100 protein-coding genes and 1 pseudogene (1 of these 101 running past the window's edge) are annotated in these 114,998 nt (G+C 64.4%); 47 read left to right on the top strand and 54 right to left on the bottom strand.

What is annotated here, in order from left to right; genetic code table 11:
• The 8 genes from HDG32_RS06890 to HDG32_RS06855 all read right to left on the bottom strand — a co-directional run.
• A protein-coding gene (locus HDG32_RS06890; protein WP_184064747.1) for a calcium incorporation protein MxaA crosses the window boundary here: on the bottom strand, positions 1–594 show its 5' portion. 330 nt of this gene lie to the left of the window's left edge; only the first 594 of its 924 coding nucleotides appear in the window; it begins with the start codon at positions 592–594; its stop codon lies beyond the left edge, outside the window.
• Positions 591–1,490 carry a DUF58 domain-containing protein gene (locus HDG32_RS06885; RefSeq protein ID WP_184064744.1) on the bottom strand — a complete coding sequence of 300 codons (900 nt, stop codon included), beginning with the start codon at positions 1,488–1,490 and terminating at the stop codon, positions 591–593. Before HDG32_RS06885 ends, HDG32_RS06890 begins: the two co-directional genes overlap by 4 nt.
• 20 nt (positions 1,491–1,510) lie before the next feature.
• Positions 1,511–2,533, bottom strand: a complete 1,023-nt coding sequence (locus HDG32_RS06880) for a MoxR family ATPase (protein WP_018424618.1) — start codon at positions 2,531–2,533, stop codon at positions 1,511–1,513.
• A 237-nt stretch (positions 2,534–2,770) separates the two neighbouring features.
• Positions 2,771–3,775, bottom strand: coding sequence for a LysR family transcriptional regulator (locus HDG32_RS06875; protein ID WP_184039165.1), 1,005 nt, complete (start codon positions 3,773–3,775; stop codon positions 2,771–2,773).
• Positions 3,776–3,780: 5 nt separating this feature from the next.
• Positions 3,781–4,551: a hypothetical protein gene (locus tag HDG32_RS06870; RefSeq protein WP_184064742.1), complete on the bottom strand. Its 771-nt coding sequence runs from the start codon at positions 4,549–4,551 to the stop codon at positions 3,781–3,783.
• Complete coding sequence (locus tag HDG32_RS06865; protein ID WP_184064739.1) at positions 4,548–5,459, bottom strand: substrate-binding domain-containing protein; 912 nt, start codon at positions 5,457–5,459, stop codon at positions 4,548–4,550. Before HDG32_RS06865 ends, HDG32_RS06870 begins: the two co-directional genes overlap by 4 nt.
• A 31-nt stretch (positions 5,460–5,490) precedes the next feature.
• Entirely contained in the window at positions 5,491–5,910 is a 420-nt protein-coding gene (locus HDG32_RS06860; RefSeq protein ID WP_184064737.1) for a c-type cytochrome, read from the bottom strand.
• A 168-nt stretch (positions 5,911–6,078) separates the two neighbouring features.
• Positions 6,079–7,896: a methanol/ethanol family PQQ-dependent dehydrogenase gene (locus tag HDG32_RS06855; protein WP_184064735.1), complete on the bottom strand. Its 1,818-nt coding sequence runs from the start codon at positions 7,894–7,896 to the stop codon at positions 6,079–6,081.
• Positions 7,897–8,314: 418 nt separating this feature from the next.
• Between HDG32_RS06855 and HDG32_RS06850 the strand changes: the two genes are divergently transcribed.
• The 9 genes from HDG32_RS06850 (at position 8,315) to HDG32_RS06810 (ending at position 16,373) form a co-directional block, all read left to right on the top strand.
• The gene (locus HDG32_RS06850) at positions 8,315–8,713 is read left to right on the top strand and encodes a 4a-hydroxytetrahydrobiopterin dehydratase (protein ID WP_090809095.1); all 399 of its coding nucleotides are present in this window, start codon (positions 8,315–8,317) and stop codon (positions 8,711–8,713) included.
• Between the two features lie 273 nt (positions 8,714–8,986).
• Positions 8,987–10,012, top strand: a complete 1,026-nt coding sequence (locus HDG32_RS06845; RefSeq protein ID WP_184064733.1) for a beta-ribofuranosylaminobenzene 5'-phosphate synthase family protein — start codon at positions 8,987–8,989, stop codon at positions 10,010–10,012.
• A gap of 112 nt (positions 10,013–10,124) precedes the next feature.
• Positions 10,125–11,051, top strand: a complete 927-nt coding sequence (locus tag HDG32_RS06840; protein WP_184064730.1) for an NAD(P)-dependent methylenetetrahydromethanopterin dehydrogenase — start codon at positions 10,125–10,127, stop codon at positions 11,049–11,051.
• An 11-nt stretch (positions 11,052–11,062) separates the two neighbouring features.
• Entirely contained in the window at positions 11,063–12,286 is a 1,224-nt protein-coding gene (locus HDG32_RS06835; protein ID WP_184064728.1) for an ATP-grasp domain-containing protein, read from the top strand.
• On the top strand, positions 12,249–13,289 hold the full coding sequence (gene mch, locus HDG32_RS06830; RefSeq protein WP_260330658.1) for a methenyltetrahydromethanopterin cyclohydrolase: 1,041 nt from the start codon (positions 12,249–12,251) through the stop codon (positions 13,287–13,289). The genes HDG32_RS06835 and mch overlap by 38 nt, the downstream gene beginning before the upstream one ends.
• Complete coding sequence (locus tag HDG32_RS06825; protein ID WP_184064725.1) at positions 13,286–14,257, top strand: RimK family alpha-L-glutamate ligase; 972 nt, start codon at positions 13,286–13,288, stop codon at positions 14,255–14,257. Before mch ends, HDG32_RS06825 begins: the two co-directional genes overlap by 4 nt.
• A gap of 5 nt (positions 14,258–14,262) precedes the next feature.
• Positions 14,263–15,165 carry a triphosphoribosyl-dephospho-CoA synthase gene (locus HDG32_RS06820; protein WP_184064722.1) on the top strand — a complete coding sequence of 301 codons (903 nt, stop codon included), beginning with the start codon at positions 14,263–14,265 and terminating at the stop codon, positions 15,163–15,165.
• 183 nt (positions 15,166–15,348) lie between these two features.
• Positions 15,349–15,858, top strand: a complete 510-nt coding sequence (fae, locus tag HDG32_RS06815; protein ID WP_090809086.1) for a formaldehyde-activating enzyme — start codon at positions 15,349–15,351, stop codon at positions 15,856–15,858.
• Positions 15,859–15,995: 137 nt separating this feature from the next.
• On the top strand, positions 15,996–16,373 hold the full coding sequence (locus HDG32_RS06810) for a hypothetical protein (RefSeq protein WP_184064719.1): 378 nt from the start codon (positions 15,996–15,998) through the stop codon (positions 16,371–16,373).
• Positions 16,374–16,494: 121 nt separating this feature from the next.
• Here HDG32_RS06810 and HDG32_RS06805 read toward each other — a convergent pair whose 3' ends face one another.
• Positions 16,495–17,001: a dihydroneopterin aldolase gene (locus HDG32_RS06805; RefSeq protein WP_184064716.1), complete on the bottom strand. Its 507-nt coding sequence runs from the start codon at positions 16,999–17,001 to the stop codon at positions 16,495–16,497.
• A gap of 388 nt (positions 17,002–17,389) precedes the next feature.
• Between HDG32_RS06805 and HDG32_RS06800 the strand changes: the two genes are divergently transcribed.
• From HDG32_RS06800 to HDG32_RS06790, 3 genes are read left to right on the top strand one after another with little or no spacing between them, the layout of a single operon-like run.
• A complete protein-coding gene (locus HDG32_RS06800) occupies positions 17,390–19,444 on the top strand; it encodes a sigma-54-dependent Fis family transcriptional regulator (protein ID WP_184064713.1) in 2,055 nt (684 codons plus the stop codon).
• On the top strand, positions 19,441–20,070 hold the full coding sequence (locus HDG32_RS06795) for a flavoprotein (protein ID WP_184064710.1): 630 nt from the start codon (positions 19,441–19,443) through the stop codon (positions 20,068–20,070). The genes HDG32_RS06800 and HDG32_RS06795 overlap by 4 nt, the downstream gene beginning before the upstream one ends.
• A complete protein-coding gene (locus HDG32_RS06790) occupies positions 20,049–21,431 on the top strand; it encodes a DUF6513 domain-containing protein (protein ID WP_184064707.1) in 1,383 nt (460 codons plus the stop codon). Before HDG32_RS06795 ends, HDG32_RS06790 begins: the two co-directional genes overlap by 22 nt.
• Before the next feature lie 13 nt (positions 21,432–21,444).
• Here the strand turns inward: HDG32_RS06790 and rpe are convergent, their stop codons facing one another.
• From rpe to HDG32_RS06755, 7 genes are all read right to left on the bottom strand, one after another.
• The gene (gene rpe / locus HDG32_RS06785) at positions 21,445–22,152 is read right to left on the bottom strand and encodes a ribulose-phosphate 3-epimerase (protein WP_184064704.1); all 708 of its coding nucleotides are present in this window, start codon (positions 22,150–22,152) and stop codon (positions 21,445–21,447) included.
• A gap of 21 nt (positions 22,153–22,173) precedes the next feature.
• Entirely contained in the window at positions 22,174–23,211 is a 1,038-nt protein-coding gene (gene fba / locus HDG32_RS06780) for a class II fructose-bisphosphate aldolase (protein ID WP_184064701.1), read from the bottom strand.
• A gap of 151 nt (positions 23,212–23,362) precedes the next feature.
• A complete protein-coding gene (locus HDG32_RS06775) occupies positions 23,363–24,235 on the bottom strand; it encodes a phosphoribulokinase (protein WP_184064699.1) in 873 nt (290 codons plus the stop codon).
• A gap of 55 nt (positions 24,236–24,290) precedes the next feature.
• A complete protein-coding gene (locus tag HDG32_RS06770) occupies positions 24,291–25,397 on the bottom strand; it encodes a class 1 fructose-bisphosphatase (RefSeq protein WP_184064696.1) in 1,107 nt (368 codons plus the stop codon).
• A gap of 27 nt (positions 25,398–25,424) precedes the next feature.
• On the bottom strand, positions 25,425–26,417 hold the full coding sequence (cbbX, locus tag HDG32_RS06765) for a CbbX protein (protein WP_184064693.1): 993 nt from the start codon (positions 26,415–26,417) through the stop codon (positions 25,425–25,427).
• A 51-nt stretch (positions 26,418–26,468) separates the two neighbouring features.
• Complete coding sequence (locus tag HDG32_RS06760; RefSeq protein WP_184064690.1) at positions 26,469–26,897, bottom strand: ribulose bisphosphate carboxylase small subunit; 429 nt, start codon at positions 26,895–26,897, stop codon at positions 26,469–26,471.
• 117 nt (positions 26,898–27,014) lie between these two features.
• Complete coding sequence (locus HDG32_RS06755; protein ID WP_184039098.1) at positions 27,015–28,514, bottom strand: form I ribulose bisphosphate carboxylase large subunit; 1,500 nt, start codon at positions 28,512–28,514, stop codon at positions 27,015–27,017.
• A 484-nt stretch (positions 28,515–28,998) separates the two neighbouring features.
• Between HDG32_RS06755 and pqqA the strand changes: the two genes are divergently transcribed.
• The 3 genes from pqqA (at position 28,999) to HDG32_RS06740 (ending at position 30,549) form a co-directional block, all read left to right on the top strand.
• The gene (pqqA, locus tag HDG32_RS37195) at positions 28,999–29,073 is read left to right on the top strand and encodes a pyrroloquinoline quinone precursor peptide PqqA (protein ID WP_113062024.1); all 75 of its coding nucleotides are present in this window, start codon (positions 28,999–29,001) and stop codon (positions 29,071–29,073) included.
• 105 nt (positions 29,074–29,178) lie between these two features.
• Positions 29,179–29,778 carry a DUF447 domain-containing protein gene (locus tag HDG32_RS06745; RefSeq protein ID WP_184064687.1) on the top strand — a complete coding sequence of 200 codons (600 nt, stop codon included), beginning with the start codon at positions 29,179–29,181 and terminating at the stop codon, positions 29,776–29,778.
• Positions 29,779–29,805: 27 nt separating this feature from the next.
• Positions 29,806–30,549: a (5-formylfuran-3-yl)methyl phosphate synthase gene (locus tag HDG32_RS06740; protein ID WP_184064684.1), complete on the top strand. Its 744-nt coding sequence runs from the start codon at positions 29,806–29,808 to the stop codon at positions 30,547–30,549.
• Between the two features lie 7 nt (positions 30,550–30,556).
• Here HDG32_RS06740 and HDG32_RS06735 read toward each other — a convergent pair whose 3' ends face one another.
• The 3 genes from HDG32_RS06735 to HDG32_RS06725 form a co-directional block, all read right to left on the bottom strand.
• Positions 30,557–31,147 carry an aspartate kinase gene (locus HDG32_RS06735; protein WP_184064681.1) on the bottom strand — a complete coding sequence of 197 codons (591 nt, stop codon included), beginning with the start codon at positions 31,145–31,147 and terminating at the stop codon, positions 30,557–30,559.
• A 166-nt stretch (positions 31,148–31,313) separates the two neighbouring features.
• Positions 31,314–32,423, bottom strand: coding sequence for a hydantoinase/oxoprolinase family protein (locus HDG32_RS06730; RefSeq protein ID WP_184064678.1), 1,110 nt, complete (start codon positions 32,421–32,423; stop codon positions 31,314–31,316).
• Complete coding sequence (locus HDG32_RS06725; protein WP_184064675.1) at positions 32,420–33,463, bottom strand: ATP-grasp domain-containing protein; 1,044 nt, start codon at positions 33,461–33,463, stop codon at positions 32,420–32,422. Before HDG32_RS06725 ends, HDG32_RS06730 begins: the two co-directional genes overlap by 4 nt.
• A gap of 14 nt (positions 33,464–33,477) precedes the next feature.
• Between HDG32_RS06725 and HDG32_RS06720 the strand changes: the two genes are divergently transcribed.
• From HDG32_RS06720 to HDG32_RS06665, 12 genes are all read left to right on the top strand, one after another.
• A complete protein-coding gene (locus HDG32_RS06720) occupies positions 33,478–34,227 on the top strand; it encodes a HisA/HisF-related TIM barrel protein (RefSeq protein WP_184064673.1) in 750 nt (249 codons plus the stop codon).
• A gap of 306 nt (positions 34,228–34,533) precedes the next feature.
• Complete coding sequence (locus tag HDG32_RS06715) at positions 34,534–35,925, top strand: formylmethanofuran dehydrogenase (protein WP_184064670.1); 1,392 nt, start codon at positions 34,534–34,536, stop codon at positions 35,923–35,925.
• A complete protein-coding gene (locus HDG32_RS06710) occupies positions 35,922–37,616 on the top strand; it encodes a formylmethanofuran dehydrogenase subunit A (protein ID WP_184064667.1) in 1,695 nt (564 codons plus the stop codon). Before HDG32_RS06715 ends, HDG32_RS06710 begins: the two co-directional genes overlap by 4 nt.
• Positions 37,617–37,626: 10 nt before the next feature.
• The gene (gene fhcD / locus HDG32_RS06705) at positions 37,627–38,598 is read left to right on the top strand and encodes a formylmethanofuran--tetrahydromethanopterin N-formyltransferase (protein ID WP_184064665.1); all 972 of its coding nucleotides are present in this window, start codon (positions 37,627–37,629) and stop codon (positions 38,596–38,598) included.
• A complete protein-coding gene (locus HDG32_RS06700; protein ID WP_184064662.1) occupies positions 38,595–39,431 on the top strand; it encodes a formylmethanofuran dehydrogenase subunit C in 837 nt (278 codons plus the stop codon). The genes fhcD and HDG32_RS06700 overlap by 4 nt, the downstream gene beginning before the upstream one ends.
• 79 nt (positions 39,432–39,510) lie before the next feature.
• A complete protein-coding gene (locus HDG32_RS06695) occupies positions 39,511–40,095 on the top strand; it encodes a cytochrome b (protein WP_409340006.1) in 585 nt (194 codons plus the stop codon).
• A complete protein-coding gene (locus tag HDG32_RS06690) occupies positions 40,092–41,126 on the top strand; it encodes an alpha/beta fold hydrolase (protein ID WP_184064659.1) in 1,035 nt (344 codons plus the stop codon). The genes HDG32_RS06695 and HDG32_RS06690 overlap by 4 nt, the downstream gene beginning before the upstream one ends.
• Entirely contained in the window at positions 41,123–42,037 is a 915-nt protein-coding gene (gene pqqB, locus HDG32_RS06685) for a pyrroloquinoline quinone biosynthesis protein PqqB (RefSeq protein WP_184064656.1), read from the top strand. The genes HDG32_RS06690 and pqqB overlap by 4 nt, the downstream gene beginning before the upstream one ends.
• A 72-nt stretch (positions 42,038–42,109) precedes the next feature.
• On the top strand, positions 42,110–42,877 hold the full coding sequence (gene pqqC, locus HDG32_RS06680; RefSeq protein WP_184064653.1) for a pyrroloquinoline-quinone synthase PqqC: 768 nt from the start codon (positions 42,110–42,112) through the stop codon (positions 42,875–42,877).
• Positions 42,874–43,152 carry a pyrroloquinoline quinone biosynthesis peptide chaperone PqqD gene (gene pqqD / locus HDG32_RS06675; RefSeq protein ID WP_090809033.1) on the top strand — a complete coding sequence of 93 codons (279 nt, stop codon included), beginning with the start codon at positions 42,874–42,876 and terminating at the stop codon, positions 43,150–43,152. Before pqqC ends, pqqD begins: the two co-directional genes overlap by 4 nt.
• A gap of 4 nt (positions 43,153–43,156) precedes the next feature.
• A complete protein-coding gene (gene pqqE, locus HDG32_RS06670) occupies positions 43,157–44,407 on the top strand; it encodes a pyrroloquinoline quinone biosynthesis protein PqqE (RefSeq protein WP_184064650.1) in 1,251 nt (416 codons plus the stop codon).
• Complete coding sequence (locus tag HDG32_RS06665) at positions 44,404–45,066, top strand: response regulator transcription factor (protein ID WP_184064647.1); 663 nt, start codon at positions 44,404–44,406, stop codon at positions 45,064–45,066. Before pqqE ends, HDG32_RS06665 begins: the two co-directional genes overlap by 4 nt.
• Here HDG32_RS06665 and HDG32_RS06660 read toward each other — a convergent pair.
• The gene (locus HDG32_RS06660; RefSeq protein ID WP_184064644.1) at positions 45,036–46,034 is read right to left on the bottom strand and encodes a histidine kinase; all 999 of its coding nucleotides are present in this window, start codon (positions 46,032–46,034) and stop codon (positions 45,036–45,038) included. The genes HDG32_RS06665 and HDG32_RS06660 overlap by 31 nt on opposite strands.
• A gap of 179 nt (positions 46,035–46,213) precedes the next feature.
• Between HDG32_RS06660 and HDG32_RS06655 the strand changes: the two genes are divergently transcribed.
• Positions 46,214–48,625: a TonB-dependent receptor gene (locus HDG32_RS06655; RefSeq protein ID WP_184064641.1), complete on the top strand. Its 2,412-nt coding sequence runs from the start codon at positions 46,214–46,216 to the stop codon at positions 48,623–48,625.
• Positions 48,626–48,881: 256 nt separating this feature from the next.
• Here HDG32_RS06655 and HDG32_RS06650 read toward each other — a convergent pair whose 3' ends face one another.
• From HDG32_RS06650 to HDG32_RS36985, 3 genes are all read right to left on the bottom strand, one after another.
• Entirely contained in the window at positions 48,882–49,331 is a 450-nt protein-coding gene (locus tag HDG32_RS06650; protein WP_184064638.1) for a hypothetical protein, read from the bottom strand.
• A gap of 67 nt (positions 49,332–49,398) precedes the next feature.
• Positions 49,399–49,884 carry a hypothetical protein gene (locus HDG32_RS06645; protein WP_090809023.1) on the bottom strand — a complete coding sequence of 162 codons (486 nt, stop codon included), beginning with the start codon at positions 49,882–49,884 and terminating at the stop codon, positions 49,399–49,401.
• Positions 49,881–50,420 (bottom strand): hypothetical protein, encoded by a 540-nt coding sequence (locus HDG32_RS36985; protein ID WP_311539613.1) that lies wholly within the window; start codon positions 50,418–50,420, stop codon positions 49,881–49,883. The genes HDG32_RS06645 and HDG32_RS36985 overlap by 4 nt, the downstream gene beginning before the upstream one ends.
• A gap of 403 nt (positions 50,421–50,823) precedes the next feature.
• Here HDG32_RS36985 and HDG32_RS06630 point away from each other — a divergent pair, with 403 nt between their 5' ends.
• The 8 genes and pseudogenes from HDG32_RS06630 (at position 50,824) to HDG32_RS06595 (ending at position 65,229) form a co-directional block, all read left to right on the top strand.
• Positions 50,824–59,325: a hemagglutinin repeat-containing protein gene (locus tag HDG32_RS06630; RefSeq protein ID WP_184064635.1), complete on the top strand. Its 8,502-nt coding sequence runs from the start codon at positions 50,824–50,826 to the stop codon at positions 59,323–59,325.
• 401 nt (positions 59,326–59,726) lie between these two features.
• A pseudogene (locus HDG32_RS37190) lies at positions 59,727–59,924 on the top strand (hypothetical protein); the annotation flags it as partial.
• A 158-nt stretch (positions 59,925–60,082) separates the two neighbouring features.
• On the top strand, positions 60,083–61,252 hold the full coding sequence (locus HDG32_RS06620; protein WP_184064630.1) for a hypothetical protein: 1,170 nt from the start codon (positions 60,083–60,085) through the stop codon (positions 61,250–61,252).
• Positions 61,253–61,254: 2 nt separating this feature from the next.
• Positions 61,255–61,593: a small multidrug resistance protein gene (locus HDG32_RS06615; protein WP_184032473.1), complete on the top strand. Its 339-nt coding sequence runs from the start codon at positions 61,255–61,257 to the stop codon at positions 61,591–61,593.
• Positions 61,590–63,377, top strand: coding sequence for a ShlB/FhaC/HecB family hemolysin secretion/activation protein (locus HDG32_RS06610; RefSeq protein WP_184064626.1), 1,788 nt, complete (start codon positions 61,590–61,592; stop codon positions 63,375–63,377). Before HDG32_RS06615 ends, HDG32_RS06610 begins: the two co-directional genes overlap by 4 nt.
• Before the next feature lie 57 nt (positions 63,378–63,434).
• Complete coding sequence (locus HDG32_RS06605; RefSeq protein ID WP_184064622.1) at positions 63,435–64,115, top strand: CsgG/HfaB family protein; 681 nt, start codon at positions 63,435–63,437, stop codon at positions 64,113–64,115.
• A gap of 54 nt (positions 64,116–64,169) precedes the next feature.
• Complete coding sequence (locus HDG32_RS06600) at positions 64,170–64,553, top strand: DUF4810 domain-containing protein (protein WP_409340009.1); 384 nt, start codon at positions 64,170–64,172, stop codon at positions 64,551–64,553.
• A 10-nt stretch (positions 64,554–64,563) separates the two neighbouring features.
• A complete protein-coding gene (locus HDG32_RS06595) occupies positions 64,564–65,229 on the top strand; it encodes a DUF799 domain-containing protein (protein WP_184064619.1) in 666 nt (221 codons plus the stop codon).
• A gap of 499 nt (positions 65,230–65,728) precedes the next feature.
• On the opposite strand, the gene HDG32_RS06590 is transcribed toward HDG32_RS06595, so the two are convergent.
• The 5 genes from HDG32_RS06590 to HDG32_RS06570 form a co-directional block, all read right to left on the bottom strand.
• Positions 65,729–67,090, bottom strand: coding sequence for a sigma-54 dependent transcriptional regulator (locus HDG32_RS06590; RefSeq protein WP_184064616.1), 1,362 nt, complete (start codon positions 67,088–67,090; stop codon positions 65,729–65,731).
• Positions 67,080–68,945, bottom strand: coding sequence for an ATP-binding protein (locus HDG32_RS06585; RefSeq protein ID WP_184064613.1), 1,866 nt, complete (start codon positions 68,943–68,945; stop codon positions 67,080–67,082). Before HDG32_RS06585 ends, HDG32_RS06590 begins: the two co-directional genes overlap by 11 nt.
• A 90-nt stretch (positions 68,946–69,035) precedes the next feature.
• Positions 69,036–70,361, bottom strand: coding sequence for a 2-hydroxycarboxylate transporter family protein (locus tag HDG32_RS06580; RefSeq protein WP_311539618.1), 1,326 nt, complete (start codon positions 70,359–70,361; stop codon positions 69,036–69,038).
• 142 nt (positions 70,362–70,503) lie between these two features.
• The gene (locus HDG32_RS06575) at positions 70,504–73,209 is read right to left on the bottom strand and encodes a CoA-binding protein (RefSeq protein ID WP_184064610.1); all 2,706 of its coding nucleotides are present in this window, start codon (positions 73,207–73,209) and stop codon (positions 70,504–70,506) included.
• Positions 73,210–73,250: 41 nt separating this feature from the next.
• Positions 73,251–74,543 (bottom strand): ATP citrate lyase citrate-binding domain-containing protein, encoded by a 1,293-nt coding sequence (locus HDG32_RS06570; protein ID WP_184064608.1) that lies wholly within the window; start codon positions 74,541–74,543, stop codon positions 73,251–73,253.
• 857 nt (positions 74,544–75,400) lie between these two features.
• On the opposite strand from HDG32_RS06570, the gene HDG32_RS06565 reads away from it, so the two are divergent.
• Together HDG32_RS06565 and HDG32_RS06560 are read left to right on the top strand one after the other, a co-directional pair.
• Positions 75,401–76,321 (top strand): hypothetical protein, encoded by a 921-nt coding sequence (locus HDG32_RS06565; RefSeq protein ID WP_184064605.1) that lies wholly within the window; start codon positions 75,401–75,403, stop codon positions 76,319–76,321.
• A 19-nt stretch (positions 76,322–76,340) separates the two neighbouring features.
• The gene (locus tag HDG32_RS06560) at positions 76,341–76,520 is read left to right on the top strand and encodes a hypothetical protein (protein ID WP_184064602.1); all 180 of its coding nucleotides are present in this window, start codon (positions 76,341–76,343) and stop codon (positions 76,518–76,520) included.
• Between the two features lie 70 nt (positions 76,521–76,590).
• Here the strand turns inward: HDG32_RS06560 and HDG32_RS06555 are convergent, their stop codons facing one another.
• On the bottom strand, positions 76,591–77,475 hold the full coding sequence (locus tag HDG32_RS06555) for a DUF2971 domain-containing protein (RefSeq protein WP_184064599.1): 885 nt from the start codon (positions 77,473–77,475) through the stop codon (positions 76,591–76,593).
• A gap of 375 nt (positions 77,476–77,850) precedes the next feature.
• Here HDG32_RS06555 and HDG32_RS06550 point away from each other — a divergent pair, with 375 nt between their 5' ends.
• Both HDG32_RS06550 and HDG32_RS06545 read left to right on the top strand, forming a co-directional pair.
• Positions 77,851–78,399, top strand: coding sequence for a hypothetical protein (locus tag HDG32_RS06550; protein WP_184064596.1), 549 nt, complete (start codon positions 77,851–77,853; stop codon positions 78,397–78,399).
• Positions 78,400–78,778: 379 nt separating this feature from the next.
• Positions 78,779–79,084, top strand: coding sequence for a hypothetical protein (locus tag HDG32_RS06545; protein WP_184064593.1), 306 nt, complete (start codon positions 78,779–78,781; stop codon positions 79,082–79,084).
• Positions 79,085–79,206: 122 nt separating this feature from the next.
• Here the strand turns inward: HDG32_RS06545 and HDG32_RS06540 are convergent, their stop codons facing one another.
• Positions 79,207–80,322, bottom strand: a complete 1,116-nt coding sequence (locus tag HDG32_RS06540; protein ID WP_221307642.1) for a beta-propeller fold lactonase family protein — start codon at positions 80,320–80,322, stop codon at positions 79,207–79,209.
• Positions 80,323–80,501: 179 nt separating this feature from the next.
• Between HDG32_RS06540 and HDG32_RS06535 the strand changes: the two genes are divergently transcribed.
• The 5 genes from HDG32_RS06535 to gph all read left to right on the top strand — a co-directional run bounded on the left by HDG32_RS06535 (position 80,502) and on the right by gph (position 84,174).
• Positions 80,502–81,284 carry a TonB family protein gene (locus HDG32_RS06535; protein ID WP_260336060.1) on the top strand — a complete coding sequence of 261 codons (783 nt, stop codon included), beginning with the start codon at positions 80,502–80,504 and terminating at the stop codon, positions 81,282–81,284.
• A gap of 58 nt (positions 81,285–81,342) precedes the next feature.
• Positions 81,343–82,110 carry a MotA/TolQ/ExbB proton channel family protein gene (locus HDG32_RS06530; protein ID WP_090809011.1) on the top strand — a complete coding sequence of 256 codons (768 nt, stop codon included), beginning with the start codon at positions 81,343–81,345 and terminating at the stop codon, positions 82,108–82,110.
• Complete coding sequence (locus HDG32_RS06525) at positions 82,101–82,523, top strand: biopolymer transporter ExbD (protein ID WP_184064587.1); 423 nt, start codon at positions 82,101–82,103, stop codon at positions 82,521–82,523. The genes HDG32_RS06530 and HDG32_RS06525 overlap by 10 nt, the downstream gene beginning before the upstream one ends.
• Before the next feature lie 146 nt (positions 82,524–82,669).
• Positions 82,670–83,491 carry an HAD family hydrolase gene (locus tag HDG32_RS06520; protein WP_184064584.1) on the top strand — a complete coding sequence of 274 codons (822 nt, stop codon included), beginning with the start codon at positions 82,670–82,672 and terminating at the stop codon, positions 83,489–83,491.
• Positions 83,482–84,174 carry a phosphoglycolate phosphatase gene (gene gph, locus HDG32_RS06515; RefSeq protein WP_184064581.1) on the top strand — a complete coding sequence of 231 codons (693 nt, stop codon included), beginning with the start codon at positions 83,482–83,484 and terminating at the stop codon, positions 84,172–84,174. The genes HDG32_RS06520 and gph overlap by 10 nt, the downstream gene beginning before the upstream one ends.
• Positions 84,175–84,183: 9 nt before the next feature.
• Here the strand turns inward: gph and HDG32_RS06510 are convergent, their stop codons facing one another.
• The 8 genes from HDG32_RS06510 to HDG32_RS06475 all read right to left on the bottom strand — a co-directional run bounded on the left by HDG32_RS06510 (position 84,184) and on the right by HDG32_RS06475 (position 93,232).
• Positions 84,184–84,846, bottom strand: a complete 663-nt coding sequence (locus HDG32_RS06510) for an ankyrin repeat domain-containing protein (RefSeq protein WP_184064578.1) — start codon at positions 84,844–84,846, stop codon at positions 84,184–84,186.
• A 15-nt stretch (positions 84,847–84,861) separates the two neighbouring features.
• Complete coding sequence (locus tag HDG32_RS06505) at positions 84,862–85,482, bottom strand: cytochrome c (protein WP_184064575.1); 621 nt, start codon at positions 85,480–85,482, stop codon at positions 84,862–84,864.
• The gene (locus HDG32_RS06500; protein ID WP_184064572.1) at positions 85,479–87,212 is read right to left on the bottom strand and encodes a PQQ-dependent dehydrogenase, methanol/ethanol family; all 1,734 of its coding nucleotides are present in this window, start codon (positions 87,210–87,212) and stop codon (positions 85,479–85,481) included. Before HDG32_RS06500 ends, HDG32_RS06505 begins: the two co-directional genes overlap by 4 nt.
• Before the next feature lie 360 nt (positions 87,213–87,572).
• Positions 87,573–88,445, bottom strand: coding sequence for a VOC family protein (locus HDG32_RS06495; RefSeq protein ID WP_184064568.1), 873 nt, complete (start codon positions 88,443–88,445; stop codon positions 87,573–87,575).
• Positions 88,446–88,580: 135 nt separating this feature from the next.
• Positions 88,581–89,009: an RT0821/Lpp0805 family surface protein gene (locus HDG32_RS06490; protein ID WP_184032431.1), complete on the bottom strand. Its 429-nt coding sequence runs from the start codon at positions 89,007–89,009 to the stop codon at positions 88,581–88,583.
• Between the two features lie 16 nt (positions 89,010–89,025).
• A complete protein-coding gene (locus HDG32_RS06485; protein ID WP_184064565.1) occupies positions 89,026–90,777 on the bottom strand; it encodes a SulP family inorganic anion transporter in 1,752 nt (583 codons plus the stop codon).
• A gap of 82 nt (positions 90,778–90,859) precedes the next feature.
• Positions 90,860–91,819 carry a DUF2950 domain-containing protein gene (locus HDG32_RS06480; RefSeq protein ID WP_184064562.1) on the bottom strand — a complete coding sequence of 320 codons (960 nt, stop codon included), beginning with the start codon at positions 91,817–91,819 and terminating at the stop codon, positions 90,860–90,862.
• 9 nt (positions 91,820–91,828) lie between these two features.
• On the bottom strand, positions 91,829–93,232 hold the full coding sequence (locus HDG32_RS06475) for a DUF3300 domain-containing protein (protein ID WP_260336054.1): 1,404 nt from the start codon (positions 93,230–93,232) through the stop codon (positions 91,829–91,831).
• Between the two features lie 399 nt (positions 93,233–93,631).
• Between HDG32_RS06475 and HDG32_RS06470 the strand changes: the two genes are divergently transcribed.
• Together HDG32_RS06470 and HDG32_RS06465 are read left to right on the top strand one after the other, a co-directional pair.
• On the top strand, positions 93,632–94,105 hold the full coding sequence (locus tag HDG32_RS06470; protein WP_090810400.1) for a glycine zipper family protein: 474 nt from the start codon (positions 93,632–93,634) through the stop codon (positions 94,103–94,105).
• 18 nt (positions 94,106–94,123) lie between these two features.
• Entirely contained in the window at positions 94,124–94,711 is a 588-nt protein-coding gene (locus tag HDG32_RS06465) for a hypothetical protein (protein ID WP_184064555.1), read from the top strand.
• Between the two features lie 15 nt (positions 94,712–94,726).
• Here HDG32_RS06465 and HDG32_RS06460 read toward each other — a convergent pair whose 3' ends face one another.
• The 16 genes from HDG32_RS06460 to HDG32_RS06385 all read right to left on the bottom strand — a co-directional run bounded on the left by HDG32_RS06460 (position 94,727) and on the right by HDG32_RS06385 (position 114,374).
• Positions 94,727–95,746: a hypothetical protein gene (locus tag HDG32_RS06460; protein WP_184064552.1), complete on the bottom strand. Its 1,020-nt coding sequence runs from the start codon at positions 95,744–95,746 to the stop codon at positions 94,727–94,729.
• Between the two features lie 19 nt (positions 95,747–95,765).
• Positions 95,766–96,023 (bottom strand): RNA-binding protein, encoded by a 258-nt coding sequence (locus tag HDG32_RS06455; RefSeq protein ID WP_184006824.1) that lies wholly within the window; start codon positions 96,021–96,023, stop codon positions 95,766–95,768.
• A gap of 20 nt (positions 96,024–96,043) precedes the next feature.
• Positions 96,044–96,826: an enoyl-ACP reductase FabI gene (fabI, locus tag HDG32_RS06450; protein ID WP_184064549.1), complete on the bottom strand. Its 783-nt coding sequence runs from the start codon at positions 96,824–96,826 to the stop codon at positions 96,044–96,046.
• A gap of 12 nt (positions 96,827–96,838) precedes the next feature.
• Positions 96,839–98,014, bottom strand: coding sequence for an acetate/propionate family kinase (locus HDG32_RS06445; RefSeq protein WP_184064546.1), 1,176 nt, complete (start codon positions 98,012–98,014; stop codon positions 96,839–96,841).
• Between the two features lie 4 nt (positions 98,015–98,018).
• Complete coding sequence (locus HDG32_RS06440) at positions 98,019–99,008, bottom strand: phosphate acetyltransferase (RefSeq protein ID WP_184064541.1); 990 nt, start codon at positions 99,006–99,008, stop codon at positions 98,019–98,021.
• Positions 99,009–99,102: 94 nt separating this feature from the next.
• On the bottom strand, positions 99,103–101,439 hold the full coding sequence (locus HDG32_RS06435; protein ID WP_184064538.1) for a DUF3141 domain-containing protein: 2,337 nt from the start codon (positions 101,437–101,439) through the stop codon (positions 99,103–99,105).
• Positions 101,440–101,617: 178 nt separating this feature from the next.
• Complete coding sequence (locus HDG32_RS06430; RefSeq protein ID WP_260336042.1) at positions 101,618–102,229, bottom strand: membrane integrity-associated transporter subunit PqiC; 612 nt, start codon at positions 102,227–102,229, stop codon at positions 101,618–101,620.
• On the bottom strand, positions 102,226–103,839 hold the full coding sequence (locus HDG32_RS06425) for an MlaD family protein (RefSeq protein ID WP_184064535.1): 1,614 nt from the start codon (positions 103,837–103,839) through the stop codon (positions 102,226–102,228). Before HDG32_RS06425 ends, HDG32_RS06430 begins: the two co-directional genes overlap by 4 nt.
• On the bottom strand, positions 103,823–105,103 hold the full coding sequence (locus HDG32_RS06420) for a paraquat-inducible protein A (protein WP_184064532.1): 1,281 nt from the start codon (positions 105,101–105,103) through the stop codon (positions 103,823–103,825). Before HDG32_RS06420 ends, HDG32_RS06425 begins: the two co-directional genes overlap by 17 nt.
• Positions 105,100–106,614 carry an efflux transporter outer membrane subunit gene (locus HDG32_RS06415; RefSeq protein WP_184064526.1) on the bottom strand — a complete coding sequence of 505 codons (1,515 nt, stop codon included), beginning with the start codon at positions 106,612–106,614 and terminating at the stop codon, positions 105,100–105,102. Before HDG32_RS06415 ends, HDG32_RS06420 begins: the two co-directional genes overlap by 4 nt.
• A gap of 1 nt (position 106,615) precedes the next feature.
• Complete coding sequence (locus HDG32_RS06410; RefSeq protein ID WP_184064523.1) at positions 106,616–109,849, bottom strand: efflux RND transporter permease subunit; 3,234 nt, start codon at positions 109,847–109,849, stop codon at positions 106,616–106,618.
• Between the two features lie 13 nt (positions 109,850–109,862).
• Complete coding sequence (locus HDG32_RS06405) at positions 109,863–111,110, bottom strand: efflux RND transporter periplasmic adaptor subunit (RefSeq protein ID WP_184064520.1); 1,248 nt, start codon at positions 111,108–111,110, stop codon at positions 109,863–109,865.
• A gap of 16 nt (positions 111,111–111,126) precedes the next feature.
• Positions 111,127–111,519 carry a hypothetical protein gene (locus HDG32_RS06400; RefSeq protein ID WP_184064517.1) on the bottom strand — a complete coding sequence of 131 codons (393 nt, stop codon included), beginning with the start codon at positions 111,517–111,519 and terminating at the stop codon, positions 111,127–111,129.
• 216 nt (positions 111,520–111,735) lie between these two features.
• Positions 111,736–112,122 carry a response regulator transcription factor gene (locus HDG32_RS06395; RefSeq protein ID WP_090808964.1) on the bottom strand — a complete coding sequence of 129 codons (387 nt, stop codon included), beginning with the start codon at positions 112,120–112,122 and terminating at the stop codon, positions 111,736–111,738.
• Between the two features lie 162 nt (positions 112,123–112,284).
• Positions 112,285–112,908, bottom strand: a complete 624-nt coding sequence (locus tag HDG32_RS06390) for a response regulator transcription factor (protein WP_018424532.1) — start codon at positions 112,906–112,908, stop codon at positions 112,285–112,287.
• On the bottom strand, positions 112,905–114,374 hold the full coding sequence (locus HDG32_RS06385; protein WP_184064514.1) for an ATP-binding protein: 1,470 nt from the start codon (positions 114,372–114,374) through the stop codon (positions 112,905–112,907). Before HDG32_RS06385 ends, HDG32_RS06390 begins: the two co-directional genes overlap by 4 nt.
• Between the last annotated feature and the right edge of the window lie 624 nt (positions 114,375–114,998).

Genomic DNA, 114,998 nt, shown 5'->3' with positions numbered 1-114,998 from the left:
GCGTCGGTTGCGCGCCCACCACCAGCTCGCCCACGCGAGCAGGGTCACGAGCAGCAAGCCGAGCGCCCACGCGATCTGCCGACGCCAGCCGGCTGTGCCCAGCATGGGTGCCTGACGATCGGGCCGCAGCGGCTGCAAATCCCCTGCGGCGAACGCGGTTTGCGGCGTCAACGGTCCGATGCTCGCCGGCCATTCGGCGACCTGCAATTGCGTGCCCGCCGCCGACGTCAACGTCAACGCGGGCAACGTGATCTGCGTGAGCGTCTGCGGCGCGTTGACGACCTGATACGCGATCACCATCCACTTGCGGCCGTTGGCATCGGTTTCGAGCGTCACGGGCCGGCGTTCGAGCCACACGCCCGTGCGTCCGACCGAAGGCGGCGTGACCGCGCCGATGTCCCGATCGTTGGCCTCCAGCAGCACGCGTTGCGTCAGCACATCGCCGAGCACATAGCCGAACGCGCGCGGCTCCTGAACGAGTGCGGTCACCACGGCGGCGCTGGCCGTCGCGCTCGCGGCGCCGCAAAGCGACGCGATCAGCATATGCAGCGCCGCCCGACGAGCGCCGCCACCGCGCACACCGCGCGCGCTCATACCGTCATCTCCAGAAAGTAGCGCGACATCGCTTCCGGATCGAACGCGCCTTCGACATAGAACGGCCGGATGCCGCGCGCGCCGAACCCCGCGGCGAGTTCGTCGCGACGGCGCGCGACGCCTTCGCGCCAGCGCTCGCGCACATCGCGCGAAAGCCACACGCGACGCTCCTCGCCGGACTCCGCATCGTTGACGGCCAGCAGCGACGCGTGCTGCGGCGGCGTGATCTCGGCCGCGTCCCACACGACCATCGGCACCACACACGCATGCACCAGCATGTCGAGTACCGACGACAGTCGCGCGAGCGGCCAGTGGAAATCGGACACGACGAACACGAGCGCCTGGCGTCCAGCGATACGGATCGCGCAACGCCGCAATCCTTCGACGGCCGCGCGTCCGGCCTGACGTTCTGCCTGACCATTCGCCTGACGATCAGCCGTTTCACCGGCGCGTTCGCGCAGCATGCTCGCGAGCAGCGAGCCCGTGCCCCGCCCCGTGCGCGCCGGCATGAACAGATCGTCGCGTTCGCCGCCATCGAAGGCCAGCATGCCGAGCCGGTCGCCGACCCGGAACGCGCTATGGCCGAGCGCTTCGACGAAATCGGCGGCGACCTCCAGCTTCGTTTTACGGCTGCCGAACCGCATCGACGCCGATACGTCGACGATCACGAACACCGGCACCGCGACGCGCTGCAAATGCACGCGCACGAGCCACTCGTCGCGCGCCGCGCGCAAGCTCGCGCGCAGATCGAGCCGGCGCGGGTCCGGGTAGTCGAACAAGCGGCCGTGCATCGCGAACTGCTGACCCGAGCCGAAGCTCGAGCCCGGATGCGAGCCGGGTCGCGCGCCGGCCGCGCGCATCGGCAGACGGTAGTGGAATTCCGCGGTGTCGTTCATCGTGGTGCGCGCGCCGCCGGTCAGCGAGGCACGGCGACGTTCGCGACGATCCGCGCGATCAGCGCCTCGGCCAGCTCCTGGCGGCGTAGCTCGTAGATCGGTGTGAAGAACACCCGATGCCCCAGCGCCGGCAGCAGCACTTCGTGAATGTCCTCCGGAAGCAGATGCGTGCGTCCCGCGAGCCACGCGACCACGCGCGCGGCCCGCAGCAGCGCGCTCATGCCGCGCGGACTTGCGCCCGCGAGAATCAGCTGCTCCATGTCGACGCCGTCGAGCGCGATGCCGAAGCGCGCCGGCGTTTCCGTCGCCTGCCAGATGTCGTGCACGTAGCGCTCGATCGTCTCGCTCGCCTGCACGCCCTGCTGGATCGCCGCGCCGATCCGGTTCAACTGTTCCCACGGCACGATCGACGGAGTCAGCTGCGCGAGCAGGCCGTCGACGTCGTGGAACCTCGTGTCGAAGACGAGGCTGCGCCGCGCGTCCTCGTCGGTCGGCGTCGGCATGTTCAGCTCGAACAGGAAGCGGTCGCGCGCCGCCGACGCGAGCTCGAAGGTCTCTTCCTTCTCGACCTTGTTGCGGTCGGCGTATACGGTCATGTGCGGAAAGCGATGCTCGCGGTCGAACGCCCACACGGAACGTTCGGCCATCGCGCGCAACAGCAGCGATTGCACCTGCGGACGCGCGCGATTGATCTCGTTGAAGAAGAAGGTGGTCAGCTGCTCGCCGTGGCGCAGCAGCGGGCCCGGTTCGATACGCGGCTTGCCGTCGGCATCGACATAGGTGTGATAGACGAGGTCGCCCGGCATCAGATCGATCGTGCCTTCGACGCGCTCGAAATCGCCGCCGACCACGCGCGCGAACGCCCGCAACACGGTCGTCTTGCCGACCCCGACGCCGCCTTCGAGCAGGACGTGGCCGCGTGCGAACAACGCGACGTTGATGAGCCTCAGCGTTTGCTGCTGACCGACGACGACTCTCGCGACTTCGTTTTCGATCCGCTGGGCGTGAGAACGCCAGTCCTGAAGCTGCTCGCCGGAAACCATCGCTGCGATCCCCTTCCGTGGTGCTGGCGTTTATTTGCACGACGCCCGAACGTCGACGCGCTTCAAGCGCTCGCCAGCCTTCCGTTCAAGCATGGTTTATGCCGATCGTGAGCACGGGATCCAAGAGTTAAATCGAATGCGAAAAGTTGGCAGCCTGTCACGACAGCCGGGTACAGACTGTGCCATCGACGCCGCCTGGGACGCGTCGTTCACCAGCAAGCCGACGCGCGCATGACGCTACCGCTTCGCGCCGACCGGCGGTTTCGCAAACACCCCGGCAAACTGCGCATATTCCTGCTCCAGATGCACCGCCGCATGCTCGAGCAGAAACTGCCGGAACATCATGCTGGTCGGCGAAAGCTGCTTCGTGCGCAGATGCACGACCTGCCACGCGCGTTCGATCGGCGTGCCGTTCACGTCGAGCAGCGCGATCTCGCCGGTGCGCAACTCCAGCTGCAACGTATGCAGCGAGATCAGACTCACGCCCATGCCCGCCATCACCGCCTGCTTGATCGTTTCGTTGCTGCCGAGCGTGATGGTTTTCGCGGGTGTGAACAGATGCTGCCGGAACATCGCCTCGGCGGCCATGCGCGTACCCGAGCCCGGCTCGCGCAGCAGGAAGGTGTCGCGGCGCAACTCCTGCAGATCGAAGCGGCGCGCGCCGCACAGCGGATGATCGAGCGGCGCGATCACCACCTGAGGATGACTCGCGAGCGGCTCGGCCGTCGTATCGAGTTCGGGCGGCGGGCGGCCCATGATCGCGAGATCGATCGCGTTGTCCTGCAACAGACGCAGCAACGCGTCGCGATTGCCGACCGAGAAGTGCACGTCGACTTTCGGGTATAGATGCGAGTACATCGCCAGCAGTTTCGGCGCGAAGTAGGTCGCCGAACTGACGATGCCCACGTTGATCGAGCCGCTGTCGGCCTGCTTCAGCGACATCATCGCGTCTTCGGTGTCCTTGATTTCGCCGAGAATGCGGCTCGCGTGATGGGTCAGCACCTCGCCCGCTTCGGTCAGCGTGAGCTTGCGCGCGATGCGCTCGAACAGCCGCAGGCCGACCGCCTCTTCGAGCTGATGAATCTGCATCGACACCGCCGGCTGCGTCAGATGCAGCTCCTCGGCCGCGCGCGCGAAACTCGTATAGCGGCTCGCGACGACGAAAATCTGCAACTGCCGCAGGGTCAGCGTGCGAACGAAATTCAGCTTGACCCGGTTCGTCGCGAAACTCGCGTTCTGCATTTGATTCAGCGACTCGCTCGCGGCGCATTCGATGACGGTTTCGCCGGCGCCTTGCCCGAGGGCAACTTGTTCAGTGCGGATTGAAAGCTCAACGACTCGGTATGCGCCGGATGCGCAAAGTTGTTGTTGGGACCCGGCACGTCGGTGCGGATCTGCACGACCTGGCCCGGCACGCCGTCTGCGAGCAGGAACGTGTAGCGCTTGCCCGTGTATTGTGCGAAGCGCTCCGCGTTCGGATCGTTCAGATAAGGCTGCACGACGATGCGCCGCGCGCTGACCGGCTTGCCGCCGACCTCGCTCGGCACGCTCTCGATCTGCGGCCCCGCGGCGAGCGCGAGACGCAGACGCTGCTGGAAATAGCGGCGCTGCCCGCCGGTGAGACCCTGCATCTCCGCGATGTCGTGTTCGAGAAAATAAATGATTGCCGGATTGCACTGCAGGCCGCCGATCGGCAGGTTCACGCTGCCGCTATGGTCGGACACCTGTGCGTCGCCTTTCGCGTTGTTCTCGCTCAGCACCAGCACCTTGACGACATCGGCGCTGCGAGACGGCTGCCCGGAATCGATCAGCGCGTAGTCGAGTTCGGTCTGCGCGGCGACGCCGTGCAGATGATCGGTCAGAAAAATCAGCCGCTCGGCCGGCGTGATCTCGTCGCCGCCCGGCGCCGACGCCGGACTCGCCGCACGCGCGGCGGCTGGCGCGAGGCACAGCACACACAGCGTCCCCATCAGCGCGGCGCGTGCCGCGCGCAACCAGGCGCCGCCCGCGCGCGTCATTGCGACGCGTCGCCAGGCTTGCCCGCCGGCGCGTCGACCGGTTTGAGCATCGGCACCTGGTAGGTCGCGAGGATGCTGTCGATCTTGTCGTGATTCGCGCCGATCCATTGATCCACCTTGTCCTTCCAGTCCTTCTCGCCGTAGCGCACGCCCATCGAAATCGTGTAGTCGAAGCGGATGCCCGGCCCCGGCGGGAACGGCACGAGTCTGACCGAATCACCGGCGCGCTTCGCGAAGTAGCCGGCAATCGGCCCCCATAGGAACACCACGTCGACGTTGCCTGCGCGCAGGTCGTGTTCGATCATCTGGCCCGGGTACACGGCCGGATCGCCGCTTTGCACCTGGTACGACACCGCCTGGTCGATCAGGTTGTGGCCGAGCAGCCAGTCCACCGCGGGGGTTTGCGAAAAGATGCCGAAGCGCAGCTTGTGCAGTTGATCGGGCGGCAGCTTCAGCAGGTCGTCGGGCGTCTTGATGCTCGCGAACTCGGGGCGGTTCGGCAGCACCATTGCGTAGGTCGAGCGCAGATACGGCTGCGTCGTCGACGTCATGTCATAGCCCTTCGGCACACCGATGATCAGGTCGCAGCGATAGCGCTCGCTGCCGTCCTCCTTCTCGCGCAGCGTGTGGCGCACGAAGCCCATGCGCTGCGGAAAGTACGTGTATTCGAGCTTGTAGCCGAAGTCGCTCGCCATCTGGGCCGCGATGCGGTTCTCGTAGCCCTCGCCCTTGTCGTTCGACAACGGCATGTTGTTCGGGTCCGCGCACACCCTGAGCACGCCGTCCGCGCCGTCGTTGTTCGGCAGCGCGGGGCCGTCCGCCCGGACCGCGGCGCTCGCGAGCGCCGCGCCACACAACGCGGCCGCGATCACGCTGACATGCACGGACATGCTTCTCTTATTACGCATCGTGAGCCTCCGGAAGAGTGACGGCACGGCGTTAGTTGGCGTCGATGGCCTTCAGATCGCCCGGCTTGATCTGTCCATCGGAGCGCCCTTTCAGGTACGCGTAGAGGTTTTCCCAGTTCTTCTGCATCATCTGGCTCGTGCTGAAATCGGGCATGCCCTTGTCCACCCGGCCGCCGAACACCGTGCGATGAAACTCGGTCTTGTCCAGCGTCTTGAACGCGTCGATCAGCGACGGCCCGACCATGCCCTGCTGCTGCGCGCCGTGGCAGCGTTCGCAAGCGAGCGCGCGCCACGTCTTCCAGCCCTGCAGCGTATTACTATCCACCTTGGTGCCGTCGACCACCTTGTACGCGACCTGCGCAATCGAAGGATTGTTCTGCGCGTAACCGACGGGCAGCACGACGAGCGCTGCGGGCAACACCGTGAGCAACAGGATAGATCGGCCTTTCATGCACATGTCTCCATCTGGGAATAAGCCGCGCCCCGATGCGTTTCATCGACACATCCATCCACCAACGGGCGCGATCTGGGGGTGATTCAATGCTTGCGCGAGGCTGACGGGGCGGCCGTGCCTGTTCAAGCCGCCCCGCTCGTTCAGCCTTTCATTTCAGCCGTTCGTTCAGCTCTTTTCGCCGGGAATCGCGAACACGAACAGCGTGCCGCCGAGCGCGGTGTACTTCGCGAGATCTTTGTAGCCGCCGACCGCACCCAGACCTTCGGTCGGCTTCTCCAGACCTGCCGCCATGCCGATGCCGGCCCAGCCGCCGATGCCCGAATACACGCCGACGTACTGCTTGCCCTGATACTCATACGTGAAGACGTTGCCGATGATTCCCGACGGCGTCTTGAAGCGCCACAGTTCCTTGCCGTCCTTGATGCGCACCGCCTTCAGGTAGCCTTCCAGCGTGCCGTAGAACGCGATGCCGCCCGCGGTCGCCAGCACACCCGACCACACCGAGAACCTCTCCGGCTTCGAGTAGACGATCTTGCCCTTGCTCGCATCCCACGCGATGAAGTTGCCCATCGCGTTGCCCTCGTTCGGGCCCGGATACATCGACAGCGTGGCGCCGACATACGGCTGTCCCGACACGTAGTCGACATCGAACGGCTCGTAGTCCATACAGACGTGGTTGGTCGGCACGAGGAACAGGTGCGAGTTCGGATCGTATGCCGCCGGTTGCTGGTCCTTCGAACCGAGTGCCGCCGGGCAGATGCCCTTCACGTTGTGATCGGAGCCGGCCGCCTGCGTCGAGTACGCCGCGTTGCGAATCGGCAGGCCGCTTTGCAGGTCGACACGGTCGGCCCAGTTCACCGCCGGGTCGTACTTCTGCGCGACCAGCAGCTGTCCGGTTACGCGATTGAGCGTATAGCCGAAGCCGTTCCGGTCGAAGTGCACGATCGCGGGCACCTGCTTGCCGTTGATCGTCAGATCGGACAGGATCATTTCGTTGACGCCGTCATAGTCCCATTCGTCGTGCGGCGTCATCTGGTAGACCCATTTGGCCATGCCGGTATTCAGGTCGCGCGCGAAGATCGACATCGACCATTTGTTGTCGCCCGGACGTTGCGTCGGGTTCCATGTGCCCGGATTGCCGGTACCGTAGTACACAAGGTTGAGTTTCGGATCCCACGCATACCAGCCCCACGTGGTGCCCCCGCCGAGCTTCCACTGATCGCCCTTCCATGACTTCAGCGACGAATCCGCGCCCACCGGCACCATCTGGCCGTTGGAGTACGTCATCGTCTTTTGCGGGTCGAGCAGCATATCGTTGTCGGGGCCCGTGCTGTACGCGGTCCAGGCCGGTTTGCCGGTCTTGATGTCGTACGCGATCAGACGCCCGCGCACGCCGAACTCGCCGCCCGAGATGCCGGTCAGCACCTTGTCGCCGAATACGTGCGGCGCGTTGGTGTTGGTTTCGCCGGCTTTCGGATTGCCGTTCTGCGCGGTCCACACCACGTCGCCCGTCTTCGCGTTCAGCGCGACGAGCTTGGTGTCGGCCTGCTGCAGGAAGATCTTGCCGTCGCCGTACGCGAGACCGCGATTGACGGTGTCGCAGCACATCACGGAGACGACCTGCTCGTCCTGTTTCGGCTGATACTGCCAGAGGAACGTCTGATCCTTCAGGTTGACCGCAATGACCTTGTTCGGAAACGGGGAGTGGACATACATCGTGTCGCCGATCACGAGCGGCGCGCCTTCATGGCCGCGTAGCACCCCGGTCGACATGGTCCATGCGACCTGCAGTTTGCCGACGTTGTTCTCGTTGATCTGCTTGAGCGGGCTGTAGCGGTGATTCGCATAATCGCCCGCCTGGGCCGCCCAGTTGGCTGGATTTTTCATCAGCCCGTCGAGCTGCGAATCGGCCTGCGCAGCCAGAGAGCCAAAGGCTGCGGATGCGAGGATCGCGAGCCCAAGAACTACAGTGCGTAAGTTCATGTCTCCTCCAGAATTGTCCTGCTGTTCAACTCACGAATGACCCACGCTACCTCATCGCATCGTGCGCGCCTTCTCGAGTGCGGGTAACGATTAACGCGCTATCCCGATTCGATGTCGGGCTTCGCGACGCATGAACGGCCGACGCATATTCCATGCCGGAATAGCGACAACGTTCGCTGCTATTGGCTGCGCTGGCCCGGCGACTCGGCACGCGCGAGGTGTCGCGGCACTCGGGCGTTGCACGCCGATGCTTGCATGGCGGTAAGCTGAAGGGCCTGCGTCACGCGATGCGGCACATACTGTGTCACTTGCGTGATACGAATCGTGTCCTTTGCGAATCACACGCCGCGGCACGGGCCTGTCACTTGCAACGATGCTTCGTTCGGCGATCGATTCGCGCATTCGAGGAGCAATAGCCATGGCAAACACCGAGCACGTCTATACCGACGAAGAGATCCAGCAGCGCCTCGTCGGTCCGCTGCAGCACTGGTATCTGGAAGATGGCTGGCTGCGGCGCAAATACCGCACCGAGGGCTGGAAGGGAACGCTGATGGTGGTCAACACCGTCGGCCACCTCGCGGAAGCCGCCTGGCACCACCCCGATCTGACGGTCTCGTACGCCTTCGTGACCGTGAAGCTGAAGACCCACAGCGCCAAGGGCATCACCGACAAGGACTTCGCGCTCGCGACGAAGATCGAATCGGTGGTCCACTGGCAGCCCGGCCTCGAGGACGGCCCGCTCGAAGGCACGCCCGCCGACGATCAGCGCTTCCGCTATATCAAGTACGACGCGCCCAAACCCGCGCAAGGCAGTTGACACGCGTTCCTGTCGCCGGATGAAACAGCGCGTGACACAGTGCGCCTTCGGCGTCACACAGCGTCCATGCGGCGGCGAACCGCGTGGGGCGCGGCGTGCCCGTTTAGAGGTTCCAGTGGGCCGAACCCGCGGCGGCGGCCGTTGCGCGTGCCTGGTACGGCTTTCGCTTGACGTCGCCGGGTGCACTTATCGCTGGAACCCGCGACGCGTTGCGGACGCCCCGCGGCCGAACCCGGTCTTGCGCACCCGCAAGGACACCTGAGGACACTCGAGATGCCGCTTCAGCTCCGCCGCCTGCCGCCACGCGCCCCCATCACGATCGATGCGCCCGCGCGGCTGCATCTGGGCTTTCTCGATCCGAACGCGTCGCTCGGGCGTGCGTTCGGCAGCCTGGGGCTCGTCATCGATACGCACGGCACGCGGATCGAAGCGCGGCTCGCCGAACGCGAGCAGATCGGCGGGGTGGTCAGCGAGGCCGAGCGCGAGCGCATCGCGCTGAGTCTCGCGCGGCTGCAGGCCGCCTATGGACCGGCGACACTCGCGATCGACCTGCTGGAGGCGCCACGCGCGCACACCGGCCTCGGCTCCGGCACGCAGCTGGCGCTGGCGGTCGGCACCGCGTTTGCGCGCCTCGTCGGCCAGCCGGCGCGGAGCGCCGAGCTCGCGAGTCTGCTCGGGCGCGGCGCCCGCTCCGGCATCGGCATACTCGGCTTCGAGTGCGGCGGCCTGCTGCTCGATGGCGGCCCGCCCGGCGATCTGCGCCAGAGCATGCCGCCGCTGCTGTCGCGCCAGCCGTTTCCGCAGCCGTGGCGCGTGCTGCTCGTCAGCGACAACAGCCGCGAGGGCTTGCACGGTACCGAGGAACGCAGCGCGCTCGCATCGCTCGCGCCGTTTCCGCAGCGGCTCGCCGCGCATCTGTGCCATCTGGTGCTGATGCAGATCCTGCCCGGCGCCGCCGAACATAACTTCGCGCCGTTCGCGCACGGCCTCACCGAGCTGCAGCAGACCATCGGCGAATATTTCGCGAGCGCGCAAGGCGGCGTGTTCGCGAGTCCCGACGTCGAGCACGTACTGCGCGCGGTCGCCGCCGAACGCACCGCCGGCATCGGCCAGACCTCGTGGGGCCCGACTGGCTTCGCGGTGCTCGCGAGCGCGCGCGAGGCCGACCGCGCACTCGCGACCGCGCGCGCCGTCGCGAGCGCGCTGCCGCATATCGAATGCAGCGTCGTCGCGGGCCGCAACAGCGGCGCGGCGATCAGCGGCGCCGAGGCGCGCGCGCCGCACATCGACGCCGCATGATGCGCTGCACCGCTCAGGCCGCCGCTTACCGCCGCTTACATAAGGCGCTGCCACGCGCGGCGCGGCCTTGCCTTGCGCCGTCCCCGAAATTGCCACTAAACGAGCCCCTGCCATGTCAGAAACCCTTGAAAGGCCCTACATCCTGCACATGTTCACGGCCACGCCACAGATGAGTCCGTTCGACGTCAACATGGCCGCCGACGCCGGTTATCAGGTCATCGTGCCGTATTGCAACGTCGAAGCGGGCATGGTCACGAATCTCACGCAGGACGCGATCTTCTCGCGCGGCCCGAAAGGGGTGTCGCGCACCGGCATCTTCATCGGCGGACGGGACGTGATGCAGGCCGCCGACATGCTCGACACCGCGCGCCGCGCGATGGTCCCGCCGTTCGAGGTCTCGGTGTTCGCCGATCCGAGCGGTTCGTACACGACCGCGGCCGCGCTCGTCGCGCTGGTCGAGCGGCATCTGGGCAAACAGCACGGCGTGGAGCTGGGCGGCAAGCGCGTGCTGATTCTCGGCGGAACGGGCGCGGTCGGGCGCATCGCGGCGGCGATCGCCGCGTCGCGCGGCGCCGACGTGACGATCGCGAGCCACCACGACCGCAATCGCGCGCTCGGGGCCTCGGCCGAAGTCAACGAGCGCTTCGGCATCTTCACGAACGGCATCAGCGCCACGACGCCCGACGAACTGCGCGGCGCGCTCGCCGACGCGGAAATCGTGCTCGCCACCGCCGTCGCGGGCGCGCAGGTAGTCGGCAGGGACGACCTCGTGCATGCGAAGCGCCTGCTCGTCGCCGCCGACGTCAACGCGGTGCCGCCCGAAGGGATCGCCGGCGTGAACGTGATGAACGACGGCAAGCCGATCGACGGCGTGCCGAACGCGGGCGCGGTCGGCATCGGCGCGCTGGCGATCGGCAACGTCAAATATCAGGTCGAGCATCGCCTCTTCATGCGCATGCGCACGGGTGGTAAGCCGGTCTACCTGGGCTTCCCGGAAGCCTACGACGAGGCCCGCGCGGTCGCGGCCGGTCTCGGCTGAGCGCGGTCGTCATGAAGTCGCACCGCCCGCTCATGCATGCGCCGTTAGTCGCGGTCGTCGGGCAGTCCGCGCGCTTGCTCGCGCAGTCCGCGGCGCGCGCCGGCCTGCATGTCGCCGCGCTCGATATCTTCGGCGACCGCGACACGCGCGAGGCCGCCGAGCTATGGTTCGACATCGGCGGTGGTGATGGCGCGCTCGGGATCGACCGGGCGCGGCTCGTCGATGCGCTTGCGCGTGTCGCGCGCTTGCCGGGTTTGCTTGGCTGGATCGGCGGCAGCGGGCTCGAACCTTTGATGCCTCAGTTGTGCCGCGAATCCGGCTTGCCGCGCTTTCTCGGCAACGCTGCCGAGGCGATCGCGGCCGTGCGCGAGCCGCGGCGTTTTTTCGCGCTGCTCGACGCGTTGCGGATTGCGCATCCGGCTGTGTCGTTCGAGCGGCCCGCGACGGCCGAGGGCTGGCTGTTCAAGCAGGCGGATGGTTGTGGCGGTACGCATATCGAGGCGGCCGACTCGTTCCATTTGACGACCGACTCCGCGCACGGCTACTTCCAGCGCGTTGGCCAGGGCCGCTCGCTGTCGGCGCTTTTCATCGGCGCGCACGGCAGCGCGCATCTGATCGGTTTCGCCGAGCAATTCACCTGCGCGATCGGCGATCTGCGCTTCGTGCATGCGGGCTCGATCGGGCCGATCGACTTGCCGCCAGCGTTCATCGCGCGCGTGCAGCAAGCGCTCGACGCGCTGTGCGCAAACACCGGCCTCGTCGGCATCAACAGCTGCGACTTCCTGTCGGACGGCACCTCGTTCGAGGTGCTCGAAATCAACCCGCGCCCTTCGTCGACGATGGCGCTCTACGAAACCGCGTCGCCCGATGCATGGCCGGCCGGCCTGCTCGCCTGCCACCTCGACGCGTGCCGCCACGGCCGCGCGCCGTCGGCCGCGAGCCTCGCGCTCGCCCGCGCGCCGCGCCGGCGTGCCGGCCAGCGCGTGCTGTACGCGCAGCGGCCGTTCAGCGTCTCGGCCGCGTTCTCGGACGCCTGCCTGCGCGATCCGCAATGCCGCGACGTACCGATGCCGGGCACCCGTATCGACGCAGGGCAGCCGGTCTGCACGCTGCACGTGCGAGCGGCATCGGTGGACGCGGTGCTCACCGCGCTCGACGCGCAGCACGAACGCGTCGTCCAACGAATCGAAACCTGCGATGAACCCGACCATGCCTGCCTCCACGCCCACAGCTGAGACTTCCCCGCCCGCCGCGTTGCCGAGCGTGAACGCGCTTTCAGAGCGCCTCGTAGCACGGCTCGTCGATCAAGCGGCACAGCTCGGTGTCGCACTGACGCGCACGCGCGATGGCACCGTGATCGCGGACGCCGGCGTCGATGCGCGCGGCAGCCTCGACGCCGGCGTGCTGATCGCGCGCATCTGCATGGGCGGTCTCGGCCGCGTCGCGGTACGCGCGAACTTCGACGCCGCGCCGCTGTGGCCGACGATGCTCGAGGTCAGCACGTCGTCGCCGGTGCTCGCCTGTCTCGGCAGCCAGTACGCGGGCTGGAGCCTGTCGGCGACCAGCGAGCAGACCGGCGGCAAGAAATTCTTTTCGCTCGGGTCGGGGCCCGCGCGCGCGCTCGCGGTCAAGGAGCCGCTATTCGACGAACTCGGCTATCGCGACCGCCACGAGCGCGGCGCGCTGGTGCTCGAAGTGGACCGCCTGCCGCCGCAGGTCGTGATCGACAAGGTGCTGCACGATTGCGGCCTCGCGCCCGAACACCTGACGCTGATCGTCACGCCGACACACTCTGTCGCGGGAACGGTACAGGTCGTCGCCCGCGTCGTCGAAGTTGCGCTGCACAAGGTGCACGTGCTCGGCGTACCGCTCGATGAGATCGTCGCGGGGACGGGCTCGGCGCCGCTGCCGCCGCCCGCGCCCGACGGCATTCAGGCGATGGGCCGCACCAACGACGCGATCCTGTACGGCGGCCGCGTGCACCTGAGCGTCCAGCACGACGAGATCGCGCAACGTCTCGCCGACACCCTCCCCTCCGCCAATTCGCGCGACTACGGCCGGCCGTTCGCGGACGTCTTCACGGCCGTCAACTTCGACTTCTATCAGATCGATCCCGCGCTGTTCGCGCCCGCCGAGGTGTGGGTCAGCAGCCTCGAAAGCGGCGCGACCTATCATGGCGGCCGGCTCGACGGCGGCCTGCTGCGCAAACAGTGGGGCGGCGAGTCCGTCGCACGATGATGATCACATCAGGCGTGCGCATCGCGATCATGACCGACGAAACCGGCTGGCACACCGGCCGGCTGAAAAAGGCGTTCCGCGCGCGCGGGGCCGAAGCGCGTTGCGTCGATCTCGCGGATTGCCGCATCGACACCACGTGGCTGCCGCACGGCCTCGCGATCCCGGGCTTCGGCCGCACGCTGCCGGACGCGGTGTTCGTACGAGGCATCGCCGGCGGCAGCTTCGAGCAGGTGACGCTGCGGCTCGGCATCCTGCACGCGCTGCGCGAATCGGGCGTGCCGGTGTACAACGACGCGCGCGCGATCGAGCGCAGCGTCGACAAGTCGATGACGAGCTTCCTGCTGCATCGCGCGGGCGTGCCGACACCGGCCACCTGGGCCGGCGAATCCGCCGCGTTCGCGCAACGCGTACTGATGCGCGAAGCGGCCGCCGGCCGTCTGGTCGTGCTCAAGCCGCTGTTCGGCTCGCAAGGCCACGGGCTCAAACGGCTCGGCGCGCGCGGCGGGCTGCTCGCGCCATTGCCGTCGCTCGCGCGTTATCGGCAGGTCGCTTATCTGCAGCGCTTCGTCGCGAGCGACCGGCCGGGTTTCGACTGGCGCGTGCTGGTGATTGGCGGCAAGGCGGTTGCGGCGATGCGGCGCAGCGGCGGCAAGGGCTGGATTCACAACGTCGCGCAAGGCGCGCGCTGCGAGCCCGCCGAGCTGACGGTCCCGCTCGCACAGACGGCAGTGCGCGCAACCGCCGCGCTCGGGCTCGACTACGCGGGCGTGGACCTGATCCCGAATGCCGACGACGCCGCGCTGCCCCTCGTGCTCGAAGTCAACGGCGTGGCCGCGTGGCGCGGTTTGCAGTCGGTCGTGCCGCTCGATGTCGCGGCGGCGCTCGTCGACGATCTGCTCGATCGCAGGCTGGCCGGGCAAGCCGCTAGCGCCGGGTTGCCCGAGCAGTCTGCGCAGCGCCGGGCTTGAGCGCGATGCCCGACACTCATGCGATTCCCGTCGAGCACGCGCGCGCGGCCTTCCTCGAAGCCTGCGCGCTCGACGTCACCACGCCGAAACCCGGCAACGTCAGCACCCAAAGCCCCGGCCACGGCATGCACGCGGCCCAGTTCCTCGCCAGCGCGGACGCGTCGCTCGACGCGCTATTCGCGCGCGGCGAGCGCGTCGGACAGCGCATTCTCGACGCGGTCACGCGCACGCGCGCGGCCGTCGGCTGCAATACGAATCTCGGCATCGTGCTGCTGGTCGCGCCGCTCGCCGCGGCCCTCGACGAAACCGGCGAACCGCCGGTGTCGGCGCAAGCGTGGCGCGCGGCCGTCGGCGACGTGCTGAGCCGGCTCGACGTCGAAGACGCTCGGCTTGCTTACCGCGCAATCGCCCTCGCCAATCCCGGCGGCCTCGGCGACGCACCCGAGCAATCGGTCCACGCACCGCCGACGATCGGCCTGCGCGACGCGATGCGGCTCGCCAGCGAGCGCGACAGCATCGCGCGGCAATACGCGAACGGTTTCGCCGACCTGTTCGACACCGGCCTCGCCGCCTACTTCGAAGCCTCGAGACCACCGCCCGAACCCGCGCCCCCCGATCCAGGCGAAATCGCGATGCTCAACGTGTTTCTCACGTTCCTCGGCGGCTGGCCCGACTCTCACATTGTGCGCAAGCACGGCCGCGCGCTGGCGCAGAGTGTCACGCTCGTGGCACGCGAACAGCACGCGCGCTGGCGCCAGGCGCGACCCGCCGCGCGCCGCCCGGCGGGCGATCCGCAACTCGGTGCCTGGGACGCCGAATTGAAGGCCCGCGCGATCAATCCCGGCACCAGCGCGGACCTCGCGGTGGCCACGCTGTTTCTTGCGCGCTGTGTCGAAGGGCGCGGTTAACCCTGAATCGTCTGGACTGAAGAAGACCCGAACAGCCGCCTCAGCAGGCCCTTAGCAACAACTGGCACGGAACCTGTTAGTTAGTACCGCCGTGCATTCCCGCACCGCTCTCGCGATGCTGATCTGGACGATCGCGGGCGGCGCCTCGTCGGCAGGTCCATACCTACTCATTGGAGGAACAGAATGGCCAAGATCAACCGCGTCATGATCGGTGAATCGCTCGTCGGCGACGGCAACGAGGTCGCGCACATCGACTTGCTGATCGGACCGCGAGGTTCGGCTGCGGAAACCGCGTTTTGCAACGCGCTCACCAACAACAAGGACGGCTTCACGTCGCTGCTCGCCGTCGTCGCGCCCAATCTCATCACTAAGCCCAATACGATCCTGTTCAACAAGGTGACGATCAAAGGCGCCAAGCAGGCCGTGCAGATGTTCGGCCCGGCGCAGCACGCGGTCGCGCTCGCGGTGGCCGACAGTGTCGAGGACGGCACGATCCCGCAGGAAGAGGCCGACGATCTGTTCCTCTGCGTCGGCGTGTTCATTCACTGGCAGGCCGAGGACGACAAGAAGATCCAGCAGTTCAACTATCAGGCGACGCGCGAGGCCATCAAGCGCGCGGTCAGCGGCGACCCGAGCGCGGCTGAAGTGCTGGCGAAGAAGGGCAGCGTCGCGCATCCGTTCGCGCCGAACTGACGGCGCATGCAAGCGCAGGAGACGCGGCGCCGTTGCCGGCCCCGCCTCTTCGCGCATCTCGTCGCCTCGCGGCCGCAAGGCACGCATCTCGCGCAGCGGTTCGCGAAGCAGGCTCAATGCTCTCGCAGAGGCATTCAATGACCAACAGATGTCGCGCGCTTCTCGCCTTTACCTCGCTCCTGCTCGCCGCGCCGCTCGCGTGGGCGGGCGGCTACAACTATCCGACCGAGGGTCGCGTCGAATATGTGCTCAGCTGCATGGACGATAACGGCCACGATTTCGCGAACGTCTACAAGTGCTCGTGCGTGATCGACAAGATGGCCGCGTCGTTGCCGTACGACGAATTCGTCGACCAGTCGACCTTCTCGAAGTACGCGACGCTAGGCGGCGAAGGCGGCGCGGAATTCCGCGTCGACCACGCCAAGGCGCAAACCAGGCGCTTCCGCGCGCTGCAAACCAGCGCATATCAGGCGTGCGGACTCGGTCCGCAGAAGACGTCGACCGTGGCGAAATGACCACGGCCTGAAACGCGCCGGGCGTTTGGCGCGTCCGGCTCGGCGCGCCCGGCTCGGCGCCCCCCGCTCGGCGCGTCCGGCTAGGCGCCCCCGGCTAGGCGCCCCCGGCTAGGCGCCCCCCTCAATTCGGCACCAGCCCCTCGCCCAGCGACGCGTACCGCGCGAGACCCACGGCCGCCGCCGAGCCATCGCCGCGACGCCGCTCGATCTGCACGCCGACGGCCGCGAGGTCGGCGAACTTGGCCGGCTTCGCGAGCGACACGCGCACCCAGTGCGCGCCGAAGTCGGCGATCAGCCGTTGCGCGATCGTCTCGGCAAGCGCCTCCAGCAGCCGCACGCGATGCGACGCGAACAGCTCGAGCAGCGCCCCGCGCACGGCCGCGTAGTTGACCGTATCTTCGATCCGGTCCGTCGCGCAGGCGCGGATCGCTGGCACGCCGATAGCGAGGTTCACACGCACCGGTTGCGCAACATGCAACTCGCTGCTATCGATACCGATGACCGTCTGGCCGATGAAATTCTCGATGAATACGATGTCGAGGCGCTCGGGCAACGCGCCGACTTGCGGGCCGGGATTGGCGCCGAGGCTGGAAAATGCGGCAAGGCGAACAGTATCGAAACGATCCATGATTTGATCTCCGCCGCGGCGCGGCCCAGGATTGAACAGCCTGTGATGACGAGCGAAACGATGCAACAGTAGAACAGTAGAACTGAACGACGCGCGGCACACTCTGTGCCGAAGCTGCGACAGGCATGCAACCTGCAACCCGTTTAACGCGTCGCGCATCGAGAAAAGCAAAATCCGGGCACAGTGAGGTAAACCCAGTGTGACTTTCTGTTGAACCAATCCTGCATCGGGCGTACAGTTTTCAACACCCGCCTCCTAGTAGGGCCGGTCGGGAGGGCGCAGGCGAACCGAGATTGCGCCGCGCCAGGGGCAGGCAGGCTTGATAAAGCGGCATTCGCGGCGTGCGAAGCAGTCACGCTTGCGAAATGACGCAACGGAGACAAATCCCATGTCGTTGCTCGCTGACAGCAGTACGCACGTCCGGGAAGTTCTGAACGTGGTCAACCATCAGTTGACCACGCGCCCGACAAGCGAACCCGTAGCTCAGTCGTGGACGCGCTGCATCAACGAATTCCAGCTGGACCCCGCGCGTTTCGTGCCGCCGCCGGTGCTCACCGAGTACGAACTCAGCGCGCGCCGTGAGGCGCTCGGCGATCTGATCGCGTGTTCGAAGCTCGAGATGACGACGCTCTATCAGCAACTGGCCGATCCCGAGCTCGCGGTCGTGCTCGTCGATTCTGGCGGCGTGATCGTGCATCAGGTGTCGTCCGTGCCGTTCGCCGAGGCGGTCGCCGTCGACGGCTTTCGCGTCGGCGCGCTGTGGAGCGAACGCGAAGCCGGCACCAACGGCATGGGCACCTGTCTCGCGGAGCGCGACTGCATTGCCGTCTGTCAGCACGAGCATTTCTATCCGCGCTATACGTCGCTGACGTGCTCGGCCGCGCCGATCTTCGACGACGGTGGCGAAATCGCCGGCGTGCTCGACGTCACGAGCCGCTCGAAGCTGCTGCAGCAGCACTCGCTGGTGCTGGTCGGCATGTCGCGGCAGATGATCGAAAACCGTCTGCTCGATGCGCGCTACCGGCACGCCAACATGATCCATTTCCACAGCCGCCCGGAATTCGTCGGCACGCTGCACGGCGGCAAGCTCGCGGTCGGCGACGACAGCACCGTGCTCGCCGCGAATCGCAGCGCGCTGTTCCAGCTGGGCTTCCGCTCGCTGAGCGAGCTGCGCGGCCGGCGCATCGAGGAAGCATTCAACGCGTCGCTCGAAGACATGATCGCGCGCAGCATTCGCGGCTCGTTCCATCCGGTCACCGTCTACAGCGCAAACGCGACGAACCGCTTTTTCCTCGTCGCGCAGACGCCGCAAAACGCCACGGGGCGCGTGACGCGCGTGCTCGTCCCCGACTCCGCCATGCGCGCCAACGCCGCCGAAAAACACGAGAAACATCCGCCGGTGCCGAAGCTCGACGAGATCGCGCACCTCGAATTCGGCGACCCGCGCATGGCCTCGCAGATCCAGTTGGCCGCGCGCGTGATCCAGCGCAAGATTCCGATCGTGCTGCGCGGCCAGACCGGCACCGGCAAGGAAGTCTTCGCGCAGGCGTTGCATAGCATCAGCCCGCACGCCGACGGTCAGTTCGTGCCGGTCAACTGCGCGTCGCTGCCGGAGAACCTGATCGAGAGCGAGCTGTTCGGCTACCGCGCGGGCGCGTTTACCGGCGCGCAGCGCGAAGGACGGCGCGGCAAGATCGTGCAGGCCAACGGCGGTACGCTGTTTCTCGACGAGATCGGCGACATGCCGCTCGTGTTGCAGGCTCGCCTGCTGCGTGTGATCGAGGAACACGAGGTCACGCCGCTCGGCGCCGAGACCACCGTCAAGGTCAATTTCCAGCTGATCAGCGCGAGCCACCGCAATCTGCTCGAACTCGTGCAAAGCGGGCAGTTCCGCGAGGATCTGTACTACCGGCTCAAGGGCGTCGAGCTGAATCTGCCGGCGCTGCGCGAGCGCGTCGACAAGCTGCCGCTGATCCATCATCTGCTCGCGAACGAAACCGACGATCCGCCCGATCTGACGCCGGAAGCCGAACACGCGCTGCTCACCTACGCGTGGCCCGGCAATATCCGTCAGCTGCGTCACGTGTTGCAGATGGCCATCGCGCTGTCCGACGGCGAGCCGATCCGCTGCGAGCATCTGCCGCCCGAGGTCACGCAACGCACGTCGGCGGTCGACCTGCCAATCGCGCTGCGCCTCGCGAACGCGGACATGGACGGGCATCTCGCCGACGAAGCGGACATTTCTTCGCTGAACGCGATCCAGCTGAACGAGCGCGAAACGGTGCTGTCGCTGCTCGACGAGCACCGCTGGAACGTCAGCAACGTCGCGAAGGCGCTCGGCATCAGCCGCAATACGCTGTATCGCAAGATGCGCCGGCTGCACATCCGGCTGTCGCATGAAGGCTCGCCGGCCGACGGCATGCCGTTCGATCTCGACGCATGACCGGGTCGTCCCTCAGGTCCCCCAGCGAGTCTGCCCGCAAGGGCGCCCGCGATCTCGCCGACTTCAAGCCGGATGCGCACTTCGCGTGGTGCGTGACCGGCTCCGGTCATATGCTGGAAGAATCGATCGCGCTCGCGCGGCGCTTGCCGCGCGTCGATCTGTTTCTGTCCGCGGCGGCCGAGGAAGTGCTGCCGCTCTATGGCTGGTCGCTCGACAAGCTGCGCGAACACTTTCGCGTACTGCGCGACAACAGCGCGAGCGGCGTGCCGGTCGGCATGCTGTATCACGGCATCTATCACACGGTCGTGATCGCACCCGCCACCAGCAACACGGTCGCCAAATGTGCTTACGGCATCTCGGATACGCTGCCGACCAATATGTACGCGCAGGCCGGCAAGCAATGCATCCCCGGCATCGTCTTTGCGTGCGACACCGAACCGAGCGTGATCACGCATAGCCCGGACGAATGGGTCGAACTGCGGCCACGGGCGATCGAACTCGACAACGTCGAGCGTCTGGCGCGCTTCGAATACACGACGCTCGCGCGCTCGCTCGACGAACTCGAAGCGGCGCTCACCCAACGCCTCGCGACCCTCGACCTCGCATGGACCACCTCCTCTTCCTGACCGGCCGGCTTGCCGAACCGAGCCTGCGGCGCGTGCTCGACGGCATGGCGCCGACGCCGTTCAGTTGGGAGGTGCGCGAAATCGGCCTGCAAGTGGCCGCATTGATGACCGCCGACCTGATCCAGCGCCGCGTGAGCGCGCCGCTCGCCGCGCAGCGCGTGATCGTGCCGGGCCGCTGCCGTGGCGATCTCGACGCGCTGGGCGCGCACTACGGCGTGCCGTTCGAACGCGGTCCCGAGGAGGTCAAGGACTTGCCGCAGTTTTTCGGCCGCAAGGCGAAGCCGTTCGATCTGAGCCGCTACGACACGGAGATTTTCGCGGAGATCGTCGATGCGCCGCGCCTCGACCTCGACGGCATCGCGGCAAGGGCGCGCGAGTATGCGGCCCAAGGCGCGGACGTGATCGACATCGGCTGTCTGCCGGACACGGCGTTTGCGCATCTCGAAGACGCGGTGCGGCGGCTGAAGGCCGAAGGCTATCGCGTCAGCGTCGATTCGATGCGCAACGACGAACTGCTGCGCGGCGGCCGCGCGGGCGCCGACTATCTGATGAGCCTGAACCTCGACACGCTATGGATCGCCGACGAAGTGCCGTCGACGCCGATCCTAGTCGCGCGCGAACCGGCCGACCCCGCTTCGCTCGACGCCGCGATCGACGCGCTGTCCGCGCGCGGCCGCGCGTTTCTCGCCGATCCGATTCTCGATCCGATTCCGTTCGGGCTGGCCGCGTCGATTGCGCGCTATGTGCGTTTGCGCGAGCGCTATCCCGACATCGCGATCATGATGGGCATCGGCAACGTGACCGAACTGACCGAGGCCGACACGAGCGGCATCAACGCGGTGCTGCTCGGCATGGCGGCTGAATTGCGCGTTGGCGCGGTGCTGGCGACGTCGGTGAGCCAGCATGCGCGGCGCGCGTTGCGCGAAGCCGATGTCGCGCGCCGCGTGATGCATGCCGCGCGCGATGCGCAGGTGCTGCCGAAGGGCATCAGCACCGAACTCGCGACGGTCCACGCGAAACGGCCGTTTCCGTACAGCGCCGAAGAAATCGACGAATTCGCGCGCGGCGTGCGCGACCCGAATTTCCGCGTGCAGATCAGCGCCGACGGCATTCACGTGTACAACCGCGACGGCCATCGTCGCGGCGACGATCCGTTCGCGCTGTACCCGCAGTTGAACCTCGAAACAGACGGCGGCCACGCGTTCTATATGGGCGTGCAGCTTGCGCGCGCCGAGATTGCATGGCGGCTCGGCAAGCGCTTCGATCAGGACCAGCCGCTCGACTGGGGCTGCGCGGTCGACCGGCCTGAAGAAGATCTCAGCGCATGGTGCGCGCCGGGCGAGACGATGAAAAAGCGCTGAAACAGCAGCGCCATCACTGCATGGCGGCCACCCCCGCGTGTTCGTCGACAGTAGCCAGTTCGCCGCGCATGCCGCGGATCGCCTGCGCGCGATCGCCCGCACCGAACACGGCCGACCCGGCAACGAACACGTCCGCGCCCGCCATGGCGACACGCGCGATGTTCGACGCCTTCACGCCGCCGTCCACTTCGATCAGCAAGGGCCGCCCGGTGCGCTGCATCGTCGTGTCGACGCGCTCGCGCAGCAGCCGCAGCTTGTCGAGCGTTTCGGCGATGAATGCCTGGCCGCCGAAGCCCGGATTCACCGACATCACCAGCACGACGTCGAGCATCTCCAGCACGTGATCGAGCGCCGCGAGCGGCGTCGCCGGATTCAGCGCCAGCCCCGCGCGCGCACCGTGCGAGCGGATCAGTTCGATGGTCCGATGCACGTGCAGCGTCGCCTCCGGATGAAAACTGATCAGGTTCGCGCCGGCCTCGGCAAACGCCGACACCAGCGGATCGACGGGCGTGGTCATCAGATGCACGTCGAACGGCAGCGTCGTGTACGGCCGGATCGCCGAGCACACGAGTGGGCCGACCGTCAGGTTCGGCACGTAGTGGTTGTCCATCACGTCCAGATGAATCCAGTCCGCGCCGGCCGCCGTCACGTCGCGAATCTCGTCGGCGAGCCGGGCAAAATCCGCCGACAGCAGCGACGGCGCAATCAGGAATTCGCGCATTGCGTTCTCCGTCCAGTGGCGTTAGTGGTAGCGGCTCGCCATCGTGTCGAGCGGCAGCGGCTTGATGCGCGCCGCCTGCCCCGCGCAACCGAACGCCTCGAATCGCTCGACGCAGATCGCGCTCGCCGCGGCGGTGGCGGCCTTCAATGCCGCGCGCGGATCGAACTCCGCGCGCGCGTTGGCGAGCGACCTGCGCATCGCGCCGCTCATCGCGAGACGGATGTCGGTGTCGATGTTGACCTTGCGCACGCCGTGCGCGATGCCGCGGCGGATTTCGTCGACGGGCACGCCGTAGGTGGTCGGCATCTCGCCGCCATATTCGCGGATCACCGCGAGCCATTCCTGCGGCACCGACGACGAACCGTGCATCACCAGATGCGTGTTCGGAATGCGCGCATGGATATCGGCGATCCGGTCGATCGCGAGGATGTCGCCGGTCGGCTCGCGGCTGAACTTGTACGCGCCGTGCGACGTGCCGATCGCGATCGCGAGCGCATCGACGCCGGTCGCGTCGACGAAGCGCCGCGCTTCGTCCGGATCGGTCAGCAGGTGCTCGCGTGTGAGCTTGCCTTGTGCGCCGACGCCGTCCTCTTCGCCTGCCGTGCCGGTTTCGAGCGAACCGAGACAGCCCAGTTCGCCCTCCACCGACACGCCGACCGCATGCGCGGCGTCCACCACGCGCCGGCTCACGTTGACGTTGTAATCGTACGCGGCGGGGGTTTTCTGATCGGGTAGCAGCGAGCCGTCCATCATCACCGACGTGAAGCCCGAGCGGATCGCCTGCTGACACACCGCGGGGCTCGCGCCGTGATCCTGATGCAGCACGAGCGGAATGTCCGGGTGCGCTTCGAGCGCGGCGAGCACCAGATGGCGCAGATACGGCTCGCCGGCGTACTTGCGTGCGCCGGCCGACGCCTGCAGGATCACCGGGCTATCGGTGGCCTCGGCCGCGCGCATGATCGCGTGAATCTGCTCCATGTTGTTGACGTTGAACGCGGGCACGCCGTAGTCGTGTTCGGCCGCGTGATCCAGCAGTTGCCGCAGGGTGATGAAGGCCATTGCGTGCTCCTCGATATGAAATGAAATCCTGGCGAACGGCGGGCTCAACGCGCGCGGTCCGCGACGCGTGGCGGGTGCGTCAAGCGGTTGCGCGACTGCACTCATCGGATCTCTCCTTGCGAAATGGACCTCGGTATCCGTCCGGTACCGCTCAGGCGCGCGAGCGTCGGTCGATCAGTTGCAGGATCATCGGCGTGAAGATCAGCTGCATCGCGAGTCCCATCTTGCCGCCAGGCACGACGATCACGTTCGGGCGCGACATGAACGAGTCGTGCAGCATCGTCAGCAGATACTGGAAGTCGATACCCTTCGGCCGCGCGAAGCGGATCACGACGAAGCTCTCGTCCGGTTGCGGAATCTCGCGGGCGGTAAACGGATTCGACGTGTCCACGGTCGGCACGCGCTGGAAGTTCACATGCGTGCGCGAGAACTGCGGGCAGATGTAGTTCACGTAGTCGGGCATGCGCCGCAAGATCGTGTCGACGACCGCTTCGTGCGTGTAGCCGCGCATCGTCTGATCGCGGTGCAGCTTCTGGATCCATTCGAGGTTGATGATCGGCACGACGCCGATCAGCAGATCCGCATGCCGCGCGATATCGACCCTGTCGGTCACCGCCGCGCCATGCAGCCCTTCGTAGAACATCAGGTCGGTATTGGGCGCGACCCCCTCCCACGGCGTGAAGGTGCCGCCGTCCTGCTTGTACAGTTGCGCTTCGCCCGCGTCGTGCACGTAGTGGCGAAACTGCCCGCTGCCGTTTTCGCCGTAGCGCGTGAACAGCGTTTCGAGTTCTTCGAGCAGATTCGCTTCCGGCCCGAAGTGGCTGAAATTCGGCACACCGTCGCATTCGCGCTCCTGCATCGCCGCGCGCATGCCGTTGCGGTCGTAGCGATGGAACGCGTCGCCTTCGACGATCTGCGCATTGATGTGCTCGCGTCTGAAGATATGCGTGAAACTCTTCATGACGGTGGTGGTGCCGGCGCCGCTCGAGCCGGTCACCGCGATGATCGGATGTTTGACTGACATGCGTTTGTCTCCGGATGACTGTGTTCTGTGCGCTGAGCGCGCCGTCAGTCGCTGATCACGCCGTGAAATCCGGCAGGAACAACGAGCGCGTGCCGAACAGCGGCGACGTGAACGGCTTGTCCTCGCCGCGGTCGTATTCGCCGTGATAGCGCGCAATACGCTCGACCTCGTTCTTCGAGCCGAGAATCACCGGCACGCGGCCATGCAGCGCGCGCGGCGCGACGTCGAGAATGCGTTCCCGGCCGGTGATCGCGAGGCCGCCCGCCTGCTCGACCAGGAAGCTCATCGGGTTCGCTTCGTAGAGCAGGCGCAGGCGTCCTTCCATCGCCGGCGTTTTCGAGTCGCGCGGATACATGAACACGCCGCCGCGCATCAGGATGCGATGCACTTCCGCGACCATCGACGCGATCCAGCGCATGTTGAAGTCGCGCGCGCGGCAACCGCTGCGGCCGTCCTTGCACTCCTGCACGTAGCGGCGCACGGGCGGCTCCCAGAAGCGCTCGTTCGATGCGTTGATCGCGAACTCGCCGGTTTCCTCCGGAATCCGGATGTTCGAATGCGTGAGCACGAAGTTGCCGATGTCGCGCTCCAGTGTGAAGCCATGCGTGCCATTGCCGACCGACAGCACCAGCATCGTCGACGGTCCATACACGGCATAGCCGGCCGCGACCTGTTCGCAGCCCGGCCGCAGGAACGCGGCTTCGCTGGTTGCATCCCCCCCTGCCGGGTCGCGCGTGCGCAGCACCGAGAAGATCGAGCCGACCACGCCGTTGATGTCGATATTCGACGAGCCGTCGAGCGGATCGAACGCGAGCAGATACTCGCCGCGCGGATAGTCCGGCGGAATCGCGTAGACGTGCTCCATTTCCTCGGACACCATCGCGGCCAGCAAGCCGTCCCACTCGCATTGCTGCACGAAGATCTCGTTGGTCGAGACGTCGAGCTTCTTCTGTTGCTCGCCGTGCGTGTTGAGCGTTTGCGCGGAACCGTAGTTGCCGCCTAGCGCGCCCTTGGTCAGCATCGCCGAGATCGACTTGATGGCCGCCGCTACGTCGATCAGCAGCGCGGAGAGTCCTGCAGTGTCGCGCGTGTCGTCCGTACACGGCGGGCGATCGAGCGTGTCGATCAGGAACTTCGAAAGTGTCGTGCGTCCGTCCTGCATGGCGTTCTCCGTCGATGGTGTCGTGATTCAGCCCGGCGGCGCCGTGACGGCGCGCGCGGTGGAAGGCGAATGCGAGGACTGCGGCGGCGCGTCGAACACGCGGCTCGCGCGCACGTCGGCAGCATCGATCAGCGTCAGCGTGGCGGCGTCGACCGGCTCGCCGCCTTGCAAGGCGCTCGCGAACAGGCGGTTCGCCTGGCGCAGCCGCGCGCGGTCGAGCGCGTTGCGCACCGAGCGCGCGTTGGCGAAATTCGGCTGGCGGATGCGGCGCGCCAGATAGTCGGCGAACGCGCGGCGCGACGCGGCATCGAAGCGGTAATGCATGGCGCCGAGCATCCGCTCGGCGATTTCGAGCAGCTCCGTTTCCTCGTAATCGGGAAACGTAATGTGATGCGCGATGCGCGAGCGGAAACCCGGATTGCTCTCGAAGAACACTTCCATTCGCGACGCGTAGCCGGCCAGAATCACGACCAGGTCGCTACGCTGGTTCTCCATCGTCTGCAACAGGATTTCGATCGCTTCCTGCCCGTAGTCGCGCTCGTTCTCCGGGCGATACAGGTAATACGCTTCGTCGATGAACAGCACGCCGCCCATCGCGCGCTTGAGCACATCGCGCGTTTTCGGCGCGGTGTGGCCGATGTACTGGCCGACCAGATCGTCGCGTGTGACCGACACCAGATGATTGCGGCGAATGTAGCCGAGCCGGTGCAACACTTCCGCCATGCGCAGCGCAACCGTCGTCTTGCCGGTGCCGGGGTTGCCGGAGAAGCACATATGCAAGGTCGGCGCGCCGCCCGCGAGACCCAGCGAAGCCCGCGCGCGCTCGACCAGCAGATGCGCGGCAACCTCGCGAATGCGCGTTTTCACGGGCGCGAGCCCGACCAGATCGCGATCGAGTTCGCCGAGCACGTCGCCGATGCCGGAGTCGCGGTACAGCGCCGCGAGGTCGATGTGGGGCGCGGCGGCGTCGCTGTGCGCGGTGGACGCGGGCAGTGCGTCCACGATGGCGGCGTCTGTCATGGTTCCTCCTCGCTGCGGGTCGTCGTGTGCGTCGTTGCGCGATCAGCGGCGTCATCCCGCCGCGCCATAACGCTCGCCCGCTGGCCGGTCGCCCGCGTAGCCCGTCATGCTGTAGCGCTGCGTGCGCCCCTGCGCGTCCTGCCGCAACAGCCGGAAGCCCGGCTCCACGTCCGGCCGGTTGACGATGAACGACAGGCGCATCGTCTCGAAGCTACGCACCGAGTCGAACGCGTTGACCTTGATGTAGTGCTGCGGCCGCGCCTCGCGGCAAGCCCTGACCTCCTGCAACACGCCGGCCGCGTCGTGCAGGTCGAACATCGGCAGACCCCACATTTCCCAGTAGGTGTTGCGCGGATGCGGGTCGTCGGTGAATTCGACCGAACAGGCCCAGCCCTGGCGCAGCGCGTAGTCGATCTGCAGGCCGATTTCCTCGTCGGTCAGCTCGGGCAGAAAAGAAAACGTTCCTTGAGTAATACGCATGACGAACCTCGTGGATGGATGTCGCGTTCGGAACGGCGTCAACGGTGCCCCGCGCGGTGCCGTTGCACCGCGTTGCGGATGCGCTCGTGAGGCGCTCGCGGGAAAAGCTCGGCGTTGCTAGGCCGCCGTCGGCGTAGCGGCGAAATCGGGCGTATCGGTCGATGCGTAGTTGAAGCTCACGTCGCGCCACGTATCGAGCGCCTGCTTGAGCGGCGTGCACCAGCGCGCGGCGGCTTCGAGCACGTCGGGCCCTTCGCGCAGAATGTCGCGGCCCTCGTTGCGCGCCTTCACCATCGCTTCGAGTGCGACGCGGTTCGCGGTCGCGCCGGCCTGGATGCCGGCCGGATGGCCGATCGTGCCGCCGCCGAACTGCAGGATCGCGTCGTCGCCGAACAGGTCGAGCAGCTGATGCATCTGCCCCGCGTGAATCCCGCCCGAGGCGACCGGCATCACCTTGCGCAAGCCGGCCCACGGCTGGTCGAAGAAAATGCCGCGCGACAGATCGACCGCGTTGTGCGCGTCGCGGCACACGTTGTAGTAGCCCTGCACCGACAGCGGATCGCCTTCGAGCTTGCCGACCGCGGTGCCCGCATGCGCATGATCGACGCCCGCCATGCGCAGCCATTTGGCGATCACGCGAAACGAGATGCCGTGGTTGCGTTGCCGCGTGTAGGTGCCATGCCCCGCGCGATGCAGATGCAGGATCATGTCGTGCCTGCGGGCCCAGCGCGACATCGACTGGATCGCGGTCCAGCCGATCACGAGGTCGATCATCACGATGCACGAGCCGAGCTCCTTCGCGAATTCGGCGCGCTCGTACATGTCCTCCATCGTGCCGGCCGTCACGTTCAGATAGTGCCCTTTGAGCTCGCCGGTCTCCGCCTGGGCGCGGTTCACCGCCTCCATCGCGAACAGGAAGCGGTCGCGCCAGTGCATGAACGCCTGCGAGTTGATGTTCTCGTCGTCCTTCAGGAAATCGAGGCCGCCGCGCAGGCCTTCGTAGACCACCCGTCCATAGTTCTTGCCCGACAGACCGAGCTTCGGCTTGACCGTGGCGCCGAGCAGCGGCCGACCATACTTGTCGAGCCGTTCGCGCTCGACGACGATACCGGTCGGCGGCCCCTGAAACGTCTTCAGATACGCGACGGGAATGCGCATGTCTTCGAGCCGCAAGGCCTTCAGCGGCTTGAAGCCGAACACGTTGCCGATGATCGACGCGGTCAGGTTCGCGACCGAGCCCTCTTCGAACAGATCGAGTTCGTAAGCGATGTACGCGAAGTACTGCGGCTCGTCGGCGCGAGACACCGGCACCGGCTCGACGCGATACGCCTTCGCGCGATACATGTCGCAGGCGGTGAGCCGGTCGGTCCACACCACCGTCCACGTCGCGGTCGACGATTCGCCGGCCACCGCGGCCGCCGCTTCCTCGGGTTCGACACCGGGTTGCGGCGTGATGCGAAACAGCGCGATCACGTCGGTGTCTTTCGGTTCGTAGTCCGGTTGCCAGTACCCCATCTCGCGGTATTTCATCACGCCCGCCGCGTACCGTTCGCGCGGATTGTGCGGATCGCGCGCTTGAGGTTCGGGCTGGATCGGCGGTTGACTGAAATCGTTCATGACGTGTCCTCGAAGGTGGCAGGCGCACTGCCGGAAGAACGAAGCGCTTGAGTTGCACTGTAGGCACGGACACGCCCAAGGAGAATTCACGATTTTATTTGGCAGACTTAACGGATCGGTTATCGCTATCACATCGTGAGGTTCTTTTTCGAGCCGTGCGACGCGAATGGGAGCAGAATGTGTTGGTGAGCGAGGCGGGCGCAGCGTGACAGCGCAATCGAATTAGCGAATCGCGATGGCACACTTTGCTTCGTTTTCGCCACACCGCGCGGCTCTTTGCGTCAGGCAACCCGCGCGAGCGCCACGGCATGGCGCAATTCGCCGGGTGCTGTATTGGCCGTCGAACGCCCGCCCGCCTGACCGGCCGGTACCCGAACAGGCATAAAGCTTGCGTGATGCCGGCTGCCGTCGACACCGGGCATTACACGGGGCCGGCGGCGCAACGCTGTTCCACCCGCTGTTTCAACCGAAGGAGAAAGCACGTATGCAATGGACGACTCCGAGCTACACCGACGTACGCCTCGGTTTTGAAATCGTGATGTATGTCGCTACGCGTTAAGCCCGCAACCGGGCCGCACGCCGCGGCCCCTTTGCGGTTTCCGTTTGTGTTTGACCTCTGCTGACGGCCGGCCTTCCGGCGCTGTCGGGACACACGTTCCCAGCCATGATCCACGAAACGATCGTCACCACGGCAGCGTGCGATGGCCGTCCACACATCGCACCAATGGGCGCGCGCTCCGAGGGTGAGCGCATCATCCTCGCGCCGTTCCGTCCGTCGGTCACGCTCGACAACGTGATCGCGACGCGCGCGGCCGTGCTGAATTTCACCACCGACGTGCGTATCTTCGCGGGCTGCGTCACGCACTGCGCGACGGATTGGCCGACCGTGGCCGCGAGCCGCGTGCCGAGCGTACGTCTGGCCGAGTCGCTGGCCCACGCCGAGCTCGAACTCGACGAACTGCGCGACGACGCCGAGCGCCCGGTGCTGGTGATGAAATGCGTGCACCGTGAAAACCACGCGCCGTTCGCGGGCTTCAATCGCGCGCAGTCGGCGGTCGTGGAAGGCGCGATTCTGGTGAGCCGGCTCTTCATGCTGCCGGCCGACAAGGTCGATCGAGAAATGGCGTATCTGCAGATCGCGATCGACAAAACCGCCGGCGACAACGAGCGCACCGCATGGAGCTGGCTAGTCGCCGCGATCGCGCGATATCGCGCGAGCCTCGAAGACGCGGCGCATCAGGCCGCCGCTTCGGCCCCTCACTGAAAACCCTTTCCTCCGCGGAGAACCCCGATGACCGCATTGCTCGCGAGCGTCCGCTCGGCTGACGAAGCATTCGACGCCGCCCGCGCCGGCGCCGAGCTGATCGACCTGAAAGAGCCGGACGACGGCGCGCTCGGCGGCCTGTCGATTGGCGCCATCACGACCATCGCGCAACAACTTCGCGCGCTCTACCCGGTCAAGCCGATCAGCGCGGCGATCGGCGACGTGCCGGCCGATGCGTTCGACGAGATCGCCGCGCGCGTGATCGACGTCAGCGATGCCGGCGTCGACTATGTGAAGGTCGGCGTCGCGCGCGGACCGGCCGCGCGCCGCTGCATCGAGCAGCTCGCGAATCTGCCGGCTAGCGTCGTGCCGGTGCTGCTATGCGACGGCGGCATGGACGACGAACTGGTCAGCCACACCGCGGCGCTCGGCTTCGCCGGGCTGATGTTCGATACCGCGAGCAAGGACGGCGGCACGCTGTTCGATCACGTCGATGTCGACTCGCTCGCGCGCTGGTTGCGGCTCGCGCGTCAGCGCGGCGCGATGGCGGGCATCGCCGGTGCGCTCGGCTGGGCGCAACTGCCGCAGATCCGTGCGCTGGCGCCCGACGTGGCCGGTTTTCGCACCGCGCTGTGCGCCGACGGGCGCCGCTCGCGGCTCGACCCCGAGCGCGTCGCGCAATGGGCGAGCGCGTTGCATCGGCCGGCTGGAGAGATTCGCGTCGATGGCGGCGCGCCGTTGCCGGGCTCGACGAACGCGACGCGGCTGTAGCAGCCGATCACATCACCGGAATATTCAGCAAACGGTCGCGCATCAGCGCGACGTTGCTCTTGTCGAGCAATTCGACCACATAGTTCGCATCGTTCACGTAGTCGACGAACCTGCGGTCGACCACCCCCGCCGCGGCCAGCGTTTCGAGCGGATCGTCGACGGCGATCGGACAGGATTTGACGACGACCAGCCGCTCCGCGTTGAGCATCGTCGATAGCCAGGCGGCGAGGCTGTCCGAGGTCGTGTCCCAGTTGCTCATCGCGTCGGGCGTGTCGCGCATCAGCGCGGTCGGCGCCCACACGGCGACGTGACCGTCACGCAGGGTGCGGCGAATCTTCGCCTCGCTCGACGCGATCACCAGTTCGGGCGAAACGCCCTGCATCAGCAGCGCATATTGCGTCATCGCGAGCAGACACATGTTGTGCGCGGCCAGATCGTCGAAGTTCCACTCGCCCTGGTACTGGCGGACCTTGTCCGCGAAATCGCCGCCGCCGGGCACGATCACGACCCGTCCGCCGCCGACTTCGCAGAGCTCACTGAGCCAGTGGCGCAGTGCCGGGTCGTGACTCAGGCTGCCTCCGATCTTGACCACCCACATGACTGTTGCCCTCGTGTCCAGTTGAGTGCCCGGCCGGGTCGCGTCGTTTCGCAACCTCGTTCATCACCGAACTTGTCCCGCTCGCCTTATCGTGTCCCCTGCCCCTCTTTGCGCTACGCGTGCGCCGGCGCGCCGCGTCCCCGGATTGCGCGCCGCGCCTCTCAACTCATGCCGCGCGCGCCGCGATACCACGCGCGCCGCGCCGTTGCGCGCCCGGATTGCGTACCGCGAGCAGCGCGACCGCCACGCTCGGCGCGCAGGTCGCCGCCCATGCCGCGCAAGCATCGGGCACGCCCGCCAACGCGCCGAAATCGATATAGCCGCGCGCCTCGTCGCGCGCCAATGCGGCGACGAGGAAGCGGCCGCAGCCGGCGCCGACCAGCGGCGCGGCCGCGAGCGCCGGCTGCGCGGCGACCACCCGCATCAGGTTCGCGCCGATTTCGCGCATCTGCAGCGCGCGCCAGCGGCGCGCAAAGTGCAGCCATTCGACGTCCGACGCGTCGTGCGCGTCGTGCCCGATCATGCGCGCGAGCCGCGCGCGGCTCGCCGCCTGCGTCTTCGGCCCCTGGTCGGCGCTCGGCTGCGCGTCGTGCAGCGGGTCCAGTTCGCCGGTCAGCCGGTAGACGTCGGCGCTCGTCGCAAACCATTCGTTCATCACGTTCAGCATGGCGCCGCCGAATTCGATCCGCTGCGCGACGCCGCACAACGGCGTGCGCACGACACCGTGATACACGAGTTCGCCGGTCGCGAGCCGGCCAGCATCGGTCGCGGCACGCGCGACGACGCGGCCGTCGACGATCGGAATGATGTCGGTGGTGGTGCTGCCGATGTCGATCAGCAGCGCGTTCGCCATGCAGGTAGCGACCCAGCTCGCGGTCGCGAGCCAGTTCGCCGACGCGACGTGACGCCAGCCGGCCGCGCAGTCGGCGGCGGCGAGCCAGCCGGCGGCGCCGGCGTAGAAACGCAGTGATGGACCGAGCCGCTGCGCGAGCGCGGCCACGATCGCGCGCACGCCTTCGGCGCGATCCGCGAACAGGTCGACCATCTCGCCGGTCATCGTCACCGCATGCTGCGCGGCGTCCGTGCGGGCCTGCGGCCAGCGCTCGAAGACGAGGTCGATCGTGCGGTGCAGATGGTCGAGCCCCTGCCAAAGCGGACACGGCCATTGCACGACGTCCAGCACGGCGTCGCTGCCGTCGACGAGCGACACCTTCACGTGCGCGCCGCCGACGTCCCAGCCGAACCGCGCCGCCGGGTTCGAACGGGCCGGGCTCAAGGGCGCACCTCGTACGTCGGCGAATTGGCGCGCGCCGCGCCGCAGCGCTCGATGCGCACGCCATGCGCGGCCAGCAGCGCGCGCGTCAGGCCGCTGCCGCGCGCCGCCGACAGCCCCGCATAAGCGACCGTCAAACGCGGATTCACTTCGATCACGACCGGCCCGAGTTGCGGATGCCACACGACATCGATGCCGACGAAGCCGCGCAAACCCGGGATGGCCCGCGCGACGCGATGCGCGAGCGTGTCGAGCGCGCGGCCCATGTCGCTGTGCTGGTCGATCTGATCGACCAGCACGCCGTCGAACTCGACGATCCGCGCAACATCACCCGACGCGTCGCCGCCGCTCAGCCCGATCTGCTGACGGTTGATGCTGAGGAGCTTGGTAGCGTCACCGCGGCAGATCAGCGACAGGCTCAACGGCTCGCCATCGACCCACGCCTGCAGCACCGGATTGCGCGCCGCCGCCGCGCGCGCCTCGTACTCGGCGCAGGCATCGGCGAAGCGCTCGTACAGGATGGTGTCGAGGCCGCCCGCGCCGTCGTCCGGTTTGACCACCCAGCGGCCGTCGTGCTGCGCGGCTGGGTCGCCGGGTTCTAACGCCGGCGTCGTCGCAATGCCGTGCGCGGCAAGACACGCCGCCGTCGCGCTCTTGCTCGACGCGACGCGGATCGCTTCCTTCGCGCAGCCGAGCCAGCGCGCAGTGCCGACCGCATCGTGAAAGCGCAGCAGCAGCCCGTCGCATTCCGGCGCGACGACCCAAGCGTAATCGTGCTCGCGCGCCGCGCGCGCGACGAACGCCGTCATCGATTCGCCGGGCGCGGCCATACAATGGGCCTCGCCCGCCCCTGGCGTTTCGAAGCGCGAGGTCGCGAACGTGACCCGCACGCCGTCGAGTTCACGCAGAGCGGCGACCAGCGCGTCGCGCATCACGCGTCCTTCGACGATCAGCGCGCTCAAATCGGCGAGACTGCCCGCGCCGGCGAGCTGGGGGTCGATGCCGCCGCCGGTGAGATACTCGTAGACAAAGATTCTGGTCAAAGGAAAGCGCCCCTATGCAGGTGATACCTGTTCTCGATCTGCTCGACGGCCAGGTCGTACGCGCGGTGCGCGGCGAGCGGAGCGCCTATCGGCCCATCCAGTCCCGCCTCGTCGCGACGAGCGACCCACTTGCCACCGCCCGCGCGCTGCTCGAAGCCAGCGGCGCGCGCACGCTCTATATCGCCGATCTCGGCGCCATCCTGCAGCGCGGCGCGCATGCTTCGACGCTCGCCGCATTGCGGGCCGCGCTGCCCGGCATCGAACTGTGGCTCGACGCGGGTTTCGCGGACTACGCGTCGATGCGCGCGCTGTTCGAGCGCATCGACGACGCCATCGATCAGCACGACCGCTCCGCTGCCGCTTCCCACCTCGCGACTCTCGTGCCTGTGTTCGGCTCGGAGACGCTGCGCGATATCCACGCACTGCACGCGGCTCAGCGCGCCGGCCTTGCGCCGATCCTGTCGCTCGATCAGCGGGCGGGCGAACTGCTCGCCGCGGCCGCGCTCGACCGCTCGTCGGCGTGGTGGCCGCCGCGCGTGATCGCGATGACGCTCGACCAGGTCGGCAGCTACGCCGGCCCCGATCTCACGACGTTCGAGCGCGTGCGCGCGCAAGCCGCCGCGCACACCACGCTGATCGGCGCGGGCGGCATCCGCAATCGCGACGATCTGGCCGCCGCGGCCGGCACCGGCGCAAGCGCCTGGCTGGTGGCGTCCGCGCTGCACGATCGACAGATCGACTGCGCGCATTCCGATTCCGCGTAGGCCTTCCATACAATTTCCATGCCACGCGTCCTGACAGCGCTGTCGGTAAACGCAACACAAGCCGGACTGTTCGCGTGTGACACTCTGCTTGACACTCTGCTCCAGAACGGCACACATTTTGTATGGCGCAGCGGGCCTTTGACGCGCGCGCCGACGCAGGATCAGGCACGCTGACCGCAGGGATCCCGCGTTTGTTCATCCGCTGAATGCAAAGCAGTACGACCGTAGGCGCGGCCCCGCTTCAACGCGGCGCTCGCCCGCCGATGCGTGTCGAAAGATCGGCATGGAGCTTGCTAAACCTGCCCCATGCATAGCCCCTCCATCGATCCATCGACCCCCAGCCCGAGCGCAACGCGCGCCGCGGCGCTCACACGCGACTGGATCTGTCCGTTCTGCCCTTTGCTGTGCGACGACCTGGCCGCCGCTGCCCACGACGACGGCACGCTCGATGTGCCGGACACCGAATGTTCGCGGCTCGCTCACGCGCTCGCGCAGTACGGCGTAACGGACGCGCAATGCGCTTGCACCGTCGATGGCGACGAAGTGGCCAAGGATGCCGCGCTGGCGAGCGCCGCGCAGTTGCTCGCGAACGCGCGCCGCCCGCTATTCGGCGGCCTCGCCACCGACGTCGCCGGCATCCGCGCGCTGTATCCGCTTGCCGCCGCCTGCGGCGCGATCCTCGATCATCTGCACGGCGATGCGCTGACGCCCGCGACGCTCGCTTTGCAAGACCGTGGCTCGTTCTTTACGACGCTCTCCGAAGTGCGCGCCCGCGCCGACCTGCTGGTGTTCTTCGGCTGTCAGCCGTCGCGGCGCTATCCGCGCTTTTTCACGCGCGCGCTGGCGGGCACCGAACTCGCGCGCGAGCTGGTCTTCGTCGGCTGCGAAGCGGACCCGGCTGCAGCCGGCTTCGCGCAAACGCGCATCGACACGCTGCTGCCGGACACCGATCCGTACGACACGCTCGCGCTGTGGTCAGCGCTCGCGGAAGGACGCGACGCCGCCGCGCTGAGCCACGGCGATGGCAGCGCAGCCAACGCGGCAACCGCGCTCGCGTCGTTGCACGCACGCAGCGCCGGCGCGCGCTATACGGTGGTCGTCTACGAACCGGCCGCACTGCCCGCGCCGCACGCGGCGCTGCTGATCGAAGCGCTGAACCGGATCGTGAAGGCCGTGAATCGCACGACGCGCGCGGCATGTCTCGCGCTCGGCGGCGACGACGGCGCGTTGACCGTCAATCAGACCGTCACGTGGCTGTCCGGCTTGCCGCTGCGCACGCGCGTGTCGATGCCGGCGCACGCCGCGGGCACCGCGCCGCTCGATCACGATCCGTACCGCTATCGGACGGCTCGGCTGCTCGCCGAACGCGAAGTCGATGCGCTGCTGTGGATCGCGGGCTTCGCGCCGCACGCGTGGCCCGCGTCGCTCGATCCCGCGCTTGCCCTGATCGTGCTCGGTCATCCGGCGCTCGCCGATGCCGCCAGGGCACGCGGCGCGAACACCGTGTTCGTGCCGGTCGCGACACCGGGCGTCGATAGCGGCGGACATCTGTTTCGCATCGACGGCACGGTCGTGATGCCGCTCACCGCCGCGCGTGGTGCCGCGCTGGAGTCGGTGGCGTCGATTGCCGCGAAGTTGAGCGGGCGATTGAGCGGGCAACTGAGCGAACGCTCGAGTACGCGCGAGGATCAGCCATGACTCTCGTCCGGCTCAAGGGCGGCACGTTGTTCGACCCGCTCCACAACGTCAACGGCGAGCGCCGCGACCTGACGTTCCGCGACGGCCGCATCGTCGACGTGCCCGCCACCACGCCCGTCGATCGTGAATACGACGCGACCGGCATGATCGTGATGGCGGGCGGCATCGACCTGCATTCGCATATCGGCGGCGGCAAGACCAATCTGTCGCGCCTGCTGCTGCCCGAGGACCATCGCGCCGATGCGCCGCGCGAGGCCGCCTACGAAGCCGCGCGCGACGACAACGGCCGCTACCTGCGCCTGCCGTCGTGCGGCGTCTGCACGCCGGGCACGCTCGCGACCGGCTACCGCTACGCCGAAATGGGCTACACGGCCGCGTTCGAGCCGGCGATGATGCCGTCCAACGCGCGCCACACGCACCTCGAAATGGGCGACACGCCGATCATCGATCATGGCGCGTACGTGATGCTCGGCAACGACGAGCTGTTCCTGCGGATGCTCGCCGCGCGCGACGACTTCGAACGTCTGCGCGATTACGTCGGCTGGACGATCGACGCGAGCAAGGCGCTCGGCGTCAAGGTGGTCAACCCCGGCGGCATCTCGGCGTTCAAGTTCAACCAGCGCTCGCTAAACGTCGACGAGCCGCACGCGCACTACGGCATCACGCCGCGCGACGTGCTGCGCACGCTGACGCGCGCGCTGACCGAGCTGCGCGTGCCGCATCCGCTGCACGTGCACACGAGCAACCTCGGCGTGCCCGGCAACCTCGCCTCGACCATCGCGACGATGGACGCCGCCGACGGTCTGCCGATCCATCTGACGCATATCCAGTTTCACAGCTATGGCACCGAGGGTTCGCGCAAGTTTTCGTCGGGCGCGCGGCAGATTGCCGAGGCCGTGAACGCGCGGCGGAACGTGTCGATCGACGTCGGCCAGATCATCTTCGGACAGACCGTCACGGCCTCCGGCGACACGATGATGCAGTTCCGCAACGCGCCGCTCGCGCGGCCGCACAAGTGGGTGGTGGGCGATATCGAGTGCGACGCGGGTTGCGGCGTGCTGCCGTTCCGTTATCGCGAACAGAGCTACGTGAACGCGCTGCAATGGATCATCGGCCTCGAAATCTTCCTGCTCGTCGACGACCCGTGGCGCGTCGCGATGACCACCGATCATCCGAACGGCGGACCGTTCACGAGCTATCCGCATCTGATCCGCCTGCTGATGGACAAGCCGTTTCGCGATGAGCAGTTGGCGAAGCTGCATCCCGAGGCGCAGGTCGCCAGTGCGCTGCCGGAGCTCAAGCGCGAATTCTCGCTGTACGAGATCGCGATCATCACGCGCGCCGGTCCCGCGCGTCTGCTCGGTCTGCGCGATCGCGGCCATCTCGGCGCGGGCGCGGCGGCGGACATCGCCGTCTATCGCGACGAGCCGGACCGCGAGCGGATGTTCACGTCGCCGGCCTATGTGTTCAAGGACGGCGAACTGGTCGCGCGCGACGGCACGCTGGTCGCGACGCCGACGGGCGGCATCCATTTCGTCGCGCCGCAATTCGATCGCGGCATCGAGACAACGCTGCGCGCGTATAGCGACGCGAACCTCGCGAGCAACTTCGCGCACGCCGCGATCAGCGACGACGAAGCCTGCCGTTGCTGCCGCGGCGGACGACTATTGCCCGTCGAATGTCTAACCTGACGCGGCCACGATGAACACTCCCGCCCCGCTCGACATCAACGGCACCGCGATCGACGCGACCTTCGCCGAAGCGTTTCCGATGAAGGCGACCCGGCTCGTGATCACCGCGCACACGGCGACGTGGGCGATGCACGCGGCGAACTCGCTGGCGGGCTTCGCGACCTCGGTGATCGGTTGCGGCTGCGAGGCGGGCGTCGAGCGTGCGCTCGCGCCCGCTGCCACGCCCGACGGCCGGCCCGGCGTCGCGGTGCTGTTGTTCGCGGTGTCGTCGAAGGAGCTCGCGAAGCAGATCGGGCGGCGCGTCGGCCAGTGCGTGCTCACCTGCCCGAGCACGGCCGTCTACGGCGGCATCGATCCGGCCACGAGCCGCGCGCCGCTGTCGGACCCGGCGCCGCTCGGCAGCGGGCTGCGCTTTTTCGGCGACGGCTGGCAGATCGCGAAGATGATCGACGCAGGGAACGGACCCACGCGTTACTGGCGCGTGCCGGTGATGGACGGCGAGTTCGTCTGCGAAGACATGGCGGCGACGGTCAAGGCCGTCGGCGGCGGCAACCTGCTGCTGCTCGCGCGCGACCTCGGCGCTGCGCTCGCGGCGGCCGAAGCCGCGGTCGCCGCGATGCGCCGGCTGCCGAACGTGATCATGCCGTTTCCCGGCGGCATCGTGCGCTCGGGCTCGAAGATCGGCTCGAAGTACGCGGGTGCGACCGCGTCGACCAACGACGCGTTCTGCCCGAGCCTGATCGGCCTCGCGCGGCGCAGCGAGTTGAGCGCGGACGTTGGCTGCGTGCTGGAGATCGTCATCGACGGTCTGACCGACGCCGACGTCGGCGCGGCGATGACGGCCGGGATCGGCGCGGCCGCCGGACTCGGCCGCGCGGCCGGCGTACTGCGCATTTCGGCGGGCAACTACGGCGGCAAGCTCGGGCCGTACCACTTTCATCTGCACGAACTGGCGGCGGGGCTCAACGGGGGTCACGCATGAGCACGACCACGTTGCGCGTGAAAACACCACCCGGCTTTCGCGTCGATGCCGCAGCGCTGTCACCCTCGGCGCTGGCCAGCATGAGCGTGGCCGAGATCGAGCGCATCGTGCTGCCGGCCGGCAACGAGCGCTGCGAGGTCGGCGACGTCTTCGAGGTTTCGCGCGACGACGCGCCTGCCTCCGGCGACGACATGGCCACGCTGCTGATCGACGACGCCGCGCGGTGGCTGGACCGGCTCGGCGCGCAGCTGGACGGCGGACGGCTCGTCGCGCGCGGCTCGGTCGGCGACTACAGCGGCTTCAGAATGAGCGGCGGCTTGCTTGAAATCGACGGCGACGCGGGGCACTTCACCGGCTGCGAAATGCGCGGCGGACGCGTGACGGTGCGCGGCGACAGCGGCGACTTCGCCGCCGGCGCACTGACGGGCGATATGGAAGGCATGAGCGGCGGCACGCTGACGATCCACGGCAACGCCGGCGCGCGGCTCGCCGACCGGATGCGCCGCGGCCTCGTGCTGGTCGGCGGCAACGCGGGCGACTTCGCGGCGTCGCGGCTGGTGGCGGGGACCGTCGGCGTGGCGGGGCAACTGGGCGCGCATTATGCCTATGCAATGAGGCGTGGCACGCTGCTGCTCGCGCAACGGCCAGAGCCACTGCCGCCCCCTACTTTCACCGGCGGCGGACACGGTTTCGACGTATTCTGGTCATTGCTCATACGCAGTCTCGCGGCCGAAATCGCGCCGTTTTCGCAGTGGCGCGCGGACCGTCTGCCGGTCCGCTTCACGGGCGACCTCGCGGTCGACGGCCGCGGTGAAATACTGATCGTCGGCTGAGCCAGCTATGTCAGCCGCGACTGAAACGGTGTTCGGCAAAAAAGAAACGTCCCGCAACGATGTTGCATGGAGACAGGGCATGAGGACAGCGGATTCTGCAAACGCGAAGCCTGATATCGACGTCAACGCAAATGCCAGCGCCGGCGGCCCGCGCTATGCCGGGCTGCTGATCGCGCTGCACTGGCTGATCGCGCTCGGCATCGTCGGGCTGCTCGCACTCGGGCTTTATATGGTCGGCTTGCCGAAGGGCTTGCCTGTCAAGGCGACGCTGATCAATCTGCACAAGTCGCTCGGACTGACGGTTTTCCTGCTGGTGCTTTTGCGCATCGTCGCGCGGCTGGTCCTTCACCGGCCTCCGCTGCCGCCGATGCCACCGTGGCAACGCGCCGCCGCGCGCACTACGCAGGGTCTTTTATATGTCGGCATGGTGGCGATGCCGCTTGCCGGGTATCTCGGCTCGTCGTTCAACACCTACGGCACGCGCTTCTGGGGCATCCTGCTGCCGAAGTGGGGCTGGGACGACGCGCATCTGCGCGCACTGTTCTTCGGCCTTCACCACGCCATCGGCTTCGCGCTGATCGTGCTGATCGTGCTGCACGTGGCGGGCGCGATCAAGCATCAGTGGATCGATCGCGACAACCTGCTCGCGAGGATGCTGCCATGACGATGCGAGGCTTATCGCGCCACACGCAGGCAGCCGCCGCGCTCGAAGTCCATACGCTGCGCACGCGCGATGGCCATCGCGTGTGGTATGCGCTGGCCGGCGCGCGCGACGGCGTGCCGGTCGCGGTGCTGCACGGCGGCCCAGGCAGCGGCAGTCAGCCCGGCGTGCTGCGGCTGTTCGATCTGCAGCGCTTTCGCGTCGTGCTGATCGACCAGCGCGGCACCGGTGCCTCGACGCCGCGCGGCAGCGTGCGCCACAACCGCACCGACTATCTGATCGCCGATCTCGAAGCGATTCGCGCGCGGCTCGGCTTCGCGCGCTGGGGCGTACTCGGTGGATCGTGGGGCGCGGCGCTCGCGCTCGCGTATGCGGGGCAGTGTCCGCGGTCGGTGACGGGCGTCGTGCTGCGCGGCCTGTTCCTGACGTCCGAGCGCGAAGTGCGCGGTTTGTTCATCGCGTCACGCAAGCGTGCGCCGCGTGCGTGGTCAAAACTGCGTGCCGCTGCTCGCTGCGAGCAGCCCGCGACACTGGCCGCGCGTTGCGGCGAGACCTTGCAATACGGCGCGAATGAAGCGCGGCAACGCGCGCTCGCGCTGGCCTGGCGCGACTATGAAAACGCGGTGCTCGCGAGCGCATCGCCGCGAGGCGCCGCACAACGACGTGCGAACCTGCGAAACCCACGCGAATCCCAACGCCACGCGCGCAAGCTGATCGGCAAATACCGGATTCAGGCGCACTACCTCGCGCATCGCTGTTGGCTCGGCGAGACGCGTTTGCTGTCGCTCGCGAGCCGCGCGGCGGCGGCCGGGGTATCGATTGCGGCCGTGCACGGTGCGCGCGATCCGGTGTGTCCGCGCGGCAATCTGCGACGTCTGTCGCGCGCGGTTCCGTCGGCACGCGTCGAGTCTGTGAGCGCGGCGGGTCATCTGGCGAGCGACCCCGCGCTGCATGCATGCGTCGCGCAGGCGCTCACCGCGATGTTCACTCCCACCGTCGAAGAGGGGCGCAGCAGCATGCGTCGCGCGGCATGAAGATCAAGGTACTCGGCTCGTCGGCGGGCGGCGGCTTTCCGCAGTGGAACTGCAATTGCCGCAATTGCGACGGAGTGCGTCGCGGCACGGTGAAGGCGACGCGCCGCACGCAGTCGTCGATCGCGGTCAGCGCGAACGGCGAGGACTGGCTGCTCGTCAATGCATCGCCCGATCTGCTCGCGCAGATCGCCGCGCATCCCGAACTGCAACCAGCGCGGCGCGCGCGCGACAGCGGCATCGCCGCAGTGCTCGTGATCGACGCGCAGATCGACCACGTGACCGGCCTCTTGATGCTGCGCGAACGCGACACCCCGCTGCCGCTATACGCAACCGATGCGGTCTGGCAAGACCTCCGCTCCGGCTTTCCAGTCGCGCCGATCCTGTCGCACTACTGCGGAGTCGAGCACCGCCGTATCGCGCTCGACGGCGCGCCGCTCGCCGTCGACGCGCTGCCCGGCATCCGCATCGACGCGCTGCCGCTGTCGAGCAAGGCGCCGCCGTACTCGCCGCATCGCGATGCGCCGGAGCGCGGCGACAACATCGGACTCGTGCTGACGAACCTGCAATCGGGCCGGCGCGTGTTCTACGCGCCGGGGCTCGGCGCGATCGAGCCGCACGTGCTGGCGACGATGCGCGAGGCCGATCTGCTACTCGTCGACGGCACGCTGTGGACCGGCGACGAAATGATCCGCCTCGGCCTGTCGAAGAAGACCTCGGCGGATATGGGCCATCTGCCGCAGAGCGGCGCAGGCGGCATGATCGAAACACTCGATTCGCTCGGCGCGAAACGCAAAGTGCTGATCCATATCAACAACACGAATCCGATCCTGATCGAAGACGGCCCCGAGCGGCGCACGCTAGGCGAGCATGGCATCGAGGTCGCGTACGACGGAATGAGCTTCGAGCTTTGAGGCGCGCAGTGAAGAGTACGGAGTGATGCGGTAACGAGGCGCAGCTGTGAACGACGATAAAACGGAGACGGCATGAACGCGAAAGACATTCAGGACACGACACGAACAACACCAACACGCGACGTGAGTACCACGGGAACTCAAGGCATCGACCGACCCGCCTGGAGCCGTGAAGAATTCGAGGCGCAGTTGCGCGCGAAGGGCACCGCCTATCACATCCACCATCCGTTCAACGTGAAGATGAATAGCGGCGGCTGCTCGCGCGAGCAGATTCGCGGCTGGGTCGCGAACCGCTTCTACTACCAGATCAACATTCCGCTGAAGGATGCGGCCGTGCTGTCGAACTGTCCGGACCGCGAGACGCGCCGCCGCTGGGTGCTGCGCATTCTCGATCACGACGGCTACGATGGCGCGGAAGGCGGCATCGAAACCTGGGCGCGTCTCGCGGATGCGGTCGGCCTCACGCGCGACGAACTGTGGTCGCTCGAACACGTGACGCCGGGCGTGCGCTTCGCCGTCGACGCGTATGTGAATTTCGCGCGCCGCGCGCCGTGGCAGGAAGCGGTGTGCTCGTCGCTGACCGAAATGTTCGCGCCGCAGGTGCATCGCGACCGGCTCGCGCGCTGGCCCGAGCACTATCCGTGGATCGAAGCGGAGGGCCTCGCGTATTTCCGTTCGCGCATCTCACTCGCGCAGCGCGATGTGCAGCACGGACTCGAGGTCACGCTTGCCCATTTCACGCGACGCGATCAGCAGGAACGGGCGCTCGACATCCTGCAGTTCAAGCTCGACATTCTGTGGACCATGCTCGACGCGATCGAGAAGGCGTTTGCGCAATGAACGACTCGACACGCGCCGACCCCGCCACGCCGCTCGCGATCGCGAAGCCATTCCGCCTGCAATGGGAGCCCGCGCAGAACGCGCACGTGCTGCTGTACCCCGAGGGCATGGTGAAGCTCAATCAAAGCGCGGGAGAAATCCTCAAGCGCTGCGACGGCACACGCGACATCGATACGCTGATCGCCGACCTCGAACAGGCGTTCAACACGACCGGCATCGGCAGCGAGGTGCGGGCCTTCATCGCCGACGCGCATGGGCGCGGCTGGCTGGAGTAGCGCGATGACCGATCTTTCTCAAGCTGGCTCTCAACCCGGCGCGCAAGTGCAAAGCGACGCGGCCGCCGTCGTGCCGCCGCCGCTGTGGCTGCTCGCGGAGCTGACCTATCGCTGTCCGCTGCATTGCGCGTTCTGCTACAACCCGCTCGACTACACCGATCACAACCGCGAACTGACCACCGGGCAATGGCTCGACGTGCTGCGCGAGGCGCGCGCGCTCGGCGCGGTGCAGCTCGGCTTTTCGGGCGGCGAGCCGCTGGTGCGCGACGACGTCGAAGTACTCGTCGAAGAAGCGCACAGGCTCGGCTTCTACACGAACCTGATCACGTCGGGCGTCGGTCTCACCGATCAGCGCCTCGGCGATCTGAAGGCCGCCGGGCTCGATCACATCCAGTTGTCCTTCCAGGATTCGACGCAGCAGTTGAACGACTTCCTGAGCAGCACGCGCACCTTCGAACTGAAGCAGCGCGTCGCCGTCGCGCTCAAGCGGCACGGCTTTCCGATGGTGATGAACTGCGTGCTGCATCGCTACAACCTGCCGCATGTCGACAAGATCATCGAGATGGCATTGGCTCTCGGCGCCGAATATCTGGAGCTGGCGAACACGCAGTTCTACGGCTGGGCGCGCGAGAACCAGGCGCAACTGATGCCGACGCAACAGCAGCTCGAAGAAGCCGAAGCGGTGGTCGCGCGCTATCGCCGCACGCATGGCCAGCGCTGCAAGATCTTCTTCGTCGTGCCCGACTACTTCGAGCGCCGCCCGAAGCGCTGCATGAACGGCTGGGGCGCGGTGTTCCTCGGCGTCGCGCCCGACGGCGCCGCGCTGCCGTGTCACGCGGCGCGCGGCCTGCCCGGCCTGACGCTGCCGAACGTGAAGGACATGCCGTTGCGCGAGATCTGGTACGACAGCGACGCGTTCAACCGCTTTCGGGGTTTGCGGTGGATGAAGGAGCCATGCCGCAGCTGCGATGAAAAGGACCGCGACCTCGGCGGCTGCCGCTGCCAGGCCTACCTGCTGACCGGGGACGCGGCCAACGCCGACCCGGTCTGCGACAAGTCGCCGTTTCACGACACCGTGGTCAAGATCGTGCGGCGTGCAGCATCGGGATCTGCATCCGAAACCGGGGCGACAGCAGCGGCCCGCGAACAGCCGATCCTGTTCCGCAACGACGCCAACTCACGCAAGTTCGCGGCCGCTGCCCGCGAGCCCGACGCCGGCGGCGATAACCGGACGTCACCCGGAGTCCAATCATGAGTGCCGACACCATCTCCGTTCTGCTCGTCGACGACCATGCGGTCGTGCGCGAAGGCTACCGGCGTCTGCTCGAACTGAATGCCGACGTCGAGGTGTGCGGCGAAGCGGGCGACGCCGCGCAGGCCTACCAGCGTTTTTGCGCGCTGCGGCCCGACGTGGTCGTGATGGATGTGGCGCTGCCGGGCGCAAGCGGCATCGAAGCGATGCGGCGCATGCTCGCGCGCGAACCGGATGCGCGCGTGCTGATCTTTAGCGTGCACGAGGAATCGATCTTCGTGCGGCGCGCGCTCGACGCGGGCGCGCTCGGCTACGTGACCAAGGCGAGCGCGCCCGACGTGCTGGTCGAAGCGGTGCGCTCGATTGCGCGGCGTGCCCGCTACCTGAGCCCGGACATCTCGCAGGCGCTCGCGCTGCGCACCGCGTTCAACGAAGGGCCGCCGGGGCGTCAGTTGTCGGCGCGCGAGTTCGAGGTGCTGCGGCTGCTCGTGCAGGGCTATACGCTGCCGAGCATCGCCGAAAAGCTGGGCTTGAGTCAGAAAACGGTGGCCAACCACCAATCGGTGATCCGGCAGAAGTTCGGCGCCGACAACGGCGTACAGCTTGCGCAGATGGCAAGCCGCCTCGGGCTTCAGTTCACGGGCTCGGCCAGCCCCGCCTGAGCGGGCACGCGCGCGCAGAACAGAAAACCGCGCTGCGGCTCGCTCGCGATGTGAAATTCGCCGCCGAGCGCCTCGACGCGTTCGCGCATGCCGATCAGCCCGAGCCCACTGCGCGGCTTCGTCAGATCGGTGCCGGGGCCGTCGTCGGCCATCGTGACGACGATCTCGTCGATCTGCGCGCCGTTGTGTTCGCGCGGCGCGCGCACCATGAACAGTTCGACACGCGAGCGGCGCGCGAACTTCGACACATTCGTCAGTCCTTCCTGCACGAGCCGGTACAGCGTGATCGTCAACGCATCGCTGAGGCCGCTGAAATCCCCTTCGATCGTCATCGAGAACGACGCCTCGGGCAAGCGCTCGCGCCAGCCGTCGACGCAATGTTCGAGCGCGGTCGGCAAGCCGAATTCGTCGAGACCGATCGGCCGCAGGCGGCGGATCATGCCGCCGATCTCGCGGTACACATGCGTCGCGCTCTGCATCAGCCCAAGCGCGATGCGATGAATTTCCGGCTCGCGCTCGCCCGATAGATCGCGGATGCGCGCCGCGTCGAGCGAGATCGCGTTCAGGTATTGACCCAGCTCGTCGTGCAGTTCGCGCGCCAGATGGCGGCGCTCCAGTTCCTGCGCCTGCAGCGCCTGACTGGCAAGGCGCCGGTTGTCGGCGAGCAGCCGTTCGGCCTGTTCCTCGAGCACGCGGCGATGGCGCAGTTCGCGGCGCGCATCGCGATAGCGGCGCCACGCGAACCACGCGAGCGCGATCGACAGCACGAACAGCGCGCCCGGCAACTCGTCGAGCTGGAAGCGCTCCATGCCACGCGTGAACCGGTAGACCTTCTCGCTGAGATCGAAGGCGGCGCCGAGCACCGCCGCGAGCACGGTCACGGCGACGACCCAGCCGAGGTCGCGCCATATCGGCGACGATGGCGGCGCTCGGTCAGCGGAAGAGGAATGGATCGGTTCGCTTGACATGACGCTTGCATTCTACTCAGCGCCGGCACACGCAGCGGGTTTTGCGCGAGTTTGGGAACGCTTCCCCCGCAGATCGGGAAAAGCTCCCGCGCGGCTTACAGACGCGTATGCGAAGCTTTACACCAACGTCAAGCAACGCGCGACACGCGTACCAATCAAGCCGGCAGGAGACAATAACGATGAGCATGCGATCACAAGCACGCCGCAAACGCCGGCTTCAGCGGCGTGCCGGCATCACCTTCTGCGTCGGCGGCGCGCTCGCCGGTCTGTCCACGAGCGTATGGGCGCAGGCGGAGCCGCCAGTCGCGGCGTCGGCGCCGGCCTCGGCGTCTTCCGCTGCGTCTTCCGCTGCGTCTTCCGCTGCGTCTTCCGCTGCCTCGTCCGGCACAGCCGACGGCAACGCCAACAGCAACACCACACCCACCACGACGCTCGCGCCGATCGTCGTCGTAGGCACCACGCCGCTGCTCGGCATCGGCACACCGCTCACGCTGGTGCCGGCCAACGTGCAGACGGTCCACGCGGCCGATATCCAACGGCAGGGCCGCCAGACACTCAGCGACTATCTCGCGGCGAATCTGCCTAGCGTCACGATCTCCGACGCGCAGGGCAACCCGTATCAGATGAACCTGTTCTATCGCGGCTTCACCGCGTCGCCGCTGCTGGGCACGCCGCAAGGTTTGTCGGTATTCGTCGACGGCGTGCGCGTGAACGAACCGTTCGGCGACGTCGTGAACTGGGACCTGCTGCCGCAACAGGCGATCGACACGATGCAGCTGATCCCCGGCTCCAATCCGACTTTCGGCTTCAATACGCTCGGCGGCGCGCTGTCGATCACGACGAAAAACGGCAAGGACAACCCGGTCGGCGAGGCCGAAATTCAGGGCGGCTCGTGGGGACGCAAGGCCGCGCAGATCGAACAGGGCGGCACGATCGGCCAGAACCTCGACTACTACTTCACCGCCAACGCCGCGAACGACAACGGCTGGGCCGAGCAGAACGAGAGCCGCATCCGCCAGGCGTTCGGCAAGCTGCGCTATACCGACGCCGACACGACGCTGTCGTTATCGGCCGGCGGCGCGGACAACGATCTGCACGGCGCGCAAACCATTCCGCGCTCGTTCCTCGGTAACCCCAGGCAACCGTACACGTATCCCGATCAGAATCAGAACAGCGCCGGCTACCTGACGCTGTCGGGCGATCATTACTTCAACGACACCGTCGAGCTGAGCGGCAACGCGTACTACCGGCACTTTCGCAATGCCAACACCAGCAGCAACGTCAACAACGACTACGGCACGATCAATCCCGACGGCACCGTCGACACGTTGCAGGCGACCAACGTACAGTCCACCGTGACGACCGACAGCTACGGCGCGAGCCTGCAACTGACGCTGCTCGGCAAGCTCGGCGGCATGCAGAACCAGTTCATCGCGGGCATGGCCGTCGATGCCGCCGACTCGCGCTTCACGCAGTCGTCGCAGGACGCGACGTTTACCGATTCGCGCGCGACGGTCGGCATCGGGAATTTCGCTCAGCAGACCAACGCGAACACGCACAACACGAACTACGGCATCTACCTGACGGACACGCTTTCGCTGACGCCGCAGTGGTCGCTGACGCTGTCGGGCCGCTACAACTGGGCCGATGCGACGATCGGCGACGAATCCGGCACGCAGCCGCAGCTCGACGGCCACCATACGTTCTCGCGCTTCAATCCGGCGGTCGGCATCAACTGGAATCCGACGCCGGCGCTCACCGCCTACGCGACCTACAACGAGGGCATGCGCTCGCCGACCGCGATCGAGCTGGCCTGCGCAGATCCGAACGCGCCGTGTTCGCTGCCGAACGACTTCATCTCCGATCCGTCGTTGCAGCCGGTCATTTCGAAGACCTATGAAGTCGGCGCGCGCGGCAGGATCGGCGGCAACACGACATGGAGCGCGGCTGCCTACAGCACGACGCTCGACAACGACATCGAGTTCATCAGCAGCAACGGCGCGGGCAGTTCGCAGGGGTTTTTCCAGAACGTCGGGCGCACGCGCCGGCAAGGTGTCGAACTGGCTGGGCAGACGAAGTACGGTCCGTTCACGGTGACCGGCAGCTATAGCTACGTCAATGCGACCTACCAGTCGACATGGGTCGAAAGCAGCCCCAGCAACTCGAGCGCCGACGCGAACGGCAACATCACCGTGCATCCCGGCGACCACATCCCGAGCATTCCGGCGACGACCGTCAAGCTGCGGCTCGATTACGCGGCCACCGCGAAATGGCGAATCGGCACGAATCTGACGTGGCGCGGCAGCATCTACGCGCAGGGCGACGAGAACAACCAGGACGTGAACGGCAAGATCTCCGGCTATCTGTTGATCGATATGGACACCAGCTACCAGGTGACGAAGCAGTTGCAGGTGTTCGCGTCGGTGTCGAACCTGCTCGACAAGCGCTATGCGAGCTTCGGCGCGCTCGGGGAGAACTTCTTTACCGGACCGGGCAATACGTTCAACGGCACGGCGCCGGTCAACGAGCAGTTCGTCGGGCCGGGTGCGCCGAGGGGGTTCTGGGTGGGGATGAGGTATGCGTGGAAGTAGTGGCGTCTGGCGTGGCGGATCGCATGGCTTCACTCTTTCCGCCACCTGAGGCTTTATCACGAGCGCACTGCCCGGGAACGCTCGGATTTTGAGGAATATGTACGCCTCGTCGCGGCACCCGTAAGCCCGGCGTCTGATGCCTAACGACTTCGTGCTCGCGGGATCGAGTTGATAAGCGACGTGGCCGATGCTCAGTCGTGGTGGTGCCGCTTGCCTGCGTGACCCGCCTTTAAATGGCCCCGCCGAAACGGGTCGTTCAATCCGTTTTTATCGAATAGAGGTCGCGCAGGATTTCGTTTTGCTGCTTGCGAATTGAATAATGGCAACGCGCTCCCGTGACATCGTACATATCCACGTGTGTTTTTGGCGGTTCTTCAATATTCCAATCATAAGCTAGTTTAGGGGCTAGATCGCAAGCCTTTGCCGATTCATCTTGTGCGCGCATGTACCGATCGAGCTCAGCCTTGCTCGCGCCTTGGATGCCTCGTGCGGATTTAATTGAATTCGCCAGTTTCTTGTTGTCGACTTCAAGGGATCTTGCATGATGCTCATAGCAATCAAAATCTCCAAATCCGCCACCGCCCAGGTACTGCATGCAATTCGAATCGTTGATCACCTCATCGGCAAATATCGGCCGAAAGCTGCAAAGCGCCATGACTAGCAAGAAGCACCTCCAAAATTTATTCAATGTCGATACCTCTGCCATGTCGAGCATCACCTGACGATTACCAGGAATACCGGTAATGAGGGGACGCTCAATGTCCAGTCTCTCCTTACGACAAGGACCAGGGATCGACCTTGCCACCCTCGATCACGAAATGCTTCGCGTCGGGATTCGAGGGGAATAGGCGCCAGTCCTCATCATCAGGTATCGCATCCGCAAGAATGACTAGTCGCATATCTCTTGCCAGCAAAATGACGGCATCACCGTTCTCGCCCGCCTCGATATTCAAAACAGCCGTTGGGCCATGTGTCACAAGGAGATCACGGATTCGTTCCGTTGTCACTCTCGTTCTCTCTTCAGACGCTGCGAAGTCCGAATAAGACGCAACGATCACGTGTCCCTGCTCGATGCGCCAGTCGCACTGAATATGGAGCGCCCAATCGCCCAGATACTTGATGGTTCCTCTGCCGGTCTTTACCTCCCGAAGCGGACCGAACTGTAACGTAAGCATGTCGGCCGCGTGCGCCACTCCGCTAACGTTAAGCCCGATCAAGGCGGAAAGGTGAAGTCCTACCTGCTCTTTCGTATCGATCATTCCAATTTGTCTCCAAACAGGTCCAGGGCCCGCTCCATCATGCCGTGATACTCAAGATCGTCCATCTGAATATCGTAGTGAAGGCGGCGTGCTTGATTCTTGCTTAGTCCAAGTGCTTTGACCACCGCCTTAAATTGCTTGTTCTGCGCCTGATTGTTACCGGGCCGACCATCGGCGCCGGCGAGCTGCACAGCGTCGCCGTCCGGCATGTCGGGCTGATAGACGAACGACTGAGCACTGCCGAGATTCTCCGGCACGCGCGGGCTGCTGCCATAGAGCGAGCTTGCCATCCTCGCGTCGTCCGCTTGTCGTGAGCGCCCGTGACAATCGCACGCCCATGCGGTGCCCAGGGCTACGGCCATCTCGTAACCGTTTGAATACGACTTCAGCCTATCGAACGGAAACCATTCGCCGGTTTCGATGTTCAGCGCCATTGCGGATGGCATTGGCGGAAAGTTTGAGTAGATCGAATAGGTGATACGGCAAAGCAGGCATTCTTCCTCGTCCCCAGTGCCGTCCTGTTTCTGTTGTTTCATTTGACCTCTTCTGATTTTCCAGAAAACACCCGACGAATTAACCATCCGAAGGAGTCACGGTCAACAGTTTTAATTTAAGATAGATCCGTTTTGACAAACATTGATAATAAACGTCAAAAAAACGGCAGACCTGTGACTCCCGGCTCTACCACGACAAAACACTAACCGGTTCTGTCGGCATTCCAATGAAGGTGGCTTGAGGGCGCTTTTTTTCAATTACACGGCGAGAAGCAGACGTTTATTCGTTTGCATATCTCTTCTGCAAATATTGACGCTTTGCGTCAATCAGACAATTCCTGTTTTTGATTTCTGTTGTTGCTTCGCACTGCATTGACAATTTTTAACTTACCCGAGCGGTGGCATGAGGTATTTTTCGGCAGGTTAAAAAAATACGCTATGCCGAATGAACAAGAACATGTTCAGGCTGGTTTTCAGCCGGTGCCGGAGTATGCTCGTCGCTGTTGCGGAAACCGCCATTGCCCACTGCAGCGCAAGTCAGGGCGAGACCCATTCATCGGCCTCACGGCGCCCGATCACACTGTTCGCCATGCGTCACGCAGCTTTCGCCGCGCTGGTGCTGTGCGGACTCGCACCTGTTCTCGCGGATGCGCAGATCGTGCCCTCGGGCGCGCACGCGCCGAATGTCATCCAGACGCGCAATGGCCTGCCGCAGGTCGATATCAACAAGGCGTCGAATGCGGGTGTTTCGATTAATACGTATTCGCAGTTCGATGTGCAGAAAAACGGCGCGATCCTGAACAACTCGCCCGTTATCACGAACACGCAACTCGCAGGACAGGTGAGTGGTAACCCGAATCTTTCGCCAGGCCAGTCCGCGCGGATCATTCTCAACCAGGTCAACAGCAATTCGCCCAGCCAGTTGCGCGGCTATCTCGAAGTGGCGGGCAACAGGGCCGAAGTCGTCGTGGCAAACGGTTCGGGGATCGTGGTCGATGGCGGCGGCTTCATCAATACCACGCGCGGCATTCTCACCACCGGTACGCCGATGCTCGATGCGGGCGGCAACCTGAGCGGTTTCAACGTAACTGGCGGCATGATTACCGTCCAGGGCGCGGGCCTGGACGCGACCAATATTGATCAGGTAGACCTGATCTCCCGCGCGGTGGAGGCTAACGCGGCCATCCGTGCCAACGGCCTGAATGTCATCACCGGCGCAAATCAGGTCAATCACGACACGCTGGCCGCGACGCCCATCGCAGGCAGCGGCGCAGCGCCAGGTGTGTCCATCGACGTGAGCCAGCTTGGCGGAATGTACGCCAATCGTATCGTTCTGGTCAGCAATGAATACGGTGTCGGGGTGTCCAATGCGGGCGTGATCGCCGCCCAGGCGGGTGACCTGACGCTCACGACGCAGGGCGGGCTGGTTCTCACCGGCAAGACAACCGCGAGCGGCAATCTTGCGATGTCAGCGGCGGGCGATGTGGACAACAGCGGCTCGACCTACGCGCAGCAGAACCTGACCATCAGTGCGGGGAACGTCACGTCAACCGGCACCCTCGGCGCGGGCATCAATGCGGATGGCAGCGTCGCCGAGAGCGGCGACCTGACCCTGAGCGCGGCAGATACCCTTTCCGCAACAGGCCAGAACATCGCGGGTGGCAATGCCACGCTTCAGGGCAACAACGTAACGCTTACGGGCAGCCAGAGCGCCGCTAACGGCGCGCTCAATGTTTCCGCCGCGCAGACGCTTGACACCAGTGCGGCAACGCTCAACGCGACGCAGCTATCTCTGGCGGCAGCGAACCTCACCAACCACGGCGGCACGCTAACGCAGACCGGCACCGGGCCGACTACCGTCAATGTGTCCGGTACGTTCGACAACACGCACGGATCGCTGGCGACGAACAGTTCCAGCCTCACGCTCGCGCCCGCTGCGCTCATCAACGACGGCGGCAGGATTACGGATTCCGGGACCGGCACCCTGTCCATTGCCACCGGTTCGCTGTCGAACAACGCGGGCACCATCGCCACGAATGGCTCGCTGGATGTCCACGGGGGCGTGGTATCGAACCGGGGCGGGACGCTGGCGGGGCAATCGTCCGCGACGTTTCAGGTGGCCTCGCTCGATAACAGCGCAGGCGGCTATGTCGGCGCACACGACGTATCGATAACCGGCACGGGCACACTGAACAACGCGGGCGGCACGGTGCAGGCCGACGACGTGCTCGACGTGTCAGCGCAGAGCGTTGCGAACGATGGCGGCACGATTGCGAACGGCGGCACAGGGGCTACGACGGTGAGCGCCAGCGGTGCACTCACGAACACCGGCAACGGACTGATCGGCGGCAACGGTGACGTGTCCGTCGCGGGAGGCAGCGTCAACAATGCGGGCGGCACGCTCACCGCATCCGGCGCGACAACCGTCCAGTCCGGCAGCACGCTCGACAATTCAGCGGGTCTGATCCAGGGTAACGGCAGCGTATCGGCCTCGGCATCCGGTGCGCTCGTCAATACCGGTGGCCAGATCGAATCGGACGGCGCGGGTACGACATTGCAGGTGTCGGGCGCATCGGTGGACAACACGAATGGCCGTATCGCCAATGTCGGCACAGGCGCGACGACCATCAGCGCGGCAACCATCACGAACGCCAACACGGGCGGCTTGAGCGGTGCCGGCACGATCGGCGGCAACGGTGACGTGACTGTGAACGCGCAGACGCTGTCGAACATGGACGGCGCACAGATCGTGTCAGGTCACGACCTGACGCTGAACGCGACGCAGTCGGTGAGTAACACGGACGGCACACTCTCGGGTGCGAATAACCTCACGCTCGACCAGGCAGGCGCGAGGCTGGTGAACCAGAATGGTTCGATCCACGCCAACGGTGCGCTCGGTCTGAACGTGGCGATGCTCGACAACACGTCGGGACGGATCGGCAATGACAACGGTAGTGGTGGCAGCGTTGCCATCACGGCTGGCACGCTGGCCAACCAGGGCGGCGCAATCGGCAGCGACCAGGACCTGAGCGTCGCGACGAACCAGCTGACCGGTGACGGCCGCATCGTGGCGGGCCGTGACGGCGCAGTAACCATCAATGCCGACTACACGCTCGACACCGCCAACCTGATCCAGGCGAATCACGATCTGAGCTTCACGACAGCAGGCAGCTTCACGAACCAGGGGACCCTCGGCGCGGTCAACGCGCTGACGGTCAATGCGGCGAACGTGGACAACCAGGCGGGCGCGGACCTCAATTCGGCCAGCACCACCGTCAACGCGGCGAACGCGATCACCAATGAAGGCCGCATCGAGGGCGACACCGTTACGACGAATAGCGCCACTCTGACCAACACCGCCACCCTCATCGGCAACACGGTCACGCTCAACGGCAGCCAGTCTATTATCAACACCGGGGCGGCCGCCATCATGGCCGCCGCTTCGCAACTGAACCTGTACTCGCCCGGCGATATCTCGAACACGGGCGGCGCGAACCTGTTCAGCCTGGGCAATATCAACATCGCCGCCGACGCGACGCGCGACGGTAACGGTCTGCTCGCGAACCGCTCGAATTCGCTCACCAACGACCAGTCCACCATCGAGGCGCAGGGCAATATCGAAGTCGCGACGCAGACGCTGACGAACTCGCGGCCCGCGCCCACCGTTGAGACAGTGACAACCGATGTTGAGACTGAACACCAGACCAAGCGCGGCAAGTACATCATCTGTCCGACCGGTGGTCCGATTCCGGCCTGTTCCAATCCCACCTGGAGCGATGGCTACAAGAATCCGCTCGACGCAACGTTCAGCGCCTCGCAGATCGTGTCGCAGAGCTCGGGGCCGAATGCGACCGACAACGTGCTGGTGGTCAACGTCAACGGCCAGCAACAGACGATCTGGTACAACACGCTGACGAAGAACGCTGACGGTTCGGTCACCGTCAACTACTGGGACGACTACGACCCGAACATCAACTACCTGCCGTCGACCGAATACCCGACGTTCAGCGGTGGACATAATGGTTATCAGGTCGTCGAGGTCGCGAGAGACACGACGACCGCCACGCAGCAGGACCAGGTAACCGGTCCGCAGGCCCAGCAGGCGCAACTGCTGGCGGGCGGCAACCTGACGCTGGCGAACGTCGGTACGCTCAACAACAGCTATAGTGCGATCGCAGCGGGCGGCTCGATCCAGATCGGCGCCAGCCAGCAGGATGGGGAAATCGGCAACGGCAGCGCCAACTATGGCAGTACGCTGGTGAACAACACCGGACAGACGCTGTACCAGTACCAGCGTCAGGATATCGTTTCAACGTATGCGTGGAACGTGGACACCAGCCAGGACCGGCAGACGGTGACGGAACCGTCAATCGTCCTGACGCCTGTGGCGATCGGTGGCACGGGCGGCACGATCATCGCGAATAACGCGGTCCAGATAAGCGGCACCGACATCAACAACACGAATGTGGCGGCGGCGAACTCCGCGACCGGGGCCACCGGTGGCACGCTCGGCGCGAACCAGGTCCTGACGGGGCCGCAGGTCGACGCCCCGCAAACGGTCGCCAGCAGCACTGGCAAGCTGAATCTCACCCTGCCGTCGAGCGCCCTGTACACCTATCAGACTGCGCCCGGCGCGTCCTATCTGGTCGTCACCGATTCGCGCCTGACCAGCTATACGAGCTTCATCTCCAGCGACTACATGCTCGGCCAGTTGGGGCTGAATCCGCAGAGCGTCGAGAAGCGCCTTGGCGACGGCATGTACGAGGAACAGCTGATTCGCGAGCAGATCACGCAACTGACAGGCCGCGTCTATCTGCAAGGCTATACGAACAACCTGGACGAGTATCAGGCGCTGATGACGAACGGCGTGAACGTTGCGCAACAGTTCGGGCTTGAGCCCGGTATCGCGCTGACGGCCGCGCAGATGGATGCACTGACGAGCGATATTGTCTGGCTGGTCAGTCAGACCGTCACGCTGCCCGATGGCAGCATGCAGCAGGTCCTCGCGCCCGTTGTCTATCTCGCGCAGACCCACGCGAACGACCTGCAACCGACCGGCGCGCTGATTTCGGCCGATGACGTTGAGATTCATGCGACCGGCAGCGCCACGAACAGCGGCGTGATCAAAGGCGGTACGCAGACGGTCTTGAGCGCCACCGATATCCTGAACCGTGGCGGCACCATCGGCAGCAGTGGGACGAACGGCACCACGGTCGTGGCCGCGACGAACGATGTGGTCAATGCGTCCGGGATGATCAGCGGCAACCGCGTTGCGGTGCTGGCGGGCAACAACATCATCAATACGACGCTGGTCGACACGGTGGGCGTGAGCAACGCGGCCAGCGACAGCAGGATGAACACCACCCTGCTTGGCGCACAGGGCACGATTGCGTCGACCGGCGACATGGTGGTTGCAGCGGGCAAGGACCTGACCATGCACGGCGCGAATATCACCGCTGGCGGTGACGCGCAGATCACGGCAGGACATGACATTACGGTTGACGCGGTGCAGTCCACAACGTCGCAGTCCGGGATGCAGAACGCGCAGCACCATTGGGATGCGAGCAGCACGATCAATGAGACGGGTGCGATCACGGCAGGCGGCAGTCTCGCGATGCAGAGCGGCAACGACACGACGCTCAGGGGCGCGACCGTTGCGGCGGGCGGCGACTTGGCAGTGATCGCGGGCGGCAACCTGACGGCTACCACGGTGACGGACACCGCCACTTTCAACAACGTTGCCACTGACGGCCCCTCCCGCAAGGAGGTTGACCATGCGTACGACGAGCAGGCGGTCGGCACGAACTTCTCGGCGGGCGGCAATGCAACGCTTGGCGCGGTCAGTACCGACGCGGGCAAGGGCAATGTGACGCTGACCGGCTCGACGCTCACGGCGGGTACAGGGGCAGCGACGATTGCCGCAAGCGGCGACGTCACGCTGAACGAAGCCCGCGAGGAACACGACAGCTACGTGGCGACCGAATCGAAGCGCGGAAGCGCGTTTCACGGCTCGACCACGGACACGACACAGAACACGCAGGCAAATATCGGCGTGGCAAGTATAGTGGCAGGCGATACCGTCAACATCGGCGCGGGCAAGGACCTGACCGTGAAAGGCTCGACGGTGGCAGGCACGAACGACGTGAATCTCGCAGCGGCTGGCAACGTCAACATTACGACTTCGCAGGATACGCAGACTACGTCCACGTACTACCAGAAACATGAGTCGGGATTCGGTACGAGCGGCGGCGTCGGTATCTCGGTCGGCAGCAAGACGCAGACCGATACCACCAATACGTCGCAGGTGACGAACACGGGCAGCACCGTTGGCTCGCTCGCGGGCAATCTGAGCATCGTCGCGGGCAATGATCTGCATGTGACAGGCAGTGATCTCATTGCTGCGAAGAACATCACCGGTACGGGCGCGAACGTCATCATCGACGCCGCCACCGACACCACGCACTATGACGAATCGCATGCGGTCAAACAGAGCGGGTTCACCCTTGCCGTGAAAGCGCCGGTCATCGATGCCATATCGAATGCGGTTGACCAGACACATGCGGCCAGCAACAGCAAGGATGATCGGGCGGCGGCATTGCACGGCATGGCGGCAGCGAGCGCGGCGTGGGACGCGAATATGGCCGCCGGCGGCCTGGCCAACGATCTTGCGACGGGCACCACGCCTCAGATGAAGGTCGAACTCAGTTTCGGCTCCAGTAGCTCGAAAAGCACCTACGCGGAGGACTCCACGACACACGTAGGGTCGAACGTGACGGCTGGCGGAACAGCGGCGTTTGTCGCAACGGGTAACGCCACGGCCGGCAGCGGCAACGTGACCATCGCCGGTTCGAAGGTGAATGCCAGCGACGTGATTCTCGCGGCGCAGAATCAGGTGAATCTCGTCAATACGACCGACACCGATTCGACGCGCAGCACGAACCAGTCGAGCAGCGGCAGCGTCGGCATATCCTATGGCAGCAGCGGTTTCGGCGTCGATGCCGCCATGTCGAAGGCGCACGGCGACGGCAATACCGATGCGGCCACGCAGAACAACACGCATGTGACGGCGGCCAATACGGCGACAATCATTTCGGGCGGCGATACGAACATCATCGGGTCCAACGTGAGCGGCCAGCAGGTGAATGCCAGCGTCGGCGGCAACCTCAATATCGCAAGCGTACAGGACACGATGACGAGCGCCGCGCATCAGGAAAGTACGGGCGGCGGATTCAGCATCAGCCAGGGCGGCGGGAGTGCGAGCTTCAGTCACACCGACGCGAACGCGAGCGGCAGCTATGCGGGTGTCAATGAACAGGCTGGAATCTCGGCCGGTGACGGCGGATTCAACATCAGTGTCGTGGGTAACACCGACCTCAAGGGCGGGCTGATCGCCAGCGAGGCCGATGCGTCGAAAAACACGCTTTCGACAGGTACGCTGACGTTCTCTGACGTTCAGAATTCATCCAGCTATGACGCACATTCCAGCGGAATCGGCGGGGGCATCACGGCGGGCGATGGTGGCGCGAACTACAGCACGCACGGCAGTACGTCAGGCATCAACGGGGGCGGCGTCGCGCCGATGCTAAGCCAGAACGACAGCGGCAGCGACAGCGCGACGACGAAAAGCGCGATCGGCGCGGGAACGATCATCACGACCGATGCCGCGCAGCAGACCCAGGACATTGCAAGTTTGAACCGGGATACGTCGAACACAAACGGCACGGTGGCAAAGCTGCCGGACGTGAATGATCTGCTTGACCGACAGTCCGACATGATGGCGGCAGCGAGCGCAGCGGGCGAAGCCGTTTCCCGGCGGATTGGCGACTATGCGAAAACGAAGTATGACGAGGCAGCCGCCGCAGGCGATCAGGCAGGCATGGACGCGTGGAAGGAAGGCGGCACAGATCGCGCGATGATGCAGGCGGCAGGCGCGGCCCTTGTGACCGGCCTGGCGGGTGGCAACGCCATCGGTGGCGCTGCCGGTGCTGCGATTGCGTCGATTGCGGCCGGACAGTTGAACAACCTGAGCGATGCAATTGCCGGTTCGAATCCGACTGGCAATGCGGCAATGAATGAAGCCCTCGGGAACATCGTGGCCAATGCGATTGCCACGGGCGCAGGCGCGGCGGTGGGCGGAAATGCAGGTGCAGTCTCGGGGTACAACGTGGACCGGTTTAACCGGCAACTGCACCCTGAAGAAAAGACTCTCGCCAAACAGCTTGCGGACAAGAGCGGCGGCAAGTACACCGAACAGCAAATAGAGCAGCAACTGGCGCAAATGAACCTGACTACTGGGAGTCAGACCGAGCTTGGTAGCGTGCGTGTCACAGTTGGCAGTCAGCCGGATGATGGAACAACTTGGGTGCCTTACGGTATCAACCAGGCTGGACAGCCGGTGTGGGCACAATCGTTGCCATCTGGTGATGCCGATATTCAGAGTTACATCATGAAGAATGCGAACAGCATGAGCAATGCAACTGGACTTAGCTACGATTCGACTACGAGAGCATTCACGCAATATTCCGCCGGAATTTCAGGAACAGTAATGCTCCCTTTTATTGGTGCGGGTGGGGGCGTAAGCGTGGGCGTGCAAACCGATGGTACGTTGGGCGAAACGTCGCCATATATTCAAGTGCAAGCCAACGGTATGGCGAGCGCGGGAGCATACGCAGGCGTGGGAGGCGGCGTGGGAATTAGCCACAGTAATGGTCCAATTAGCACCGGCAGCAGCACAGGCGGATACGCTGAACTCGATGCGGGGTTTGGCGCATCAGGAGGTGCCAATTTTTCCATTAACGACGACGGCACTATTGGCGGAATTGGCGGTGCAGCGCCCATGAAGGTGTTCCCTGGAGTCGGTTTCGGTGCTGGTATTGGCGCAGGGAAATCCACTTCGTCAACGTTCGTTGTACCGTCGATCAATGACATTTTTGGACGCAAACAATGAAACCACGCGCTCTTCACCTAGTCGTCTATTGGGTCGAGCTTGCAGTAATCTATGCGATCGCGTTTTGCGTCGTCTACTCCGTGGATGCATCAAAGGCGGGATTCCAAGCTGGCTTGTCGTTATTCTTTGTAATCTGTGCATGTTTGATTGGTCGCCCCTCGATGCCGCATGAGTTGGCAAAGCTGCTGGCTCGTCCGATGGTTCTACTCATGTCGATTGTCGTACTGGGATTCGGAATATTTGGAACGCGTCAACCAGACCTAACGATTCTCGCACCGGGGGTTGGCCTGTGTCTCTTGGGGGCGGCGTTCGCTGATCGCGTCGAACGTTCACGCACACGTAAGTAGTCGAAACAATATAGATGTATGAAAATCAGAAAAAGGCTGGCGGCCCTGCTGACGAGCGCCGCGCATCAGGAAAGTACAGGCGGCGGATTCAGCATCAGCCAGGGCGGCGGCAGTGCGAGCTTCAGTCACACCGACGCGAGCGCGAGCGGCAGCTATGCGGGTGTCAATGAACAGGCTGGAATCTCGGCCGGTGACGGCGGATTCAACATCAGTGTCGTGGGTAACACCGACCTCAAGGGCGGCCTGATCGCCCTGTTCGCGAGCCTGTGGATCAAGACCGTGCGGGGCGTAATGGATGACGACCCGTTAGTCCATCTGATCGAAGATCACGGCAGCCTCCTTACCATTCTGATCATGGTCGCCACCATGATGACGGCCCACTTTGTGCCGCTTTGACAGGTCCCTGCAAAATGAATTTGAAAAACAGAAACAGGATGCTGGCGTTCTGCCGGTTCTCGATCGTATTCGTCCTGCTGCTCGTGTGCGCAGGAAACATCACGAACAGCGTGTTGCTGAAGTTCGGATTTCGCGACGATCACAAGCTGGACGGCTATGCGCAAAGCCTCACGCTGGTCAGCATGATCGAGGGGACGGCTCCGCGGCCGTACGTCTACCGCTCCACGTTTGCCAAAGCGGCGAAGTACATGGCCGGGCAACTGAACCCCGCGCTCCAGCAGAAACTGTTCAAGTCCATCAGTCGCTATGATTCGCTGCACCATAGCTACTTCAGCGGCGTCCCGGACACGTACTGGACGTCGATGGTCGCCATCACGTACCACATCGTCTATTTCTTCGTGGTGCTGTCGATGGCGCTTGCGCTATTACTGATCTACAAGCTGGCGCGGATGCGTGGCCTGTCGTTCGGGCAGGCACTCGGGTTTCTGGCTGGCTTCAGCTTCATCTACCCACTTACGTTCCAGGCGGGCGCGTACTACTACGACTTCATCGAAATACTGGGCGCGTTCAGCGCATGTTATTTCATGCTAAAGCGCTGGATGATCCCCTGCACGCTGGCGATTGCGTTTTTCTCGTTCAACAAGGAAACGTTCTTTCTCGTGCCACTTGCGTTGTTCTTCCTGCACCAGCGGGACGTCCCGATGCGCAGCCGGTTCGGCTGGCTGGCGCTCCAGTTGGCATGCTGTTTCGTCAGCCGGCATTTCATCATGAACGGCTACGAAGCGAACAGCGGCGGTTTCATCGAGTTTCACGCGAAGGAAAACCTGCTGTTCTGGCTTAACCCGGCTTCATACGTTCGTTTCTATAACCTGGTTGCCAAGGGCATCCTGACGCCGAGCCTTCAGAATCCGCTGATCCTTGTCCCCACGATTATGTTCTTTCGCCGTGCGTGGCAGGAAACCAGTGTGAGCGACAGACGATACTTCCTTGCCGCGTTCCTGCCGCTCCTCGTTCTGTTCGTGCTCTTCGGCTATACCGACGAGATCCGCAACCTTTCCCTTGCTTTCCCCGCGATCGTGCTCGTCGCATTGAATGGCGCGAGCCGTTTCGGGCAGATCTTCTCGAACGCAGAAAGCGATCAGGCGCACGTTGAGACGCGCGTGCGTTCCAACTTGGCGGGCTAGTCATGTCGTTGATCGCGTTGATTGCCAGCGGTATGTTGAGCGGACTGGCAAGTGTTCTGCTGCGGCTCGCCGCACTTCGGGCGGCGACACCGTCAGTAGGTGAATGGGTGCCGCTTCTGCTCCGCGTGGCCGCAATAGGCTCTTACGGAGTCGGATTTGTTCTCTATGCGCTTGCGCTTCGCAAGGCCAGTCTGGGCGTCGCCTATCCGTTGATGGTCGCCGTCTCGATCCTGGTCGTACTGGCGTTCACGGCGCTGCATGAGCAGGTGTTAAAGCCGACTCAGCTGGTCGGCGCGGTAGTGATTCTTGGTGGTGTGTGGTTAGTTACAAGGCCCGCATGACAAAGCAACAATCTCTACAGGTCAGCAGGGCGGCGCTGTCTGTCCTTCCGTTGGCGGCAGCGCTCTTTGCGCCAGGTAGTTCGACTTCACTCGCGCAGCAGGCGCCGACTCCGGCAGATACAGCCGCCGCGGCGCGCGCCAATGCCGAACAGAACCAGCAGCTCCAGCAGCAACGCGACGCGCAGCAGCGTGAGAAGACCGTCAACGCGCCTTCGGTACGCTCGACCGCGCCGAAGGCCAGCGTCTGGCCGGAACTGCCTGCTGAAACGCCATGCTTTCGCATCGAATGGTTTTTGCTCGACGTACCTGCCACGTTACCTGATGCCGTGCGCAAACAGGGTGCATCCGCGTTACCGCTCGACCGCTTCGCGTTCGCACGCGAATGGCTCGACCATTACCGGGGGCAATGCATCGGCAAGGCGGGACTCGACACGCTCACCAAGGGATTGCAGCAGGCTATTCTCGGTCGCGGCTATATCACCACACGCGTACTGTTACCCGAACAGGACCTGTCAACCGGCACGCTGAAGTTTGCACTGGTGCCGGGCGTGTTGCGCGCGATCCGCTTCGCCAACCCCGCCACGCGCGGCACATGGAAAACCGCCTTCCCGGCCCGCGAGGGTGACATGCTGAACCTGCGCGACCTCGAACAGGGACTTGAACAGATGAAGCGCGTCAGCAGTCAGGACGTGGACATGAAAATCGAGCCTACCGACGTACCGGGCGAAAGCGATGTGGTCGTCACGGTAAAGCGCGCGAAGCCCTGGACGGTGGTCGCCTCGGTGGACAACTCAGGCACGCGGGCCACCGGCAAGCTGCAAGGCAACCTGAGCCTTGGCATCGACAACCCGCTCGGGCTAAACGACATTTTCAACGTCGGTGTCAGCCAGGACCTCGAATTCGGCGACAAAGGTCTCGGTTCGCACGGCTGGAACGGCTCGTATTCGATTCCGTGGGGCTACTGGACCGGCACGCTATCGGCCTACACGAACACGTACTACCAGCAGATCGCGGGCGCTAACGCGACTTTCGTTTCGAGCGGCAACGCGCAGACCGTTGACTTCAAACTGCAACGGGTATTGATGCGCAGCCAGAACAACGTACTTGGCGCACAGTTCCGCCTGACGAAGCGCTTCGGTGAAAGCTTCATTGAAGACACCGATATCCCGCAGCAGCGGCGCAACAACACGTTCATCGAGGCCGGCCTTACCGATCGCCACTACTTCGGCAGTTCGCAGTTCGACGGCAGCCTCGGGTACCGTCAGGGTGTGGGCGGACTCGGGGCGACACCAGACTTCTACGAGAATGGCCCGACTTACCGCTTCCGCATGGCCATCCTCGACGCGAACCTGTCGGTGCCGTTCAGGATAGCAAGCCAGCCATTGCGTTACGTGACGAGCGTGCACGGCCAGTTCACGAACAATACGCTGAACTACATCGATGACCTGACCATCGGCAGCCGCTACACGGTGCGCGGCTTCGACGGCGAAACGATGCTCGCGGCCGAGCGCGGTTTCTTCTGGCGCAACGAGTTGCAGCTACCGGTTGGATCGACCGGACAGTCACTTTACGCAGGCATCGACTACGGGCACGTGTTCGGACCGAACGCCGCATATCTCGCCGGTACGCAACTGGCAGGTGCGGTGCTCGGTGTGCGCGGTAGTGCATCAGCAAAGGCTGGCGCGCTCGCCTATGACCTGTTCGCCGGGACGCCGATCTACAAGCCGTCAGATTTTCCCACTGCGCGCGTGACGCTCGGTTTCCAGTTGACCGCTCAATTCTGATAATCACCCTGCCGACGCTATCCGGGTTTTCGGCGTTTCAACAAAGAGGAAAACAAAATGAAGTCATCGAAAACGAATGGGCTTGGAGCCGTTGCTGTTGCCGTTGTCGTGGTTCTGGGCGGATGTGCAACCGAATCGTCGCGCTCGCTGCCGGTGCCCCCCGTCGCCAGTGCGCAGAAGCCAGCAGTGGGCCAACCCATCGGCATTTCAGTCGGCAAGTTCGACAACCGGTCGAGCTATATGCGCGGCATCTTCTCGGATGGCGTTGACCGTCTCGGTGGTCAGTCCAAAACCATCCTGATCACGGCGCTCCAGCAGACTGGGCGCTTCAATGTGCTCGATCGCGACAACCTCGACGAAATCCGCCAGGAAGCAGGCTTCCTCAAAAAAGCACAATCGATCAAGGGGGCGCGCTTCGTCATCACCGGGGACGTAACGGAGTTCGGTCGCAAGGAGGTTGGCGACCGGCAGCTATTTGGCATCCTCGGTCGCGGCAAGAGTCAGGTGGTCTACGCAAAGGTCAGCCTGAACGTCGTCGACACGACGACATCGGAAGTCGTGGCGTCGAGCCAGGGGGCGGGCGAGTTCAGCCTTTCGAACCGTGAAGTCATCGGCTTTGGCGGCACCGCCGGCTACGACTCGACACTGAACGGCAAGGTGCTCGATCTGGCGATCCAGGAGGCCGTCAATCACCTGGTCGAGCAGGTCGATGCAGGCACGCTGAAGGCCGCACAGTAAGTGCGCCGGACCATTGCGTTCCACCCACTTTCAACCGCACCTGCCATAAATGTGATGATGCGATTCACGATGAAACATAGCCGCATGATGCGGGGAATCTGTCTGCCAGTAATGGCGACAGCCATACTCCTCACGGGATGCGCGGCGAACCGCCCCCAGCCTCTTTACCAGTGGACCGGCTACCAGCCGGCCGTGTACGACTATCTCAAGGGGGAAAAGGCTCCGCAGGAGCAGATCGATGCGCTGGAAAAGGCCCTCCAGGACATCAGCGGCAAGGGGCACACGCCGCCGCCGGGATTTCATGCGCAACTGGGCATGCTGTACGCGAGTGTCGGGAACGACACCGAGGCCATGCAGGAGTTCGAGTCCGAGAAGCAGCTGTTTCCGGAGTCCTCGACCTACATGGACTTCCTGATGAAGAAACCGAAACAGCCCTGAGCGAGCCGACATGTCCAAGATCCTTTCCTTCAAACTCTGGTTTGCGCTATCGACTGTTGCACTGCTGTCCGCGTGCGCGCAACCTGTGAAGCACGCCGACTACACGGCATTCAAGAACAGCCGGCCGCGCTCGATCCTGGTGCTGCCGCCGACCAATGAAACGACGGACGTTCAGGCGACCAACAGCATGCTCTCGCAGATGACGATGCCGCTCGCCGAATCCGGCTACTACGTGATACCGGTAGCGGTGATGGACGAAACGTTCAAACAGAACGGCCTGACGATGGCGGCCGAGATCGAGGCGACCTCACCCGCGAAGCTGCGCGAAATATTCGGTGCCGACACGGCCCTGTATTCGAAGATCACACAGTACGGCTCCGTGTACCACATCGTCGACAGTGCAACAGTAGTAACGGCGTCCGCCAGGCTGGTCGATCTCAAGACCGGTGACGTGCTATGGCAGGGTAGTGCGAGCGCCAACAGCAATGAGGGCAACAACAATGCTGGCGGTGGCCTGATCGGCATGCTGGTCATGGCAGCGATCAAGCAGGTTGCGAATTCGCTGACGGACAGGGGACACGATATTGCCGGAGTGACGAGCTATCGGCTTCTGCATGCCGGGCCGCCGAACGGGCTGCTTTACGGGCCACGGTCACCTCAATACGGCACTGATTGAACAATCCTCGATCAGCAGGGACGGGCTGTGGCGGCAGATGGCTCGTACGGTACTGGGTTGTCGACGGCACCGCATTTGTATTCCTGACGCAAAAGCCAGACGTCGCGCTTTTTCGCGAAGCGGAGACCGTGCTGGACAGCAGTATCTCCGCTGCCGCACAGGGGCATGGCTGGCAGGTGTCGACGGAACAAACCGTCACTGTCGGACAGGTCGCGTCGCGTTACGACGAGTGCCTGGCAGTGTGCCGAAATATCGTTATATCGAATCGTGCGACCGGCTGTGCCGGTTTGTCCATTCGGCTGCGACATCGCCGTTGCCGGGTAGTCAGTTGCTGCGTAGAAAATAGGACTTGGTCAGACAGACGATGTCAGATCGTCGGTCTCAGTGCGGCCATCAACCGTCATTCGTTCGCGTCGTTACTCGGACATTCACACGTCCGTTCCACCCAGGAAGCAGCCACGATTCGCGATATTGAGCGCTGCATGATCGGGGCGCTCCCTCAAGCGTCGAGTCCTTCGCTTTGCTCGTCTGCGCCCGGAAACTTCAGTTGACGCACCTTGTGATAGAGCGTCTTTTTCGGCATTCCCAGTTCAGCGCTGGCCTCGGCGATATTCCCGTTGTGCCGCCGCAGCATATCCGCGATCAGCATGTGTTCGAAATGGGCAAGTTGCTCCGCAAGCGTTCCGGTTTTAATCCGCTGCCCGCCGGCCGGCAGCAGGCGGTCGCCATCGAGCCCAAGGACAAAGCGATCCGCGACGTTCTGTAATTCCCGCACATTGCCCGGCCACTGATGCGTCATTAGCTCCGAGACCTGGGATGCAGACACAATCGGAGCCGACAGCCCAAAACGAAGTGCGGCAGCGAGTACGAAATGCTCGAATAGCAGCGGTATGTCTTCTCGACGTTCGCGCAGAGGGGGTAAATCGATCAGCGCGACGTTCAACCGATACAGCAGGTCAGCGCGGAAACGTCCGTCTGTCGCAAGTTCGACGAGATCTGCCTTCGAGGCCGCCACGATCCGGCAATCGACAGCTATCGCCTCGTTCGAGCCCAGTCGCTCAATCTGGCGTTCCTGCAATACCCGCAGCATCTTGATCTGCAATGCGATCGGCATGGTTTCGATCTCGTCCAGAAAGAGCGTGCCGCCGGTGGCCCATTCGATCTTGCCGATGCGGTTCTTGATTGCACCCGTGAACGCACCGGCCTCATGACCGAATAGCTCACTCTCGAATAGCTGCTCCGGTAAGCCGCCACAGTTGAGCGCAACGAAATGACGATCGCGGCGCCCACTGAAATCGTGCAGTCCACGAGCGATCAGTTCCTTGCCCGTGCCCGTCTCGCCGGTAATCAGCACCGACACTGACGTATCCGCCAGCCGCAGGATTTTCCGTCGAACCTCGACGATCGCGGGCGACTTGCCGAGCACAAGCGCCTCTATTCCCCGCCAGTTGTGCAGCGCCGCGCGCAAACCCTGCACTTCGAGCGTCAAACGGCGCTTCTCGACAGCGCGTGTTACACGACTCGCGATGTGGTCCGACGAAAAAGGCTTCTCGATGAAATCATGGGCGCCCGTTCGCATCGCCCCCACCGCTGTCGCGATATCCGCGTGCCCGCTGATCAGTACAACAGGGATCTGTGGATCGATCGCAAGGACACGTTCGAGCAATTTCAGACCGTCGATGCCCGGCATCCGTACATCGGACACGATCACCACCGGTGCCCCCGGTGCGACCTCCGCCAGCGCCGCGGCCGCCGACTCATACGCCCGCACTGGAAAGCCAGCCAAAGCAACCGCCTGCTCGACGCCGAGACGCACGTTCTCATCGTCTTCGACCACGACAACGCTAATCTCATCGCCCATTGGCTGCCTCCCGCTCCGTCGCCACGGAGAATTCAATAGTGAATTGTGCGCCGCCATTGGGTCGGTTTGCAGCGGAGATTCGCGCCCCAAAGCCGTCCACAAGACGCGAGGTAATCGCGAGCCCGAGACCCAGGCCGCGGCCTCGCGGCTTCGTCGTCACGAATGGTTCGAATAGATGCGCCAGAACCTCCGGCGCGATGCCCGCGCCACTGTCGCTGACGGTGAACCGCACACGGCTCGGCCGTTCGGTTCTGGAAGCTTCGATCGCGATCACGCGCTTATCCTGATCCGCGACGGCATCCAGCGCATTGCCGAGCAGGTTGACGATCACCTGCTGCAGCTGGCTCGGCTCTGCGCATATCGTCGTGCCGGCCGGGATCAGGACATCGAGTTGCACCTGCTCATCGCGAATCCGTGCTTCGTAGATCAGCACCGCATGCGCGACCGCTTCATTCAGTGACACCGCGACACGTTCGAATTCAGGCTTGCGGGCGAAGGTCTTAAGTTCGCTTGTGAGTATCGCCATGCTGTCGACGAGCCGCGAAATTCGTTCGAGGTTTCCGATGGCAGGCGCAGGCTGATTGCGTTCGAAAAACGTCCGTGCATTGTCGCAGAGCGTTTTGATGGCAACGAGCGGCTGGTTCAGTTCATGCGTCAGACCGGCCGCCATTTGTCCGAGCACCGCGAGCTTGCCCGCATGCACGACCTCTTGCTGGGAATCCCGCAGTAGCTGCTCGGTGCGTGTGCGCTCGACAATCTCCTCGCGCATCCTTTCATTGGCCTGCGTCAGTGCCGCCGTGCGCTCGCGAACCGTGATCTCCAGCCGATCATTGGCGCGGCGCAGCGCGTCCTGTGCCCTGAGTTTTTCCGCTATGGCGCGGCGGCGCTGGATCGCATAGAGGCAATACAGTCCGATGATGAGGAAGCCCCCCGTGACGAACGCAAGCGCGATTTGTTGCTGGCGCCGCGCGCTGGACACGTCGAGCAGAATCATGATCGAATCGCCGGCCTGGGGCGCGGTTCGCGACATTGCCAGATATCGCCGCTCGTGGCCTGGGCGACCCCAGTCGGGAAAGCGTGCAAACCACGCCGAAGTGTCCCAGTCACCGAGACGCCGGTGCGGCAGCGCTTCTACGCTACGGCCGGCATATTGCCGCGATGCCTGGATCTGGCGTTGCTGCTGTGCCGTTATCGGTCTAAGCGACGTGAACTTCCACGCCGGAACCGTGGAAATGACAATCACGCCGTTACTATCGATCACCATCGCCGCGACGCCCGGCACTCTCCACGCGGATTCAAGCGCGTCTACGCTGACCTTGACGGCCGTGGCCCCGATCGGCCCGCCATCCTCTCGCACCGCGCTCGCGAAATAGAGGCCAGGCATGCCGGTGTTCGTGCCGATACCGAAGAACCGGCCCGATCCATGTGCGAGCGCGTCCTGGAAATACGGCCGATAAGACACGTTGGTGCCGACGAAACTTTCTGGCCGATTCCAGTTGCTCGCGGCGACGACCAGGCCGTGCTGGTCGATCACGTCTACGGCAACGCTGCCGGCCTCGCGATTCACGGCGTCAAGATAGGTATTGACCGTCTGTAGAAGTCCGGCCGGTGGGTGGGGCATCGCACTCAACAACGCGCGCACGCTTTCCTGCCTCGCGACGATCGAAGGCATCATCTCGTAGCGTCCGAGTTCGCTCCCGAGGCTGGCAGCATACAGGTCGAGCCGGTGTGCGCCGATCTCCACAAGCGCATCGATCGAACGGTCCCACGCAAACTCGACCGCGGCGGCAGCCACACCGACGTAAAGCGCGGCGGCGGCCATCCATCCCCACAACGGAATACCGCTTATTTTCATGCCCAAGGTCGCCCCGCGGCGCTCGATTGCAGAATGACTGCCGATCCCGACGTGGGGAACGGCGTCCCGACGCTTGCCAATAGCAACTCATCATCCCATGCGCGCTAGAACGACCAACGTGACCGTGACGACAATCGCCCCGCCAATGCGGGTGGCAATCTGCGCAAACGGCATCAGTTGCATGCGGTTGGCCGCCGTGAGGATGGCGACGTCGCCGGTCCCGCCCTGCCCACTGTGACAGGCGTTCACGATCGCTGTGTCGATAGGGTACATCTTCAACATGCGCCCGACCATGAAGCCGGTCCCCATCAGTGTGGCCACCGTCGCGACGATCGTGACGATGTTCGCCAGCGTGAACGCAGCCATCAGTTTGTCCCACGGCGTCATCGCCACGCCGATCGCGAACAGCAGCGGATAGGTCACGGCCGTCGAGAAAAACTTATATACAACGAACGCGCCTTCCTGTAATGGCGGCGATACCGCCCGGGCGAGCTTGACCAGCACCGCGAGAAACAGCATGGCCACCGGCGCGGGCAGCCCGAACATGTTGCGACACATCAGCCCGAGCAGGTACAGCGTGATGGCAGTAATTCCAGCCGCCGCGATGTGGGAGACGTCGACGTGCCCGCGAATTTCTTCCTCCACCGGGTTCATCTGGTCCACCTCGCCGGCTTGCAAACGCCCCTGCCCCGTGAGATGCGGAAAGCGTTTGCCGACCATATCGAGCGCGCCCGCGAAGATGATCGCGGTGAGACTGCCAAGCATCACGGGCGGCAGCACCAGGGCGAACAATTCGCCCTGCGGCAGATGAAGGATTTCGGAATAGCCGATCGACAAAGGTATCGCGCCTTCGCCGATGCCGCCCGCCATGATGGGTACCACGACATAGAACAACGTATGGCGCGCGCCGAGCCCGAGTGCCGTGCCGACCAGCGTCCCGACGATGCCCGCCGCGACCGAGCCGAGCCCGAGCGGAACGAAGATTTTGATGAAGCCTTGAATCAGCACACGCCGGTCCATGCTCAGAATGCTGCCCACGATGATCGACGCAATAAACAGGTACAGGAAGTTGGTCGATTTCGTGAAATCCGTGGTAAGCGTGAGGATTGGCTTGGGCAATAGGTGGTAGTAGGTCAGCGCGGAAGGTATAAAGGTCGCAAAGATCGCGGCCGCGCCGATATTGCGCACGATCGGCAGGCGCTTGCCGATCTCCGCGCAGGTGAAACCGAAGAAGGCCAATACGGCGATCGCCATTGATATCTCGCCGGGCAGCTTTCCGGTGATCGCGAAACCCGCGATCAGCGCGAGCAGGATAACGTAGACCGGCAGCGGAATAATGCCGATCCGGTATTCCATCAGTTTCCACCAGCCCTCAGGCCAGAATCGGGGCTTGATTTCGGGTTGCGGCGCCGGCACCGGTACCGGCTGTGATGTGTGTGGAGTGACTGGCACGACGTGTCTCCTCGGCGTTTGAAGCCCGGTGCTGCATTCCGATAAATCAGTCGAATGCGGCCCGGTCTTCGGACTGATCAGTCGATCGTAATACAGCTTTTGGCTCTCACGCGACGAATCGCACGTTTGCCTGAGGTGTGCGAGTGTCGAGGTTGCGACCGCGATTCAAGTGGTCGTCAACCTCCGCAGCGCAGCCGATCATCCGGCCATACAGGAACACGGTAAAGGCCGCGGTCTCCAGCGCCTGACTGGAGAACTCGCCAGCCCGATGGCGCGCCCACAGCATCTTCAGCAACACCGAGGCAATCACTGCATCCACGTTGACCGCGAACACGTTGCGCGTCACGTTTTCATCGTACAACGCCTGCACCAGCGCACGGTAGTAGTCGTGAAAGACGTTGTACTCGCCGCGAGCCTCGAAGCGTTGACGCACGAACGCCTCACGGGGATCGACGTTGATGGGCTTGCCCTTGAACACCGGATGGTTGATGCAGGGCAGTGCCGTGGCTTGCTGCGCGCCGACCTCCTTGCGTTGTGTCCGCTCCTCGCCATATGCACGTGCGAAGCCGGCAGCCATCGCTTTCAGGTCGAGACCGTGCGCAGGATCACCGGGATCGGTCATCGCGACCTCCTTGAAACGCTCGAGCAGGAACGCCACTCCCTCGAAGCCATTGCCGCCATGCGCGTAGCCCGCGTGGGTGAGAAAGGCGACCATCGCTTTGTTGAGTTGGACTCGTTCCGGCGTTTCGGGACCGTCCGCCGATACCGCGCCCTTCGCGCCCTGCGCGGAGATCGCGCCCGGTCCGTTCGTGAGCAGCAGGCCCACGAGTGTCTGAAATCCAAACAGCTCAGCCTCATCCGGCTTACCCCCAATCAACGCGGCGCACGCAACATCGGTCAGCGAGCGCTGTCCTAGCACCTCGTCCATCGCGATACCGCAGAAGCGTCCCGCTTCATGTTGCCCGGCGTCGACCGACGCGCCGATCAGCGTTCCGAACAGGCGCATCCACCATGGCAGGTTTTCGACGGTCATCCGCGATACGCGTTTGCGCATCAACGGCCCCCACGCGAGCGTCGTGGTGATTGCAGCCAGCACGGCATCGGCGTTCGGGTGTCCGTCGAGGCCCTGTAAATAGCGGATGAACACGGACTTCGCTTCTCGGTTCGCCAGACCTGCGAGCATCGCCTGGGCCTTTTCGTCGGGCGCCTCACACGTGAGCAACGCGCGCGTCTCGGCATCGGACTGCAGCAACGACAACTCGAAGTCTTCGTCGAGCGCATCACGCAGGCCGGCCACGGTGCCGAGGTCGACGAACGCTTGCGCAGCCCGTCGCGCGCGGTCCGCGCGACGAGGCCCGACAATGCTCGCCGCCGCCGCGAGGACGCTATTCGGCGCGTTGCCCGCGTCGCGCGCGGCTTGCGCCGCCGCAAGCGTCGCGTCGCCATGCAGGTTGAGTTCGGCGCCGACCGCAACACTGACGAGTTTCGCGTCGTTTGTGCCCCCCGGTTCATGCAACAGCGCTAGGCAAAGGTTGCCCTCGAGCGAATACTGCGCGGCCTGTAGCACCGGCACGCCGTGCAGACTCGTCACCTGCGTGTCCGGGTCCATCTGCGATGCGCCCGAAGCGTCCTTCATATTCTGGCGGGGCAACACGATGCCGACCTGCTGGTTCAGCGCGGCGATCTGTGCGTCATACGGCGGCAACGCTGTGACAACCGGCAGGTCGAGCTCGGGCGGCAATGCAATCCCTATTGACGAGCGAAACCATGGCTTGAGCGCGAGACTGCCTTCTGGCGCGAAGTCGGGCCGCGCGCCGTTTTCATGCATCACCGCCGTCAGGGCCGCCGGAATGTGGGCGATATTGGTTACGAGCGCGCCTTTTGCGCTACACACCGGATCGTCCGGTGTGAACGGTCGATCGACGCCAAACTTCTCCATGAACCAGCGCTCTTTTGATGCAGCGTCGTCGTTGCCGCCGGCCAATGCTCCCGCATGGCCGACCGCGCGCGTCAGTTTCTGCTTCCAGCGGCCGACCACGCAGGCGACCACCGGCTTGCTGAAATTCGCTTCGAGTTCGTAGTAGCCGCCCGGCTCCGAGTACAGCACGGCCGCCTTGCTGCGCGCGTCATTGGCGAGCGCGAACGCGAACTCCGGCGCCGCGAAATGGATATAAACGTCCTTACCACTCGACATCAGCGTAGTCGTTCCCCAGCCGGCCATTCGCAGGTACGTCGCGATCGTTGTCGTGAAGTTTCCCGAGTTCGAGAAGATCGCGATCGAGCCTTTCCTGAGTGCCTCGTCGGGGCTATCGCCGCCGAGTGCGCCGCCGATGCGCACGCGGTTCCACGCATCGGCAATGCCAAGGCTATTGCCGCCGAAGATGTCGATGCCGTTTTGCTGCCCCATCGCGCGGATCTCGCGCGAATCGTGCACGGACAATTTCTCCGTGACGATGAAGATTTTCTTCAGTTCTGGATTGACGCGAATCAGTTCGGCCACACCGTCGCGCGCAGCGGATGGCGGCAAATAGATCACGCCGCAGTTGAAACGATGGCCGTCCTGCAGCCCTTCCAGCACGCTGTTGTACACGGGGATATTGCCAAGCGAAGTCTCCAGCACCTGTCCGCGGCGTCCGGGCGACGTGCCGAAAACCACGTTACCTCCCGAATACGCGTGGCCCACCGGCGTGACTTGCCGCGACTCGCCCCCGAGTATGTTCAGCACGCACACACGGTCCTCGCGGCAGGCGGCCTGCGCGAGCGAACTGATGCCGACGTAGTATTTGAAATCTCCTGCACCTTGCCTGTACATGGTCTTCCTCCAGATTGATTAGATGCTCAAGTCATGTCGGTTCAGGCCCGGGCGGGCGAGCCTTGCGCACTGTTGAGCGTCGCGGAGACCAGCTCGCGGCCGCCTGCTTTCATCCACGCGTCCGCCGCCTTCGCGTACTGGATGACTTCGCTGATATCCGAATCGAACCCGAAAATGCTGTAGGGCAGGCCGAGCGCATCGCACGTATCACGCATTGCACCCATGCCGCGTACAAGATTAGGGCCGCCGCGCCCGATCACCACGTAAAGCGGCGTCGGTCCGTTCTTGCTGAAATGCTCGCGCAACGCATCGGCCATTGCGCGCAGCGTCTCGAAGATATCGGTGTTGTTCGACTTCCCGCCGATGATGAATAGCACGTTGGTCTGTTTCAGCCAGTGCTTGAAACAGATGCGAGCCACTTCCTTCATCTTTTCGTAGGGAGGATTCCCACCGAAGTCCGAGGAAATGATCGCGTCGTCGCCCAGGATCTCCGACACCAGCGAGTTGGCCCCGCCGCCAAAAGTCGGCGCGAGGATCGTGCCGCCTTCATTGATCACGTAGACGTCGCTTTGACCCTGGTAGGTCCGCAACTGGTTGATCTCTGATTCGAAATCGGAATAGTCGACCGAGAACACGTGCGCGGGTATGTCGAGCCGCTGCCAGCGAACGTCGTCGCGATCAAAGCCGCATTTGAAATCGCACGCGACTGGCGTGAGCCGGCCATCGCGACCGGCCTGCATGCGGATCGGGTTTAGCTCTAGCGTCGTCATACCGAAGTTGTGATAGAGCTCCCACAGTTTCGGCAGGTGTTGCACCAGCGGCGAGATGATTTCCTTAGGCGCGTTCAGGCGCGACAGCGCGTTCGCGACGACGAACGCCTTCAGTCCGGTGAGCGGATCGAACGGCACGTGCACGATCATGCTCGGATCAAGTTCTTCGATGTCGACGCCGCCGTGATGCGTGAGTGTCATCGTGGGCGCCCTGAAGCGCGTCGAATCAGTGATCGAGAAATACACTTCGTGCTGCGCCGGCACTGCGCCTTCGAAGGTCACGCCATTAGCCTTGGCGGTCTGATTTCCATGCCGATGTTCGGTGAAATACAGGCGCTCCTTCTCCTTCAGTGCGGTTTTCAGGTCGCTTGCTCGCCCGATGAGTCCCGCCTTGCCCTTTTTGCCTATCCCACCCTTGAACATCGGCTTCACGAATACCGAGCCATGACGATCGATCATGGCTTTGATCTGCTCTTCGCTTGCGTCAGGGCCGAGAACTTCGGCAGTGGGAAAACCACCGAATTTCAACAGTCTTGAGCCGTACAACATACCAGTGACTTGCATATCGTCTCCTTGTGGGTTGCTTTCTGGATGGACTGCGGGGTGGCATCGTCGGGCGTGCCGGATACAGTGACGAACAATCGACGGACGCATCTGTCCCGCCGTCCGCGGGAGGCAGTCGGTGACCAGGGCAGAGTGGGAAAAGTCGAGTTGCGGCTTAGTAGCGCCGCGCGCGTGAGCGCGGGGGGATAAATCGAATCATGGATGTCGTCTCCGCAGGTGAGTCCTATGTGGACTGCTTTAATGGCGTTGAATGCTCTATGCGTTAAACAACGCAAGGCCCGTGCCATCGATCGCCTGACGTGGAGGTCGCGTATCTTATTGATTTATATGGATTTCATCGACCTGAAAATGACTGGCAGACGAACCGATTCTCGAAAGTCAGAATCCGCCGGCCGTGCAGGCTGAGACTTCAGCCGCCGTAGAAAGCCGAGCGTGGAAAAATTGACGTCGCATTCGGGCATCGGGGACGCGGTCGCCAGCGCGCATTTCCCAGTTGTCCGCGGTGACCAGTGCTTCTTGCCGAAGCTACCGTCAGGCCATTCCCACAATCAGCAAATAAATCGACTGCGCGACTGACCAGGATGCGAGCGGACTCCAATGCCCGCCAAGGCCGGTTTATTGCCGTCCGATGCGGCAGGACAAGTGGCCGTTGTCGGACTTGAAAGCTGCCGCCGAGTCCCGCCGGTGTTCAGCGGCGGCAGTGGGTCGATCTGGTGCGTTCGCCGTTGGCCGCGTTCGGCCACTTTCGGTCATACGATTGGTGAGCTAAGATCGTCGACAATCGGGCCGGGTGCGCAACTGACATGATCGATTCAGCACAGTCCCCGCTTGGCGCAGTTTATTCCCAGGGTATGTGAATGAAAGCATTATTGCTCGCATTGGCTTTTGTTTCGTCAGCAGTACTTGGCCAAACCAACCCCGCATCACGCGCCGACACCTCTGCGCATTGGCAGTCTAACGTCGAAGCTGAGAAGAAGATGCCTGCATCAGACCATGCAACAGGCCCATCACTTCCTGGCGTCGCTGCTGTGAGTCCATCTAGTCAAGGTCCGGTTGAAAATAACGAAAAATTAGACGAGCACCCGGACGTTAAGAACTGGTTGGAAAGACTCATTGAGGACCCCGTTGCACTATTCACGTTCGTACTCGCGGTCAGTACTATGCTCCTTTGGTGGTCGACCAATAAGCTTTGGATAGAGGCAAAATCCGCAGGTGCGACAGCTGAAAAATCAGCTATTGCCGCGAAGGAAGCGGCCGACGTGGCAAGAGATAGTGCCAAGGCCTATATGGTTTCAGAACGGGCATGGGTTTCACTTATGCAAGTTGACCCCGTGAGGTTTCAAGACAGTGGTTTTTTTGACACCACTGACGGGCAATGGAAAGAGGGAGATGGTTGGGCATTCAGTATGCGCTGGACCAATCCGGGGAAAACGCCGGCAGTCAAGGCGATGATTATGTTGAAGGGCGAGTGCTTGCCTAACTCGGCTGGCATTCCAGCTTTCAAGAGCGCTGACGAGATCGTCGACGGACGGTCCACGATCTTCCCCAACACGACCGTCTCCAGTAACCCGGTTACGTTTAGCGACACGCAGATAACAGGCCTCAAAAATCGAACGTGCAGAATTTTTCTTTTTGGGCGAACCAGCTACTCGGACATTTTCAATACTACATCCAGTCGACACACGCAGACATGCGTAGAGGTTCAGTATGGTGGGAAGCGAGATGGTAACGATCAATTTAGATTTACCATCGTAGGCGATGAAAACTCTCTTTCTTAGTAATGTTATTGATAACGTGATGACCAAAGATCGCGTATTCGGGCTACAAGAAACTGCAATGGGTTTGCGGTTATGCCTTTTGCATGAAGTGCGCGCCCGACCGTGGACGCAGTGCGGCCAGGAAGCGACGCTCCTCGACGGCAACAAATGGCTGAAATTCGACAAGTTTCGGCCATTCAACCCGTTTGGTATCGGTTAAAGGCCTATGCGGATATCGGACAAAACAACGTCCTTCCACCGATAGGTGAACAGCGGGTAAATCGCCAGATCTAACCTCGATATGGCGATTTAGAATTCTGAACATGAGCATGCGGAATTTCATTTCTCACGCAAAATTGCTTTACGAGATGCTGAGCCGAAACATTAGGATGATCTGGATTGCGAGGACCGATCAAAATCTCTTTTATCGCATCAGGGGGAAAGCAGAATTCATAGTAAGGAGCGAGCCCGTATCGCGACGCACGCCAAAGCAACGGATCAAGATCACTAGCTCGCAAAGGTTCGTAATTCGACGTGTCAATCATTTGAGCTAACGTCAATCCTTCTGGAGTATGGGTCAATCTGTATTCGACTTCGTGACTAAACCCGGCATCCTTAGTAATCGAATCGAACCATGCGGTAGTCTGGGCGATGGTGTAATAGTGAAGCTCATTTTCGTCCTCGGTCGCACCGATTTTTTTAAGTAGATTGGAAATCAACTGCATTATTTTAGATCTATTTTTATCTGTAAAATATATCACGGGGCTTAATTTTATTTTATTTGTTTCACGGAGCTTTTTTGTATTGTCTTTGAAATACGACTCAAACGTCTCAATGCTTGAACTATCAGGGTATTGCGATAGCAATCTTCCAGTATCGAATCCGATGGCGAAGCCTTTTCCAGAATCCGCGTAACTCATCCACTGGACAGTGGAATCGCCTTCACTAGAAAAGCAGCACGCGTAAATCTCGTCTTTAACGACTTTAATATAAGGATCAATTTCCTCAAGAGTGAGTTTATCCATGGGTCTGCTTAGGCGATATCTGAGAGCGGTTTCTACGACCGACCCCTCCTTGACATCATTCATTTTCGTGGTGCTACTCAGCCACAATTTTTTGTTCTTAACGATCGAAAGAAGGGCATTAGCGTCGCAATAGTGATAGATGGTTGGCATAAGTGATCCTGCTCTAATCAAGGCGAAGTTGCGGGGGTAAGATTTGAACGTACGACCTTCGGATAATAAGCCCGACGAGCTGGCAGTCCGCTCCATCCCGATGCACGGAGCGTACCGGTTCTTGTGATTGCAGCTCTGCATGCGAACGTCTCGTGTCGGCGAGACCAATGCCAATGCTGAATGGGTGACTCGAATGAGGCGACAAGCGACATTCGACTTCGAGCTCCAGACCGTTGACAATCGGATTGCTCTTTCGTCTGGGCAGTCTTCCCCCGTCTTGCACCCAATCTCGAGGATCAATAGTGCCCTCGGATGGAAGGACCTGCTCCTATGCTCTGTGACCGCTATCTCGGCTATGATGTCCCTCGCCGACGAATGAAGCAGATCGAAGTATTGGAATTCACCGAATCACAGACGCCGAGAACGGCAATCACGAAATTAATTCAACATATGACTACGACTATTAATCAAGTTTTCGTGGCCGCAGTACTTATTGGCGCCACTTCAATTGCAGCGGCAGCTGCTGGACCGTGGGTTAAGACTTTTTCGGGACCGGACAGCGACGAGACAGGAACATCCTTGCACACTGAATACGTTCTGCCGACGAGCGTCAAGCTCATACAAGGAAATTATAGAACGGCCTTTATGAAGGTGACGTGGGACCCAGGCGTTCGCGGTTTCGACGGTGACGTCATGACGACCTTGATCGCTGAGACCATGATCAACTGCAACGATCTTAGTTGGGGCAATGTGAGTGAAATGTATTTCGACAAAAGCATGAAGCCGATTATGTCGTCCACTGGCGACTTCGACCGTTCAAAGTCGGTCTGGACCATAAAGGATATGAAAAAGCTTAGGCCGTCCGACTTCACCTATCGAACAGCACAATACATCTGCGGCATTGTTGTGCATGACGCATATTAAATGTTTCTCGGTCGAAAACGTATGCTGGGACGGCGGATTGAACGGCCGCTTTGGGAAACGGCGGCCGACTGAAGTGGGTCGGCTGCCGCCCCTTGCCTCGAACATGGCCGCTGGCGGCCGGATCGGACTGTGGCTGTCAGGTCGCGTCTGGACTTATACATATAACGCCCATTCCATCCACGTTCCGCCCGAGCACGCCAGTATTGCTCCTGATATGCAAGCTGGGCCGCTCGGATGATCGCGGTCGTTTTCGTGACATCGGCGATGCCACGCAGAGTTGTACGTAGTGGTGCCATATGCATACCCTCAAGCGGGAGGGAGGCAGTATGGTATCGCGAGTGTCGGTTTGTTCGGTCGCGTCCGAGGTAAGGAGAACGTGATGCAATCAGCCATCGACGCCATGCTCAGCGCATGCGGCGGCGGCGCGCTGGGCATCATTCCCGAGGTCATCGACGCCTGGAGGCATCGAAGCGATCGGGCCAACACGCTTGAACCTGGCGAAACCCCTTGCGAACATCGGTCCACCTGGTATCGCGCCGCTCGATGGCGTGAACCTTATGGTGCCCGTGGTGACGCTCTGGTTACTCGCGCTATATTCGCGCGACAAGGCGCTCACGGTTTATATCGCATTCTCGCAGCACGCATCGCTTGCGGATGCGACGAATCTCATCTGGACGTCAAGTGACATGGAAATTTTTAGCGGGACGGTGACCTTCTGGTTCATCGACCGGACACTCGCGGCGGCGGTGCCGCGCGCGAACGTACTGGTATGGCAGAACCCGATAACAGCTCATTCGCCCGCCTCGCTCAATGCGATTCGATCGAGCCGTCGCTGTGCGGATACGTGACGATGCCCCACGCGAGCGGCAGCTCACCGATCTGCTTGAGCGGCTGATAGCTTTTCGCGTCGAGCACGTAGACCGCGTCGGAGCGACCGCACGCGACCATCAGCTTCGAGCCGTCCGGCGTGAAGCTGAAATGCCAGCAGCGCTGGCCGACCGGCACATCGGCGACATGTTCGTACGTGTGGCCGTCGAACACCTGCACCACCCTGTCGCGCGCGGCGGCCACGAAAAGCCGCTGACCGTTGGGACCGAACGCGACGCCATAGGGCCCGAGTTTGGTGTCGACGGTCTTGACTACCTCGAACGTGTGCGCGTCGATCACGACGAACTTGCTGAGCGACTCCAGCGTGACAACATAATGCTTGCCGTCAGGCGACAGCCGGATGCCGCGCGGCCGCCCGCCCGCCGCGAGCTTCACGGTTCGGATCGGCGCGCCGGTTCGTGTGTGATAGATCGACACCGTATCGTCGCCTTCGTTGGTGACCAGCATCATCTGGCCGTCGCGCGAGAATTCGATGCCTTCGGTTTCGTGGCCGCTCGTGACCGAACGGATCACGTGCCAGTTTTTCATATCGATGATCGCGATTTCGGCGGGCGGCTTGTTCGCGTCGTCGTCGTCCGCGGCGGGCTTGTTGCCCGCGTTCGCTTCGGGCTTATTGTCCCCCTTCGCGTCGGGTTTGGCTCCCGGCGGCCCGCCGTCCTCGCCGGGCTCGTAGGTCACGTACGCGTAGCCGTTGCGCACCCGCACATATTCAGGGTTTTTGCCGATCTTCACGCGCTGGACGACCTTGCCCGTGGCGGTGTCGATCACCGCGAGATCGTTCGTGTTCTTGTTGGCGACCAGCAGACGCGTGCCGTCGGCGTTCAGGCTCAGACCGCGCGGGCCACCGGCGCCGACCGGAAAGGTCTGCGTGAGCGTCATCTGGTCGAGATCTATCACGCCGACGCCGGCCTTCTCGCTCGTCACGTAGGCGAGCGGCGCGGCCGCGGCATGCGCGGCGCTCGCGGCCAGCACGAGCGCGCAGGCCAGCGCGAGGGAATGGCGTGGTGGTCGGGGGAAAATCCGTGTCTCCAGCATCGTTGTACTCCGGGTTGATATGGCGGCGCCGCGATGGTTCGCGTCATCGTTTCAAGGTAGCCCACCGGGCGATTGTTTGACAACGCGGATCGGCGGGAGATTTTCCCGAATTGCTTCGCGCCGGCCGTCGCGGGTTTGAAAAGCGGGGTCGGCGGGGGACAATGAGCGCGGAGGTGGCGATGATGCTGCAAGTTGCCATGGTGAACCCAGGAAGTTCTACGAATGCCGCGGCCGGTTACCGTCGCGCGGCCATCGTGCTGGGCGCCGTGATCGTCGCGCATCTGGTGCTGCTCGCCATCGCGTTGAGCGCGCGTAACCGGATCGTCGAGCGTCCGCTCGAGCCGCGCACGATCACCGCGTCGCTGCTGAGCCCCGAACCTCCCGCTCCGGTTGTTTCACCTCCCGCGCCGCCCCCACCCGCCGCTGTCGTTCCGACGGCGCCAACGCCGCCGGTCACGCACCCCGCCGTGCGCGTCAAACCGGCGCCGCAGCCTCGCGCGCAGGTGCCACGCAGTGTGGAAAAGCCTGTGCCGACACCGTCTCCGACACGCGAAAGCACCGCGCAGCCCGTCACGCAAGCCGCGGCGCCATCGGCGGCACCGCAGGCCGCCGTGCCAACAGCCGCCGTGCCGTCGGCGGCATCGGCTTCCGCCGTCCGTCCGGCGGTGCCTGCGTCGACCGAGCCGCGCAACGTGTCGCACGTCGACTGCTCGATTCCGAAGCCCGACTATCCCGACATCGCGAAGCGGCGCGGCGAGCATGGCACGGCGATCGTGCGTTTCGTCGTCGGGCTGAGCGGGCATATCGAAACGGCGCAGCTGCAAACCAGCAGCGGCTCCGCGCGGCTCGACGACGCGGCGCTCGCCGCCGTCCATGCGGGCGCCTGCCAGCCGTACACCGAAAACGGCACGCCGGTGCGCGCCGCGTACTCGCAGTCGTTCGTATTCGGACTGACCGAGTGACGCGACAGGTTGAGCGCACCGCCAATCAGACCAGGGACACCAAACGAAGGAACTTGCCATGCAACACTACGGACTCGCAAACGTCTGGGATTCAGGTGATATCGTCACGCGCGGCATTCTGAGCGTGCTCGTGATCATGTCGGTGCTGTCGTGGACGGTGATCATCGTGAAGCTGTGGCAACTGATCCGCCTCAGGCGCGCAACCCGGAGCGACGCGCGCTTCTGGAGCGCGGACCGCTTCGACGACGGGCTGCGCAGCCTCGGCCATCCGGAATCGGGCGCGCACGACAACCCGCTGCTCGCGCTCGCGCTGGCGGGCCATGAAGCCGCGACGCACCATCGGCAGACGCAGCAGCATCTGCACGACCGCATCGACGTGTCCGACTGGATCACCCGGCGTCTGCAGGACACGATGGACGAGACGATCGCGCGCCTGCAAAGCGGCCTCGCGATTCTCGCGTCGATCGGCAGCACCGCGCCTTTCGTCGGGCTGTTCGGCACCGTGTGGGGCATCTACCATGCGCTGATCGTGATCGGCGAGACCGGTCAGACCTCGATCGACCATGTCGCCGGCCCGGTCGGCGAGTCGCTGATCATGACGGCGTTCGGGCTCTTCGTCGCGATTCCCGCCGTGCTCGGCTACAACGGTCTGACGCGCGCGAACCGCTCGATCGTCGCGCGCCTGAAGCGCTTCGCGCACGGCTTGCACGCGTACTTCGTGACCGGCTCGCAGTTGCCGTCGAGCGCCGGGCCGCAGATGCGCGTGGTGCCGCGCGGTACCAACGCGACGAACGCAAACCGCGACGGAGACCTCGAATGGCAATGAGCCCTTTCTCCGACGACGACGAACAAGGTCTGATGAACGAGATCAATATGACGCCGCTCGTCGACGTGATGCTGGTGCTGCTGATCATTTTTCTCGTCACCATTCCGGCGCTGCAACACGCGGTAAGGATCGATCTGCCGCACGCGAGCAGTCAGCCGGAAGCGCTCAAGCCCGCGCACGTGGACGTCGCGGTGCAGGCGGACGGTACGGTGCTGTGGGACGGTCAGCCCGTGACCGACGACGCCTTGCGCGCGCGCATCGCGCAAGCCGCCCTCGCGACGCCGCAGCCGGAGCTGCATTTGCGCGCCGATCGCAAGGTGCCGTACGAGCGGGTGGCGATCGTGATGTCGGCGGCGCAGCGTGGCGGGCTGACGAAGCTGGGCTTCGTGACCGACCCGCAGTTGGGCAAATGACGCGGCGCGGCGTGCGTGTTCGGTGCGTGCCGGCACACAAAGTCCCGCTTGTCGGCGGCGAAAGAATCTCTGAATTTGAATCGGCGGACGGCTCGGCTATCGTGGTGCGTGTCTGAACGGCACCCCACCCTTGCGAGGATCGCACGATGCAAGCCCTCATCTTCGACGTCGACGGCACGCTCGCCGACACCGAGACTGCTCATCTGCACGCATTCAACGCCGCGTTCGCGGAAGCGGGCCTCGACTGGTTCTGGGACGAAGCGCTCTATTCCAGCTTGCTGAAAGTGGCGGGCGGCAAGGAGCGTCTGCTGCATTACTGGCGCACGCTCGAGTGCGAGGAAGCCGGGGGCCCGCGAGCGCGAGAGGCCGTCGACGCGCTGCACGCGCTGAAAACGCGCCACTACACCGAGCGCATGCGCGAGCGCGGCGTGCCGCTACGACCCGGCATCGCGCGTCTGATCGACGAGGCGAACGAGGCCGGTCTACGCGTGGCGATCGCGACGACCACGACTCCCGCCAACCTTGACGCGCTGCTGCAAGCGCATTTCGGCGCCAGTTGGCGCCATCGCTTCGCGGCAATCGGCGACGCCGGCACCACGCCGGCGAAAAAGCCCGCCCCCGACGTCTATCGCCACGTGCTCGAACAGCTCGGCTTGCAGCCCGCGGCCTGTCTCGCCTTCGAGGACTCGCGCAACGGCATGCTGGCAGCGCGCGCCGCGTGCGTGCCCGTCGTCGTCACGCCGAGCGCTTTTACCGCGCGCGAGGACTTCGATGGCGCGCTGGCCGTGCTGCCTCATCTCGGCGATCCGCACGCGCCGATCGTTCCGATGGTGCGCGGCGAATGGCATCGCTGGGTGGATCTGGCGACACTGCGCCGCTGGCATCAAGACGCCACGCGTCGTCCCGATTCGGCTGCGCACGGCGCACTGAACGCGGACCAGGCGAGCGCGAGCGCGTCATGGCAATGAACCGCGACTACCACGCTGTCCTGATCGATCTCGACGGTACGATGGTCGATACCGCGCCGGACATCGTCGCGGCTGCCGGCCTGATGCTGACGGATTTCGGCGCCACGCCGCTGCCTTACGACAGGGTGGCCGGCTTCATCGGCAACGGCCTGCGCAAGCTCGTGCAACGCTCGCTGGATGCGGCGGGCCTCGGCAAGCGCGTCGAACTGGACCACGCGCAGGCCGTGTTCGAGCGGCACTACGCGGTGACCAACGCAAAGCTGAGTCGGGTTTTTCCTGGCGTGATGGCCGGGCTGCGCGCGTTGCAGCAGCACGGGTACCGCTGCGCGTGCGTGACCAACAAGCCGCAGGCACTGGCGGCGGCGCTGCTCGACAAAACTGGGCTTGCCGCTTTTCTGGACGTGCTGGTCGGGGGCGACACCGTGGCGAGCATGAAGCCGTCGCCCGAGCCGCTTTGGCACGCGTGCCGGCTGCTCGACGTCGAGCCCGAACGTTGCGTGCTGGTCGGCGATTCATCGGTCGATGTCGCGGCGGCGCGTGCGGCCGCTCTGCCGGTCTTCATCGTCAGCTACGGCTATGGCAGCGCGAGCGGCGCCGACCTGCCGCGCTGCGACGCGCTGATCGATTCGTTCGAGGCATTGCCGGCGATTCTGGCGCAAGCGCGGCCGGCATTGCGGGCGTGATTCGAGCCGTTAACCCGCCGACAACAACCCCGCGACGCGCTCCGACTTCGTCTGCACCGCGATATCTTTCGCCGTCATCCCGCGATTGTCCTTCAACGACCGGTTCGCGCCGCGCGCGAGCAACAACTGGGCGGTCTCCGCGCGATCGTATCCCGCCGCCCACATCAGCGCGGTCAGATCGTTCTTGTAGGTCCGGTTCACGTCGACGCCCGCATCGAGCAACTGACCGACGACCTTCGTTTGCCCCTGGCCCGCAGCGTATTCCATCGCGGTCTTGCCGACGCGATCGGTCGCGAGCGGCTCGGCGCCATGCGCGAGCAGCAGCGCGACGATCTCGTCGAAGCCGCCGTAGGCGGCGGCCATCAGCGGTGTATCGCCCGGCGCGTTCGCATGCTGCACGTTCGCGCCGCGCTCGATCAGCGTGCGCGCCATCGCCGTATCGCCCTTCTTGCACGCGGTGACGAGCGCGGTGTCGCCGATCCGGTTCATCGCATCGACCGACGCGCCGCGCTGCAGCGCAGCGACGACCGACTGCTGATCGTCGTCCTTCGCGGCTACCAGCAATTGGCGGTTGATTTCCCCCTGGTCCTGCGCGAACACCGGCACGCAGGCACCGAATGCGGCAGCGAACAGAACAGCGCTCGCAAGCGGCCGAATGAACATATCTGTCATGGTGTCTTCCCCGTGCTACTGCAGATTGTTGATATAAGCGGCCAGATGATGGATGTCCTCGTCGGTCAGATTGCGCGTCACGCTGGCCATGTTGCCCGCATCGTTGGTGCGCGTGTGCGAGCGAAAGTCCTGCAACTGCTTGACGATGTACTGATACTGCTGACCGGCGACGCGCGGAATCTCGTTCTGCCCGGAGAAGCCGCCCTGATGGCACATCGTGCACAGCACCTCGGCGGCCTTCCTGCTGCCCGCTTCGATGCTCGCGCCATCGGCGTTGAACCGCACTGGCACGAGCTTCTGCGCGGCGAAGTAGTCGGCGATGTCCTGCATGTCCTCGCTCGATAAATCCGACGCCATCGGCGACATGGGCGGATGGCTGCGCCGTCCCTGCTTGAAGTCCTTCAGTTCCAGATACAGATAGCGCGCATTTTGCCCGGCCAGAATCGGAATGTCCGGATTGGTCGAATTGCCCATCGGCCCATGACAGGCCGCGCACACCTGCGCTTTCGCCTTGCCCGCCTCGGCATCGGCGCGCGCGCCCGTCGGCAGCCGTGCGGCCATCAACCCGCCGCACAACAGCACCACCCATGCAGCGCGCGCCACCGCCGCCGCTCCCCGCAGCGCCGGCCGCCTCATGGCACCGCGAACACGACAACGCTATTGCCGCGCTTGAAGTCGATCTGCGTATTGCCGCCCGCCGCGACCGCGATGTACTGCTTGCCGTTGACCGTGTACGACACGGCCGGCGCGTTGACGCCCGCGCCGCACTGGAACTCCCACAGCTTCTTGCCGGTGGCGGCATCGAACGCGCGGAACAGGCCGTTGCCCTCGCCGTTGAACACGAGACCGCCCGCCGTTGCAAGTACGCCGCCGATCAGCGGCTGGTCGGTCTTGTAGTCCCACGCGATCTTGCCGGTGTCGACGTTGACGGCCGACAGCTTGCCCCATTGCGCCTCGGACGGAATCAGCTTGAAGGCGCCGCCGAGCCACAGCTTGCTGCCGCCCGGATAGGCGGCGTCCTCGACCTGGTACGTCATCGGCTGATTCAGGTTGGCCGCGTAGACGAGGCGCGTTTGCGGATCGAACGCGATCGGCGACCACTCGACGCCGCCGTTCGCGCCCGGCAGCATGCGCGCGCCGGCTGCAGTCGGCAGGGTCCACATGTTTTCCTGCGGAATCATCGCCTGCGAGAAGCGGATCAGCCGGCCGGTCGCACGATCATGCACGTACACGTGACCGGTCTTGCCCGCATGCACGATGCCGGGGATCATCTTGCCGTCGTTGTCGCGCACGTCGATCAGGATCGGCGGGCTCACCGCGTCGAGGTCCCAGACGTCGTGCGGCACGTACTGGTAGTGCCATTTGTACTTGCCGGTGTCGAGATCGATCGCGACGAGCGAATCCGTATAGAGGTTGTCTCCCGGCCGGATCGCGCCATACAGGTCCGGCGACGGGTTGCCGACCACGAAGTACACCGTGTGCGTTTTCCGGTCGACCGCCGGCGTCATCCACACACCGCCGCCGAGCGTCTTGTAGAAGTCGCCGCCCTTGTCGGCCAACTGCTTCTTCTCCGCGTCGATGTCGCGCTTCTCGTCGCGGCCGGTGGCGTCTTTGGTGGCCCACACGCCTTCCTGGCCGGTTTCCGGAATCGTGTAGAAGGTCCACAGCAACTGGCCGGAATTCGCGTCGTACGCCTTCACGAAGCCGCGAATGCCGTACTCGCCGCCGTTCGTGCCGATCAGCACCTTGCCGTCGACGACCGTCGGCGCCATCGTTTCCGAGTAGCCCTCGTCGGGACTGGCGATCTGGCTTTGCCACAGCACGTTGCCGGTTTTGGCGTCGAGCGCGACGAGCTTGGAGTCGAGCGTGCCCATATAGAGCCGGTCACCCGAAATCGCGACGCCACGATTGTTCGGCCCGCAACAGAACGTCGTGACCGGACCCATCTTGTGCTTGTAATGCCAGAACTCTTTGCCCGTCGTCGCATCGATCGCGTATACGTGATCGAACGACGTGGTCAGGAACATCACGCCGTCCTTCACGATCGGCGCCGTTTCCATCGACTCGTTGACGGCCGTCTGGAAGATGAACGCCGGTCTGAGCTTCGCGACGTTCGTCCGGTTGATCTGCGAGCCGGGGTAATAGCGCGTCTGCGCGTACGAGCCGTTCGGATGGAGCCAGACCGACGTCATGCTGCCGGCGCGATCGAGCTGATCCTGGGTCACGGGCTGAAGCGTCGATGGCACCGGCGCGGCGGTGGTGGTCGAGCTGTTCTGTACTTCGTCGGCGGCATGAGCCGCGGGCACGCCGAACGCGATGGCGAGCAGTGGCAGGCCGACAATTCCCTGAATACGGTTGAATGGCATGAGCGTCTCCTAGCTTTTTATTGTTCCTATGAATTGCAGCGCAGGAGTGCGACATGGATCCACGCGGACGACAGCGTGAAAGAGCACGATGGCGCAACCCTCGCAGACAACAAAAGCGTACGACTTCGAATCGTTGTTAGCTTTGTCAGGATGGGTCGGCTTCGCAGAGAGGGGAGAAGTGATGCACGGGTCCGCGGCAAACCGGCTCGATTAAGGGTAGGCGATGTGTTGTGGATTTTCTAGATTAAATCGCTAAGGAGTGGCGAGCGATCAGCGTGCACCGTTGTGGTCGCTGACCGCCGCCCTGGTCGTGGCGTTTTCACCTGGGTCGCTTCGCGTTGCGGCCGCTCGTTGAGCTGATCAGAACCGGCCGCCGCGCGAATCGGCCCCCCGCTGATAGTTCCGGTTGGTCTGTTCCGGATTCCGGTTCACCAGCGGGCGCGCGTAAAGTGGGTGATGCAGGCTCCGTACTTCGTGTTCGAGCCGGAAGCAACGCTCTCCGGATGACAGATCGAGCAGGTCGGCAAACCGGTATTGATGCGGCTCTTCTCCATATGCCAGACCTTTTTCGGCGAGCCGTGTGAACGGCCCCGAAAAAGCAGCGGTGTAAATGGCGATGTGGTGTCCGTCGTATGCAGGAATGGGCTGGGTCGTTTCCGCGTACAGCAGTTGCTGATGCGTGCCGATATCGATCACCGCACGGTGCAATCCATGCTTCTCTTCGATGTCGACGGTCGCATCGAACATATCGCGGTAGAAGCGCGCGATAGGCAACGCGCTGCCGACCGGCACGTCCATCTTCACGAACGCGATGCCCAGATCGATTTCCGACCACGGAGCCGACGCGGATCGATTGAGAGGATCGAGGCACTCGTAGCGGTTGCCCCACGGACACGTCACTTCGACACTGCCTGCGCGCTCCGTCCAGCCGAACGCGGTGCCGGCGAGCAGCGGTTCGACCGAGCGCAGCCGCCTCGCCAGCGCTTCGAGCTCGCCGACCACGAGACCGACACTGCCGCGCAGACGTTGCGCCGCCCCGTGCGGCAAGTGAATCTGCGACCGGCCGACGTTGATCCACATATTCTCGACCCCGGTCATCACGAACGGATCGCGCGTGAGCCCAAGGCCGGTGACGTAGAAGGCGGTCGCGAGAATCTGGTTGGGGATTTTCAGGTTGACGTGTTCGAGCAGGACCAGATTGCCGGTATCGTCGTTAGCGTAAGAGTGTTCCATGTGTTTGCCTTGTGCATGAGCCGCGAAACGCTGGACAAATTATGCATCAACAGGGCAGATGGTTCGTGCTCGTGCAACTCGGGCGGCGTGGCGGCGCCGCCATGTTCAGAGGCGTATGAAGCGGCACGCATATGCTTATTGCCGCAGAATCTTCCACGGCCCATTGCCGGTTTTGCAGACGATCGGCGTCCACGTTTGGGTCTGTCCTTTCGCGACCGCGGTCAGCGTCGCGGTCCGGCAGGTTCGATCGCCGTCCTTCGTCGTGTCCTGCGGCGTCACCGTGCCCTTGATCGACACGGAATTGCCGGTGCCCGCATTGCTCCACTCGTACGATTCGCCATCCTTTTTTGTATCGAGCGCCTTTTGCGCCGCGTCGTTGAGCGCTTTACGGTCGGCCTCGCGCATGTAAGTAACGGGCGTGTCTTTCAGAAAGTTCAGGTTCGCTGCGTAACACAACATTGGGCTGGCGAGCAGCGCCGCTGCCGCAAGCCACTGCCTGATCGTGTGGGCGTACGCGGCGTCGAGTGCGGGCGCGCCTGCGCCAGGACGAAATTGACGTGACATGGGTTTCTCCTCGAGTTCATCCGCGATTCGCGTCGTCCGCGAAATCGCCGTTTTGCTGGAATGCATCGACGACGTCGGCCACCGAGCCGCGTCGGCCGATGTGGCCGACACGAACTTCGAGCCCCTCGGCGCGCAGCATGTCGCGCACGTCCGCGTGCGCGCCGACGACCTTCATCGCGGCGCCCGCGGCCTCCAGCGCGCCGTGCATCGCTTCGAGCATGCGCGCGCCCGCCAGATCGACGACCGCCGATGCGGACAGGTCGCAAATCACGAGCCGGACCGGTGCGGGTGCGGTGTGGATCATGCGCCAGATCGTCTCGCGCACGTGCTCGCAGTTGAAGTACAGCAACGACGCCTCGACACGCACCGCCAGCACATGCGCAATCGTCTCGTTCTCGGCATGACGTTCGAGATCCGAGAAATAGCGCGTGCCGGGAATACGCCCGAGCATCGCGACATGCGGATGCGCGGCGCGGTGGATGATCAGCAGCATCGACACGAGCACCGCGACGATGACGCCCTTCAGGATGCCCAACAACAGCACCGCCGCGAACGCCACCATCGAAATCGCGAATTCGAAGCGGCTCACGCGCCACACATGACGCAGTTCGCCGACGTCGACGAGGCCCTTCACGGCCACGAGCACGATCGCCGCCAGCACGACGTTGGGCAGATTCGCGAGCAGTCCGGTGAGGAACATCAGACAGAAGCCGATCGCGAACGACGCGAATACCAGCGCAAGCGCGCTTTTCGCGCCGGCCTTGTCGTTCACCGACGATTGCGAAAGCCCTCCCGCAACCGGGAAAGCCTGGAATAATCCCGCGGCCAGATTGGCTGCGCCAAGACCCAGCAATTCCTGGCGGGCGTCGATCTCGTAACCATGTGCCTGCGCGAGCGCGCGCGCGGCCGAAACGCTCTCGACGTATGCCAGCAACAGGCACGCGAACGCCAGCGGAACGATGCCGTCGACATCGCGCAGCCGCAGCCCGGGCAGACGGAATTCAGGCAAGCCCTGAGGCAGCGCGCCCACGAGCGTGAAGCCGCGGCTGGCCAGCGGCGTGACGGACAACACGACGATGGAGGCCGCGACGACGGCGAGCGCCACCGGACGCCCCGGCAAAAGCTTTTCGCCGAGCAGCAGCAACGCGGTGCAAACGAGGCCGAAACCGAGCACGCCGAGGTTGGTCAGCGGAAGCTGCCCCCACAGCACGGCGATCCGTTCGAAGAAGAATTCGCCGCCGCCTTTCACCCCGAACAGCTTCGGCAGCTGGGTCATCGCGATCGTCAGCGCGGCGCCCGCCTTGAAGCCGAGCAGGATCGTCTCGCTGATGAAGCTGACGAGCGAACTCAAGCGCAGCAGCCAGCCGATCACGCACATGCACGCGATCAGCACGGACGTGAGCGCCGCGATCGAAGCCCAGCGCGACGGGTCGCCCCCGGCCATCGGCACGAGCGTCACGCCGACGAGCATCGAGATCGCCGAGGTCGGGCCGATCGCGAGCTGGCGCGACGAGCCGAACAGCGCATAACAGAGGCCGCCGACCAGATAGCCGTAGATGCCGTATTGCGGCGGCAAGCCGGCGAGCGACGCATAGGCGAGCGATACCGGAATCCCATAAGCCGCGAGCGTCACGCCGGCGACCGCGTCCTTCGCGAGCCATCGAGGCTGATAGCTTCGCAGCCACTGCGCGGGAGGAAACGCGGAGCGCCACCCGCGCGCGGGTGGCGTGGAAGACGCGCGGCCGGTGACGCTGGGTGGATGGTTCAACGTAGCGCCTCGAGTACGGAAGCGGACCTGACGGAAGCACGGGCGCGCTGTACGGCCATCGCCTCAGCCGACCCGGAGCGGCTCAGAGCGAATCCTTGACGCGCTGCCACGTATGATCCGGATTGAACTCGGTCACGGGCGGCGCGTGCGCGCCACGGTCCTTCTGGTAGATGACGCCGTTGTTGCTGACCACGAAGGTCATCACGCCGCTCGTGCCGTACTGCGCCGGATAAGCGACCATCGCGAAACCCGCGATCATGTGGCCGTTGATCACGTAGCTGAACGCGCCGCCCGGCGCGTTCTTGCCCTGCCGCGTCAGGATGTGGAAATGGTAGCCGCGGTAAGGATCGCCCGCCGCGTGGCCTTTCAGATATTCGGAACTCGCGGCGACGAGCGGGCCGAACGGACTCTCTTCTTCGTCGCTGTTTTCGTCGCTGTGCCAGTAGAGACCGTCCTGCTTGCCGGGTGTGCTGGCCAGCTTCTGCGCGTATTCGAGCAGGCCGTCGTGGTTGCGGTCGCGCGACGCGTATTGACGCTGCGCGCCGATATAAGCGTGCAGCACCTTGATCGCTTCGAGTTCGTTGGCGCCGATCCGTCGATTGATCAGTTCTTCTTCTCCCTGCTCGGTGGCGAAGCGCCAGGTGCCGTCCTCTTTGACGATCGGTATCGGCATCGGCCACGCCTCGTCGCCGACCAGCAGAATCCGCCGGTTCGGTCCCCTGTCGTCGAGCACGTGATAGGCCTCGATCTCCTTGCTCGCCTTGGCCCAGTTCGCCTCGTTCTCCGCCTGATCCGGCGATACCACGAGGCTCTTGTGCGCTTCGCCGAAGATCGCGACGAGCGACGCTTCGTCGTCGGTCTTCAGTGCGCTGGACAGCGCGGCAACCGCGTCTTCCGGGGTGGCGAAAGTGCGCTGCCCCGCGGCGAGCGCGGCCAACGGAACCGACAGCGCGAGCACCATCGCGCACAGCCGGCGCAATGTGGCCACACGTCGCCGCGAATCGTCGCGTGCGCGCTTTCCGGTGATGCTTTGCCCGCTCATGGCTGCTCCTTATCGCCGTCCGCCGCCGCGGCCGCCACCGCCACCACCACCGCCGGCCCGCGGCGAGAATCCACCACCGCCACCACCGGAGTATCCGCCGCCACGCGTCGATTGACGGCTCGCCGCGCCGCGCGCGCTGTTGGCTTGCGCGGCGCGCGCCGAGCCGTAGCCGCTGAACGCATCGCCGCCGCCCCCAGGCGACGCGCGCTGGCTCACCTCGCGTGTGCCCGCCGACGCCGTCGGACGCTGGGACGGCTGCGGCCGCCCTTGCGCGCCAGCACCGCCGCCCGCGAAGTTTGCGCCGGCGCCGCCACCCGCGCCGCCACCTGCATAGTTTGCGCCGCCGCCCGCGCCGCCCCGGTTGCCGCCCGCCAACCCACCGCCCGCGCCCGTGCCTGCACCCGCGCCGCCGCCGCGCGACGGCGGATCGCCGACCCGTTGCGTGCGCGCCGAGCGATCCGAGATACCGCTGACCTGGCCCGGCTTCTTGTCCGAGGTCCACGCGGAGGTGCCCCCTCCCTGCCCGCGACCACCGCCGCGGTTGATGTCGCCCGTGTTGATATTGCCGCGCTCGACGTTCCTATCGCCGCGCTCGACGGTTCTATCGCCGCGCTCGACGTTTCTTTCGCGGTTGATGTTGATGTTGTTGTTGCCGCCGCCTCCGTAATGCGTTTCATAGTGCCCGCCGTTCCAGGCGGCGGTAATCGCCGCGCCCCAGATCAGCCCCGTCGCGAGCGCGGCGCCGGGCGCGTACGGATAGTAGTAGGCCGGATAGGGCGTGGGCGCGTAGGCGTAGGTCACGGGCGCGCTGGCCACCACGATGGTCTGCGGGTTGTACTGCGGCACGTAGATCACCTGCGGATCGGCCGGCTGGATCTTGATCACTTCCTTCTCGACGACCACGACCTGCTTGTCGTCGGATTTCAGATGCCCCGCCGACTGCGTTTGCCGCCGGAAGCGCTGAATCGCTTCGAGCACCGAGCCCTGATCGGCAACGACGGCCTCGCCGAGATCGATCGTCCAGTCGAGATCGGTGCTCATGTTCTTGACGATGTCGGGGTAATTCAGCAGCGCCTTCACCGGATCGTGCCACGCGTCGTTGAGCTTCAGCGACTTGTTGTTTTTGTACTGATCGAGAAAGCGATCGGCCTGCACGATTTCGACGGGATAGGTTGAGGCAGGAAGAATGATCGCGATCAGATCGTCCGGATATAGCGCGATCGGTCCGACGAGCTGGTCGAGCGTCGCCGCGGAAACGGGTGCGTTCGGGGCCGCGTTCGCCGGGGCGTTCGCGGCCGGCGCCTGCGCCAGCGACACCGCAGTGGAGAACGCGCCGCAGCACGCCAGAAGCGCGGCGCCCAGTACATGGCTGATGCGTCGCGCGCGCTTCGCCTCGTCGTCGAGTGCCGGCATGCGCCTGCGCCTGTCGAGCGCCGTTGCAAACGGGATGATGCGTGTACGAGCACGCGAATCGCGGTCCATCGATGCTTCCCCTTGCGCTTCGTCAGCGGCCCCGGGCTGCATGGCCATGATCTTTGACAGACAGTTGTCCGAAGCAATGAAAAAGACCTGCACCTGTTGCATGAATACAGTTTGGAAACCATGGACGAAATTGCAAATACGACCTTGGTCCGATTGCGCGCGACAGGCCCGCGACACCATGATGAACGCGAACCTGCCATTGCTGCGCATCCACCGCGCGGCAACCGGTCCCACCGGAATTCCCATTCACGGGTGCCGGTGGCGCCCTAACGCCTGAGCAAACAGGCAGCCGGCGACTCGCACCCGCGTGTACCCACGCAAGGAGCTGTCGTGAACAAGTCTACGAAATATGCCGTGATCGCCGCGTTGAGCGCGTCGCTATCGCTGGAAGGCCTGGCGCAATCGAGGCCGATTGCCTATCCGGCCCGAGGGCAAAGCCCGCAGCAACAGCAGCAGGACGAAGGCGCCTGCTATTCGTGGGCGAAGAGCAATACCGGCATCGACCCGACCATGGTCGCCAATGCCCCGCCCCCGCCTTCCGGCCCCGCGGTGGGAGGCGGCGAGCGCGTGCAGGGCGCCGCGCGCGGCGCGGCCGGCGGCGCGATCATCGGCGCGATTGCGGGCGACGCCGGCAAGGGCGCGGCGATCGGCGCGGCGACCGGCACGATGGTCGGCGGGTCGCGCGCGCGGCAGAACCGGCGCGCGGCCGCGACACAATCGCAGGCGCAAACGCAGGGCTCGATGGACACGTTCAATCGCGCTTTCGCCGCCTGCATGTCGGGGCGGGGTTACACGGTCAATTGATCGCGCAAGGAGAGCAGAATGATTAACCGCAAACTGATCATCGCGGCGGCGCTCGTGTGTGTCGCGAATACGGGGTTCGCTCAGACGGAGGCACCCGTCACGGTCAAGAGCGAGCCCGGCAAAGTCACCGTGTCGGGCACGGTCAAAACGACCGCGACGGTCGTCGGCATCGAGCCGGCAACGCGCACCGTCTTGCTCAAGGACCCGAAGGGCAAGGTCGTGCAGGTCGTGGTCGGCGAGGAAGCGCGCAACTTCGATCAGATCAAGGTCGGCGACGTGGTCAAGGCCGAGTATTCGCAGGCTCTGACCATCATGCTGAAAAAAGGCAACGCGCCGCTGACCGCCAACGAAACGCAGACGCTCGCTCGCACACCGGCGGGCGCGAAACCCGGCGGCTCGGCCTCGCGCGAAGTCACGATCATGGCTAACGTCATCGCGGTCAATCACCAGAGCGGCGTGGTCACGCTGAAAGGCCCGCAAGGCAATACGGTGGATCTGGTCGTGCAGGATCCCGAACAGCTCAAGCGGATCAAAAAAGGCGACCAGATGCAAGCGGTCTATACCGAGGCCGTGGCCATCTCCGTGGAGCCGGTCGCCGGCAAATAGCGAGCATGGCTCGCGTCAGATCAGGCGGTGCGCTTGCGCGAGGCCGCTGAGGGGAGGCGTAAAGTCCGCGCGTCGAAAACGCACCGTCGAGAAAACCCGTATCGCATTGGGACTCGCCGGCAGACGCGCAAGGCGAAACTCGATTTCGTGCGCGGGCCGCGTATCTCCCTCTTCCAGGACGACGTTCATCCGGTCGAGCCGGTACATGCTCTTGCGCACGTAGAAATGCGCATCCGGCGCCCCCAGTACACCGCACATCACGTCGAGATGCCGCTCCAGCGCCTCTGTCTTCAGGCCCAACTGCGCCAGAGCCTGATCGTTCTCTTCGATCTGCGCCTGCAGCTTCGCCACTTCCGCGTAATTCGACGTCGCGTCGCTACCAAGCAGCGAGCGCACGCCCGCCCCCTGCCGTTCGAGAATCGTCAGGCGCGTTTTCAGCAGCGCCCTTTCGCGTTGCAATTTGTCCTGCCGCGAGGTGTCGGCCTCGATCTTGCCGAGCGCTTCGAGCACGAGCTGATCGACGATCCGCAACACGATTTGGCGCCGCAACGCGGCTTCGGATTCTTCGCACACGCGCACCTGGTGATCGCTGAAGTTGATGGTCGTCTGCGCGAGATCGGTTTGCGTCGTTTCGCCGTGTTGCCCGACGCCGAAAATACGCCGCTCGTCCATGGCCATGCCGAGCACCGCGAATACCTGATCGGCAGCGGGATGGTCGCTGAAGAACGTGTTCAGCTCGTGTGAGCGGTTGAAGACCGGGCAGACGTCGTCGGGTGTGGCGAAAAAGGCGTGGATATACGGGTCTGTCGCCCACGCCGCCGCGTTCGCTTCGCGCGTCGGCGGCACTTCATCGGCGAGCCGGAGCAGATAGGCGGTCGTGTGTTGCACGGCGGGCCGCAGGCGCGACGCATAATTGCGCGCGAGCCGCAACGACGGACAGAGCCCGACGATCCGCTCGACGATTTCCTTCGTCTGCTGATCGTCGCTCTCTTCGGAAGCGTTGCGCCTGGTCAGCCACCGCGACAGCAGACCCATGCCCGGCTCCCGTCGCCCGTCACGATTCGTCGCGCTCCGGCAGCAGCTGCGCGACGATCGTGTGGTTCTTCCAGAACAGGTTATGGACGCGGTTTTGCAGTATGCGCAGCCCGTCCGTGGGCACGTCGTCGAAGACGACCACCGCGCCTGGCCGCGAGCCCGTGCCGTGCACCCGCTGGATCGAGCTGAAGCGCGGGAACCCGTAGCGAATCAGGAACTCGCCGATCTCTTCGTCGGAGACGCTTTCCTCGACGTTTCCAAGAAACAGTTCAGCCATGATGCTTACTCCTCCAGACCCTATGCGACGATGTTCAATCCGCCGTCGATATACAAGGTAGAACCGGACACCCGCCGGGCATACGGCGTGGCCAGAAACGCACAGGTATAGCCGACATCCATGATGTCGACGAGTTCGCCGAGCGGCGCGCGCTGCACCGCTTCGTTGAGCAGCAGCTCGAAATCCTTCAGGCCCGAAGCGGCGCGGGTCTGCAGCGGCCCGGGAGAAATCGCGTGCACGCGGATGCCCCTCGGTCCCAGCTCGAACGCCAGATAGCGCGCGCAGGCTTCGAGCGCCGCCTTGACGGGGCCCATCAGGTTGTAGTTCGGCACGACCTTGTTCGCGCCGTAGTAGCTCATCGTCAGCATGGTGCCGCCGTCTTTCATTAGCGGCGCGGCGAGGCGCGCCATCCGCACGAACGAATGGCAGGAGATGTCCATCGCGCTCAGGAAGCCCTCGCGCGACGATTGCAGCAAGCCGCCCTGCAGATCCGCTTTCGGTGCCCATGCAACGGCGTGAACGAGAATATCGAGGCTTCCCCATGTCTTCTCGATCCGCTCGAACACGGCCTCCATTTCGTCCTCGCCCGTTACGTCGAGCGGCATGAAGATCTCGGCCTCGAGTGCTTTGGCGATCGGTTCCACATATGGAGCCGCCTTGGCGTTCGCATAGGTGAGCGCAACGCTCGCGCCGAGGTCGTGAAACGCCTTCGCGCATCCGTACGCAATCGAATGCTCGTTGGCGACGCCGGTCACGAGGGCCTTCGCTCCTCGCAGAATCAAATTCGGTTGCTCGACAGACATGGTGAAACTCCTCTATGGGGCGACAGCGCGCGTATGGCGGGCGATCATCAGTTCCTCGTTGGTGGGCACGACCCAGACCGGCAGCCTGCTCGAGGCGCGGGTGATCAGCGGGCCGCCCGCCCGATTGGCCGCTTCGTCGAGTTCGGCGCCGAGCCACGCGGCATCGCGCACGATGCGCTCGCGGATCGCGACGGCGTGCTCGCCGATGCCGGCCGTCAGCACCAGTGCGTCGAGACCTTGCATCGCCGCGGCGAGACTGCCGAGTTCGCGCCCGATGCGGTAGGTGTAGACGTCGATCGCAAAGCGGGCACGCGGGTCGTTGCTGCCGAGCAGCACGCGCATGTCGCCCGAGATGCCCGACATGCCGAGCAGCCCCGAGCCCTTGTAAATGAGGTCCGCGATCGACTGCGTATCCATCTTCAGCTCGTCGAGCAGATAGAGCATCACGCCGGGGTCGAGGCTGCCGCAACGCGTGCCCATCGGCAGGCCTTCCACCGCCGTGAAGCCCATCGTGCTCGCCACGCTCTTGCCTGCGACCATCGCGCACATGCTCGCGCCGTTGCCCAGATGCGCGACGACGGTGCGCCCCGCCGCCGCGGCCGGTGCGATCTCCGGCAGCACGCTCGCGATGTATTCGTACGAGAGCCCGTGAAAACCGTAGCGCCGCACGCCGTGGTCGGTAATCGACGGGGGCAGCGCATAGGCCTGCGCGGTCTCGGTCTGCGTGCGATGAAACGTGGTGTCGAAGCACGCGACCTGTGGAAGGTCGGGACGCAGCTGCGCGAGGATGCGGATCGGGGTCAGGTTATGCGGCTGATGCAGCGGCGCGAGCGGGCTCAGGCTGTCCAGCTGGTCGATCACCTCGGAGGTCGCGAGGACGGGGCCGGCAAAGCGCTGCCCGCCGTGCACGACGCGATGCCCGACCGCCTTCAGTTGATTGCCGCCGCCGTGGTCGTGCAAAAAACCGCCCAGATATTCGATCGCGCCCTGATGGCCGAGCCGGTGGCCATCGCCCCATTCGTGCGAGCTGGCATTACCGTCGCGGTCCGTCACGCGAAAACGCGGGCTCGTGTAGAGCGCTTCGATCTGACCGCGCAAAATGAGCTCGAGTTGCGCTTGTTGCGCGTCGAAGGCGCTGAACTTGAGGCTCGACGAACCTGCGTTCAATACGAGGATCACATCCGCCATGACGTCACCCGACCACCTTGGCGGCCTCGCGCCGTGCCTTGGCCACCAACGCGGCGACCGCGCACGACGCGAGACGCGTCGACAGAGAATCCGCGCGGCTCGTCAGAATGATCGGCACGCGCGCGCCGAGCACGATGCCCGCCGCGTCCGCGCCGGCGAGAAACGACAGGCTTTTCGCGAGCATGTTGCCCGCTTCGAGGTCCGGCACCATCAATACATTGGCGCGACCGGCCACCCGCGACTCGATCTGCTTGATGCGCATGGCTTCGATGCTGATCGCGTTGTCGAGTGCGAGCGGACCGTCGACGAGCCCGCCGGTGATCTGCCCGCGGTCCACCATCTTGCACAGCGCCGCCGCTTCCACCGTCGATGGAATTTTCGGATTGACGCTCTCGGTCGCGGACAGGATCGCCACGCGGACTTCGTCAAATTTCAGCGCGTGCCCGAGATCGATCGCGTTCTGGAGGATGTCGACCTTCTCTTCGAGCGTCGGCAAGATGTTGATCGCGGCGTCGGTGATGATCAGCGCGTTCTCGTACCCGGGCACGTCCATCACGAAGCAATGGCTGATGCGCCGCTCGGTGCGCAGGCCGGTGTCACGGCGAATCACCTCGGCCATCAGCTCGTCCGTATGCAGGCTGCCTTTCATCAGGGCCTCCGCCTTGCCTTCGCGCACCAGTTGCACGGCTGCCGCCGCGGCGGCATGGCTATGCGGCGCATCGACGATCGTGAAGTTCGAAATGTCGATGCCGTGTTCGGCGGAAATCGCTTCGATGCGCGCGCGCGGCCCGACCAGCAGCGGCGCGATCAGTCCCATCCCGGCTGCTTCGACCGCGCCATTGAGCGAACTCTGGTCGCACGGATGCGCGACCGCTGTCGGCATCGCCGGCAGCGTCCGGCAGAAATCGATCAGACGCTGATACTTCGCGTGCTTTTCCATCTGCGTATTCCTCGTGTGTACGGTGCGTTGGATTCGTGACGCGTGGCACGCCATGCTGACGGAAGCCGTGCATACGGGCGCCGTGCGTACGGGCGCTGTGCACACGGTTCCGTCACGCTTGCGTCCTGCCGCGCATCGCGCCAGTTGCTCACGTGCGAGTGGGGTCCGGCAAACGTGCGTTGCGCTTGCGGCTCACGCCCGAACCCAGCACCGCGCGGAGGCGTTCGAACGCCTCCTTTTGCGCGGCGTCGGGCGCGGTGTTCAACACGCGCTCGTCGCTCGCCAGCTTGTCGAGCAGTTGTAGAAAGCGCTCGCGGTCCTCGCTGTGGGAAAGCAGCTTCGGCAGCGTGGCTATCGCCTCGTCCGGTTCGAAGCTGACGATGATTTCCTGCTCGCCCCGGATCCGCCGCCAGTGATCGGGGCTGACGTCGGGCAGGTACTCCGCGTAACTTTCGGCGATCTCCTTGCGCATCTCCAGGCGCGCGAGCGGCAACGACCCGCCCTTGCGCGACAACAGATAGGCCGCGCGCGCGAGCGCCTCCGTGTAGCCGCCGTCGCCGATCGCCTGCAACGCCGTGCGCACGAACGGCAGCTCGCGCGGATCGATCGCGCCGGCTTGCGCGGCCACGCCATCGGCGGTCGGCTTGCTCAGATACGTCGCATACAGATTCGCGTACACGCTGAAGAAGCTGGCCTCGGTCCCCGCGTCGCGCATCGCGCGGTAATAGTCCAGCGACGCGCTGATCATTTGCGAGCCGTTGTGTTCGAGCTTGCTCCACGGGTTATCGGCGGCGGCCCGCTGGCGATTCTCACGAACCGACTGCGCGGCCGCCGGCAGCCAGCCAAGCCACGGGTTCATCGCGGACACGGCCCAGCGCTGCCAGCGCAGCGGATGAAACTGGCGCAGCAGGCGGGCGCTCGTTTCGTTCGACATCGCCTGCACGAACGGCTGCGCGAGCAGTTCATACATGCGCTGATTCAGATTGGACACCGCGGCGACCGCTTCGAACGGCTTTTCGTCGATGCGGCCGAAGCGGTTGTAACGCGCAGAAATCTCCTCGAGCCGCCGCTCGTGAAATTCGACTTCGTATTCGATCTCTCCGGCCGCGTTGCTGGCCTCGTTGATGGTCATGCCGTAGAGTCCCGGCGGAAAGGTTTCGATGGTCTCGAGCACGGACATGATCTGCTTGTGCTCCTTCTTCGCGACTTTCCCGGACACGAAAATGCCCAGATGCCCGATGTTCTGGTGCGTCAGACCGACGATCACCTGGCCGCGCGCCTTGATCTCCTCGGTGCTGCCGTACAGGTCCGCGACCCAGTTGAACGCCTGTTGAGGCGGCGTGATGTTGTCGCCCATCGACGCGAACAGGATGATCGGCGAGCGGATTTCACGCAGATCGAAAGCCTGGCCGCTGCTGTTCGTCACTCCGCCCGACCACAGCTTGTTGCCGACGAACAGGTTGCGCGTGATCCATTCGATCTCCTCGCGATTCATCAGGTAGTAGCTGCCCCACCAGCGCTCGAATTCCAGAAAGCGTGGCGGCTCGGTATCGACGTTCGAGAACAGGTGGTAGTACTTGTCCCAGAACGTGTTGGCCGGGTTCAGGTTTTCGAAGTTCTCCACCAGATACGCGCCGTCGAACTTGCCGTTGCCGAGATCCGCCGCGTACGACGCGAGCCACGCGCCGCCCAGCATGCCGCCCGCGTAACGCATCGGGTTGTCGCCCTCGCCTTCGCTCCAGGCCGCGCTCCAGTACGACATCGGCGCACCGTTGATGACGATCGGGCCGGTCTCCTCGGGGTCGGAGCTGGCGAGCATCATCGCCGCCCAGCCGCCCTGGCAATTGCCGATGATCGCGGGCTTCGGACTGTCGGGATGCAGCGCGCGCACCTTGCGCACGAATAGCTGCTCGGCGTTGCACACGTCGAGCAGGGTCTGACCGGGCTCGGGGTCGCGAAAGAACACCACGAAGTAGACGGGATAGCCCGCGCGCAGCGCGATGCCCGCCTGCGAATCGTCCTTGAAGCCGCCAATGCCGGGGCCGTGCCCCGCGCGCGGATCGATGATCAGATACGGGCGTTTGCGCACGTCCACGCCCACGCCTTCGAGCGGACGAAGTTGCAGCAGCGCATAGTTGACCGGCCGTTCGAACGTGCGGCCGTCCAGCACCATGTCGTACTCGAAATGCAGCACCGGCGTGGGACCGCTGACGCTGCGTTCGACGAACTCGTTGCCGCGCCGGTACAGCGTGTCCCAGAACAGCAGCGAGCGCTGCGCGGCATCTACCGTGTATTGCCACGCACTGAGCGGATCGAACGGCGCGGGCATCGCGCTTGCGGTCGGGGCACCATCGTGATCGAGCCCCAGCGTTTCGGTGACCCGTTCATTCAGATGCCGCTGGGCGATTTGCGTGCGCTTCTGCAGCACGTGGGTGATTTTCGAGGCAATGTCCTGGCTTTGTGACAACAGCGTTTCAGCGTCCATCGGAAGACTCCTGAAAGGTGCGCGTCACGATCGGTGCCGAAGCACGCGCCGTGCATCGATTGAATCGTGGAGTTGACCCAGAGCTCTAGCAATCGGACCAAGGTCTTATTATGCGCGCGACCCGGTGCAGCGCACGGGTTCGGGCGCGGCGCGTGTGGACGTGACGCAGCGCGACGTCTCATTGAATGGGGTTCGCCTGCACCGCTGCGGCGATATCGCGGCTCACCGAGGCGAGCGCGCGATCGTAGGCGGCGATGATCGGCTCGAATCCGGGACCGGACACGCTCTCGCGCGCAACCGAGCGGCCGGTGACGGCGCGGACCTTGCCGGGCGGCCGCACGGTCCACAGCACGTCGACGGTGACGTCGCGCCCCGGCACGGACTCGAAGCGCATCACGTCGATCCGCACGCGCCAGACGACGGACGGATCGCGTACCGCATCGAATACCGAAATCTGCTGCGAGTTCAGCAGCGCGCCGAGATCGGCCGCGATCACGCGGCCGATGTCGCCACCGAGCGGCTGCGCCCAGCGGTCGAATTCGTTGACCGCGACCTCGTTGTTAGCGATCCGCGTCACGATCTGCGGCCGGTCCACGATCTCGGGTATCGTGACCGGACCGATCACCGCCGTAATCGGCCGGCTCGCGCCGGTGCTGCTCAACGAATCGTCCGGGCTCAGCGTGTAGAAGTTCGTCGCCGGCGACTTGCAGGCGCCGAGCAGAGCGCCGGCGAGCACGAGCATCAGGCCGGCCGCGAGGCGGCTTATAAAGCGGCCCATCGCATCTGTCATGGCTTCTTGTCCTCGGACTTGCCGCGCACGAGCGATTCCGGATGCTGCGCCAGATAGTCGGCCAGCGTGCGCAGCGAGGCAGCGGTGCGAGTCAATTCACGCATTGCGTCCTCCGTCGATTGCTGCAGCGACGAGTCGGGCTGCAGCGCGGCATTCGCGGAATCGAGCGTCGATTGCGCGGACAGCAGCGTGTCGCGCGCTTTCGGCACGACCTGCGTGTTGAGCTGCCCGAGCATCGCGTTGGTGGTGCGCAGCGTCGAGCGCGCGTCCTTGCCGATATCCTCGAACGGTATGTTGTTGATCTTGGCGAGCAGTCGCGTGACCGATTCCTGCAGCGATTGCAGCGTGCGCGGAATCGCGGGCATTTCGGGCGGCGTCTTGCTCCAGTCGATCGACGCCTTCGGCGCGTCGGGGAAATAGTCGAGCGCGAGATACTGCTGGCCGGTCAGCAGATTGCCGGTTCTCAGCTGGAAGCGGAAGCCGTGCTCGACCAGATAGTTCGCGAGACCGCGCGGGTCGTCGGTGAGGTGTCCGCCGGCGCCGTCGTTCTGATAGCGCGACGTGAACCGCTCCGGATAGATATTGATCTCGACCGGACTGCTGAAGCGGCGGGTGTCCGGATCGAAGCGCGTGTAGAGCGCCGTCACTTCGCCGATTTCGACGCCGCGGAAATCGACCGGCGCGCCAACTGTCAGACCGCGCACCGAATCCGTGAAGTTCACCACGTATTTGACGACGATGCGATCGTGCATCTTCATCGCGTCGGCGCGCGTGGTGTACAGCTCGAACCGGGTGCTGGTATCGGCGCTCGTCTCTACCTGTGAATCGGGCGGCGATTCGAACGCGATCCCGCCGATGATGATCGACACGATCGACTGCGTTTCGACGCGCAAGCCGCTGCTGTCGAACGCCATATCGACACCGCTGGCGTGCCAGAAGCGCGTGTCGGTTCTGACGAAGCGGTCATACGGCGCGTTGACGAACACCTTCACCGTGACGCCGCGGCCGTCGGGGTCCAACTGGTACGACGCGACCTGGCCCACCTGAATTCTGCGGAAAAACACGGGCGTACCCACGTCGAGCGAGCCGAGTCCCGTGCCGTGCAACGTGTACTCGTGCCCCGGCACGTCGCTCGCGATCACGGGGGGCTCCTCGAGGCCGACGAAACTGCGGCGCGCTTTTGGCGAATTGCCGACGTCGACGTCGATATACGAGCCCGACAGCAGCGTGCCGAGCCCCGACACCGTACCGCCCGAAATGCGCGGACGCACGACCCAGAAGCGCGTGTTGTCGACGAGCAGGTCCGACACGTCGCGCGTCACCTCGGCCTTGGCCACCACGCGCTTGTGGTCCGGCGTCAGCGAGACCGCTTCGACCACACCGATATCGACGTCCTTGAACTTGAGCTTGGTCTTGCCTGCTTCGAGACCGTCGCCGGTCTTGAAGCTGATGCTGATCTGCTCGCCGCGCTCCATCACCGCCTTCACCGCTAGCCAACCGCCGATCAGGATCGCCACGATCGGCACGAGCCAGACCAGTTGCATCCGCCAGCGCGAGCGCGGCACCGGCTCAGCGGCGGGCAGCTCGGGCTCTTCAGTCGGAGTGGACACGTTCGGTCTCCAAAGCGTCCCACATCAGGCGCGGATCGAACGCCATCGAGGCGAGCAAGGTCAGCACGACGACCGCGCCGAACGCGATCGCCGCCGGCCCCGCCTTGATCGTCGCCAGCGCCTGGAACTGCACCAGCGCGACCAGCATCGTGATCACGTAGATGTCGAGCATCGACCAGCGACCGATCAGCTCGATCAGGCGATAGATCCGCGTGCGCTGCCCGGGCAGCCATTGCCAACGAAGCTGCGTCGACAGCGCGAGATACCCGATGCCGAGAATCTTCAGCATCGGCACGACGATGCTCGCGATGAACACGAGCAGCGCAAGCGGCCAGGAGCCCGATACCCACAGATAGACCACTCCGCTCATGATCGTGTCCTTCTGCGTGCCGAACAGCGAACTCGTGTCCATCACGGGCAGCACGTTGGCCGGAATGTAGAGCACCATCGCGGCCACCAGATACGCCCACGTGCGCGACAGGCTCGCGGGCTTGCGCTGGTGCAACGGCGCCTTGCAGCGCGGACAGACGTGCTTGTCCGCGCCGCTGGGCTGCTTGAGCAGCAGGCCGCATTCTTCGCACAGCACGAGCCCGTAGGCAGACGCCGTGATGGCGTTGCGGCGCACGCGGATCGGCGGCAACTGCCACGCCTGCGCGCCACGCGCTGCCGTGATGCGCGCCCACACCTCATGCGGATCGAACGTCGCCGCCGCGGCCGCGAGCAGCAGCATCAGCGCGATGAACGACCACAGCGCGGTGCCCGGCACCACCTTGGCGATGTGCGCGAGCTTGACCAGCGCGACCAGCAAGCCGAGGATCAGCACCTCGGTCATGCCCCACGGCCGCGCGAGCTGAAACACACGAAAGCACTCGGCCGGCCGCCACGGCACGCGCCCGAAGCGCAGCGGCAGCAGCAGCCACAGCATCGCCGCGGTTTGCAGCACCGGCGTGACGATCGTCGTCAGGCCGACCAGCAAGGCGAGCGGCCACGAGCCGTGGCTGTACAGCATGCGCACCGAACCCGCGAGCGTCGTCTGCACGACATGGCCGTTCAGCGACAGACCGACGATCGGAAACACGTTCGAGATCACGAGCAGCACCGCGGACGCGCACGAGAATGCGAGCGCATACTCCGGCCCGTTCGAGCGTCCGCGCCTCAACTCCGCGCGGCAACGCCGGCAGCGCAACGCATTGCCGGCGGCGGGCGGCGCGCCGAGCTGAAGCAGGTCGCACTCTTCGCACGCAATCAGCTCGTTACCCGTCATCTCGCCTCCACTGCACCCGACGTTCCAGCCGGCGCGGGCGCGTTCTGCGAGACCGGCGCCATCGCCGGCGAGTTTTGCGGCGCGGGCGGCGGCGCCGTCAGTTTTTCCGCCTCGGCCACCCAGCCACCGCCCGTCGCCTTGTAGAGCGTGACATACGAGGCCAGCACCGCGCCTTGAGTTTGCGCATAGTTCAGTTGCGCGTTGAACAGGCTGCGCTCCGCATCGAGCACTTCGATGTAGCTCGTATAGCCGCCTTCGTAGCGCTGCCGCGCGAGGTGCGCATAGGTGTGCAGCGCCTCGACCTGGAGGTTTTGCGCATCGAGTGCCTGATGCGTCTTCTGCACGGAGATGAGCGCGTCCTCGACCTCCTGGAACGCGACCTGGATCGCCTTTTCGTACGAGTACAGCGATTCCTGCTGGCGCGCTTCGGCCTGGTGCACCTGGCCGGTGATGTTGCCCGCCGTGAAGATCGGCTGCGTGACGCTGCCGGCAAACGACCACACGCGCGCCGGGCCGGTGAACAGATTCGAGAACTGCGCGCTGACCGAACCGAACAGCCCGGTCAGCGAAATCGACGGGAAGTACAGCGCGCGCGCCGCCCCGATCAGCGCGTTTTGCGCGACCAGCGTCTGCTCGGCCTCCAGCAGGTCGGGACGGCGTTCGAGCAGATCGGACGGCAGCCCCTCGGGAATCGGCGGCGTGCCCATCTGCGACAGCTCGCGGCCGCGCAGTATCGCGCCGGGATTCCTGCCGATCAACACCGACAACGCGTCTTCCTGCTGGGCGATCTGCGCTTCGAGCTGCGGAATCGTGACTTGCGCGGCTTGATACTCCGACTGGCTTTGCGCGAGTTCCATCTGCGAGACCTCGCCGTAGCGGAAGCGCGCCTCGAACACGCGCACCGATTCCGCGCGGCTTTGCACGGTCTCCTTCGCGATCACCAGCTGCCGGTCCAGACTGCGCAGATTGATGTAGGCCGACGCGACCGAGCTCACCAGCGTCAGAATCGTGGCGCGGCGGCCCTCTTCGCTTGCGAGCAGATTCGCGCGTGCCGCCTCGGTTTCCCGGCGCACCTTGCCGAACAGATCGACTTCCCAGGACACCGCCAGCGTCGCGTCGAACTGGTTGTAGACGGGGCTCACGCCCTTCGGCACCGGCACGCCTTCGTCCTGCGAGACCCGTTGACGCGACGCGTCGGCGCCTGCCGAAAGCTGCGGGAACAGCCCGGAGCGCGTGGTCACGAACTGCCCGCGAAACTCGTCGACGCGCGCGGCCGCGACCTTCACGTCGCGATTGTCCTGCAGCGCGGCGGCGATCAGCTGATCGAGCACCGGGTCCTGAAACTGCTCCCACCACACGGGGTTGGCGATGCCCGCGGCCTCGCCCTGGGCGAAACGATAAGTGGCCGGCACGTCGACCGCCGGGCGCTGGTAGTTGGGGCCTAGCAGGCATCCGCTCAGCGCGAGCAGCATGACGGATGCGAGCAAACGCGCCGGTGCCGTGCCGTGCATGTCATTCACCTGCCTGCGGCGCGGACGGCGCCTCGCTCGACGCACCGGGCCCCGGCACCGCCGAGGGTTCGCGTCCTGCGCCGCCGCTGGGCTCCACGCCCGGCGTCGGCTTTTTGCCTCCCTTCGAGCGCGACGACATGGTTTCGAGCAGGTAATAAAACATCGGGATGAAGAATACGGCGATCGCCGTCGCGCCCAACATGCCGCCGATCACACCGGTGCCGATCGAATGACGGCTGTTGGCCGACGCGCCCGTCGCGATCGCGAGCGGCACGCAGCCGAGAATGAATGCGAGCGAGGTCATCACGATCGGGCGCAGCCGTTCTTCCGCCGCGGTCATCGTCGCGTCGAACACCGAGGCGCCGCTCTCGCGATTGAGCACCGCGAATTCGAAGATCAGGATCGCGTTCTTCGCGGCGAGCGCGACCAGCATCGTCAGCCCGATCTGGAAGTAGACGTCGTTGGACAGGCCGCGCAGCATGATCGCGAGCAACGCGCCGAACAGCGCGAACGGCACCGCCATCAGCACACCGACCGGCAGCGACCACTTCTCGTACTGCGCGGCGAGGATCAGGAACACCATCACGAGACCGAACACGAACACCAGCCCGGACGTGCCGCCCGACTGCCGTTCCTCGAATGCTTCGCCGCTCCATGCCACGTCGTAGCCTTCCGGCATCTGCGCGGCGATCTGTTCCAGCGTCGAGATCACCTGTCCGGAGCTGTAGCCCGGCGCGGCATTCGCCGTGACCTTGATGGCCGGGAAATTATTGAATCGCGTGACGAGGTCCGGGCCCGTCGTAAAGCGGTAGCTTGCCACCGACTTGATCGGCACCATCGTGCCGTTCGTGCTGCGCACGAAGATCTGATCGAGATCAGTAGGCTTCAGGCGATACCGCGGGTCCGCCTGCAGGATCACCTGCCACAGCCGGCTCGAGCGGTTGAACTGCGATACGTACAGCGAGCCGAACATCGTCTGCATCGAGCTATAGACGTCTTCGATCGGCACGCCGAGCGTCTCCGACTTGTCGCGATCCACGTCGACCAGCAGTTGCCGCGACGCCGCATTGAAGGTCATCGTGACGCCGGTCAGCTCCTTGCGCGCCCGCGCTTTCTGCACGAACTGGTCGGCCACGCCCGCGAGCTGTGCGATGGAAGCATCCCCCTTGCTCTGAATCCACACCTCTGTGCCGCCTGTCGTGCCGAGCCCCGGAATCGACGGCGGGTTGACCGGCAGAATAATGCCCTCCTGGACGTTCGCGAAGTGGCGATACGCGTCGAGCAGCACCTGGCGCGCGTTCTGCGTCGCGCGGTTGGCGCGCGTATAGCGTTCGTCGAAGCTCTTCAGACCGACGAAGAAGGTGCCGGCATTGTTCTTGTTCTGGCTGTCGAGCAGGCTGAAACCATCGACCGTGGTGATGCTGCCGACCGCCTCCTGTTTCATGAAATAGTCAGTGATGACTTGCGACACCTGGCCGGTGCGGTCGAGGCTAGCCGCGTCCGGCATGATGACCGCGCCGAGCAGATAACCCTGGTCTTCAGGCGGCAGGAACGCCGACGGAATCGAGCGCACCATCAGCACCGCCAGCACGATCATCGCCGCGAAGAACACGAGCCCCATGACAAAGCGCTTGATGATGAGCTTGACCGCGCGTGTATAGCCCGACGTCATGCGGGCGAACTGATTGTCGAACCAGCGGAAAAAGCCCTTCTTCTCGTGGTGCGTGCTTTTCAGCAGCAACGCGGCGAGCGCCGGTGACAAGGTCAGTGCGACGATGCCGGACAGCACCACCGAAATCGCGATCGTGATCGCGAACTGCTTGTACATCTGTCCGGTGATGCCGCCGAGAAACGCGACCGGCACGAACACCGCGCACAGCACCAGCACGATCGCCACGACGGGGCCGGCGACTTCGTCCATCGCCTTCTTCGAGGCGTCTTTCGGTGACAGCTTGTACACCGTCATGTTGCGCTCGACGTTCTCGATCACGACGATCGCGTCGTCGACGACGATACCGATCGCGAGCACCATGCCGAACAAGGTCAGCATGTTGATCGAAAAGCCGAGCAGCAGCATGAACATGCAGGTGCCGACGATCGACACCGGCACCGCGATGATCGGAATCAGCGTCGCGCGCAGGCTTTGCAGGAATACGAACACGACGATCACGACGAGCACCAGCGCTTCGAAGAACGTATGGATCACGTCCGAGATCGACGCTCGCGTGAACTCGGTCGTGTCCATCGCGATTTCGTAGGTCATGCCTTCCGGAAACGACTTCTTCAGTTCCGCGAGTGTCGTGCGCACCTGCTTCGCCACGTCGAGCGCGTTGGCGCCCGGCTGCTGATACACGGCGAGCACGGTGGCCGGCTTGCCCTGGAAGCGGCTGCGAATCGAGTAGTCTTTCTGGCCGAGCTCGGCGCGGCCGATGTCCTTGAGCCGCACGATCGCCGCGCCGCCGCTCGCGGCGCGCACGATGATGTTGTCGAACTGCGAAGGCTCGGCGAGGCGCCCCGTGGTCGTGACCGCGAACGATTGCTGGACCGCTCCGCTGGTCGGCGACTGTCCGATACTGCCCACCGCGAACTGCTGGTTCTGGTTCGCGACGACCCGTTGCACGTCGGCGGCCGTCACGCCCAGCTGCGCCATCCGGTCGGGCTTCAGCCAGATCCGCATCGCGTAGTCTGGCGTGCCGAAGATACTCGACTGGTTCGCGCCCGGAATCCGCTTGATCGCGTCAAGCACGTAGATGTTCGTAAAGTTCGCGATATACGTCGAATCGTAGCGGTTGGTGGGCGAATAGATCGCGATCACCATCATGAACGCCTGCGACTTTTTCTGTACCTGAATGCCCTGCGCCTGGACCGATTGCGGCAGTTGCGGCAGCGCGAGATTCACGCGGTTCTGCACGTCGACCTGGGCCAGTTCGGGGTTCGTGCCGATCTGGAAGTACACGTTGAGCGTCATACTGCCGGTCGACGAACTGGACGAGTTCATGTAGATCATGTTGTCCGCGCCATTGACCTGCTGCTCGATCGGCGCGGCGACGTTGTTCGCGACGACCTCGGCGCTGGCGCCCGGATAGGTGGCGGACACCGTGATTTGCGGCGGCGTGATGTCGGGGTACTGCGCGACCGGCAGCGAGAACATCGCCAATGCGCCGCCGAGCGTGATGACGATCGAAATGACTGACGCGAAAATCGGCCGATCGATGCAGTAGCGCGAAATGTTCATGGCGACTGCCCCGTCACTCGGCGGCGGGCGCTGCCGCGGCGCCTTGCGATGCAGCCGTCGCCACCGCCGCCTGGCTTTTCCCGCCGGCCGCCAGGGTTTTGATGATTTTCAGCTGCGAATCCGCGGTAACGCGCAGCGCGCCGTCCACGACGATGCGCTCGCCCGCCTTGAGTCCGTCGGTAACAAACCAGTTATCGCCCTGCCAGTCGCCGACCTCGACGACGCGCTGATGCGCCTTCGAGTCGCTATCGACGACCCACACGAAGTGGCTCTTCGCGCCCTGCAACACCGCGCGCTGCGGCACGAGCGTCGCATTGGGCCGGATCGCACCGGAAACGCGGGCCCGCACGAACTGGCCGGGGCGCAACGTGCCCTGCGGGTTTTGGAAGGTCGCGCGCACGAGGAAGGTTCCCGTTTCGGTACTGAACGCCGGGTTCGCGAAGTCGATCTGACCTTGCTCGGCATAGGGCGAGCCGTCGGCGAGAATCAGATGCACGGAGAAATCGTTGTGCGCGGGAAATCGCAGAAGTCCTGCCGCAATGTCATCCCGGTACTTCAGCATTTCGTTCTCGGAGATGCTGAAGTTCACCCACATCGGATCGAGCTGGTACACGTAGGTCAGCAAACCGTTCGTGGTCGCCGTCACGTAGCTGCCATCCTGCAGACGCGCGAAACTCGCCAGGCCGTTCAGCGGCGACTTGATCGTCGTGTAGCTGAGGTTCAGCAGCGCGGTGTCGACTTCACCCTGGGCGGCGATCACGGCGGCGGCGCTTTGCTTCTCGTTGCCGACCGCGTCGTCGAGATCCTTCTTGCTCAGCGCGTTCTGCGCCGCCAACGGCACCACGCGCGCGAGATTGGCCTTGGCGACTTCGAGACGCGCCTCCTGCTGGGCCAGTTGCCCTTTCGCGGTCCGCAGCGCGGCCTCGAACGGCTTGCGGTCCATCTGGAACATCGTTTGTCCCGCCTTGACCAACGCGCCTTCGGTGTACATGCGCTTGTCGAGGAAGCCGTCCACCCGCGCGCGGATCTCGACTTCACGCGAACTCTGCGTTTGCGCCGTAAATTCGAAGTCGACCGGCGTGTCCTGCTGCGTCACCGTCATCACGGTCACTTCCGGCGCGGCGACGACCGGCGGCGGTGGCGCCTTCTTGCACGACGCGAGCAACGTGAGCAGCGTCAGCGCCGCGACGATGGCGAGCAATGGGAGAGCGCCGCGAGAATGTGGCCGCGGCGAGGCCAGGGACACGGGTACGGTTTTCATCGCGCACTCCGCCTGATTACAAAGGCGTGCAGTTGCCGAACAGCACGAAGGCATCGTTTCTGTTCGCGATCGTCAGCGTCATCTCGCCGTCCGTCGAATCGACGACCAGCGTCCAGCCAAAGCCCATCTCATTGCCGAGGATCAGGAGCTGATCCGCGTCCTTGGTGACCGACAGCATCGGCGTCGTGCGCGCGGGACCGACGACCGCGCGTTTGTCGAAATCGAGAGTCAGGAATTTCGGCAGACCGAGATCCGCGGGCAACGCGCGCGTGCAGGCGATGCCGGGATCGCAGGCGTGCGCGTCGATCGTCGCGCAGATCAGCCGCTTGCTGCCGTCGAAGTCCGCCGCGCCCACCTGCATCGCAGCGGTACCGAGAAGAATCGCGAGACAAACCGAAATTGATTTCATCACGTGCGCTCCCGCTTTTATCCTTGAACGCTGCCGCACTCCGCGCGGCGCATCGCACGCGCAAAGGCACGCACGCGCCGCAACCTGTCCGGTTTCGAATTCGGTGCGGCGCAGCCGGTGTTCGGTTCGACGCGTTGACTGAGTTCAGTTTGGTGGTCCGAAGAAACGGCGACAATCGGACCTTGGTCTCATATCATCCGGCGCGAAGACGCGCGTTCAGGGTGTCGGCGGACCGCCGATGGCCACCTCGACCGCCTTGAACAGAATCGCGCTGGTGAAAGGCTTGCGCAGATACGCGGCCGCGCCGGCCGCGAGCGCGGTCTGGCGGACGGAGAGATCGTCATAGGCGGTAATCACGATGACCGGCACGCCCATTTGCGCGAGCTGACGCTGGACTTCCAGGCCGTTGGTTCCCGGCATCTGGACGTCCAGAATCACGCAGGCAGGCCGATACGACGGAATTGCCACAAGCGCATTCAAGAACTCGTCACCGCTGCAAAACGTCTCCGCCCTGATACCTTCGGAATGCAGCAAACGCTTGATGGCTCGGCACACCGACTCGTCATCGTCGACCACCGCAACGAATTGGTTAGGGTTGACCATATGACAGCGCGAACGCGCAGTCGCTCCGGAAAGTGGACCACTGATGCCTTAGCGTACTGGTTGAAACCCCAATGAGATATAAGACTTTGGTCCACTAGCGGTATCGGCCAGCGCCGCTGAAAGTGGCGGCGCAACGCGGGAGTCGGCGCCTGGCTCGGGCGATTATTCTTCGTCGGCCGTACAAACGCCGCCCTTTCGCACCAGATGAACGAGGTCGACGATCGATCGGGCCTTCATCTTCTCCATCACGCGGGCCCGATGAATCTTGATCGTTTTTTCGGCCGCGCCCAGATCGCTCGCAACCTGTTTGTTCAGGCGGCCAGTCACGACGAGTTCCATGACTTCGCGTTCGCGGCGGGTCAGATGCCTCATCCGCTCTTCTATTTCCTCGCGTTCGTGGCGCCGCCTGCTTTCCACACACGCGCGCGCGAGCGCGCGATCCACCGCGGCGAGCAACAGCGAGTCGCGCACCGGCTTGGGCAGAAAGTCGACCGCTCCGCCTTTCATCGCGTCGACGCTCGAGCCGATGTCGCCGTGCCCGGTCAGGAATACGATCGGCAGCAGCTGATCGAGCTTGCGCTGCACTTCGAGTCCCGTCATGCCCGGCATCTGCAGGTCGAGAACGAGGCAGGCTGGCATGCTCGTCAGATCGGCTCGTTCGAGAAAGGCCTCAGGACTGTCGAAGCATTCGACCTGGTAGCCGGAGGCGCGCAGCAAGCGGGCGAGCGCGCTGCGCACGCTGTCGTCGTCGTCGACGATGAAGACGCGAGTGTTGGTCTGGTTCATGATGATCGGGGCACGAGTCTCTGTCGGATATCGGTCGCGACGGGAAGCGTGACGTGAAACGATGCCCCTTTGCCCTCGTTGTTTTCCGCCCACAGCCGGCCGCGGTGCGCCGTGACGATCGTGCGGCTGATCGAAAGACCCAGTCCGAGCCCCTGCGGTTTGGTGGTGAAAAATGGCCGGAAAATCCTTTCCATGCTGTCGACATCGAGGCCCTGGCCGCGATCTTTTACCGTTATCCGTATCAGTCCGTCCGCTTCCTCACGCGCTGTCGTTTCGACGAGGCGGTCCGCGGCAGGGCAATCCTTGACCGCGTCGAAAGCGTTGAGCAGCAGGTTCAGGATCACCTGCTGAAGCTGAACCTTGTCGCCGCAAATCAGCGCCAGATTCTTCGGAATGTCGAAGCTCGTGCGCACGCTGCGCGTCAACGCATCGCTGTGCACGAGCGTCGCGATGTCGCGCACGACGTTGCCGACGTCCAGCAACTGCAACTCGATATCGCCTTTGCGTACCAGCGCGCGGATCTTCTGCAGCACGTCGTTCGCGCGGCAATTGTCGGCCACGATGTCTTCGAGCGCTTCGCGCAGCTCCACTACGTTGGTCGTCTCCGCATCCATGAATTTGCGTGCGGCTTGCGCGTTGAACAGGATCGCGGTAAGCGGCTGCTTCAACTCGTGCGCGAGCGATCCGGCGAGTTCGCCCAATGAAGAAACGCGCGCGAGATGCGCGAGATCCCTCGTATTTCCATCGACTTCGCCGCACGCACTGCAATCCGATATCGCGGTGATCCGCAATTCCTGATCGTGCACGCGGCATCGCGTGGTTTCCGCCTCCGCGTGAAAGCCGCCCCCATCGCGCCGCCGCGCGATCAGAATCTGCGTGGTCGTGACGCCGGGGATTTGTATCTTCGCGCCACGCTTGCCTGAGGCCGACCGATCGGCATTGATGCCATCGATCGGAAACAGCTTGGCGGTCGGCGCGCCGATCAGCTCTTCCCTCGTGTAGCCGAACAGTTGCGCCGCCCGCGCGTTCGCGAAGATGATCTGGTCCCGCTGATCGACCGTGACGATCGGAACCGGCAACATTTCGAGCGTCTCGCACAGCGGCATTCTCGCTTCGAGCACGCGCCGCGTGCTGCTATCGCCTTCGCCTCGCAGCCACGACGCGCAAGCGGCGACACAGCGCCGCCATGCCGGCAACGCGTACGGCGGCTCGTGGGTATCGCGGGTATCGTTGGTACTCTGTCGGCTCGACACGCCGGAGATACTGCGAGCGCGCTGAAACCGGTGATGCCTGGGTGAAGACTGTCTGGAAGGGTCGCGCCCGGACAGTGGAGCACCGTCGTTGCGCGTAGCGTCGATCTGTGACGGGCCGCTTTGACCCATGTGGCGCGGTTGCGCGTTCAGCGCCGTGAGAATTCCCGCTACCCCGATCGCCAGGTGTCTGCCACGCACGATCAGATTAATCATTGGCACCTCCGGGTCCAGTGCGAACGGATTCCGTACAACTGCGACGTCTTTATCTTTGGGCTTCGAACCACATAATTGACTTCACAATCGATACTTCGCACGTCGGGTGGCTGGAAGTCAGTATAGGCTATCCAGAATCACTTACCGAAGGGTTACCTTAATTTATGCCGCTTACTCGGGAAACTACTCAATAGTGTTCTGCGTTGTCCGCCATCAATCGGAAAATGCCGACAGAGTTTGTTAGGCAGTTAATTATTGCCGGGCGGGGCAGTGTCCGTGCCGTCCGTTTGCACGCACAGGAAAGTTAGCAAACTGGCAACGTCGCCGTACGAGCCGCAATGTTCCCCTGCGCCGTGACGGATTTGCACTAGCCCATGAAGCCCGGCGAGATAGCGCTTTCAGATGAAAACTTCCAACCGTAAAGCTTTCATGCATCGCGAATCGCAGAGTCAGCGGGTATACCCAACGCTAATTCTCCAATTTAATTAATTGGTCGGCGATAGGTTTTTTTGAAGCAAGTCAACGCTTTTATCGCCCGCTATTCCAGTGCGAATCATTTTCATTCATCGACCACAAAAAATAAAATTATGCCAGGCAGATGACTAAACGCAGCGCCGCGGCGAG

Source organism: Paraburkholderia sp. CI2 (assembly GCF_014201055.1).
Taxonomy (GTDB): Bacteria; Pseudomonadota; Gammaproteobacteria; order Burkholderiales; family Burkholderiaceae; genus Paraburkholderia; species Paraburkholderia tuberum.
Note: the sequence above shows the minus strand (reverse complement) of the source record. Positions and strands in the feature narration are given on the sequence as shown.

Excerpts from the sequence above, each read along its gene's own strand:
- HDG32_RS06445 (WP_184064546.1), bottom strand. The coding sequence starts at position 98,014 with ATGGCGGATGTGATCCTCGTATTGAACGCAGGTTCGTCGAGCCTCAAG.
- HDG32_RS06605 (WP_184064622.1), top strand. The coding sequence starts at position 63,435 with ATGAAGTCATCGAAAACGAATGGGCTTGGAGCCGTTGCTGTTGCCGTT.
- HDG32_RS06755 (WP_184039098.1), bottom strand. The coding sequence starts at position 28,514 with ATGAACGATTTCAGTCAACCGCCGATCCAGCCCGAACCTCAAGCGCGC.
- HDG32_RS06615 (WP_184032473.1), top strand. The coding sequence starts at position 61,255 with ATGTCGTTGATCGCGTTGATTGCCAGCGGTATGTTGAGCGGACTGGCA.
- HDG32_RS06535 (WP_260336060.1), top strand. The coding sequence starts at position 80,502 with ATGATGCTGCAAGTTGCCATGGTGAACCCAGGAAGTTCTACGAATGCC.
- HDG32_RS06810 (WP_184064719.1), top strand. The coding sequence starts at position 15,996 with ATGACCAACAGATGTCGCGCGCTTCTCGCCTTTACCTCGCTCCTGCTC.
- HDG32_RS06590 (WP_184064616.1), bottom strand. The coding sequence starts at position 67,090 with ATGGGCGATGAGATTAGCGTTGTCGTGGTCGAAGACGATGAGAACGTG.
- HDG32_RS06415 (WP_184064526.1), bottom strand. The coding sequence starts at position 106,614 with ATGCACGGCACGGCACCGGCGCGTTTGCTCGCATCCGTCATGCTGCTC.
- HDG32_RS06430 (WP_260336042.1), bottom strand. The coding sequence starts at position 102,229 with ATGACAGATGCGATGGGCCGCTTTATAAGCCGCCTCGCGGCCGGCCTG.
- HDG32_RS06495 (WP_184064568.1), bottom strand. The coding sequence starts at position 88,445 with ATGGAACACTCTTACGCTAACGACGATACCGGCAATCTGGTCCTGCTC.
- HDG32_RS06410 (WP_184064523.1), bottom strand. The coding sequence starts at position 109,849 with ATGAACATTTCGCGCTACTGCATCGATCGGCCGATTTTCGCGTCAGTC.
- HDG32_RS06825 (WP_184064725.1), top strand. The coding sequence starts at position 13,286 with ATGATGATCACATCAGGCGTGCGCATCGCGATCATGACCGACGAAACC.
- HDG32_RS06630 (WP_184064635.1), top strand. The coding sequence starts at position 50,824 with ATGAACAAGAACATGTTCAGGCTGGTTTTCAGCCGGTGCCGGAGTATG.
- HDG32_RS06465 (WP_184064555.1), top strand. The coding sequence starts at position 94,124 with ATGATTAACCGCAAACTGATCATCGCGGCGGCGCTCGTGTGTGTCGCG.
- HDG32_RS06840 (WP_184064730.1), top strand. The coding sequence starts at position 10,125 with ATGTCAGAAACCCTTGAAAGGCCCTACATCCTGCACATGTTCACGGCC.
- HDG32_RS06525 (WP_184064587.1), top strand. The coding sequence starts at position 82,101 with ATGGCAATGAGCCCTTTCTCCGACGACGACGAACAAGGTCTGATGAAC.
- mch (WP_260330658.1), top strand. The coding sequence starts at position 12,249 with ATGAACCCGACCATGCCTGCCTCCACGCCCACAGCTGAGACTTCCCCG.
- HDG32_RS06860 (WP_184064737.1), bottom strand. The coding sequence starts at position 5,910 with ATGAAAGGCCGATCTATCCTGTTGCTCACGGTGTTGCCCGCAGCGCTC.
- fba (WP_184064701.1), bottom strand. The coding sequence starts at position 23,211 with ATGGCCTTCATCACCCTGCGGCAACTGCTGGATCACGCGGCCGAACAC.
- HDG32_RS06875 (WP_184039165.1), bottom strand. The coding sequence starts at position 3,775 with ATGCAGAACGCGAGTTTCGCGACGAACCGGGTCAAGCTGAATTTCGTT.
- HDG32_RS06395 (WP_090808964.1), bottom strand. The coding sequence starts at position 112,122 with ATGGTCAACCCTAACCAATTCGTTGCGGTGGTCGACGATGACGAGTCG.
- HDG32_RS06660 (WP_184064644.1), bottom strand. The coding sequence starts at position 46,034 with ATGTCAAGCGAACCGATCCATTCCTCTTCCGCTGACCGAGCGCCGCCA.
- HDG32_RS06550 (WP_184064596.1), top strand. The coding sequence starts at position 77,851 with ATGAAGCAGATCGAAGTATTGGAATTCACCGAATCACAGACGCCGAGA.
- HDG32_RS06545 (WP_184064593.1), top strand. The coding sequence starts at position 78,779 with ATGCAATCAGCCATCGACGCCATGCTCAGCGCATGCGGCGGCGGCGCG.
- HDG32_RS06400 (WP_184064517.1), bottom strand. The coding sequence starts at position 111,519 with ATGAAATCAATTTCGGTTTGTCTCGCGATTCTTCTCGGTACCGCTGCG.
- HDG32_RS06850 (WP_090809095.1), top strand. The coding sequence starts at position 8,315 with ATGGCAAACACCGAGCACGTCTATACCGACGAAGAGATCCAGCAGCGC.
- HDG32_RS06880 (WP_018424618.1), bottom strand. The coding sequence starts at position 2,533 with ATGGTTTCCGGCGAGCAGCTTCAGGACTGGCGTTCTCACGCCCAGCGG.
- HDG32_RS06505 (WP_184064575.1), bottom strand. The coding sequence starts at position 85,482 with ATGAGGCGGCCGGCGCTGCGGGGAGCGGCGGCGGTGGCGCGCGCTGCA.
- HDG32_RS06700 (WP_184064662.1), top strand. The coding sequence starts at position 38,595 with ATGAGCACGACCACGTTGCGCGTGAAAACACCACCCGGCTTTCGCGTC.
- HDG32_RS06440 (WP_184064541.1), bottom strand. The coding sequence starts at position 99,008 with ATGGCGTGCCACGCGTCACGAATCCAACGCACCGTACACACGAGGAAT.
- fae (WP_090809086.1), top strand. The coding sequence starts at position 15,349 with ATGGCCAAGATCAACCGCGTCATGATCGGTGAATCGCTCGTCGGCGAC.
- HDG32_RS06600 (WP_409340009.1), top strand. The coding sequence starts at position 64,170 with ATGATGCGATTCACGATGAAACATAGCCGCATGATGCGGGGAATCTGT.
- HDG32_RS06480 (WP_184064562.1), bottom strand. The coding sequence starts at position 91,819 with ATGAGCGGGCAAAGCATCACCGGAAAGCGCGCACGCGACGATTCGCGG.
- HDG32_RS06385 (WP_184064514.1), bottom strand. The coding sequence starts at position 114,374 with ATGATTAATCTGATCGTGCGTGGCAGACACCTGGCGATCGGGGTAGCG.
- HDG32_RS06490 (WP_184032431.1), bottom strand. The coding sequence starts at position 89,009 with ATGTCACGTCAATTTCGTCCTGGCGCAGGCGCGCCCGCACTCGACGCC.
- HDG32_RS06565 (WP_184064605.1), top strand. The coding sequence starts at position 75,401 with ATGAAAGCATTATTGCTCGCATTGGCTTTTGTTTCGTCAGCAGTACTT.
- HDG32_RS06855 (WP_184064735.1), bottom strand. The coding sequence starts at position 7,896 with ATGAACTTACGCACTGTAGTTCTTGGGCTCGCGATCCTCGCATCCGCA.
- HDG32_RS06420 (WP_184064532.1), bottom strand. The coding sequence starts at position 105,103 with ATGACGGGTAACGAGCTGATTGCGTGCGAAGAGTGCGACCTGCTTCAG.
- fhcD (WP_184064665.1), top strand. The coding sequence starts at position 37,627 with ATGAACACTCCCGCCCCGCTCGACATCAACGGCACCGCGATCGACGCG.
- cbbX (WP_184064693.1), bottom strand. The coding sequence starts at position 26,417 with ATGACAGACGCCGCCATCGTGGACGCACTGCCCGCGTCCACCGCGCAC.
- HDG32_RS06460 (WP_184064552.1), bottom strand. The coding sequence starts at position 95,746 with ATGGGTCTGCTGTCGCGGTGGCTGACCAGGCGCAACGCTTCCGAAGAG.
- HDG32_RS06720 (WP_184064673.1), top strand. The coding sequence starts at position 33,478 with ATGCAGGTGATACCTGTTCTCGATCTGCTCGACGGCCAGGTCGTACGC.
- HDG32_RS06870 (WP_184064742.1), bottom strand. The coding sequence starts at position 4,551 with ATGACGCGCGCGGGCGGCGCCTGGTTGCGCGCGGCACGCGCCGCGCTG.
- HDG32_RS06540 (WP_221307642.1), bottom strand. The coding sequence starts at position 80,322 with ATGCTGGAGACACGGATTTTCCCCCGACCACCACGCCATTCCCTCGCG.
- HDG32_RS06560 (WP_184064602.1), top strand. The coding sequence starts at position 76,341 with ATGACCAAAGATCGCGTATTCGGGCTACAAGAAACTGCAATGGGTTTG.
- HDG32_RS06620 (WP_184064630.1), top strand. The coding sequence starts at position 60,083 with ATGAATTTGAAAAACAGAAACAGGATGCTGGCGTTCTGCCGGTTCTCG.
- HDG32_RS06645 (WP_090809023.1), bottom strand. The coding sequence starts at position 49,884 with ATGATCGATACGAAAGAGCAGGTAGGACTTCACCTTTCCGCCTTGATC.
- HDG32_RS06845 (WP_184064733.1), top strand. The coding sequence starts at position 8,987 with ATGCCGCTTCAGCTCCGCCGCCTGCCGCCACGCGCCCCCATCACGATC.
- HDG32_RS06585 (WP_184064613.1), bottom strand. The coding sequence starts at position 68,945 with ATGAAAATAAGCGGTATTCCGTTGTGGGGATGGATGGCCGCCGCCGCG.
- HDG32_RS36985 (WP_311539613.1), bottom strand. The coding sequence starts at position 50,420 with ATGAAACAACAGAAACAGGACGGCACTGGGGACGAGGAAGAATGCCTG.
- HDG32_RS06455 (WP_184006824.1), bottom strand. The coding sequence starts at position 96,023 with ATGGCTGAACTGTTTCTTGGAAACGTCGAGGAAAGCGTCTCCGACGAA.
- HDG32_RS06695 (WP_409340006.1), top strand. The coding sequence starts at position 39,511 with ATGAGGACAGCGGATTCTGCAAACGCGAAGCCTGATATCGACGTCAAC.
- HDG32_RS06790 (WP_184064707.1), top strand. The coding sequence starts at position 20,049 with ATGGACCACCTCCTCTTCCTGACCGGCCGGCTTGCCGAACCGAGCCTG.
- HDG32_RS06710 (WP_184064667.1), top strand. The coding sequence starts at position 35,922 with ATGACTCTCGTCCGGCTCAAGGGCGGCACGTTGTTCGACCCGCTCCAC.
- HDG32_RS06740 (WP_184064684.1), top strand. The coding sequence starts at position 29,806 with ATGACCGCATTGCTCGCGAGCGTCCGCTCGGCTGACGAAGCATTCGAC.
- HDG32_RS06530 (WP_090809011.1), top strand. The coding sequence starts at position 81,343 with ATGCAACACTACGGACTCGCAAACGTCTGGGATTCAGGTGATATCGTC.
- HDG32_RS06715 (WP_184064670.1), top strand. The coding sequence starts at position 34,534 with ATGCATAGCCCCTCCATCGATCCATCGACCCCCAGCCCGAGCGCAACG.
- HDG32_RS06510 (WP_184064578.1), bottom strand. The coding sequence starts at position 84,846 with ATGACAGATATGTTCATTCGGCCGCTTGCGAGCGCTGTTCTGTTCGCT.
- HDG32_RS06575 (WP_184064610.1), bottom strand. The coding sequence starts at position 73,209 with ATGTACAGGCAAGGTGCAGGAGATTTCAAATACTACGTCGGCATCAGT.
- HDG32_RS06805 (WP_184064716.1), bottom strand. The coding sequence starts at position 17,001 with ATGGATCGTTTCGATACTGTTCGCCTTGCCGCATTTTCCAGCCTCGGC.
- HDG32_RS06405 (WP_184064520.1), bottom strand. The coding sequence starts at position 111,110 with ATGAAAACCGTACCCGTGTCCCTGGCCTCGCCGCGGCCACATTCTCGC.
- HDG32_RS06745 (WP_184064687.1), top strand. The coding sequence starts at position 29,179 with ATGATCCACGAAACGATCGTCACCACGGCAGCGTGCGATGGCCGTCCA.
- HDG32_RS06865 (WP_184064739.1), bottom strand. The coding sequence starts at position 5,459 with ATGCGTAATAAGAGAAGCATGTCCGTGCATGTCAGCGTGATCGCGGCC.
- HDG32_RS06690 (WP_184064659.1), top strand. The coding sequence starts at position 40,092 with ATGACGATGCGAGGCTTATCGCGCCACACGCAGGCAGCCGCCGCGCTC.
- HDG32_RS06800 (WP_184064713.1), top strand. The coding sequence starts at position 17,390 with ATGTCGTTGCTCGCTGACAGCAGTACGCACGTCCGGGAAGTTCTGAAC.
- HDG32_RS06835 (WP_184064728.1), top strand. The coding sequence starts at position 11,063 with ATGAAGTCGCACCGCCCGCTCATGCATGCGCCGTTAGTCGCGGTCGTC.
- HDG32_RS06760 (WP_184064690.1), bottom strand. The coding sequence starts at position 26,897 with ATGCGTATTACTCAAGGAACGTTTTCTTTTCTGCCCGAGCTGACCGAC.
- rpe (WP_184064704.1), bottom strand. The coding sequence starts at position 22,152 with ATGCGCGAATTCCTGATTGCGCCGTCGCTGCTGTCGGCGGATTTTGCC.
- HDG32_RS06775 (WP_184064699.1), bottom strand. The coding sequence starts at position 24,235 with ATGTCAGTCAAACATCCGATCATCGCGGTGACCGGCTCGAGCGGCGCC.
- HDG32_RS06795 (WP_184064710.1), top strand. The coding sequence starts at position 19,441 with ATGACCGGGTCGTCCCTCAGGTCCCCCAGCGAGTCTGCCCGCAAGGGC.
- fabI (WP_184064549.1), bottom strand. The coding sequence starts at position 96,826 with ATGTCTGTCGAGCAACCGAATTTGATTCTGCGAGGAGCGAAGGCCCTC.
- pqqE (WP_184064650.1), top strand. The coding sequence starts at position 43,157 with ATGACCGATCTTTCTCAAGCTGGCTCTCAACCCGGCGCGCAAGTGCAA.
- HDG32_RS06610 (WP_184064626.1), top strand. The coding sequence starts at position 61,590 with ATGACAAAGCAACAATCTCTACAGGTCAGCAGGGCGGCGCTGTCTGTC.
- HDG32_RS06595 (WP_184064619.1), top strand. The coding sequence starts at position 64,564 with ATGTCCAAGATCCTTTCCTTCAAACTCTGGTTTGCGCTATCGACTGTT.
- HDG32_RS06520 (WP_184064584.1), top strand. The coding sequence starts at position 82,670 with ATGCAAGCCCTCATCTTCGACGTCGACGGCACGCTCGCCGACACCGAG.
- HDG32_RS06570 (WP_184064608.1), bottom strand. The coding sequence starts at position 74,543 with ATGCAAGTCACTGGTATGTTGTACGGCTCAAGACTGTTGAAATTCGGT.
- HDG32_RS06500 (WP_184064572.1), bottom strand. The coding sequence starts at position 87,212 with ATGCCATTCAACCGTATTCAGGGAATTGTCGGCCTGCCACTGCTCGCC.
- HDG32_RS06735 (WP_184064681.1), bottom strand. The coding sequence starts at position 31,147 with ATGTGGGTGGTCAAGATCGGAGGCAGCCTGAGTCACGACCCGGCACTG.
- HDG32_RS06650 (WP_184064638.1), bottom strand. The coding sequence starts at position 49,331 with ATGGCAGAGGTATCGACATTGAATAAATTTTGGAGGTGCTTCTTGCTA.
- HDG32_RS06475 (WP_260336054.1), bottom strand. The coding sequence starts at position 93,232 with ATGCCGGCACTCGACGACGAGGCGAAGCGCGCGCGACGCATCAGCCAT.
- HDG32_RS06820 (WP_184064722.1), top strand. The coding sequence starts at position 14,263 with ATGCCCGACACTCATGCGATTCCCGTCGAGCACGCGCGCGCGGCCTTC.
- HDG32_RS06390 (WP_018424532.1), bottom strand. The coding sequence starts at position 112,908 with ATGAACCAGACCAACACTCGCGTCTTCATCGTCGACGACGACGACAGC.
- pqqC (WP_184064653.1), top strand. The coding sequence starts at position 42,110 with ATGAACGCGAAAGACATTCAGGACACGACACGAACAACACCAACACGC.
- HDG32_RS06555 (WP_184064599.1), bottom strand. The coding sequence starts at position 77,475 with ATGCCAACCATCTATCACTATTGCGACGCTAATGCCCTTCTTTCGATC.
- HDG32_RS06665 (WP_184064647.1), top strand. The coding sequence starts at position 44,404 with ATGAGTGCCGACACCATCTCCGTTCTGCTCGTCGACGACCATGCGGTC.
- HDG32_RS06435 (WP_184064538.1), bottom strand. The coding sequence starts at position 101,439 with ATGGACGCTGAAACGCTGTTGTCACAAAGCCAGGACATTGCCTCGAAA.
- HDG32_RS06655 (WP_184064641.1), top strand. The coding sequence starts at position 46,214 with ATGAGCATGCGATCACAAGCACGCCGCAAACGCCGGCTTCAGCGGCGT.
- HDG32_RS06885 (WP_184064744.1), bottom strand. The coding sequence starts at position 1,490 with ATGAACGACACCGCGGAATTCCACTACCGTCTGCCGATGCGCGCGGCC.
- HDG32_RS06770 (WP_184064696.1), bottom strand. The coding sequence starts at position 25,397 with ATGCAGGACGGACGCACGACACTTTCGAAGTTCCTGATCGACACGCTC.
- pqqD (WP_090809033.1), top strand. The coding sequence starts at position 42,874 with ATGAACGACTCGACACGCGCCGACCCCGCCACGCCGCTCGCGATCGCG.
- pqqB (WP_184064656.1), top strand. The coding sequence starts at position 41,123 with ATGAAGATCAAGGTACTCGGCTCGTCGGCGGGCGGCGGCTTTCCGCAG.
- gph (WP_184064581.1), top strand. The coding sequence starts at position 83,482 with ATGGCAATGAACCGCGACTACCACGCTGTCCTGATCGATCTCGACGGT.